Consider the following 115,343-nt stretch of genomic DNA (forward strand, 5'->3'; position numbering starts at 1 on the left):
CTTATCCTTACAACCATCTCTGTGGTTTACGGTGCACTTTCTGCCTGTGTGCAGACCGACTTGAAGTACATCAATGCTTACTCTTCGGTTTCCCACTGTGGCATGGTTCTCTTTGCTTTGCTTATGACAACGCAGACCGCTATAACGGGTGCTATACTCCAAATGCTCTCTCACGGATTGATGACAGCCTTGTTCTTCGCCTGCATTGGTATGATTTACCACCGTGCCGGAACGCGCGACGTCCGCTATCTTGGCGGTTTAATGAAGGTGATACCATTCCTTGCCGTGTCTTACGTGGTTGCAGGTTTAGCCAATCTCGGCTTGCCGGGCTTCTCAGGCTTCGTTGCTGAGATGACAATCTTTATTGGTTCGTTCGAAAACGGGGGCATGTTCCACCGTGTCTGCACCATCATTGCCTGTACGTCTATCGTAATTACGGCAGTCTACATACTGCGCGTGGTGGGCAAGATACTCTTCCAAGCCATTCCAAACAAGAAGTTCTACGAGCTGCACGATGCCACTTGGGACGAGCGTTTCGCCGTTGCAGGTCTTATTTTCTGTGTAGCAGGTCTTGGTCTTTTCCCATTATTCTTCGAGAATATGATTATCGATGCGGTTGGTCCAATCTTCAACCACATCATCGAATACGTTCCACAATTAGGTAATCTCTAATAATAAAGTAGCAAAATGAATTATAATGATTTCTTTAAGATGATACCAGAGGCAAGTCTTGTTGCCATTCTGATAATCCTTTTCGTTGCTGACTTTATTTCAGCAAAGACCGAAGAGCGTAAATGGTTCAATCCTTTGGCTTCCGTTCTCTTGCTTGCCAACACTGTGGTTTGCATGCTTCAGCTACAGCCCGAAGACGCTTTCGGTTGTATGTATGTTACCTCTACTGCGGTAAATGTAATGAAGGCTATCCTTGCTTTCGGTACTTTCATCGTGGTGTTGCAAAGTCGGGTGTGGGCAGAAAAGAGCGGAAAGGAAGGCGAATTCTACATGCTTGTCGTCTCTACCCTGCTGGGTATGGAGGCAATGATGAGTGCAGGCAACTTCCTTATGTTCTTCCTTGGCTTGGAAATGGCATCTGTTCCCATGGCGTGCGTCATCGCTTTCGATGCCTATCGCAACAATTCTGCCGAGGCGGCAGCCAAGTTTATACTTACAGCAACCTTCTCGAGCGGTGTAATGCTCTACGGTATCAGCTTCCTTTATGGAGCTTACGGCACGATGTACTTTAGCGACATCACTGACAATCTGCAGGCTACGCCGTTCACCATTATGGGTTTGGTGTTCTTCTTCAGCGGTCTTGGCTTCAAGATTTCGCTTGTTCCGTTCCACTTCTGGACAGCCGATACCTATCAAGGCGCGCCAACCACGGTTACGGGCTACCTCAGCGTAATCTCAAAAGGTGCTGCAGCCTTCACGCTCTTAAGCATCTTGTTCCACGTCTTTGGCAGTATGATGGCCTATTGGCACGTGCTCATGATGATTGTCGTTGCACTTTCCATCACCGTTGCCAACCTCTTCGCTATCCGTCAGGGCGAACTGAAACGCTTCATGGCGTTCAGTTCCATCTCGCAGGCGGGCTACATCATGCTTGCTGCATTGGGCAACAACTGGGCTTCTTCAGTTGCTGCACTCAGCTACTACGTGCTTATTTATGTGGTTGCCAATATGGCTGTGTTCACCATTATCTCGGTTGTAGAACAGAACAATGGCGGCAAGACCAACATTGCCGACTATAACGGCTTCTACAAAACCAACCCACGGCTCAGCTTCCTCATGACCATTGCCATGTTCTCGCTGGGTGGTATTCCTCCGTTTGCGGGCATGTTCTCCAAGTTCTTCGTGTTCATGTCGGGCGTAGACGGTGCCGACATTGCCACGACCGAGGGAGCATGGACCTACGTCATCTTGTTTGTTGCACTTATCAACACCGTCGTTTCGCTCTACTACTATCTCAAGATAGTCAAGGCAATGTACATTATCCGTTGCGATACGCCTATGCCAACATTCAAGAGCGACTGCAACACCAAGTTCACCCTTGCCCTCTGCACGGCAGGCATCGTACTCTTCGGTGTATGCAGCTGTGTTTACGATTGGATTGCAGCAGCTATCTAAGCAGGCAAAAAGATATTTTTTAAAATAAAAAGAAAACGCCTAAAGGGAAATCCTTGGGGCGTTTTTTTTATTTTAGAATAGAGTTTATAGTTTTTCTAGGGTTCCTAGTTCTCCTAGAATACCTAACCCACCCACCCCTTCATTATTATAATATTCCACCCAAAAACACGTTATCAAGAATATGAAGCAACTTTTACTCTTGCCCTTGCTGCTGTTTTGCGCCCCTGCATTTGCGCAAAGCTCTACGGCTACCGAGCACCTGCCGCTTACTTTCTGTGGTATCTCGCTCGACAACACCGCTGCCGCCTTTGCCGATTCGCTCTCTGCAAAAGGTTTCAAGCCCGAAACTGCCCCACTCCGCCTACCCATTTCTAAGGGCAACGCAACATTTCGCGGACGCTTCGAAAACATTCCGTGCATTGTGGAAGTAGGAAAAAATCATGCCGACAGAGTGGACACGGTGCGTGTTTTCTTCCTAAACGTAAACAATCCGCTGCGAAGCTACAACATACTCACCAACATTTACCGCAACCGTTACGGCACTCCCATCTTCGAAAACTACTACGACACGCACCTTCTGCCACACGATGCGCAACAGCAGTTGGCTTCCGACCCTTTCGTTACCACTTTTTCGGTCAATGGCAACACCGCCCAGTTCTCTTTATGCTACGACGTCCGCCTGCGTGAATACATCTACTGCCTGCTGCTCATCGACACTAAAAACGCACAACCCGTACTCTCCAACACCGACGAGGTCATAGAATGGTAAAATCACACCTCGCCCACCGTTCCACCTCTTCCAATTATGCAGACTGAAAACACGTGGCAGACAGCTCGTTAGCGGTGTTTAAACAGTATAGAAGTTAAATTACGTTAAACCAATACTTTTGTGTAAGCATTATAACTCTTTTTGTTTATTTTTGCAATAGTATTATAATATTTCATTAAATTCTTGTCAGCAGTACTGTATTGCTGCAGAGAATTTAACGAAACCTTGTTTAATTTAATTATCAAGAGATTATGAAGAGACTGCTATTTCTTTTATCGATGCTCGTATGCGCCGTGCTCGACGCTGCGGCAGAGCAGAGCATCGTTACCATCACCACGAGCAAGGCGTATGGCGATACTTTCGTTTTCAACCCGGTACCGATGGCAGAAGGCATCATATCGGTGGATTGGGGAGACGGCAACAAAGTAGATTATAAACTGAGTCCGGACATGATGCCGTACAAGCTACGCAGGGAAGGAGTGCTGAAAGGCAACACCGTGAAGATATACGGAGCACTGTCCGAACTGTCCGTAACCGGACAAGGAGTTACCGCAATAAAGCTTGAGGGACAGTCAGGACTGAAGAGTCTCGACCTGAACAATAACCAGCTTACGTACACGACACTCGACCTTGGCGATGCAAAGAACCTTCAGCGGCTGTCGCTTTCAAAGAACAAGATAAACATGCTCAACCTCCGCGAGTTCTCAAAGCTGGAATTTTTCGACATCTACGAGAACCCGCAACTCTCCACTGTGGCTTTTGCCGACGTCAATCCGAATATGAAAATGATTACCATGTACAACTGCGACATAGTCCATTTCTACGATACATACCTGTTTCCGAACCTGACAAGCATAGACCTACATGGCAATTCGCTGATGGACATAAGCCTTCCGGCAGAGAAATACCCATCGCTGAAATCGCTGAACGTGAGCAAAAACATGATTTCGACAATCGATGTGAGCGGACTGACAAAGTTGGAGAACCTCGCCGTAGCATACAACAAGCTCACCAAACTGAACGTTGCTGCGAACACGGAACTGCAGAGCCTGTCGATAGGACACAACGATATAAGCACAATCGGGCTGTCGAAGAACCTCAAACTGTCGAGCCTCAACGTGAGCAAAACCAAACTTACGGAACTCGATGTGTCGAAGATGGAAACGCTGAAGTCGCTCTATTGCGACTCAATACGCATCAACCGGCTCGAAGTGAGCGGTCTGAAATGGCTGCAGACACTGTCGGCAAAGGCGTGCGACCTTGAGTTCCTCGACTTCACGGCAAACTATTTCGCACTGCGATACCTCTACCTGCAGGGCAACAAAAACTTCACACCGCAGTCTCTGAACTTCATGTATCAGACCATACAAGACCCCAACCGTACGGGATACATGTATGTAAAGGACTCTAACGGAGAGACGGCAGATGCAGAAAAATACCTTATGTTCAACAATCCGGAGTCGCATTGGAGGATTGACGTAAAGGGCGACGGAACCTGTTCGATGGCAGAAGTAGTGATAACGCAGAAGCCTGCGACAGGCGGAACCTACAAGGTGATGAAACGCGACATGGTGTATTCGCCCGACAAAAGTGCCTTTGAACGGCACTACAACGAAGTGGGCAGCGACGGAAAGGTCGTTCCCGGCTCGATATTGTGCGTGCGCTACACTGCCGAAGAGGGCAAGCAGTACAAGGGAATAATGGTTAATGGAAAACTTGTGCAGGACACCTTGTTCGCCGTTACCGCAGATGCAGAGGTCAAGGCTGTGTTCGAGGAACAGCAAGACGAGCGGTGCATAACGCTCACCGTACCGGCAGGGCAGCCCAGCACTTACGGTATAGGGGCAGACAACGACAACACTCCCGTGAAGATAGACTGGGGAGACGGTGCCCTGAAAGAATATACGGCAAAGACATCGTGGACTTTCATTGACGGAACAACGGAAGGAACGCAGGTCAAGATATACGGCGACGTAACCTATCTGAACTGCGAAAGCTACCCGGACTACGCCACAGACAACAAGATTTCGGCAATAGACCTGACCAAGAACAACAAGATGAAGTACATAGACATGTACTTCAACCAGCTGAAAGCCATAGACGTAACGAACCAAGCCGACCTTCTGTACCTCGACGTGTCCATGAACGAGGAAATAAAAAGCATAGATGTAACGAAGTGTCCGCTGTTGCTGCAACTGAAGGCGTACGGACTGGGCACGCTGAACAGCATCGACGTGAAGAACAATCCCGAGCTGCAGCTCATCAACATGAAGAATACGGCACTGAAAGACATAGACCTGTCGAACAACGGAAAGCTGATAGAGCTGAACCTTACAAACTGTAAGCTGACAGAAATCAACGTGTCGAACATGCCGGAACTGAAGCAGCTGCACCTCAGCAACAACGCCATAAAGAGCATAGACCTGAAGAACAACACGAAGTTGCTCGACTGCTCGGTGATGAAAAACAAACTCACGTCGCTCGATTTGTCGAAGAACGTGTTGCTCGAAAAGCTCGATGCGGCAGAAAACACGCTCGAAGGGCTCGACCTGTCGGCAAACACTGCCATCTGGTACATCGACGTACGCGGAAACAAATGGAACGCTTGCCAGCTCAACGACTTCTATTATGCACTGCCGAAATACGTCGATCCGGGCGAAGAAGCATCGGGCAGCACCACTCCAACGAAGCTCTGGATAGCATTCGGAGCCAACGCAAACGACGTGGAACACTCCGAGACACTGCTCGCCAAGGCGAAACTGTGGGTCATGAACTATACCGAGAACGGCGACGGAACGGGCTGCAACGAGGCATACATAACCATTCTGCCTTGCGAGAACGGAGAAGTAGCCGTGAAAGACCCTTCCGACAAGGTTGTGAAAAGCGGCACTAAGGTGCAGAAGAACACCGAGCTCACCGTCTATGCAACACCAGACAGTGGTTACGAAGTAGTTTCGATGAAAGCCAACGGACAGGATATTACAGACAAGAAGTTCATCATTAAACAAGCCACTGAAGTTGCTGTAATGTTCTCATTGGCATCTTCCATCAATGGCACAGAACGTGTTGTGGCAACCGCAGAGGGCGGAAACCACAAAATAAACATCTATACGAACAGCCCTGTCAAGGCAACCGTAGTAGGTGCAAACGGCAAGATACTCTTCACTGACACCCTGTCTGCCGACACGTCATTGGGTTTCCCAGCCGGCATCTACATCGTAACGTTGCAGAACGGCACCGACACCGTAACCCACAAGCTACTCGTCAGATAAACCAATTCACTTATATTGCTGTCCGGCAGAATACTGCCGGGCAGCTTTTTTCATGCCGAAAAGAAGACGACAACAGTGTAAATATCTTTCAGAACAATGGCAGTCGTGCAACCATCTAATAACCAATACCTTGCGTTACCCTTTCCCTTATTTCTTAAAACCTACCCTTTTATACGGCAAAAGCGGTTGTTTTGCACCGCAAAACCCATGCCTTTGCAATGCAAAAGTGCAGCCATCGCCTTTTAAGAAAATAATCTTTACAAAACAAACACTGGGTTGGCTGTTTTATATGTGTATATATAGTAGGCTAAAAGCCATAGTATCAGGCAGAAAGACCACCGTTTTCTGTTTGTTTATAGATAGCCATTGCCACCTTTTGCAGCTGCAAAGCCGCTGGCAGATGTAGGGGATTGTTCATTGGTTTCGTATACCTTTATTCTACGGCTTACTTGTTTTGCAACGCAACTATATATATAGGTGTAAATAATATTGATGAAACCAGAACAAAAAAGTTTTTCTATGGTTTTACAAAAAATACCCTTATAAAGATACGTAGATATTCGGATATTTTGTGTAAGTTTGCAAACAGAGTTGTAACAGGTGGCATCTGCCGATGTTAAACCACACCAGTTGCTCTTGCTGTTTGGTTTAACTCAACTGTCAAACACAACTTTTGCAAACAAAAAATTGCATTTAAACAGAAAGAAAGAGAGCGAAAAAAGAACAAAACTATGGATACTACATTAACAATAATAACCTTTACAGCGGCTGTATATGGGCTTGTAATGGGCATAATTATGGCATTCAGCATACGTCCGCAGTTGCTTCATCAAGAAAAGCTATATATTAGCCATAACAAAATTACTGGTTTCACTCAGCTTTACGTACTGGCTATGATGGTTTCTTTTGCAACTGTAACCCTATTTAATAATATATTTTCGTTCATAGGTCCCATTTGTATTGTTGGCTTTATACTGGTTATGAACATTGTTTTGATAAAAACCATACAGCGGAAACGGCAATGGTTACGTAAAAATCCTAACTATGCAACACTAACTTTCAAGGTTGGAGGTAGTTTTCTTGTACCTAATATACCTATGATTGTGTCGGTAGACGAAGATGAATATGCCTTCGACACCGTTTGTTGGATAGGAAAGAAATGTTTAATAACAGCTGGAACACATCGCATTAAGTTTAAGTTAGAAAAGCGTCCCCCTAGAAGATACAACAACAGAGTTCAACTTTTTAAACAATATATAGAGGCCGATTTCCAACCAGGAAACATATATTGCGTTGAAGAAGATATACCAAACGAGCATCTTACCTTACATTCTATATATAAAGAAGTGGTAGACCAAAAACAAAAAGTATGATAAACACCATTTTAAACATACCTCTTTTCTCGCCCATAACAACTGTAGATTATGTTTCTTGGCTATTTTTCATTTGTTTTTTCTATGCTATTGTAGGCTTATTTTTCCTGCGTTCGAAGTTTAGACATCAGGAAAATAGAAAAAAATTAATGTACATTCTTGTTTTCGGAGGGTGTGTTCTTATTGGCGCATCGCTCGTTTCGGCATACTGTGCAAATAGTTCTTTTAAAATAGGCATATACACATTGCCCTTTGTTCTTATAGTTTCTTTCATTGCAGGAAATATTGCCATTGTTAGATATATAGTGAAAACACAACGCTGGATAAACGCTAATAGGGGCTATGCAACACTGTTGTTCAAAGAAGAATGGTTTGTTAGAGAGATACACAGAATAGTTATTTTAGAAATAGATGGTGTACCCTATGGTAAAGGACTTATATATTGGGCTATGAACAAATGCCTTATTGCATCGGGCAAACACCAGATAAAACTGGCTGTAAAGGTGTTAGACAGCTATAAAAGTAAGCCTAAAACAAAAGAATACACCCAAGACGTGCTCTTAAATATGGCGCCAATGGGTAAATATATTATAGAAGAAGACAGAGAAAAACAGTGTTTAAATGTGCGCTCGCTATTCAAAGTAGTAACTAATAGCACCGAAGTGCCACACAAAAGTAGCTCAACTCCACCCACATAAGCACCGCACAACATTGCAGTTTAGGGTTGCTTGCCATTGGAAATATGCACTACCTTTGCACCATAAAGCCACATTTACATTCGCTTAAACAACAAAACATAAGCATAAACAAACATAAATGAGAACTAAATTCATAGTTGCAATATTGCTAATATTAGCATCTAACACCACAGCACAAACGTTAGAAGAGTGCCAAAAGGCGGCTGAGAAGAACTATCCCCTTATCAAACAGTATGGCTTAATAGCCCGGACAACCGAGCTGACAGTCAGGAACATTCAGAAAGGGTGGCTGCCACAGATTGCCGCTTCGGCGCAGGCAACCTGCCAAAGCGACGTTGTGTCGTGGCCCGAGCGCATGAAAAGCATGTACCAACAGATGGGAATAGCGATGAAAGGACTGGCAAAGGACCAGTACAAGGTAGCCATCAACCTTCAGCAGACACTCTACGACGGCGGTGCAATAAGCAGTCAGAGTGCCGTTACCCGTCAGGAAGGAACGGTGCAGGAGGCACAGAACAATGTAAACCTGTATCAGGTGCACCGTCGTGTCAATGAAATGTACTTCTCGCTCCTGCTGCTCGACGAACAAATCAGGCTGAACAGCGATATTAAAAACCTTCTGCTGTCGAGCGAAAACAAACTTGCTGCCATGGTAAAGAGCGGTACGGCAGCCGCAAGCGACCTTGACAACGTAAGGGCAGAACGCCTTGGCGCAGAGCAGCAGAACGCAAGTCTGAAAGCCCAGCGGCAGATGTTGCAGCGCATGTTAAGCGTCTTTTGCGGCATAGAGGTAAGCAAACTCCGAAAACCGGCGGCTGTCAAAGCCACCGCTTCGGCAAACAACCGACCGGAACTCCGGCTGTTCGACAGCCAGCTGAAGCTCTCCGAAGTGCAGGAGAGAGCCTTGGACGCACGCCTACGCCCCACGTTGGGACTCTTTGCACAGGGCTATTACGGCTATCCGGGGCTGAATATGTTCGAAGATATGATAAGCCGTAAGTGGCGGCTCAACGGCATCGTGGGCGTAAGACTGTCGTGGAACGTGGGCGCTCTCTACACGCGCAAGAACGACAAGGCACGATTGAGGGTGCAACGCGAACTGATTGAGAACGCACGCGACGTGTTCCTGTTCAACAATAACATGGAACAGATACAGCAGACAGACAACATCAGCCGCTTCCGAACGATGATGCAAGGCGACGACGAGATAATTGTGCTGCGCACAAACGTACGCAAAGCTGCCGAATCGAAGCTGGTTCACGGCATCATAGACGTGAACAGTCTGCTGCGAGAAATAAACAACGAGAATGCGGCAAAGGTGCAGCAGGCTATCCACGAGATAGATATGCTCAAGGAAATGTACAACCTGAAGTACACCAACAACGAATAAACAACCAACCGAAAGATATGAAGAAGATAGTACCATTAGCCGTTCTTGCCTTTATGATGGCATCTTGCGGAGAGGAAAAGAAGGATTATGACGCAACGGGAACGTTCGAAGCGACGGAAGTTACCGTGTCTGCAGAGTCTTCGGGACAGCTTATCAGCTTCAATGTTACCGAAGGACAGCTGCTCAACGGCGGACTGACGGTGGGACAGATAGACTCGCGCCAACTGGCACTGAAGCGCGAGCAGCTGGCAACAAGCAACCAGCAGCTCGATGCAAACCACGGTCTGCTCGAAGCAAACAAGCGACAGCTGGCTGCCAACCGACAGGCTACGGCAAGCAAACAGCTCGATTTGAAGAAGCAAGTGGCGTCCATTCGCCAGCAGATAGCCAACCTGCAGCGGGAGCGTCAGCGCTTTTCGGAACTCCTGCACGACGGTGCCGTACCACGGAAGCAGGTCGATGACATCGACTATCAGATTGAAGTGCTGCGCAAACAGCTCGCTGCCACCACCGAACAGATAGCCAGCCAGAACGCCGCATTGGCAGAACAGGACAAGGGAATAGCCGCACAGATAGACGGAATCAGCTCGCAACAGGCTGGCGTAACCGCCCAGCAGGCAGGCGTCCGCACCCAGCAGGCACAGATAGACGACCAGATTGCCCATACTTTCGTGAAGACTCCGCTCGCCGGAACAGTATTGGAGAAGTATGCAGAGCAGGGAGAATTCGTTTCCGTAGGCAAGCCGTTGTTCAAGATTGCAGACACCAAGAGCATGTTCATACGGGCATACATCACCTCCGAACAGCTGAAAAACGTCAGGCTCGGGCAAAGGGTTACGGTGCTGGCAGACTACGGAAAGGGGCAGAAAAAGAAGTATTCGGGGGTTGTTACATGGATTTCGAGCCGGTCGGAGTTTACGCCCAAGACCATCGTAACCGACGACGAGCGTGCCGATTTGGTCTATCCCATCAAGGTAAAGTTCCAAAACGACGGCTACGCAAAGATTGGAATGTACGGCGAAATAAAGTTCTAAGCATTGCGGCTGACTATGAATGCCATCGAAGTAAACAATATATCGAAGCATTACGGCAAGGTGCAGGCGTTGCAGAACGTGAGCTTTTCCGTTGGCGAAGGCGAGGTTTTCGGACTGATTGGTCCCGACGGAGCAGGCAAGACGTCCATGTATCGCATACTCTGTTCGCTGCTTCTGCCCGATGCAGGCACGGCTTCGGTTGCGGGATACGACGTTGTAAGCCAGCTGAAAGAGATACGCAAGCGGGTTGGATACATGCCCGGCAAGTTCTCGCTCTACCAGGATTTGACGGTGGAAGAGAACCTAAAGTTCTTCGCAACGCTGTTCAATACAACGGTAGAAGAGAACTACGATTCCATCAAGGCCATCTATTCGCAGATTGAACGCTTCAGAAAAAGAAAGGCAGGGGCACTCTCGGGCGGCATGAAACAGAAGCTTGCGCTCTGCTGTGCACTCGTTCACAAGCCGCAAATACTATTCCTCGACGAACCGACAACGGGCGTAGACCCAGTCAGCCGCACCGAATTCTGGGACATTCTGGCACATTTAAAGGAACATCAGATAACCGTTGTTGCATCGACTCCGTACTTGGACGAGGTGAGAAGATGCGAGCGCGTGGCGTTCCTTTCCGAAGGTATTGTAAAGGGAACAGGCACGCCCGACGAGATATTAACCGAGTTCAGAGCCGTCTTTAACCCTCCGCCCGTAGAACATAAACATAGCAGCGAGGTGGAAGAAACCACCGGAAACGTCATCGAGGTAGAGCATCTTGTCAAGGCTTTCGGCAATTTCCGTGCGGTGGACGACATATCTTTCACGGTCAGGAAAGGCGAAATATTCGGCTTCCTCGGGGCTAACGGAGCCGGAAAGACCACTGCCATGCACATGCTGACGGGCTTAAACCAACCCACAAGCGGCACCGGCAGGGTGTTAGGCTACGACATTCGCACCCAATACGAGCAGATAAAGCAACACATTGGCTACATGAGCCAGCGGTTTTCGCTATACGAAGACCTCACCGTTGCCCAGAACATACGCTTGTTTGCAGGCATCTACGGCATGCAAGACGACGAAATCCACCGTAAGACCGACGAACTTCTGCAGCGTCTCAACTTCGCCGAGCACCGCAACAGCTTGGTGTCCGGTCTGCCGTTGGGGTGGAAACAGAAGCTGGCTTTCTCCGTCAGCATCTTCCACAACCCGGGCATTGTGTTCCTCGACGAGCCTACGGGAGGGGTCGATCCTGCCACTCGCCGCCAGTTCTGGGAACTGATTTACGATGCCTCGGAGCAGGGAATAACCGTCTTTGTAACCACCCACTACATGGACGAAGCCGAATATTGCGACCGCATAACGATTATGGTGGACGGCAAAATCAAGGCTTTGGGGACACCCGACGAACTGAAACAGAAGCTCAATCAGCCCGACATGTACCACGTGTTCACCTATCTGGCACGCCAGGCAACACGCAGCTCCGACTAAAAAGCAAAGAAGAAGAAACAAGAAAGATATGCAGGCAGTTCGTTACACACACGCCATTACAATGTTCAATATACAATGAAGCAGTTTATTTCGTTCGTTATCAAGGAAACAAAGCACATTGTCCGCGACAAGCGCACCATGCTTATCCTGTTTGGCATGCCGATAGTCATGATGCTGCTGTTTGGCTTTGCCATTACCACCGACGTGAAAAACGTGCGCACCATAGTGGTTATGGGCAATGCAAACCATGCCACACAGCAGGCGGCAGACTGCCTGGCAGCATCGGAAAACTTTACGCTTACACAGGTAGTGGCTACCCCTGACGAGGCAAAACGGCTCATTCGCAACCAGAAAGCAGACATGGCTGTGGTGTTTCCGAAAGACTATGGCGGCACAACACAGTCGGTCCAGTTTATTGTAGACGGCTCCGACCCGAACATGGCACAGCTCTGGACGAACTATGCGGGGGCGGTCTTGACCAATCCGAAAGAAGGTCTGGTAAACTCGAAGCTGCTTTACAATCCGCAGATGAAGTCGGCATACAACTTCGTTCCTGCCATCATGGGAACGCTGCTGATGCTGGTCTGCGCCATGATGACGTCGATTTCCATTGTCCGCGAAAAAGAAAGGGGCACCATGGAGGTGTTGCTTGTCTCGCCCATACGTCCGCTTCTCATCATCGTTGCCAAGGTTGTTCCCTACTTGGTGCTTGCCTTTGTCATCTTGATTGCCATACTGCTCATGGCTATTTTCGTGCTGGGCGTACCGCTGCAGGGGTCGTTGGGCTGGATATTTCTTATCTCCACGATATACATTCTCTTGGCACTCTCGTTGGGTTTGCTGGTTTCCAACGTTGCAAAAACGCAGCTCGTGGCACTTCTTTTGTCGGCTATGGTGCTGCTGATGCCCATTGTCATGCTTTCCGGAATGATATTTCCCATCGAGTCGATGCCACGTATTTTGCAGTATGTATCTGCCATAATACCTACCCGATACTACATCAGTGCAATGCGAAAACTAATGATTATGGGTGTTGGAATAGAGCAAGTGTATCGCGAACTGGCCGTTCTTGTGGGCATGTTCGTCATACTTTTGTCGCTTTCGCTTGCCAAGTTCAATAAACGATTAGAATAGAAACACATGACGCTGAAATATCTTTTACGGAAGGAATTTACCCAAATTCGTCGCAATTCGTTTATTCCCCGCCTCATCATCGTCTTTCCAATAATGGTTATGTGTGTGCTTCCGTGGGTGATGAACATGGAGGTGAAGAACATCGTTGTAGATGTTGTGGACAACGACCGCACTACTACGTCGCAGCGATTGGTACACGAAATCGAGGCGAGCAGGTACTTTGTCTTCCACGGACAGCAGCCTGACTACGCGTCAGCACTCGGCAACATAGAGCATTCAGAGGCTGATATGGCAGTGGTCATACCCCGAAACTACAGCCACGACCTTGCCTTGGGACACATGCCTCAAGTGCTGATAGCTGCCAATGCAGTGAATGGAACAAAGGGAGCAATGGGTTCTGCCTATCTGTCGCAGATTGTTCTGTCGAGCGTGATGCCCACTGCTCCAGCCATGAAGTCGAAAATCGACACGCTGTTTCTATACAACGAGCACCTTAACTACAAGCTTTTCATGATTCCTGCCCTCTTTACTATCGTGCTGATGCTGATAACCGGCTTCCTGCCGACGCTGAACATAGTGAGCGAAAAGGAGACGGGCACGATAGAACAGATTAACGTTACCCCCGTAAACAAGTGGATTTTTATTCTTGCCAAGCTTGTTCCCTACTGGCTCATCGCCTTCTTCATCATCACCGTCTGCCTCGCATTGGCTTGGGCTGTATACGGTATAACCCCGGTGGGGAGTGTCGCGCTCATCTATCTGCTGGCTATGTTGCTTGCCGTTTTCTTCTCTTCGTTCGGGCTAATCATATCCAATTACTCCGAAACAATGCAACAAGCGGTTTTGGTTATGTGGTTTTTCGTGGTCATACTTTTGCTGCTTTCGGGCTTGTTTACGCCCACCCGGTCCATGCCGCAGGCAGCTTATCTCACCACGTATGTCAATCCCGTGTGCTACTTTATAGAAGCCATGCGCACCGTGTTCATACGTGGCGGCAACCTCGGCAGCATTGCCCACCAGGTGCTGGCACTCTCCGTAATCGGACTCTTTATGGGCTGCTGGGCTGTACTGAGCTACAAGAAGAACCATTAAAGACAGCCGTCGGCAGGCTGTTCGGAATGTAAATATATTCCAGAAATGTGGCAATTGCATAACCGTCTGACGTACAGCGCATTAAAGTTCCTACATTTTCATACGGCAAAACAGCCCCTTTTACACGGCAAAAACATGCCTTTTGCAGTGCAAAACAGCCTGTTTTGCATTGGAAGACAACAGGTATTGACAATGTGTGGATATTAGATTGTCATACGGTTATCATTATTTAGGAAATCATCTGCAATCTTGGCGAATGCTTGCAGCATGGCTCTTGCGTGTAGTCTGGCAACAAAAACCTCTGCCACATCGCTGCAGACACCTGCCGTAAGGGCGATAAACATGAAATCGTTCGGGTGGTTTATGGATATGAGGGGGCAAACAAATCGACCTCTCCATGCTGCCTGCCTAAAGTGGCAATGAGGGTTGCACGGGCTGCTCACCCCTACCCTCGCCCGCAGAGCTGGTTGTATGGGCAGTACTCGCATATTCTCTGGTTGCCCGTGGGTACGAAAGTTTCGCTGCCAAAGAGTTCTTCCAACTTTGCCTTCAAGAAGTTTTCAAAGTCGGCTTCGTAGGCTACGGCATTCGTAACAGGCTCTCCACCCAATGTAACAATGGGCGAATAGTGGTCGCTTCCGGCGTGTTGTATGAAGAGCAATGCCGGACTTACGGGCTTGTGGTTGGGATTGTTGTCGGCATCGTTGGTCTGTTCGATGATGCTGTACAGCACCGCCTGGAAGATGTAGTCGCTCTTATCGGTCAGTATTTTTCCCGAGTCGAATATGGCATCTACGTCCTTCAGCTGTCCTGCCACCTTGTTTCCGGTTTTGTAATCGACCACACGGAGCTGCTCTTCGGGCGTGTTCAGCCTTATTTCGTCCAACCTGTCGACACGTCCGCCCACCGTTATGGTCTTCTGCTTTCCCCCGACATCTATTGTAAAACGCTTGTAGATGTCGAACTCGTGGCGTATTACGCGCATCGGAGAAGTACGCAAGTCGAGCTGGAGAAGGTGTCGGAGGAACTTCTCTATGACCTCTTTCTTGATGATATGCAGACCGTTCAGCTTCGGGTGGCGGGTGCTTCCGGGCTTCTGCAGGAACAGTTCGCGGGCGAAAGCCTCGCTCACCACGCTGTCTAAGGTGGCGTTTGCGTTGCCCGACGTGGGCGACTGTACCGAGCGTCCGGTCTTTAAAAGCTGTTCTATATCGCTGCCTTTAATTACCTCGCGCGGCAGAAGTCGCTCGTACATCAGCTGTGCCGCACAGTGGAAAATGTTTCCAAAGACACGTCCGTCAATGTCTTCCGTCTCGTTGTCGTCGCTTTCCGAGAGTTCGGCAACATACTTGTAGTAGAACATTACGGGGCATCGCTGATAGGTGTTGATGGCAGTTGGCGAGAAGTAGGATATGCCGTTGAGCTTCTGTAGCACCGTTTCGTCCTTCCTGATGATTGTCTTTTGCAACATTAACGGTTCCTGTCCGGCTTGCAACGCCCACTGTCTTATGTCGAGTTTGCTCTCTACCAACAGCTGCAACATGAAGCGGCTCATCTCTCCGGCACGCGTTCCTTCGGTGGAATTGTTGTACAATAGTGTTACGTTCCTGGCACGTTGGAGCAGCCGATGGAAGTAATAGCTGAACACAGACACCTTGTTGTCGATGGTGGTAAGACCGTAAGCCTTGCGCACAAAGTGGGGAATGAACGACACGTCGTTTACTCCTTTGGGCATGTTTCCCTCGTTGCAGGAGAGCACCAGCACGTTATCGAAGTCGAGATTGCGTGTTTCCAACACACCCATTATCTGCACTCCGCGCGCCGGTTCGCCGTGGAAGGGAATGGTGGTAGAGGCAATGAGCTGACCGAAAAGGCGGCGGAAGATGACGAAATCGGCTGTCAGTTCGCCCCCTTTCATCAGTTCCAACAACTTGTTAAGCAGCGTGTACATGCGGAAAGTAGATTCCTGAAAGAGCTGGTCGTGGCTCTCTGCCCCATTCATTGCGATGGTTCTGACCGTCTCCGACAGCCATTCCACCAGTGCATCTACCGGTTTGTCCACGTGTTTCAGGCGTGTGCGTTCCACCTTAATATAGTATTGCTTCTCTACTTGCAGCTCGGCGAGCAGATTGCCGGCATCTATTCCGAGATATTTTCCGTAGGGGTGGCGCAGCACGTGCGACAGTTGTTGCAGACGGTAAGCACCTTCTTGTGCCGAATAGCCCTCGGTCTGGAGTGCTATGAGCTGCCAGACCATGGAGGTGATGGGTGTCTGCGACAGCGGATAACCCGTTGTTACGTTGAGCGTATCTACCTCGGGCGGAATGCAATGTATAACGGTTTGCAGCAGCATTTCGTTGCACATGACCACCGCCGTGCGCTTTCCTGCCTTGTAGCGCTGGTTCTCCAACAGCCATTCGGACACGTAGCGGGCTTGCAAGTTCTCGGTCGGGGCAGACACGTAGCGTACTTCCTTGTCGGTTTCAAAGCCTGTATAAAGAGGGTTGTCGGCACTAAATTCGTTTGGAAACTTGTCCAAGCACCTGTTAATATAGGTGCCTGCCTCGTTGGTCTGCACCATATAGTAGTGGTCGTAGTCCCAGTAAAAGCGTGCCTTTCCCTCGCTTTTCAGAGCCGAGAACAGTTCTTGTTCCACCTTCTGCAGCACGTTGAAGCCCACAAAGATGTAGGTATCGTAGCGGTCGGGCAGCTGTTTTTGTTCCACGACGTCTCTGTACAGCATACCCTCGTAAGCCAAATGCTCTGCCCGAAGGCGTGCCTTGAATTCGGAATAGATATTGTACAGCTTGCTCCAAAGGTTCAGGAAGCGTTCCTTGAGTATGCTCGAATCGCCCGTGAAGTTGGCAAAAAACCTGCCGAGTTCTGCCTTTTGGTTCTCCGTAAGATAGTCTATCGTGTCCAATTCGTGCAGGTCTCGTATGTTGCGGAACACCTTTTCGGCGTCTGCCATGTTCTTGTCGATGTCGTCGAAGTCAGCCAACAGCAGCTGCCCCCAGCCGTAAAACTCGTCGAGTGTCTCGTTTCTGCCTGTCTGTTCCACATATACCCGGTGCAGAACGCACAGGCTTTTAATCGGATCGGCTATGGTCTGGTCGGACTGTTGGCGGAATAATTCGGAGATGGTAACGTACGCCGGGCTCCAGATGGGACCGTCAGCACGCTTTGCCAGTTCCTGATTGAGGAACAGAGCAGCCCGCTTATTGGGAAAGACAATGGCTGTATGGGCTAAGTCGTTGCCGTGTTTTGCTATCAAATCGTTTGCTACTTCTTGCAGGAAAGTCTTCATCTTGTTACGCTTTAGGGTCGATTTCAACTTCGGTTACTATGTTTTTTACCACATACCACAGGTATCCCGACACATTCTTATGTCCCATGTGGGTCAGTATTTCCATGTATCTTTGCACTTGCCTTTTGTATTCTTCCCGTTCGTTTCCGAACTTAAAGTCTACCACGACAACCTCTTTTCCGTCGGTCATTACCCTGTCCGGGCGATGTTCTTCCACCTCGTCGGTTTCTTTATTGTACTCTAATATGGTGCATTCGTTGTACAGCTGCCACCTTTTGGAGAACCATTCCTGCACCTGTGGGTGGGTTATGGCATCTTCAATGCGGGTGCGCAGCTGTGCCGAAGTTATCTCGTCGTTGTATATGATGCCTTGTTGTTCCAGTTCGTTCAGCCTTGCCGGAATGTCGTCGGTGGTATAAATGGTAGAGAAGAGCTGGTGCAACACGTTGCCTATCTTTATGTATCGCGTTCTGTCGGAGGGGTCCACGTCTTCTCCCTTCACAAATTCCATGCTCTTGTTGCTCTGCTTAAAGCTTGCCGCCTGGGGATATGTGGCTATGCTTACAATGTGTTTGCCGGGCTTAACCAAGAACGGATTGTCTGCCGCGGTGCGCTCTTCCTCGTGCGTTGCGGGGGCGATGGCGCCGTACCGAAAGTGTATTTCGCTGCCGATGTCGTCGGGAAAGTCGAGCACGCTGCCCCGTAACTGTTCGCTAACCTGCTTCAATGCCGTTTCGATGGCATACGAACGATTGGCTGGCGGAATGCCTTTTGCAATCTTGTCGAGTGCCGACTTGCCTTGACGGGCGCCCGAAACGAACAGGTTTTTCGATGCTCTTGTAAACGCAACGTACAGCAAGTTAAGGTTGTCTACGATGTTCTGGAAGTGTTCTTCCTTGTAATCGTCTTCAAAAACCGTGCCCAGCATTTCGCTCCGCCTAAAGTTTATGGGCAGCAAAGGCAGCTTGTTGTAGGGTTCGGGCTTGCCTTCCGTTTCGCACCATAACGTGTCGGGCTTCTCCAAATCCCAGTTGCAGAAGGGTATGATGACGTTGTCGAACTCCAACCCCTTGCTTTTATGAATGGTCATGATGCGTATTCCCTCTATCTCGTCGCTCTGTATGGTCTTGGACGAAAGGGTATTTTCCCACTCGGCAATGAAGTCGTCGATGTCCGCGGTGTGGTCGTTCAGAAAGTCGTTCAGGGTGTCGTAGAGTGTGCAAACGTACGAACTCTGCCCTTCCAAGCGGTCTAAGCCGAACAGCATGAATAGTTTATCGACCAAATCAACGATGGGCAGACCCAGCAAAAGTTCTCTGTTCTCGACATATTCCTTGGGCAATTCGCTGTCCAACTTTGCCCTTTGCCGTCGGGCAGCCATCTGTCTGCGTTGCTTCTTGTCCAAGTCTTGCCCATCGGCATCGCCGCTTTGGGTGGGCGAAACCAGCAGGTCGGTGTCGGTCAATGGCTTTTTCAGCACTTCCTGATTGTAGAGTTTCACCAACTTTCCCCTCGTCAATACGTCGTCGGGGTGGGTAAGCAGGTGCATGGCACTTACTATAATGTTTACTGCCAACGACGCATCTAAGCGGAAAGCCTCGTCGGAAACGATGTTCATTTCGCTTCCGAAGGTTGCCAAGAGCGTGTCCACAATGTCCTGAATGTTGGTTTTCGAGCGCACCAGAATGGCAATCTTGCTTTGGTTCTTGCCGCCATAGCCGTTGGCAAACAGTGTCTTTATGGTTTCTACAAGTTCTTCCAGCACGGCGTCCTTTATGCTTCTGCCGGGGAAGAGACTTATTCTTACATAGCCGTTGTCGGCTGTCTTGTGTGTTTTCTGCGCCACATCTTCGTATGCTTTCTGCACTATCGGGACTTTGTCTGCATCGCTTTGTTCCAGCTCTTTCACGGTGTTGGCAATACATTCTTTCCAGAATGCGTTGTTGAAGTCGATAATCCGCTTTTCCGACCGATAGTTATAGTCGAGCGTTTCCAGCCTTATCCGTTGGTGGGCGAAGCTGTCTTCTATGCTGTTCAGTATGCCCCAGTCGCCTTGCCGCCATCTGTACACACTCTGTTTTATGTCGCCCACTATCAGGTTTTGCGACAATTCCTGTGCCATGCAGTTGGCTAACAGCACCTTGAAGTTCTGCCATTGTATGGTGCTGGTGTCCTGAAACTCGTCTATCATGATGTGTTTCAGGCGTGCACCAATCTTCTCGAAGATGAAAGGCGTGTCGCTGTCGGCAATCAGTTCCTTCAGCAATGCCTGCGTGTTGCTAAGCATGAAGCGGTTCGAATCTTTGGTAAAGCTGTCTACGGCATCGGCTATGGCGTGCAGAAGCCGCAGCTCGGAGAGGTGCGAAAGGGTGAGACGGACAGACTGAAACTCGTTCCAGTTGTCGCGATTGTAGGCAATCAGTTCGCTGAGCTGGGCAGAAAGTCCCTCGGCAGCCAGTGTCTGTATTATCTGCTTGTCGGCTTTTGCACATTTGGAGCTGACCCAGTTCTGTGGCGATTCGTTGGCTTTCAGCACGCCTGCCTTGGGCTGTTCGTAGGTAAGGGGCTGGGTTGCGCTCTCTGTTAGATACTTATACAGTCCGCTGCGGAAGTTGCCCGGCACGTCTTCGTTGGCTTCCCGGATAGCCTTCAGAATACTTTTCGCCTTGTCGTTGAACGTTTTCCGAATGGCGTTCCGGCGGTGGCGCAGCGTCGTTTCGTATTTCCTGAAGTCGTCGGCATCGCTCAATTTCTCTTTCAAATCGGCTTCGTGGGCTTTGTAGAAGTCCTTGAATATGTTTGCTCCGAAGCTCTTTATCTTGCCAATGATGTTCCAGCCGTTGTCGTCTTCTATGCTGTTGTCGATGTACGAGCTTATCCATTGCAGCACCGGCTGCCCCTTTTCCAGGCTTTCTATCATCTGGTCCACTGCCTTTTCGGTTATTTCCTCGTTGTTCAGGTCTACCCTCAGGTTGGCAGTCTGCCCCAATTCGTGTGCCAAATTGCGCAGAACTTGTTGGAAGAAGGCGTCTATGGTGAGTATCCTGAAGTTGTTGTAGCGGTGAATGAGCAGCGTAAGGACTACCCGTGCATTGTTCCTTATCACGGCATCGGGCATGTTCGTCTTCTCTTTCACCTTGTTGAAATACTGCTCCGACGACTGCAGCGAATGGGCAATGCCGTAGAGTTGCGACAGAATGCGCATCTTCATTTCCTGCGTAGCCTTGTTCGTGAAGGTTACGGCAAGTATGTGCTGATAGTTCTCGGGGTCTTTCACCAGCAGCGATATGTATTCCACGGCAAGGGTGAATGTCTTTCCAGACCCTGCCGAAGCCCTGTAAACGGTTAGATGTTCTTCCATTCTGCCTAAGCTGTTTAAGTTCAAGCTGTAAAGGTAAGCATAAAAAACGGAATATGCAAACACTGTCCTTGCTTGCATATAAAATGGTTCTGCCGTCTTGCTGGCATCGACAAAATGGTTTGCTGCATGCTGTCCGCCATTGGCGCATGCCTCTTCGGCATTGTAAAGAAAATTCTGCCAAAAAGCGATTGCCGCGGCACGGCTTTGCAAAAGTGCCCCTATCGCACGGTAAAACAGTAGGTTTTGGCGTACAAGACAACCGTTTTCGCCATGCAAGACGAAGACCTTTGCAAGGCACTGACAGCAAGGCAGTTGCGCCGTTACTGTTTTCTTTACAAACAACAAGGTTACCATGTACAGACTTCCGTCTGCCAAAAATGCAGAAGCCACGCACTGAACGGTGCGTGGCTTCGGTGTCCGGAGGTATCGAAATCAGTACGAGCGGGCTATGATGACACGTTTTTTGGCAGGTCTGCCGCTTACCATGTCCACGCCTTCGGTCTGTTCGAACATGAAAGGAACGCAGCGAATGGTGGCTTGGGTGTCCTCCTTAATCTTCTCTTCGGTCTCCGTTGTACCGTCCCAGTGGCAGAGGAAGAAGCCGCCGTCCTTTATTCGTTCCTTAAATTCGTCGTAGTTGTCGCACTCGTAGATGTGTCCGTTGCGGAAGCTGAGTGCCTTCTGATAGATGTTTTCCTGAATGTCGTCGAGCAGTTTCGCAATTCTTTCTACGATGCCGTCGAACGAAACGTTTTCCTTTTCCAGCGTATCGCGGCGCATTATCTCTATGGTGTTGTTCTCCAAGTCGCGTCCGCCCATTGCCAAACGCACGGGCACGCCCTTGAGTTCGTAGTCGGCAAACTTGAAACCGGGGCGTTTGTTGTCGCTGTCGTCGTACTTCACGCTGATGCCGAGCTGTCGGAGCTGGTCGATGACGGGCTGCAGCTTCGCCGAAATGGCTGCCAACTGCTCGTCGCCCTTGAAGATTGGCACGACGACAACCTGTATCGGAGCTATCTTCGGAGGCAACACGAGCCCGTTGTCGTCGGAATGTGCCATGATGAGCGCACCTATGAGACGGGTGCTTACGCCCCACGATGTAGCCCAGACATACTCGGGCTTGTTCTCCTTATTGAGGAAAGTAACGTCGAACGACTTGGCAAAGTTCTGCCCGAGGAAGTGCGACGTGCCGCTCTGGAGTGCCTTTCCGTCCTGCATCATGGCTTCGATGGTGTAGGTGTCGAGTGCTCCTGCAAAGCGTTCGGTCTCGCTCTTCACGCCCTGCACCACGGGGACGGCGAGCCATTGTTCGGCAAAGTCGGCATAAACTTTCAGCATTCGCCTTGCTTCTTCCTCTGCTTCCTCGCGCGTTGCGTGTGCCGTGTGCCCCTCTTGCCACAGGAATTCCGATGTGCGGAGGAAGGGGCGGGTGCGCATTTCCCACCGCATGACGTTGCACCACTGGTTGCACATGAGCGGCAGGTCGCGGTACGAGTGTATCCAGTTGCGGTAGGTGTTCCATATAATGGTCTCGCTCGTGGGACGGATAACGAGCTCTTCGTCGAGCCTTGCGGTGGGGTCTACTTCCACTCCGCCCTCTTTCTCGTTGGCACGGAGGCGGTAGTGTGTAACCACGGCACATTCCTTGGCAAACCCTTCCACGTGTTCAGCCTCGCGGGAAAGGAAGCTCTTCGGGATAAGAAGGGGGAAATAGGCATTCTGTGCGCCCGTTTCCTTAAACATTTTGTCCAACTGTGCCTGCATCTTCTCCCATATAGCGTATCCGTAAGGCTTTATTACCATACAGCCGCGGACGGGAGACTGCTCTGCCAAATCGGCTTTCACAACAAGGTCGTTGTACCATTGTGAATAGTTTTCTGCCCGTTTGGTAAGGTGTTTCAATTCTTTTGCCATGTTCTATATAATTTTTTTACTGTTTCGTACAAGTAGGCAAATTCCCTAATCAAATAGGCAAATCCCCTTGTTTGATTAGTGCAATTGGCGTAATTTTGTGCAAAATTACAAAAAAATGTTGGCAAACAGCACGTCAGAACAAAAATAGTTGTATCTTTGCTTCGTGGTCGGCGCAGCTCCAAGGCACTGATTTTGCAGGATAACAATTACAAGTTGTTTCGTCCGGAGAGAATGTACGACACGCTCGGACAGCATGTGCGAACAGCCGGAACAGAACATATTACAAGACAAAACGTTTTAAATTATACACATTATGAAGAATTTAAAGACAATGGCAGCTGCACTTTGCGTGGCTACGCTCGTGTCAGGCTGTGCAACAAACCAGGGAACTTACAGTGCAGGAGGTGCCGGGGCAGGTGCCGTGCTCGGCGGAATCGTGGGCAATATCATCGGCAAGAACACCAAGGGAACAGCCATCGGAGCTGCCATCGGAGCTGCCGTGGGTGCCGGAACGGGTGCCATCATCGGCAGACACATGGACAAAGTGAAGGAGCAGACCCAGGCTCAGGTAGACAATGCCAAGGTTGAAACCGTGAAAGATGCCAACGGCTTGAGCTGCGTAAAGGTTACTTTCGACTCTGGAATCTTGTTCGCCACCAACAGTTCGGACCTCAACGCATCGGCTAAACACGACCTGACGAAGTTTGCCGGCGTGCTTAGACAGAACAGCGACTGCGACGTTGCCATTCAGGGATATACCGATGCATCGGGCAACGACAACATAAACATTCCGCTGTCGGAGCGTCGTGCCAAGTCCGTATCAAACTACCTGCGCGGTCAGGGTGTGTCTTCTGCACAAATTCGCACCGTAGAAGGTCTTGGCAGTTCGAACCCAATAGAGAACAAGCGCGTCAGCCAGGCAAACCGAAGAGTAGAAGTTTACATGTACGCTTCGAAGGAAATGATTAACAAAGCCAATAATGGCAATTTGTAACAGAACGCTTTTTTCTTGATTAAACTTATCTATGAACAAGGCGTGTTCCACTTTCGGAACACGCCTTTCTTATATTTTCCCGAAGAGAGATTGCGGTGAAGTGTTCTTCGTGTCATCGTTTCCGAAGAACAATATAGCACCCTTAGAATTCCAAAACCTCTGAACATCAGAGCAAATATAGCTCTTAAGGTTCTCAGAACTCCTAAAAACTCATAGAAAAAACAATATTTCCAGACTGCACTTTCTACCCTTACATCAGCATCGGGACAACGAAACGTGCCAAGCAATAGCCGCCGCCGATGAGCCAGCAGTAGATGATGGCAGCCAGCAGGAAGGGCTTGAAGCCTGCCTTCTTGAACTTGTCGATGCTCGTTTCCGCACCGAGTGCCGTCATGGCCATGGTTAAAAGGAAGGTGTCCAGGGTTACAATGCCTTTCACAACCTCTTCGGGCAGCAGGTTGAGACTGTTGAAACAGATTACGAGCAGGAACATGATGGCAAACCAAGGCACCTGTATCTTGTTCTTCTTTCCCTCTGCGCCCTCACGCTTCGCAACGTCCTTTGCCACGAAGAAGGCGATGACGAGCAGCACGGGCACCAGCATCATCACGCGAATCATCTTCACGATGATGGCACTGTCGCTTATTGCGCTGCCCATTGCGTTGCCTGCTCCCACCACATGTGCCACTTCGTGAATGGTAGAACCCGCAAAAATGCCCATCTGTTGTGCAGGCAAATCGAACACGCCCGAGCGGTAAAGAACCGGATAAAGGAACATGGAGAGCGTACCAAAGATGACCACCGTGGCAACGGCAACGGCTGTCTTGTAGGGTTTCGGGCGTATTGCGCCGTCCACGCCCATTACTGCTGCTGCCCCGCAGATGGCACTTCCGCAAGCCGTGAGCAGGGCTATGCTGCGGTCCATCTTCAGCAACCGTCCTATAAAGATGCCGAGCAAGATGGTTACCGTAACCACTATGGCATCGATGATGATGGCAGGAAGCCCTACGGCAGTGATGTCCTGGAAAGTGAGTTTAAAGCCGTAGAGAATGATGCCGAAGCGCAGAATGCGTTTGGAACAGAATACGATGCCGGGCGTCCACGTCTCCGGCAAATTGTTGCGAAGGCTGTTGGCATAGAGCATACCGAGGATAATGCCGACTATCATCGGCGAAAACGACAAAGCTTTGGCAAAGCGCATGTCGCCGATATAGAATGCCGCACACGCAAAGAGAGCCATCAGGAGGACTCCGTGGAGCATGCTGCTCCGTTGTTCTGTAAGTTTCATATTGGTTGTTTTTATATTGTCAGTCGCCCTTGGCAAGTCCGTTTCGGGGTCTGCAAAGCGGCATGGCATGGTTGTTCGGGTGCAAAGGTACGGAAAAAACAACTATCCGGTTGTACATCATCGCAATAATTTGACAAAATCAGCAGATAAAACAAGTGGCTGACTGCCCGGGAACGGCTGTCCTATCCCCATTATTAGGTATTTTAGCAAACTTTCGAGAGGACAGTGTACAGCCTCCGGCGATTTCTTCGTACCTTTGTCTAAAAGAACAAGAGAATGAAGTTATCAGAACTGAAGACAGGCGAAGCCGGCATCATCGTGAAGGTTTCGGGACACGGAGGCTTCAGAAAACGTATCATAGAAATGGGGTTCATCAGTGGCAAGGAAGTGAAAGTACTGCTCAATGCGCCGCTGAAAGACCCCGTGAAATACCGTATCATGGGCTACGAAGTGAGCCTGCGGCACAACGAAGCCGACCTTATCGAGGTGCAACCCATAGGCAACTCGCTGCAAGACACCACCGATAACGACAGCCAAGACACCGGCACGAACAACGACAATGCCGGGAAGAAAACACAATATCCCACAGATTCTACTTACAATCCGCCATTGGAGGCTGACCCGTCAGACCCCTACGAGCCTACATTGGCACCCGACGAAGAAGAAAAAAGACACAACCAACAGCTCCACACCATAAACGTGGCACTCGTGGGCAACCCCAACTGCGGCAAGACGTCGCTCTTCAACTTCGCCTCGGGGGCGCACGAGCGGGTGGGAAACTACTCGGGCGTTACCGTAGATGCCAAGTACGGCTACACCGACATGATGGGCTACCACTTTGAACTGGTAGACCTGCCGGGCACATACAGCCTCTCGGCATACAGCCCGGAAGAGCTCTACGTGCGCAAACAGCTCGTGGACAAGACACCGGACATCGTCGTCAACGTGATAGACGCATCGAACTTGGAACGCAACCTCTACCTTACCACGCAGCTCATAGACATGAACGTGCCCATGGTATGCGCCCTGAACATGTACGACGAGGTGGAAAACCGTGGCGACCACATAGACTATAAGAAATTGGGAATGCTGCTGGGAGTGCCCATGGTGCCCACCGTCTTCACATCGGGAAGGGGCGTCAGGGAGCTGTTCCAGACCATCATACAGAACTGCGAGGGCAAAAAGGGCGATGCACCGCTCTACCGGCACATTCACATAAACCACGGACACGAGATTGAAAACGGCATTGCCGAAATTCAGGAACACCTGAACGAGGAGTCCGACGCATCGCAAAAATACTCCACACGCTACCTTGCCATAAAATTGCTGGAGAACGACAAGGAGGCAGAACGCCTGGTGAAATCGTTCCCCGATGCCACGGAGATAATGCAACACCGCGACGAAACCGCCAGGCGCGTGAAGGAAGAGACTGGCAAAGACAGCGAAACTGCCATCATGGACGCCAAGTACGGCTTCATACACGGAGCACTGCAGGAGGTGCACTACACCACAGGAAAGGGGAAAGATGCCTACGACACGACGCGCACGATAGACAAAATCCTGACGAACAAGTACCTCGGCTTTCCGCTTTTCTTCCTTATTCTCTTCGTAATGTTCACGGCAACGTTCAGCCTCGGGCAGTATCCCATGGACTGGATTGATGCCGGCGTGGCGTGGATTTCGGAAGTTTTAAACAACGCCTTGCCCGACGGGCCGGTGAAAGCCATGCTCGTAGACGGAGCCATTGCGGGCGTGGGGGCTGTCATCGTGTTCCTTCCGCAAATCCTTATCCTCTATTTCTTCATCTCGTACATGGAAGACTGCGGCTACATGTCGCGTGCAGCGTTCATCATGGACCGCCTCATGCACAAGATGGGACTGCACGGCAAGTCGTTCATTCCGCTCATCATGGGCTTCGGCTGCAACGTTCCGGCAGTCATGGCGACCCGAACCATAGAGAGCAAGCGCAGCCGATTGGTTACAATGCTGGTTCTTCCGATGATGAGCTGCTCGGCACGGCTGCCCATTTACATCATGATAACAGGCTCGTTCTTTGCCGCCCGATACCGCTCGGCAGTCATGATGCTGCTCTATGCCATCGGCATTGCAATGGCTGTGCTGCTGGCACGGCTCTTCTCCAAGACGCTCGTAAAGGGCGAAGACACGCCGTTTGTGATGGAACTCCCACCCTATCGTTTTCCGACATGGAAGGCAATAGGGCGACATACGTGGGAAAAGGGCAAGCAATATCTGAAGAAAATGGGAGGAATCATACTCGTTGCGTCCATCATAGTGTGGGCTTTAGGCTATTTTCCCGTGCCCGACAATCCCAACTTGGGCAATCAAGCCCGACAAGAACAGAGCTACATTGGGCAAATAGGCAAGACGATAGAACCCGTTTTCCGTCCGATGGGCTTCAACTGGCGTCTGGACGTGGGACTGTTGGCAGGAGTTGGTGCGAAAGAAATAGTGGCTTCGACCATGGGCGTGCTCTATACGAACAACGATTCGTTCGGCGACGACAACACGTACAGCGACGACAGTCATAAATACGAGGCACTGCGCCACCAGATGACGGCAGATGTAGCCAAACAGAACCACATCAGTTACGCGCAAGCCGAACCGCTGGCACGGCTCACAGCCTTCTGTTTCCTGCTCTTCGTCCTGCTCTACTTCCCTTGTGTAGCCACCATAGCGGCGATAAAAGGCGAGACGGGCAGCTGGAAGTGGGGCATCTTTGCTGCCGTGTACACCACGGCACTGGCGTGGATAGTGAGTGCCGTTGTCTACCAGGTGGGGGTGCTGCTTTTGTAGGTGCTGCGGTTTCTGCGGTGGAAGAAGGGGGTGGTTTTCCTAGAATCCCTAGGGTTCCTAGGAACTCTAGGAACCCTAGGAAAACTAGGGAACCTTAGAAAAAACCTATTAAAAGCTACTTTGAAAAAAGCACCCCCATGCCCTTGAAAAACAAAACAGGCTCTTTCAGGAAACAGAACAGGCTCTTTTGTCGTCCAAAAGAGCCTGTTTTGCCTTTGCCTTGCGGGCATTCATTTTTGTGTCATCGTAACTTCTATGCAATTGTTCTGGTCGAGCAGTTGGCGGAGCGTGGTGCGAATGTCATCGCAAGTCATGCTTTCAACGATGGAACGGAAGGTGGTGTCCACGTCTATTCCGTTGAACAGGTCGCTGTAGAGCACGTATTCCCAGTAGTTGTTCATGCGCAACACCTGGTTGTAGACCTTCCGTTCGTAAGCCTTCACTTTGTCGAGGTCTTGCTGCGAGGGCCCTTCGGTCGCCATCTTGTGCAGTTGTTCGTACACGATGGGTATCAGCTCGTGGTACTTCTGCGGGTCGGTCTGGAAGGCAATGCGCAGCAATGCCTCGTCGTCGGGGTGGTGCTGCAGGTCGCCCGACACCTGTACGCTGTAGGTGCCGCCCTTCTCTTCGCGCACCTTGTCGGTGTAGACGATGCGCAGGAGCTGCCCTATGGCGTCCATCAGCAGTTCGTTGCGGTTGCTGTATTCCATTTTTCCTTTTATCACGATGGTGGTGATGGCTGTCGGCGTGGCTTGTTCCTTGTGGAAGACGTACGTCTTCTTGCCATCGACGAGCCTTGCGCCGTGTGTACCAATGCCTTCCGTGCGATTGTTGGAAGGCAGCACTGCCATATACCGGCAGAGCAATGGGCGGAGCTTGTCGAGGTTGATGTTGCCCGTAAGAATAAGCTTGAAGTCGGCTGCGCTGGCAAACCGTTCCTTGTAAATCTGCATGATGCGGTCGTAGCTCACCTTCTTCAGCCGTTCCTTGTCCATCGATGCCAGGCGGTCGGTGCCGTATGCCACCTTGTGGAGGGTGTCGTTGTATGCCAACATCGGGTTTACGTGGGCGTTGGTCAGGAATGCTTCCTGCTGTTCCATCAGGCTCTTGAAGGCTTGCGGGTCTTTCCGTGGCTGCGTAAAGTAGAGGTAGACCAGTTCCAGAAGGGTCTCGGTGTCCTTCACGTTGGAAGTTCCCGTCATGCCTTCCGTGTCGTCGTCGATGTAAGGAGCCACGGTTGCGGTCTTCCCAGCCAGCATCTTCTCCAGCGCAAGGTCGTCGTACTGCCCCACTCCACCGATGGTTGCGCCAGCCATAAGGTAGGTCAGGTTGGGCATGTCGGCATCGGGGTAGAGGTTCTTTCCGCCCATGCTGAAGAGCTTCAGGTTCACCTCGTCGGGCTCGAAGTCGGTTTGTCGCACATAAACTTTCATTCCGTTGGAGAGCGTCAGCTCGGTGTAGCCAAACTTGTAACTGCGTTCCGACACGATGCTGCCTGGCTTTGGCAGGTTGGTTACAAGGCTGTCGCCCAACGCCTTTGCCTCGTGGTAGGGGGTATATTTCCGTGTCTGGGCTTCCAAGATGTTTTTTTCGATGGTGGCATTGGCAGGCATCTCAAACCCTTCCTTGGCAGGGCCGAAGAGCGTAACCACCTGATTCTGATTGGTTATTATGTCCTTTGCCAACGCATTGATGTCGGCAAGAGTAACCGATTTGTCGAGTTTCCGCACCAGTCCAAGCTCGTATTCGGGTTCCAAGATGGGCGTTTCTTCGAGGAAATTCTGCACGCAGGCTTCCACAAACTCGCCATTGCGACGGTTGGTGCGGTCGTTATAGCCATTCTCTGCAAACGACAGCATCTCGGCTTTTCCCCGTTTCAGCTCTTCGGGAGTGATGCCGTTGGCGCGTGCGCGCTCCACTTCGCCCACCAGAAGGCGTATTCCTTCGAGCACCCTGCCCTCCTTCAGCACGCCCGAAAGCTCGAAAACGTCTTTCGTGGACGCCAGGAAGAAGTTGCCGTCGCGCACCGATGCCGATATGAAAGGAGCGTCGGCAGCTCTGGCAAGTGCTTCCAAGCGGTCGTTTACAGCCATTCGCAGAATGCTTGTCTTGTAGTCGTCGGCATAGTTCCGCAGGGTGTTGCGCTCGGCTTTCGGCGTTATGTCGCGCTTCATGTATAGTGTGAAGTTCACGGTAGGCTGCTCCTTGTCAGTTGCCGTGTACAGTATCATCTTCCTGTTGTCGCCCACGGGGTAGTAAACACGCCGTTCAGGATTTGGAGGCAGGGGTATGTTGCCAAACATCTTGCGTATCTTCGTCTCCATTCCGTCCTCGTCTATGTCGCCCACAACGATGATTGCCTGCAGGTCGGGGCGGTACCATTTGCGGTAATAGTCGCGCAAGTCGTTGTAAGGAAAGGTTCTTACGATGTCCATATTGCCGATGGGCATGCAGTCGGCATACTTCGTTCCGGCGTAGATAACGGGCATGGACTGTTCTGCAAGGCGCTGCATTGCCATGCCGGTGCGGCGTGTCCGCCATTCCTCTTCTATCACTCCGCGTTCCTTGTCAATCTCCTTGTCGGTCAGAAGCAGGTCGTGGCTCCAGTCGTGGAGTATGAGCAGGCACGAGTCGATGATGCCTTCGCGTGTTACGGGTGCTGCCAATATGTTGTAGACGGTCTGGTCCACGCTGGTGTAGGCGTTGAGATTGGCTCCGAACTTGATGCCAACGCTCTCGCACCACTTCACGATTCCCGGACGAATGGAGTCGCCGGGGAAGTGGCGCGTGCCGTTGAATGCCATGTGTTCCAGGAAGTGTGCCAGTCCGCGCTGGCGTGGTTCTTCGAGTATGGAACCTACTTTCTGGGCGATGTAGAAGTCTGCCACGCCCTTTGTCTGGCTGTTGTGGCGTATGTAGTAGGTCATTCCGTTGGGCAGAACCCCCTTGCGTATGGTCTTGTCGGTGTCCAGCCTGCCCTCTTGTGCGTAGACGTTGCAGGCTATGAATACTGCAACGATGGTGAGAAAATGTTTCATATCTGTTTTTATATGTTGCTTTTAATGTTTCGTCTTGATTCCGGCTGCACCTTGCCTTGCCGCCTGCTGTGCCGTCTAAGGCTTTTTCAGGCAAGATGGAACGGCATTGGGCAGGAAGTCGTCGGTGGAGTTGTTGGTGTCAATCCACTTCCTTCCGTCCTTCTTTCTGATGACTGCCTTGTTGTAGCGGGACTCGTCGAAGTCCACAGTTCCGCAGTAAGTGAAGCCCTTGTCGAGCATCGGCGAGATGATGTTCCACTCGTGTGCGGTGGGCACGGCAAGGTTCACGGCATCTACAATCCATGCGTTGGGCATGAAGTATTCGTATTCGTCCATGGGCACGACGATGTCGCCCTGCCTGAATATGTAGCCGAACTTGTAGCGATACTTCGCCGTATAGGTCTTCCGGTCTGCCATTGGGCGAGCCAGTGCGTAGCTTTTCACGCCCCGGGTGTGCATTACAAACGTTCCGCTGAAGTTGGCATACCAGTTGGAAAGGTTGGGTACCTTCGGGTTGTCCTGGTCGCCTTCGGGGTTCGAACCCTTATCGTAGATTTCGAAATTGGCTTTGCGCAGGTCGAAAGAGTTGGGGTTTACGGCTCGATGGTCTATGGCAGTGAGTGCCATGAGCAGTTCTTCGCCGGGCTTGACGGGTACGTCGTGCCCTGTGCCGGGAATGACATAGATGGCTGAGATGGTCATTGCCTCGTCCATGATGTCGGGCTGATAGTCGTGCTTGTCGTCGCTGGTGAAGAACGATTCCACGAAGGCGATGCCGTCGGCATACAGCGTCGTGTCGCTGTTGTTGCCTATCTTGAAGTACTGGTCGTCGGTGTACATGAACCCGTCGGGCGTTGTCGTGCCGGTAAAGAATATTTCTGATATGACGAATCCCTCCTGTGCGGAATACACGTTGAGGGCTATCTCGGTGGTGGAGGTGGTTTCTGCCGCGCCAATGGCTACGTTCTCTCGTGCAGCCTTCACCTTTGCGGCAATGTCCTGACCGTTGAGCCGATAGCCGATGATGCCTTTCACGGCAATGTTGTAGCTGCCTTCGGGCAGCGATATGTCGGCTGCAAAGCCTTTGCCGGACGGCTGGAAGTTCGCTACAGTGTATTTCCTGCCGGTCTGAATGTTGGTCAGCACTGCCGTTCCCTCGCCCAGTGTCGCTCCGTTTATGTTGAGCGGCATGTTGAGAGAGAGGCGGTGGCTCACCATTTTCGGTTCCGCTACATCGTCCTTGTACTTGTTGCACGACCACATTGCCATGCAGAGGAGGGCGAAGATGACCGGCACTGCGTTCCAATCATGCCTGAATTTGCTTGTGTCCATTGTTCTGTTGTATTGCTGTATTTACTTTTTCGTCAGAATGTTACGCCAACGGTGGCATTCGTTTCCACCTGATGGAGGAAGGAAGAGTGGCTGTAGGCGAAGGTTGCCCTGAGGAAAATGCCTGCGCCCTTCCACTGTTTCGGGTGATGGTAGACGGCACACTGCGTTCCCATCTCCCAGAGGTGGGCGGTCTTGGCGGCGTAGGTGTCGTTCACCAGCTGCGTTATCTGCCTGTCCATGATGGCATAGGGCATGACTATCCGCCTGGAACTGTTGTGGAAGCAGGCTGCATCTGCGTTCCATTCCAGCAGCCACTGTGCGCTGCGACGCCACAACCATTGCCAGCCGAGCCGTCCGTAGGTCTTCGTGAAAGCCATTTCGCGTTTCAGGTCGATGTATTCCGAATGGTCGTCGAGCCAGCCCAACCTTGCGTGGAGCATGAATTGGGACTGCCTTCCGATGCCTATTGCTCCGCCAACGTGGTAGTCTGACTTGCGACTGCGGAACATCGACAGCGTCATAAGCGACTTGTATTCGGTGCTCGACGAGCTTCCTGCAATGTGTTCGTTGCCCCGGCGGTGCTCCATGTTCCAGCCCGAGTAAGCCGCCCACCGCATTTTTCCCTCGTGTTTCCAGCCTGCCTGCATGGTAGTGGTGCTCACTTCCAATCGTGTTATGGGCAGTGCGTTCAGCTCGGTGAGTATGTTGTTGTAAGGCATATAGCTGCCTTCGATGGACAGATATGCCCCACTTGCATCTAAAGGCGACAGCTGCAGGTCGGCAATTGCGCCCGTCCCTTTATAGTAAGAGGAGCGGACAGCCCCTGCAAAGCGCACATAGTTGGTTCCGAGTCCCGTCATGTGGTATTCGGGAACGACGCCCAGCGGATTGTAGAAGTCTACGTTGTTGGTCTGCTTATAGGTGCGCATGCCTATTCCTGCCCCCATGTTGTAGTTTCCATAAGCACGAGCCAGCCCGATGCGGAGGGTCAGGTCGGTGGCTATTCCTCGCGGTCTGGGGTCGATGGTGCGGTATTCGTGTTCTGCCCTGAAGTCTATTTCTGCCCCGAAGGTCCATTGCTTCAGCTTCACGGCATAGCCTCCGCCGAAGGCGTATTGCTCGTTTTGCAGGTCTCCGCCGATGGTATCTGCCATGACGTAGGGATAAAGCTGGTCGTAGTCGGAGGTGGAATTGAAGCGTATGTTGCGCTTCCTGCCCGTCTGATAGGACGCCCCGCCCCACACGGTGGTGTTCGGACTGAGCTTCAGATAGGAGCTTACGGCAATGTTGCCCAGCGTGTGTCCGTCGCCCGTTTGGGCTTGTTGCGGTTTGTTGGCTTGCCTGTAACTTACGTTCAGGTACATTTCCGACAGCGAAGTGGTGTAGGCAGCGTGCATGAAGGCGGGGTTGTGCAGTGCGTTGCCCAGTATGTTTGTCCAGCCGTTGCGGTGCTCGGCTGTTGCGGTGGTGTCCCTGTCTTGTGCCATTGCAGGCGAAAGCAGCAGACAGCAGCAGGCGGTTATCAGTAGTCTTCCGTTCATTCCGTATATATAAAGAGGGGTTTTTGCTTACCCAAAGAGTGGGTTTTGTCCACCAAAAGGGTGGGTTTTGCTTACCAAGGGGTGGGTTCTGTGTACATGATGACAGTTCCCGTGCCTACATGAAGATGATTTTCGTACTTATCTGCGTGGGGTGTGCAACAATTTCCACATAGTTTTCCGAAGCTCTGTAATACTTTACGTGTTCTGTTCCGTCTGCCATTCGGTAGCGCAGCGTACCTTCGGCATCGAGCATATACGAACCACGCAGCACGTCGAGGGCGGCAGTGGTGCCCCTGAATGCCGATACGGTGTAGCGGCGACCGTCAGAGAGGTTCTTCAGAACCACCGTTCCTTGCATTTCCACAGGCACGATGGTGTCGGGAACTTGCAGCGTAACGACGGCTTGCGTGTAGTAATCGTCGTATTTCTGTCCGCAGCTTGCTGCAGCGAACGGCAGCATGAGCACGGCTATCAGGTAGGACAAGTATTTCATTATGGTGTTCGTTTTAAATTCTTTGCGGCTGCGCGCAGGGTGCGTTTCCGCCTGACTTTATAGTTTTACGTTCATTTCAAGTCCGAAATAGGGGGTTACGTATCGGCGTACAACGAAGCTGTTGCGTTCGTAGTCGGGGTGTATGTCCCACAGTTTGTTTACGAAGAGTGCCACCATGAGCCTGTTGTTGAAGAGCTTCTTGGTAGCCTTGAGGTTCAAATCCATGCTGAAGGGCACGGTCTGGCGGCGAAACATGCCGTCGGTATAGGTGCGGACAAGGTGCTGCAGGTACGTGTCGTGCGCATCGGCTTCGGTGTATGGGTGTATGTTTCCGTCCCTGTCCATGTACTGCAGCGGCGCATTTTCCTTGCGCATGGACTGTTCGGCAGTGAGCCACACGCACTGTGCCGACAGCGAGAAGCCCAGCTTGAGCTTCGGAATGGTGGTGTCGAAGGTGAAGTTGGTGTTTACCATCTCCCTGATAAAGCCGTCGTCGTCCTTGTATATGCCCACTATTTCGAGCGGTTCGCCCCCTATCGTCTTGGAGGGCTTGTACATTATGGGCTGCGAATTGTGGTATTCGGTGCGGAACCACGCCCCCGTTACGGTGAGGCGGGTGTTGATTATGGGGAAGCGAACGGTGGAGAGCACCCACTCCAATCCCTTTTTGTAGGTGCGGCTGCCGTTGGAAGCGTGCTCGTAAGCCCGCATGACGTTCCTTGCCTTATAGGGCAACGCATTGATGTCGGGGCGACTTGTGAGTGCGTCGGGGTCTATTCCTGATGCGTCGAACTCCTTGTAGGCGTATGGCGCATAGACGTCCATGGTGCGGAAACCCGACTTCATGTCTTCCACGAAACAGGTTACGGTGAGACGGTTTCCGCCCCACTCCACATCCGTCTTGGCTTCCCACTTCAGATTTCGGGCTGCCTTCAGTTCCGTATTGGTGGGATCGACGACGTAGGTCTGCAGGTACATGCGCCTGTATTCGGGCTTTTCGTGATAGTAGTTAAGCTCCACAATGTCCATGTAGGTGGGTTCGGGGTAGAGCAGGTCGATGGTTGGGAACATGCTTTGCCAGCCTATGCCGCCCGAAAGGCTCACCGTCATGGGGTTGTGGCACAGGTTGAACGACGGAAAAGTCCACCCTACATTCAGCCGTGGGTCTACATTCACCTTATTATATATGGCAAAACGTTTACTTATACCCGGCATTGTTTCGGCTCGCACGCCCATTTCTATGTCTAATTTGTGGTTTCCTATGCCCTTGCTAAGGGTTTCTTCCACGTAAGCAGCCAGCATTTGCGACGCCGGAATGTCGGCATATCGGCGCGGACGATACGATGCTCCCGTGTAGACAGGGTGCAGACGGTCGAATATCTGTCCCTCGCCAAGGTTGCGGTCCATCTGGTAATCGACACCCACGAGCAGCGTGTTGGACAGTCCCCTGACGGGTGCGCTGAAGCTGGCGTTGGCTTTCAGGTACAGGCTGACGGGCTTTCCGTCTACCGTATGGGTGGCAGTGTATTTGTAAGGAGCTATCAGCACGGCATCGCTTTCGCCGTTGGTCATGGTCATGGCAGCAGGTGTGTCGCCGTCCAGCTGTACAAGTTTGGTGCGCTCCAGGCGGTTCCGCTCGTACGAGAACGATGCCGACAGCCCGGCACTCTTGAAGAAAAGTCGCTCGTTGTTGCTGCCCATGCTGAACGAAAGGCTTGCGGCATATCGGTTGTACTTGGACTTGTATCTGTCTGTTCCGCCATGGTTGAACTGGGGGTCTGCCTTGTCGTTGTCGAACGAGCCGCCATAGTCCATGTTGAACGAGCCGTTATAGTCCATCGCTTCGGTGTGCCACCGCTTGTTGAGACGTGCCGAAAGCGTGATGCGCTGATAGGTTTCGAGCAGGTTGCGGGGTTCTGCCTTGTTGTCGAGATAGTCGGCACTGAGGTTGAGCGAGAGTTTCTTGGATTGCCATTCAAACGCCTTGGCAAGATAGAACAGCTTGCTGTCCATGTCTGCCTTGAACCTTGCAGAGAGGTCGTTGCCGCCTTTGCGCCGCTTCACCTTGACCAATCCGCTGGTAAGGTCGCCGTACTGTACGGACGGAATGCCGCGCACGATGGTTACTTCCTGTATGTCGTCGGTGGAGATGGTGCGCATATCGACACCTGCATTGGCGAAGTTCCGCTTGCCCGAGGTGCGGTCCACTGCGCCCGAAAGGTACTGCATGTTGCCGTTTACGCTCACGGGTGCACCGTCGATGATGAAGCGCGTGCCCAACGAAGAGGTGTTGTACTGGTCGCTGGCTATGGGTACTTCGCGCAGGTTTATGGTGTTGGGCACGTTGAGATGGGGGTCGTGGGCACGTCCGCCGGGCAGCAGTTCCAGCAAGTCGGAGAAACTTGAGGGTTGCAGATGCTCCATGGCTTGCCGGCTGATGGTGGAAACGCTGGACAAGCCGTGCCCTTCCTGCGCGGTAACCACCACTTCCTGCAGGCTGCTCACGTCTACCGACAGATAGTAGATGCCTTGCTGCTTGGGCGTTACCTGTATGGACTTGTAGCCGATATACGATATTCTGACGGGCTTGCTGAAGCCTTCAGAGAGTACGAAACAGCCGTTCTGGTCGGTTACGGCAACTATCTTCTTCGTGCCAACTGCCATGACCGTCGCACCGATGACGGGCTGGTGCGTGCCGCTTTCCAGCACCTTGCAGCGCATCTGTGCCTGCAGCTGACCGAAAAGCAGGCATGCGAAGAGTGTCAACAAGAGTCTTTTCATCTTATGTTGAATGTCTTTTAATTTTAAAAGACACCGAAGTTTCCATGCGAGGAACACACGGAAACTTCGGGATTTACTGTGTACGAAGATGCTGTTACCTGATTACTACTTTCTTTCCTCCGTGAATGTAGATGCCCTTCTGTGTGGGTTTAGCCACTCGGCGACCGTTCAAGTCGTACCAGACATTGTCGGCTGCGTGGCTGATGGTGGCTGTGTTGATGCCGGTTGCGTCGTCGCCGTCAAACGCTTGCCACGTAAAGAAGTCCATGGTGCCGGTTGCCTGCTTGGGTGTCCAGCCGCGTTCTTTCACCGCCTTGGCTTGTGCTACGGTCAGAGCGTTCTTCTCCTTGTCGTAAAGCTTGTTGTAAACGCAGAACTCGCGTTCGGTTCCTTCGGTCTCTTTCACAAGCGAAGCTATCAGCTTGTCCATCGAATTGCCACTTATCTTGTTGCCCCAGCAGGAAAGAAACTCTATTTTTTCGTTGTTGGCAACGTCCAGATCGGCAAGGCTGTTCTTGCTGCATTCCAAGCGTTCCAGCTTGGTATTCTTCGAAACATCGAGCTTTTCCATTCCGTTTCCGTTCACCCAGAGTTCCTCGAGGGCGGGAAGTTTCGTAACGTCGATGGAGCTGAGGTTCTGGTTTTCGCCCACGTTGAGCGAGGTGAGGTTAGGATTGTTGCTCAGGTCGAGCGCCGTAATCTGTGTTCCCTGCAGCGATATTCCCGTGAGCTTCGGGGTGTTTTCCAGACTGACGGTGGCGAGTTCCTTGCAGTTGCTTGCCCAGAACACCTTCAGTCTCGGTGCATTCGACAGGTCGATGCTCGTGATGGGGTTCTCGTTTACACGGAGTTCGTACAGCTCGGTTGCCTTGCTCACATCTATATAAGTAACGCCCTGCCCCACTATGGAAAGATAGTCTACGTCGCCATGTATGGTAATTTCGGGACCGTCTGCCGTCATGACGACTTTGTTCCCTGCCGCAGTAACGTTGTTGGCACCGTCTACCGAGAAGTTGTCGCCGTAGACGGGACTGTTGTCCAGGGCGTCCCCGTCTTCGTCCCATCCGCCAAAAATAAACATCTCCATCTTTATTTTCTGACCTTTCGACGCATTTGTCTTAATCTTTATAACACCGTTTCCCACTGCTGCCATGGCATTGGTGAACGACAACAGCAGACCACACACGAACAATAACAAGTATTTTTTATTCATAAGAATTACTTTTAGATTTTGTTTTATAACGTTTAATTTTTTGTGGGTGCAAAGTTACTTAGAGATTGAAAAATGTACAATACCCAAAATTAGGTAAAATTACAGATTGCAAAACAGGCTGTCTTGCCGCCCAAAACAGGCTCTTTTGCCTTCCAAAATGCCTTGTTTTGCCGCACCAAAACAGCCCTTCTGCTTTTCACCGACCATCATTTCCTTCCCACCTGCCACGCTCCGCCGCACGCCAAGCCACTACATCTGCCGCACCCTCCGCCGCTTGATGTCCAGACGCATGGGGTGCAGAATGCGCTGCTGGTGGTACAACAGCATGTAGCGTTCCACGATGGGACGCACCCGAATGTTCTTTCGCGCACGTATCTTGTCCAGCACGCCCGACGGATTTGCAGGCGGAACGACATTCAGCACCCTGCAAATGCGGCGCACGATGTTGCAGAAACTCAGCGGAATGCCACGGGCATCGAGCAGCAAGCCCGTCTCCCAGACAAGGTGCGACAGCTCCACGAGGTCGGTCTTCGTGCTCGTCCACCGCAGCCCCTCCACCGTTTCGTGGTTCAACAACTCCGAAAAGTCTGCCACTATCATGGCTTTCATCTTCGCTACATCGTCGCTCTGCCAGCGACAATCGCCCACATGGGTCTTCGAAAGTAACTTCATAATACGTAAAAAGTGGTTTGATGGCAACCGAAAATAAAACGAATTATATCCTCTAAATTGCCTGAAATATAAATTAAGGTTAATAACTCCCGTCGCAACCGCACTGCATGGGTTCTGCCAAACAGGCGGTGTAACTTCGCAAAACTCTCTCTACAACAAGTCGTTAGCCATTCCTACGGCTCGTATTCGGTACAAAAATACAAAGCAAGTGTGCAATAAATGTTCAATCGAAAAAATTGTTTTGTTAAACTTACGTAAATATATTGTTTTGCGAAGTAAACTCTTCTGAATTTCCAGATACATGCCATTAAAATATAAGAAAGTAGTTGCAGGGTTTCAAAAAAAACTGTAAATTTGCCTAAGAAATAGGCTGTTCGCAATAGAAAATACATATTCTGAAGAGCCATCAAGACAATTCTAACAATTTATAAAACTAAAATTATGAAAGTTGTAAACACAAACAAAGCTCCCAAAGCCATCGGCCCATACAGCCAGGCAATCGAAGCAAACGGACTAATCATTACTTCAGGACAGCTGCCCATCGACCCGGCAACCGGAGAATTTGCCCCCGGCGGCATCAAGGAGCAGACCAGACAGTCGCTCACAAATGCGAAAGCTATCCTTGAAGAAGCGGGCATCGGACTCGGAAACGTAATGAAAACCACCGTGTTCCTCTCGGACATGAACGACTTTGCTGCCATGAACGAGGTGTACGCAGAGTTCTTCAGCGAACCCTTCCCGGCACGCTCGGCTATCGCAGTAAAGACTTTGCCGAAGAATGCGCTCGTGGAAGTGGAGTGCATCGCAGCAAAATAAACTCCTGAAACGTTCCGCGCAAGGAACAAACATAGTAAAGATATTATTCCTTTCTTTTGAAGGCAGGCAGCGAAACTCCCACTGTGTTTATTTGATTTTTATAAAAACGAGGAAGCTGTCTGCCTTCGTCTTTTTCCTATTTATAAGAAACGACGTTGCAGAAAAATATCTAAAAGGATTGTCTGCAATGAGTTTTACAATTCAAATCTAACAAAACAACGTTGCAGAAAAATATCGAAAAGGATTGTCTGCAACCTAATTCATAGCGACAAAATATGAAAAAAATCAGCTCAGTCTTCAACATCTGCTTCACCGTCTTCCTATTCCTGTTTGCACTCGAACCCATTCTCGGCTCGTACGCCCCGTACTGGTACGCCATGTACGCGCTTATTGCAGTGGGAATTGTCGTCCTGCTTACCACCATAATCAATGGTTTCAGGAAGAAAATTTTTCCCCTTAAGCAGTTCACAAAGATAGATGCCACATCGTATATTCTACCATTTATATCTGTCTTAGGCATATTCATCAGTCTTGAATACGACACGAGTTTTTTGGATTTCTGGATATTTATGCTGATTTTAGATGTGCTTCCCATTGCCGTAACCATCTTCTGGAAACCTAAAAAACACCACTGATTTTATCCCAGACACCGTATTCCGCCCACCCGAACGCTCTCGGTTACGCCCCCGAATGCTGCCAGCTGCACCTCTGGACGGCACAAACTGCCTTCCCAAACGCCACCTGCGACAAATAGGGAGGGTCGCAATGGCGTTTTGTTAAAATCATCATTACAGCAGAAAGGAATATCCCCCGCACTAAAAACACAACTCCATCGGTCAACTTAGAGTATCATTTTCTTAATCATTATAATAGATTATATAGGGAAAGCCCAACTGCCTGATGCTCAATTATCCCAGCTTCCGACCTGCGACAGATACGGAACTTGCCGGCGACAGATAGGGAAAGGCGCTCCGACAGAATAGTAATGTGTCGCCGACAAATAGGTAACTCGCCGCCATATCGGCACGACAGAAAGGGAGAATGACTGCGACAGAATGGGAATTTTTCACTTTTTTGACGCCGAAAACCTGTCGATGAAGTGCCCAAAACACTACTTTTCATTTCTAAAATCCTCTTCCCTACCCCATCGCCTGACCGTGTTTTCTCTTTGGAATGTGCTTCCATAATTTGTATTTGTATATCTGTAACTAATTGATAAAGTGATTAATACACATTCATAAATATTTATTGCGACACAAAGGGAATAATATTTAAAACCATAAAATAAGCTCTTTAACGACAGATGGGGAAGAATTATCAATCCAGCACGCCTTTCTTATGGCTTCATAGGCTTTTCATTGCACCGCATTTGCCGTTAGAACGTGATTTGAAGTGAAGCCTTGCATTGTCTGGCAGTTTGTTCATTACACCGCATTTGCCGTTGGAAACATGATTAATCAAGCCCTTACGACTCCTGCAGACGGTCTGCAACGTCGCTGCGCACAGCCACTGTAAAAGCGTGATTTACCACGTTCCCCATCTCCTTCCTACTCCTTTCTTTTTGTCTCTCTGACGGTTCTCCCGTCTCCTCCTACTCTTTTCATTTCGTCTCTCTGACCGTTTCCCCGTCTCCTCTTAGCTTTTCTATTGAACTCACTGACTGTTAGGGACATGATAAATCAAGCCCCTGCGCCTCCTGCGAACGTTCTGCAACGTCGCTGCACACCCCTCGACATATTTCAGCTCGCCCGACAATCCAAATCGTTTGAATTTCTTTCGCATTCTGTTCGGGTTTTCTTTCCCAATTTGTCGCCTACTTATTAAAATGCAGGACTTCCCTTTTTGTCGTACCATACTTCCTTTTCCGCTTTTTGTAATCTTACTAATTTGTCGCGCATTACTACCCTATTTCTTTTCAGAACGACTGCAATCGTACTGAAAAAGGCTATCTGCAAACGTATAAATGGCTGTTTTCTGTGCGACAAATTAGGAACAAATATCGCTCAAAATGTCTCTTTCATTCATCATTTAAGTTGCTAATACACAACGAAATATATCCGACAAATTGCAGAAGAACTTAAACGATTTACAAAACTTTTCACTTTTTTGTCGCCGTTCGCCTTTAATTAACCCCTTATTTACTATGTAAATCAGCTTGTTACGACCATATTTACATAGCTAAAATATATATTCCCCATTTGTCGCACGTGTGTTTTGCATCATATTTCTTCCCATTTTGTCGCCCCAGACTGCCACTTTTATTTATTGGCGACAATTTTACTACTCTCCCATTTCGTTTTTTCCATATTTTGTCTGCGGCTCCCCCACCCCATCGCTGCAATTGTTTTCTGTTTCTCTTTCCTTTTTCTTAAAAAATATCGGTGTATTTTTCTCCTCAAAATATCTTCCGTTTTTGTCGCCCAAACTTTTGGGTTTCCAAAATGAGGTTGCAGTTTTCTTATTTTCTGTTCCCAATTTCCGATTTGCAAAACAGGCTCTTTTGCCGACCGAAACAATGCCTTTTGCATTGCAAGACAGCCTCTTTTGTTTTTCCAGAGCCTTCACCTGTGGCAGTAGACTTTGTTCTGTCCTTTCCCAATTAATTTGTCTGTTGTTTTATAAAGCTCTGTCTGTTGCCTATAAAACTTTGTCTGTTGTTTTATAAAGCTCTGTCTGTTGTCTTTTATAAACTTCATTTGTTGTTTGCGCCACCTGCTGTATGGAATATCTATACAGATGAATGTGCATGTCATGTCTGCCACTTTCTCTGTTATAAATATGCTGCATTTCCGAATAACGATACGTTTTAATAAATTGGAAATTATTTTCTTATTTCGCTTATTTGTTGCTTGCACGATGTGAAAGAGTGCTACGCATCATATATTTTTCTGTTCCTGCTCTCGGTGTGAGGGCATCGCCAACATGCCCGATGTATGCCTGCAGTGCGCAAGGTGATTTTTTTGTTGCATTGGCAGCCTATTCTTAGGAACTGTAAGGGTCTGTTCTGTGCCACCTGCAGGCTTGCAATGCCCCATCTATTTCGCACAACAGTTTCTTACCTGAATATAAACGATTTGTTTCCTCTATGTGTTCGGTACGATGAAACACTCCCCCACTGCATTACGATTGCCAAAAAATGTTTCACTCTTTCCATATCCTTTCTATTACTTTTCTTATTTCCAGTCTGCCCTTTCTCCTCCAGCCTGATTGCAAAAGGCACAAAAATGCACAATAAAGAAATACATACGTTTGTATAAAGATAAAGCCAAAGAAACATAAATATATAAAAACAAATAAACAAAAAGATAAATTTAGCGTTGCGAATAAAAATATATTGTAACGTTATATCTATTGAAGTTGAAATATAAATATATAAAAACAAAGAAACAAAACAGTATTAATATAAAATAAGATTTCTACTTTTGTATTGTATTTTATAAAAAACTAAAAACGTTTTGTTATTTAAATGTTTTGTCGTAAATTTGTAATTGTATGATGAATACCATTGCTATGTTTTTATATAAATATATCTTTGGTTGTCTGAATATGCTTTCTTGCGTTGCACTTGCGATACTGGCGTTCGCAAAAAGACTTGCTAACATGCTGTGTTTCAAAATATAGAGTAAATATATATAAATATAAATACTGTGCGTTCGCCGCTTTTCTGTTTCGCTTTGGTGTATGTGTTGCGTTCTTTGAATATATGTTTGATTATGTAATAGTGTACTTCTGTAAATATATAAATATAGATTTAGTCTTTTGTCTGGATAGGTATAATCAGATAATAACTATATCTTTAAATATGTTTATAGTGCATAATATAAGTACAAACATACTATAAAATATAAACAAACAAACACTTGTATACGTAGAAAGGTAAAGAGTTGATAATATTTAAAAGTAGTAATGTAAAGACGTATAACTATAAATATATAAAAATATGAAGATAAATGCATTTGAAATAACACCTCGTCGAGTTGCAATACTCGGCTGGTCGGTGTGCTTGTGTGTGGTATTCTTGTTGCTGCAGTTCTCCGAAAACTACGGACAACATATTGATGAGCTGTCTGCCGACGGCTTCAGTGTGGCGAGTGCAGCCCCCGACGTGTCGCCCTTGTTGCGCATTTGTGGGGTGGCAGTGGCGCTTTGCTCTGTTGTTGCGTGGGAACAGCTTCGCCATGCTTTGCTCAAAGCCAACCATTACTGGCTGCAACTGATGCAGATTGTGGTGATGGTGCTCACCGTTCTCGGGGCTGCGGTTGCCATAATGCCCTCTGGTGCAACGCAAACGGCTGCCGGTGCAACGCTGTTGAGTGGTTTTGGCAAGTTCCAGATGGCGTTACCATTCTACAACGACATGGCTATTGGAGTGGCAAGTCTGTGTTTGGGCATTGGGATAGCCCGGAAGTTTGGTGGCAGGATACGCCTTTACGGCATTGTGCTTGCCGTTCTGCCGGTGCTGTCGATGCTGGTTGGCGAGTTCTACACCTATTTATATACGAGCGTCGGCGGACTCACTTTGCCTGAGTTGGAGAACTATCGGGTTGTAAAACTGATTGTTCAGTTGTGCATTCAGGTTGTTTTGTGGGTGTTGCTGTACAGGAGTTTCGCTTCAAACGAAGATTAGATGGAGTGGGGGAGTGCAGATATGCTTAGGGATATTCGGTTTCATAGCAATCGCAGAGAGAATAAGCCACCTGTGAATAACAGCCTTTATAGGAATGGGAGATGCTGCACTTACCAGACAGAAAGGTAAATACAAAGATACAAGAATACCTTTAAAGGTAAATGGAAAGATAATTATAGACGTATAAACATAAATATATAGAATATTGATAAGCAACGATTTGCAATGTGTTTAGATATAAATAGATGTGTAAACGTAATTATATAAAAATGCACAAAGGCTTCTAATGGAGCTTTGCAAGGTGCAAATTGATGTGTTAAAGTAATGGTATAGAAATATGAAGAAGTTTGTGATAGACCATTTCGACCTACGTTCGAAAGAGTTGAAGTTGCTCACTGTGTTGGAATATATATTTATGTTCTGCATTGTGGGGCTGAGTCTTGTGTTGGTGAACCAGTCCGGCGAGAAGCTCACGGAAGGCAGCGTGTCGGTTTCCGATGCTGTTTCCATAACGTGCGAAGCCCTGATGTATCTGTGCGTTGTGTCGCTGTTGGCACTTTTGCACCGTGGTTTAGGCAGGGTAGGGCGTGTAAATCGTGTCAGTATGTGCCGCGATGCGTTAGCCTTTGCCATTGCTTCGGGTGTGGTTTATGTGGTTTTGGGCAAGTTGTTGTTGTTCTGTTACAACACCGAAGCGTTTCCCGATTTGCTCGATTGGGCGGTTTTCTTGACCAAAACCATATTCTTAGGATTGATGATAGGCATATTTGGGTGGATTTATTCCAACGGCAGCAGCCACATACGGCGTTGCATTCGTCGTGCGCTCTTTGTTGCCTTGCTTGCCGTCGGTCTTGTTTTCTTTTCAACTTATCTGTTCCTGCTCGGTCTGCCCGGCCTTATAATAGCCGTTCCGGTCATGCTCATGCTTGCGGCATGGGGCTGTAGTTTCGTCATGCTCAGCAAGATGTTGAAGTATGGCGGAACCGCTTCGGCATTGTCCGACACTGAAATCGACGATGCAGCAGGACAATGACCAGACAACAAACAAAGCGATAGAATTTTACGAAACAAGCAATATAACATATAAATATAACAAGGTATGAAAAATATTAAAGTAGTATTTGCCAACCAGAAAGGTGGAGTAGGGAAGAGCACGCTGTGCATGCTGTTTGCCAATTACTTGAGCTGGAAGGGCAAACCCGTGTGTATCATCGACACCGACCTGCAGAAAACCATTCTGATGCAGCGGCAGAAAGATGTTCAGATCTACGAGGGCGAAGAGCCATACAGTGTGCAGAGCTTCGACGTAAGTGCCCCCGAGCTGATGCAGCAGCTCATGGATTCGGCTTCAGAGGTGGAAGGCTACGTGCTGTTCGACTCTCCCGGCAACGTAAGCGAGGACGGACTGGTGCCTCTCTTCACCAATGCCGACTACATTGTGTGCCCTTACGAGTACGAAGACAAGACGTTGGATTCCACGGGAATATTCGTTCAGGTCATCAATGCGCTCAAGGACGTAAACCCGGACATGCACGCTCAAATCTTCTTTGTGCCCAACCGGATAGACCCCCGCATCGGTACTTCCGACGAGCAGCGCATGTGGAGCGACACCAACGACATCTTCTCGCAGATTGGAAAGGTTACGCCGATGGTGAACAGCCGTGCCACGCTGAAGCGCATAAACACCTTCGAGCTGCTTGCCACGCAGCGCGAGGCGGTGAAAGGGGCATTCGAGTACATGATAAAGCGAATGAAGTAGGCAGGTCTTACAATCGTATCTGCCTTGGGTTCAGCGTGTTGCCAACTTCACATAGTGAAGATTAGGCGATGGGACAGAACCTGTTCCGGCAGACGAACGATGCCCATTCAGGAAGTGGAACAGACGATAACAACAAAAAACAACATACTATTATGGTAAAGAAAAAGACGAAAGTGATAATGCCAGGCGGTATTTCTGGATTAGTAAACAGAATGCAAGGTGTAGAGAAGCCGGCGGTATCGGCACCTGCCGAGCCCGAACCCGTCGAGGAGGTAGTGGCAGAACCCGAGCCCGTCTGGGAGCCGGTGCACCACGAGCCTGCCCTCCACACCAAGCCGGCAGCACCTGCCGACGAGAAGGACCGCTCGGCTCCGGCTGCCAAGAAGTTGCCAAAAGCCGAGGGAAAGGAGCTTGCCCGCGAGTACACGCTGCAGCAGGGCGACACCACGGACAGCTGGCAGATGTTTTTGGACTTGGCTAAAGAGTACAAGCTGCGCGACTCCAAGCTTGCCACGGTGTACATAGACTCCGACCTGAAGAGTGTGCTCGACAGGCTGAAGTCTGCCAACAGCATCAAGATGCCGTCTACGGCGCTGCTCAGTTCCATTGTTGCCCGTTTCGTTTTCGACCACGAAAAGAACATAAAGGAAGCCATCTACGGCGACAGTCTGCTGTAGAAGCTTTCGGGTGTCTGGGGTTGTCAGGTGTTCCATGGGGGCTTAGAGCGCACGGGAAGCACGGAGGTTATGGTTTCCTTCAGGCATTCTGCCCCCATCGGGACACTCTCGGAAGTGGACATTCCTGCTTGTAGCAAGGTGTTTGCTGCCATGTAGGGGCGTGATTTTTCGCGCCCTACACTCTGCAGACAGCTTGCTCTGCGCTGCAAACACCTGCAAACAGGTCTATAAAAAAAGATGCCAAGGCCTCACGGTCTCGGCATCTCTCCTGATCCATTATGGACCATTCCTTGAATAAAATTTTCTTTTCCTATAACTTTGTACTGTTCTTTTCTAATCTGAAATGCTGATGAAGTCTGTGAGAAGAGACCTCGCCATCTCTACCGCCCATGGACGGTGTGAGACAGCAGAAGCCAGAAGTTAGGTTTATTTCTTCATCATCAGTATGGTGTTTCCTGCCTGCTGAACGTCATTCACGTCCGTGCGTCCGCCTGTGGCTGTGCTGTCTGCCTTGCCATCGATGCGGTTGTTGCGTGCGGCAGGCTTTGCTTGCTGTTGCGACTGGTCTATAATCTTGCTTACGTTTCCGGTGTATTCCATCTTCACGGTCTTGCCTTCGGGCGTTTTCCAGTTGCCCTTGAAGGTAATGTCGCCATTGTTCTGTGTAACGGTGATGGTTCCTCCGTTGAAAAGTCCGAACGCTTCGCCTCCCTGTCCGTCGAACTCTTTGTAGTACGAACCCACGGGATAAGTTGTGCCGCCGCGCTTGAACATGGTTCCGCCAACGTACTTTCCCTTTTCGTAAACGGCTCCTGCAACCGGCATCACCACGTCGTAGGTGCCCACGATGGTGTTGATGTCCATCGGAACTTTATATTCTGTCAGCAGCACAAGGTTCAGATACTCGCCTGCTCCCACTATAAATCCTTCGTCGTCGGTGTCGCAATTCAGGAAGGTAATCGTGTAGTCGCAATACGTATCGGTTGCCTTTACGTATCTGCCCGACATGGTTCGCGGCACGAAGTTCACGTCTTCGGTGATGGTCTGGTAGCCGGCGGCTGGGTCTTTGTTCACGAACTCCAGCTTGCCGTCGTATGCAAAGCGCACCTTTCCGTGGTCTCTGAGTTCCCCTTCCACCAGCAGCTTGTACGTTCCGTCCGTCCGCCGTTCCACATTGAGGTTGCAGATGGCAAGCGAATCGAGAAATCCGTCCACCTGTCCGTCGGCGTTCACCTTGTTGGTTTCTATGTAGACGCTCTGCTTTCCGTACACTCCTGCCTTTCCGGTGCTGTTTACAAGCTTGTAGGTTCCGCCCGGCAGGGCTGCGCCGGCTGGGTTTTGCGATGGCTTTGCGAGCACGGTCAGCCTGATGTCGTGCTTGTTAATCTCGGTTGGCAGTCCGCCTTTCGACAACTTTCCGTCGCACAGGTGCAGCGTGTATGCGGCTAATTGCTCCGACACGGCACCGTAATACAGGTTGTAAGTGTTGGTTGCAGCCACGTCGGCGTAGAAGCTGTTGTCCGAATTGCTGAAAGTTACGTCCTTGACGTCGTTGCAGGGATATTCTTTCACCTCGCCCGACTTCATCGTTACCTTCATTGTCCAGTTGTCTTGTGCGTGCATCGTTGTTGCCATACAGCATGTGGCAATGGTCGCTAACAGGATTTTTTTCATAAAGTTATAGTTCTTCTTCTTTTCTTCAATCCTTTTGATTCCTTGCCTCCGCAATGCTCAGGCAGGCTTGTCGCTGCAATGTTGCTTGGCGGGAACGTTCTCTTAATATACTTTCGTTCAGTTGTTTTTTGCGCGGAGGGAGAACTTCGCTCTTGTTGCGAGTGCTCCTCCTGTTTTTACACACATCTTAATTAGGCTACAAAGAAACATTTTTTTATTTGGAAAAGCAAATGTACGATGTTAAAAAACATTAACTCTTCTGCATTTGTGCTGTCCGTGCCGTGCGTCCAAATCTGCAGGGTGGCAGGTGTGCGGCGTGTGGAGTGGGGGAGGGCACTTCTTCCCCGGTTTTTCAATACCCATTGTATTGCCGTGCAAAAGAGCCTGTTTGGGGCTTTAAAAGGGGCTGTTTTGCATGGCGAAAGCGGCTGTTTGGCAAAATGGCTTTTGTTTAAGGCAGACCATCTGCCCCAACAATCAGGGGACATTGTGCAGGTTACGGCGAACAGTTGAAGCTGAATTTTCTTTTTATTTTTTTATCTTTTTTTTTCTAATTCATAAATAATGATTACCTTTGTACACCGAAACTGTAAATCAGGTAGCCTTGGCTATTAACTTAAATGCGTACTAATATAGAGCAATACATTATTTATAATAAACTTAATTTATAACAACTATGAAGCGAATTTTACGTTTTTTCGTGCTCATTTCCGTGCTCGTTCTGCCGTTGCAGGGATTTGCAGACACGGCTACATTCGACTTTAGCACCGATGAGGGGCTAAAAACCTTGGGAATTGCTAAACCTGACCCAAGCAAGGCGACAAATCTGACGAAACCAGCCTATACTGTGGGCAGTGTCAGTATGTCGTGTACCAATGGAAGTATGCCTACGCGCGTATGGAATGCTAAAGGCGACACCGAACTGCGATTCTATAAGAAAGGTGGCAGCATCACTTTCAGCGTGCCCGAAGGACAGCATATTACGGCTGTCGTCTTCACAGGGACACTGAGTAGTACGGTCAGTACGGGAAAGCTCAGCGGTATGCAATGGACCGACAATGGTACGACCACCCATTCGGTAACCTTTACTGCAACCGATAAGAACTACATCAAGCGTATCGTCATCACCTATTCGGCTGCCCAGCCGGAGCAACCTGTATTCACGGTGAACAGCATTAAGGAACTTAAAGCATTGAAGAGTGGCAGCCGTGCCACGCTCTGCCTGACCGACGGAGATGAGGGCAGTATGGCGCGTGTGCTCTGTGTGCACGGCACGGGCGATACGCAGGAAGCCTATGTGCGCGACTGTACGGGTGCCGTGTGCTTCTGTGGTATCAATCCCAATGTGCCTTTTGCCTGCAACCAGCACATGGCTGGCAAGATAACGGGCGAATATGTAATGGAGAACGGCGTGCCACGTTTCAAGGCTGTAAGTGCCCTGACCAACACAACGCTGCTCGCCATTGCAGACCCTGTAATGGAAAAAGAGGTGCAACCGAAGGAGATAGAGGCTGCCGATTATGCCGCCAACGTTGCCGATTGGGTTAGTCTGAAGAACCTGCATGTCGCTGCCGACGGACGCTCTACGCAGGAGGGCATCACCGTGCACAACCGTTTTGGCATCACAGCCGACAAGGATAAGTATGTTGCGCCCTATGCCGGAGCCATCATCGACATGGCAGGCATTGCCGTGCCTGACGGCGACAAGAAGGAAATCAGCCCCTTGTTTGGAAACAACCGGCGTCCCATAGTCTTCGTGATTGACGAGGGAGAGGCGTTCGTTTCGCCCCGGCAAGACATGCCTGATGTGGCTGTGCGCCTGAATCGTACGCTCACTTCAGACCATTGGAACACCTTCGCCGTGCCATTCGACATCGAGGCGGAAAACCTGAAAGACGCCCAGATAGCCAAGTTTACCGGCAACATGGAGGGCAGCACGATGATTTTCGAGAGCGGACAGACCCGCATCGAGGCTGGTATGCCCTATCTTGTGAAGTGGAACATGAAAAATCCAACCTACGAGAGCGTAACCCTCAAGGCTGCGAAAGCCCAGACCGTAAGTTCAGCCGACAAGCAATACAGCTTCGTGGCAACCTATAGTCCAGCCACGCTCGCCCTCGACAAAACGGAACGTTACCTTGGTTCGGACGGCAATCTCTATTATCCCACAGGTTCGGACGGGCAAGCCAACCGCCTCAAGGGATTGCGCGCCTATTATCGAGTTCCTGCCACGGCAACTGCCAAGATAGCCTTCTCCGGCGAAACCACAGGCATTACGCTTCTCAAGGAGCAAAGTCAGCCTTGCCGTTTCAAGGTGTACAACCTCAATGGTCAGTACCTCGGCAACAGTCTGAACGGCTTGCCAAAAGGGCTCTACATCGTAAACGGCCGCAAGGTAATCATCAATTAAGACAAAGAACACTATCGTAAAGAAAAAACTCTATATGGCTCCAGCCATCATGAACATACTCATCACCACGGCAGACCTTATCATGAGCAGTTCTGACGTGAATGCCGGTGGAACGCAGGTAGCAACCGGAAACGACCACGGAAGCGGCAACGCATGGGAGGACGGTTGTGCCAAGGACGGCTTCTGGAGCATGGACGATAATAATAACCTAAATTAAGGAGGACGATAAAATGAAGAAAAGTGTATTTATTTTGCTGGCACTGCTACTGGGCATGACGGCTACGGCGCAGACCCAAAAGCAGAAACTCACCATTACTACAAAGCGCGGCAAGGTGCACACCTACGTTATGGGCGAGTCTATGGACAGTCTCCGTATCCTCAACGATGTGGGCATCAAGGTGTATCCCAAGGGAACAAAGGTGTCAAAAGACTATCTTTTCTCGCAGATAACCTACACGCTGACCAACGAACCCACTCCTACCCCCGACCCATCGGGCAAAAACGCCAACCGTAACACCACTGCCGACTTGAAAAAGAACCCGCAGGGGTGGCGATTGGAGTTCCCACGCTTCTATCAGGGAACTAACAAGACCTACGAGATTACTCATTTCACCACCGAGAACGGGAAGCGAATGAACAACTATTCCGTAGAGTGGGACGCCAAACTCAAGGCTAACCGCTGGACCTGCTACGAGATGTACGACAAAATGATGCAGAAGAATGTGAAGCGTAAAAACGAGTTCAAGCCGGATCCCGATATCCCATCGGACATGCAGACAACCCTTAAAGATTACAAAGGCAGTGGATTCGACCGTGGACACCTCTGTCCGTCAGACGACAGATGCTGCTCTCAAGCCATGAACGACCAGACTTTCTACCTGAGCAACATGCAGCCCCAAGTACATGGACACAACGGTGGCGTATGGAAGAACCTCGAAGAGAAGGTGCGTGCATGGGCTGGCAAGTGCGACACACTCTATGTGGTCAAGGCTGCCACCATCGACAAGGCAGAGTATATCTGTAACAAGAAAGACCTCAACGAGATTGCCGAGAAAGAGGGCAAGCCAGCAGGCAGCCTTCATTTCCCCGGCATCGTGCCCAAATACTTCTATATGGCACTGTTGGCTTACGACAAGAAGACCAATACCTATCGTGCCCTCGGCATCTGGTCGCCCCACTACAAGAAGAGCAAGTACGACTATATAACCATCGAGGAACTCCAGAAGCGCACTGGTATCGACTTCTTCTGCAACCTCGACGATAGCATAGAGAAGGCTGTAGAAGCTACCGTAGACTCCGATTACTGGGAAAAGTAAAGCCACTTCCTGCTTTCTCTTTTTGAGGAAAGAAGTAAGAAAAGATAGCCTTTCCCCTTTTAGACGATAAGGGCAAGGCTATCGGACAGGAGATAAACACCAACCGTAAGTGCTTATCTCCTGTCTTCGTGTTTGCAAACGTGAATGGATTACGAATAAACTTGGATTTACCCATGCTTTACGGACACTTATTGCTTATGGAAAAGCGGAACAGCGGAAAACACAAATAACTTGGAAGACTATATTTATTCCAAAGGGATAACCCTCGCCGCACCAAAGCCATGTACCGGCAGCACGCTTTCTTCGGAACTGTCTGCAACGCATTTGCCCCCATAAAGGTGGGCAAGTTGCCTGCAATGCCACGGAGCCGGCAGGCGGAACGGCAGAATTTGCGGACAGAAAGCCGTAATGCGGCAGTACGCTCTTCGGAGCATCAGAACAGAACCTAACTGGTTTAGGTCGGCGCTGCAAACCATTCCGTGGTTCAACCGACCTTATCCTCTCTCATAAATCCGTTTGGGGAGAAGTGTGGAAATGCGAAAGCTGCCTGCACTTCTCCTTTTTTTATGGTCGCATGCGCACGGTTCGGAAAGGGCGTGCCACATTTTCGGCAGCGCATCGGCATAACAACGGCTGCACAACAAAACCTGCAGTGCCGTGTAAAAATGCTACTAACACACTACCCACGTTACTACCCACAAGATGCTTGACATGGCTTTTGCGATGTTGTACCTTTGCAAACGTAAACAGACAGCAACGCCAAACATACGTGAAACAGACGGAATGGCTACACCATATTTATATATATAGTTGGTCAGACATATAAAAACGTATTGGCAAAGGTATAAAAACATATAACGAGACAAAAATATGAAATTAACATTAGACGAACATTTATCACCCCATTTCACGGTGGGCGAATTCTTTCGGTCGGGAACGGCAATACGGCTGGGCATAGACAACAATCCCGATGCGCACCCCGGAGAAGGCATCAGCACGGCGGAGGTGATGGAAAACTTGCGTGCACTGTGCACCGAAGTGCTCGAGCCGCTGCGGAGAAGGGTGGGGCGCGTGATTGTAACAAGCGGCTATCGCTGTCAGGAACTGAACAAGGCGGTGGGCGGTGTGTGGAACTCGCAGCACCTGAAGGGCGAGGCTGCCGACATATTCGTACCCGACACGGCAACGGCAATGCGCTACGGACACATTCTGGAACGCCATTCGGCAGTGCAGCAACTGCTGTTGGAGCCAATGGGAATACAACAAAAACGATGGATTCACGTGGGTTTCAGGCGGTCGGAATAGTCCTTCCGGCGACAAATAGGTAAGATTTCAGCCCGCAGGCTCCACACCGTGGGCACACCTTATGACATGTGAAGAAACATGCAGGTGGGTTGTCCATCTGCACAAATAGAATAAATCAATCATTTTTTTATTAACCTTTAAAATTTAAAAGTTATGTCAATCAAGTACAAAATGTATCAGTTGAACAACACGAAGAGTAAGTATCACAAGTATTGGTACGCCCGTACAGCTTACATGGGCACCATCGGCACCCGCCAGCTGGCTGTACGCATCAGCGACCGCTGTACGGTTACCGAGCCGGACATACTCGCTGTGCTCAGCGCACTGGTAAGCGAGATGTCGCACAACCTGCAGAACGGAATGCGAATCAAGCTCGACGGATTCGGAACTTTCAAACTCGCCATCAGCTCTACGGGTTCCAAGGAGCGCAAGGACTTCGTTGCCGCAAAGCAAATAAGATGTCCGCACGTCCTGTTTCAGCCCGAAACACACGTCGGAGCCGACAAGGTGCGTGTTAAAAACTTCGTTACGGGCGTGAAGGTAGAGGAACTTGCCACCTACATTGGCACCAAGAAAAAGAAGGACGACACCAATCCTTCAGGCGGAGGGGCAACTCCCGGAGGCGGACAGCAACACCCATAGGCTGGCAAGACAGCCTGCCTTGGTGGGCAAATAGATTTTCAGGGTATCTCAGTTTCCCAGTAATCCCCATGGAAACCGGGAAACTTGAGACCCTGTACCTTGGAAACGTCTGGGAAAGTTAGGCTTTCCAAGACACCTGTGAACGCCCACCTCTCCCGCAAAACACTTTTTATTAACCTTTTAAGACCAAGAAATTATGAACAAGAACAAATGGAAATTCATCGTACAGCTCATGCTTTCAGTACTCACTGCCATCGCAACAACGTTGGGAATGGGGTCTTGCATGTAAACCAGAACACCCATCAAGGAACTTGGAATATCGTTTGTTAATCAATTGTACTGATTATATGACGATGTGCAAATACTTGAAACACAATGTCCTACCAGCCATGTCTGCCGACAGGTTGGTAGGTTGTTGCCGACAAGAAAGGAAGAATGCTCCGACAAGCGCGTAGGTTTGATGCGACAAACAGGGAATGTATATCAGGAAAAAACGACACATTGGGAGGTCGGCAGCGACCGTAAGGGAAGTTGTCCGCCTTTCAATCGTCTTTCGAACGGATTTCTTTGCTGTTCCCGAAGTGTTCCGCTTGCAATTCACAAGCCATGGTTCCATTAATCGATTGCCGTGCTCCTGCCAGTCAATGCAGCTGGTGTTGCACGGCAATTTTTTTTGTTTCGGACAACTGTCTGGTGCATAGCATGTTGCAGCAATATGCATGACACGCGGCAAGACAGCGGCAACAAATAGGGAATATGTTTGGAAATGCACGACAAAAAAACTGCGACAAAAAGGGAAAAACCTTTGTGCAACATGGCAAAACCATCTGTATGGGCTTGCCTTTAACACAAGTTTTCACTTTTTTGTCGCAGTTTATATATTTATATATTAGACAGACAATGGGGCGAAATGCTTGTAGAAGTTAGTCGTCTGAAGCTTGGTTTGAACATGGTAGTGTCTTTCCGGGGTTCTCAAATGCCTGTCTGAATTTGTTGTGTTCGCTTGTTTCTATGTTGCAGAACACGTTTTGCCCACCCCATTCGGGCACTCCTGTCCTTCAACTTCATCAATCTCATAGTCATCTAACTGGCATTTGCGCCTTGTCGCAAGGTTTCTTGCCATTTCGCTAAACCATTAGAACCTTACGCTAAAGGTTTGTTTCTTACAATAAATAAAAGGCGTTTACACCTTGTCGCAAGGTCTTTCCGCCTTTTCTGCAAATCATCGTGCCTTTCGAACAAGGCATTCCGATTTTTTCTTTTGCGGCTTCTTGGTCTTCTCACAAGATTCGGAAGCCTCTCTTTTTAACATTACTATTCTTTTATCTTAAACCTTATAATCTTTGTCTTGAACCTAACAATGTCTTGTCTCAGGCGTCTTTGCCTTATGTTACGACACCTCTTCCTTCCTTTTTCTCTGGCAATCGGCACATACTCCCTTGTAGTACAGCTGGGCATCGTCTATGCTGAACCCTTCAATGGCGGTACTTTGGGGTGTGGGCGGCTGCATGTCGGGCATGTCGAACACCCGTCCGCATACTTTGCAAGAGAAGTGTGCGTGTGGTGTGGTGGTGCCGTCGTAGCACACGTGGTGCTCGTCTATGGTAATCATAAGTGCGCCGCCTTTCTCCGAGAACATTCTTAATGTGTTGTAGATGGTGGTGCGACTTACTGTCGGAATGCGTTTTTTAAGTTCCATGAATATCTCATCGATTGTGGGGTGGGTAGGGTGTGTCAGCAGATAGCGCATTATTTCAATGCGCTGCAATGAGGGCCTGATACCACAATCGAGCAGCTTTTGATAAGCTGGATCTATATACATAATTATTTCGCATTTAAAATCTCGTTGCAAAGATACGCAATACTTGTGGAAATACCAAACAAAAAACAGTTAAAAATATCTGTTTTACTCATTAATGAGGATAAAAGACGGCAGAAATTGCCACTTTTCTGGAAGTTTTGCGTAATTTTCCCGTGTAATGGGAGTGTGATTTTTCAAGTTTGCAGACGTTTCTCTTGTGTTCCGTTGGTATGCTGATGGCTGTCCGGGGCGTGTTTTCCCGGGTGTTGTCCGCATCATTCCTGTGCAATGATGGCGGCGAGGTCGGGTGGTGTGGGGAACGATTTGCAGTTGATGTGTTCCATCTGTTTCCGTCCGTTTTCGGTTATGCTGCACCGCTGGCACCGGCTGTCGTGTTTGCAGGTCTGGCGTTTCAGGTATCCTTTCCGTTCGAGTGCGGCGATTACTTTCGATGCATTGGAGCGTGTAAGCCCCATCTCGCAGGCTATTTCGCCTGCGAGAAGGCTTTCTGTGTTGGCGAGCATGCACAGCAACATGAGTTCGTTTATGTTCATGTTGAACGTGTCTTCCAGTGCCCGCTCAAACTCTATTACTGCCCGGAAGATGGCATGCACCTTGTGAATGCAGTGGTCGTCCATGCGTTTTCTGCTGTATCTTACTGTTTCAGGAGGGTTTCCTTAATCATCTGTTCCAGCTCGTTCTTGGCGTGTGCGCCTACCGACATGGTCGGCTTTCCCGTCTTCGGAATGAACAGCAGCGATGGTATTGAGCGGATGTTGAACAGTGCGGAGAGTTCTTGGTTCTTGTCTACGTCCACCTTGTACACGTCTATCTTGCCGTCGTACTGCCGTGCTATCTCTTCGAGAATGGGGGCTGTGGCTTTGCACGGACCGCACCAGGTGGCATAGAAGTCTACTATTGCGGGCTTGTCGCCCTTGAAGTTCCATGCGTCTCCGGCTGTCTTGTAGTCCATTATTTTCTCTCTGAACGTCGTTTCGTCGATTTCCATTGTCTTCATTTTGTTTCCTTTCTTTGTCTGAACCGTCTCCGGTTGTTTGTTTTCTGTTTTGTTCTTTGCTGTCGTGTTGCAGCTTCCGAGTGTGAAGACTGCTGCTGCAGCGAGCACGAAAATGTTCTTTCTCATTGTTTTCTTCTTGTTTTCGTTCTACATTTGTTTTCTTTCTGCTTTCTGTTATCCTTTCTTTTTTGTTGTCATTGTTCCTGTCTTGTACAGTGTCTTATATGTTTCCGTTGGAAACTAATGCAAAGATAGGCACTTTATCTGACTCCTACAAATTTCCAATGGAAATTATATTGCGCTGTAACTTTATTTAACTTACGATAGCATATATTGGGTGGAATGTTGCTGCATCGTTTGTCTTGTGTGGCGGTGGGGTGGGAGTGTGAGCCTGAAACCCACCTTTTTGCCTTGCGAAAGGGTGGGTTTTGGCGTGCAGAAAGGTAGTTTTTGGAAGGCAAAAAGGTTTTTTTTGAAAAGCAGCGGATTGCCTTTCGCAAGATGCTGGCGTTTAGACGATTACATGTTCCGACAGATAGAGGAAAATAGAGTTCATGGAAAAATAGGGAGACCAAGGTTTCCATGCGCCTTGGAATCCCTATAAAAAAAATCAAAACAACGAAAATATGTATGGCTTTTACAGCCATTTATGTGCGTCTACTGCTTCGCCATCTTCTTGCCGTTTACTATATAAATGCCTTTCGGAAGACGGTTCCAGTCGTTTGACAAGCGTCGTCCGTCGATGGAGAACACACCTTGCTGTGCAGTGTCTGTGTTGGTTGGAGTCTGTATTGCGGTCGGATCCTTGGTTATCACCACCTTGCTTTTCACCATCTCGCCGTTGTTCATCACGCAATGTTTCGCTGCATTGAATTCTGCGCCAGCCGGTTGCGTGATGTTGCAACCTATCAGCGTGAGCGATGCAAAGTCGCGAATGGATCCTCTCTTCGTGCCTTCGGCTGTTACTGTGGCATGGTTGATTGTCAGGTTTTCGCTTGTACTGCTGTTTCCCGATATGCCGTACATGCTGCTTTTGGCGTTTACGGTGCAGTTGTCTATGGTAAGGTTGGTTTCAATGGCATAGAAAGCGCAGTCGCTCAGGCTCTCTGCGTTGAGTGTGCCGCCCCCCGTGATGACCAGAGCTTCCCTGAATCCGATGGCAGCTTTCTTTGCTTTCAGGTTATTGACGCCAATGAGCCTTATTGCCAGCCCCTTGACTTCGGAATAGATGCCGTGCCCCTCTTCAATGTCTATCATGGCATTCTGCAGTGTGAGAACCTTGGTTGCGGGGTCGTATTTCACGGTTCCGCTGACGCCTTTGATTACGGAAAGGTCGTTGCAATTGTCGGCAGTAACCTTTATGTCTCCTATTTCCAACAGTTCCTCAGACTGTGCCTTTGCCGCCGTAGGCAATGTGAACAATGCAATGAACAGTGCGGCTGTGGCTGTGTGCATGCTTTTTGTCAGGTTAATCCTCATGGTTGTTCGTGCCTCCCTGCTTCAACTCTCTCGGAGCAACACCGTTTCGGAGGCGTGGGTGTTTGGTGATTGGTTAATTATTCTTCCGTTTTCACGCAGTACTATGTGATATTCTGCAAATTTAGTTCTTTTATTTTACATTGTCAAGTGTTTTCCAATATTTTCTTGTTGTTTGTAAATTATAGCTTCAATAAGATGGTCAGACATATCATTTTTACCTGCATTAAGATACATGTTTCTGATTAGGACGTGATGAATCGCGCCCCTACGGCTGCGAACGGGCATTCCACGCATAGCCGACATGCTGCTTTCCTCCATTTTACAGTATGCATAGACCTCTCGAGATTTCTATAATGACCTCTGCAACTTGCACAAACAAAAAGGGGACACAACCGAAGCTGCGCCCCCACACCGTTTTTTCAGTGTCAATTAAATTTAGTAATGAAATACGCGGTGTATGTTTTTACCCGCTCTGCCGTGCTTTTTACGGCACGACATTTTCCTTCTTGTTTGTCGCTTCTGTTTCCAGACAAATGGTAAACCGTTCTTTTCTTCTTCTTCGAGAAGTATATTTTGTTGCCGAGGGCAAGTCTCTGCAAGCGTGAATTTACTTTTTTTGCTTGATGGGAACATTCTTTCCTGATGTGGCGTGTGTTGTTTCTCGACTGTTCGGGTTAAGTTTCGATGGCATTGTACTGTACTTTCTATATGCTCTTGTTGTGGGAATTGCGCACCTGGCACAGTGCAATAAGGGCTTAAAAATCGTATGAATTAAGACAAAACTCGCTGCTTCCGCAGACAATTCGCATTCTTCTTTCTTGTCCGAAAGACAATTGCCGTGCCTGGCGGACACAGGTTCTGTGCTGCCTGCAGCAGTTTTCAACCCACCCTGCAGAGGTATTTCAACTTTTCATATTTGCCATGGCACCCTGCAATCTCTGCGTTGCATGGCTGCTTCAAGGTTTCTCATGTCCCCTCTCCGTGCTGTTCCGAGTTCCTCCGAAAAGCGTCTCCCCTGTTTAAAAAATCCCTGTCGGGCTGTGTATTCGGCAGAGACGGGGACTCCTTATATATACTAATAGATTTAACAACTCGTCTCGTCTACCTCTTACAGGTACTGCAAAGATAGAGCATTTATTTGGTATTGTCAAATAAAAATCGTCTTTTTTTTCTACTTTTTTTACTGTGTGCCCGAACAGTATCTTGCTTTTGGTGCAACAATACCATGTATATATCATGGTGTTTTATCGACAAACAATAATTAATTATCGGAAAGAAAGAAAATTTTTCGTATTTTTCTGCTGTAATTTGTTGTTTTATAAAAAATAATACCTACTTTTGTAAACGAAAAATATACCCATATCAAACCAATACAAAATATTGTACTATCTTGAGAATATGCTTTCAGGAGCGATTAACGCTATTCTTAAATTTGCAGAATAACCGCAAATTTTAAAGAAAACGTTTTGTTTGTTTCATAATTTTATCTATTTTTGCAAAAATACTACGACGTTATGATTATAGAATTTAGCGTAAAGAACTATCGTTCCATAAGAGATTTGCAGACAATCAGCTTTAAAGCAACTGGCTTGAAAAGTCCTGCTGGCAGCGACATTGATGCAGATAATATTGTTAAAAGCAATGGCGTGTCGCTCTTAAAGACGGTTGGTCTGTACGGAGCGAACGCCAGTGGCAAGTCGAACATGCTGATGGCGTTAAGTTATTTTACACGTGCAGTAAGCACGTTGGCTACAGATTCAAGACTTATAAGACCACTTTACGACCCGTTTCTCTTCGAAACGTCCAACGAAGGTTGCTTTTTCCAAGTCGTATTATTATTGAATGGCAAGAAGTATCGATATGGTTATGTAGTGAATAAGCTCGATAATGCATCAGGAAATGCTGATTTTAACGGTGTTAAAATAGAAAGCGAGTGGCTCTATGGCAACATAGATAAAAACATGAAACGCCTGTTTTTGCGTGTAGGCAACGAGGTGAAGGAGAACAATCTTCCCACTTCAGAGGGAATGGTTATACCCACCAAGCTGCCCTATCCGCACACATTGTTCCTCGTTCACGCCACTGCTTTCGATGCAAAGGGTATCCCTGAGCAAATAGTTAGCTACTTAAAACGTCGTATAATCGGCAATATTGTATATAAAGAAATGTTCAGAGGAGTTTCAATAAATGCGATAAAAGAATCAACACCATTGTTTCTTTCCTTTCTGAAACGATTCAATATGAAATACGATGACATTGAATTGATAGACGATGAAAGTTATGCTGATGTTCAGTATTTGGGCTTTCCATCGAACAAAGTGTTGTTGAAAAGAACTACTCACAATGGCAATAATAAGACGTTGTCAATGAATCTTGAGTACAGAGAGTCGGCAGGGAATAAGAAAATCTTCGATTTGGCAGGGCTACTTCTTGTGGCATTCATTTCGGAAGACGATCCATTCTTACTTATTATCGACGAGATAGACAGTAATTTCCACCCTTCCTTGCTCATCAAATTGATAAAAATGTTCAACGATCCTAAGATAAATAAAAACAATTCGCAGCTGTTGTTCACCAGCCACGATACCAATTTGATGTCTCCCTCCATTATGCGTCGCGACCAATTCTACTTTGCCGAGAAGCAGGAAGATGAATCTACGCGACTCTATTCGTTAGCCGATTTGCGCGGAATACGCAACGATGCCGACTTCGCAAAGCAGTATCTTGCAGGCTATTACGGAGCTTTACCTGTGTTAAACGACTATACCGAGGCGGAGGAAAACGAGAATGGAAAACAATAAACAACCGTGGGAGCTGCGTTCGGACGACGTTCGCAAAGAAGATAAGCTTGCTACTTTCATCATCTTTACCGAAGACAAAACGTCTGAAAGGTTATATTTCGAATCGTTTCAGACAAGTAACTTGAAAATCAATGTAGTAGAAAATCAAAAGAGTAAAATGGAAAATGTCTTCAGGGCAATAAAGTATTGCGAACAGAAGAAGGCTTTCGACAAAGGAATACATGTGTGGTGCGTGTTTGATAGAGACTTTAACGGCAATCCAGGAATACTCGATAAAGCTGAAATATCGTTTGATGAATCGCCACATACAGCCAAAAGGAATAACATAAAAGTAGCGTGGAGCAACGATAGTTTCGAGCTTTGGATACTGCTACACTATGAAGATGTAGACCCAAAAGAACCCTTACTGCGCAGTAAATACTATGAACGACTGACCGAAATTCTGAAAGCAGATACAAAAATAAATAGTGATTTTTGTGTAGCGATAGGAAATGGAACCTTTAACTATTACGACGATATTAAGAGTTTGAACCCCTTTAAAAATTACATTTTGCCCATACTGCAAGACAAAACACGCCGGACAGCAGCAATAGAACGTGCAGAAAAATTAGAAAACCACCACACAACCCACACCGACAAGCCCCACGAAATGTGCCCATGCACCATGGTTCACCATTTAGTGAAAGAACTTTTGGATAATCAATAGTACTTTTCGGCAGAATCGGTATATATTTAATAACAATAACGACATAATCATGAGTAGATTAAATGATGAAAAAAATATTATTTTTATTACTGTTGCCAACATTGCTCAATGTTGTATATGGCTGCAAAGGCGGAGGAATACTTAATGCAAATGCAAATATGGAAAAAACGTATAATGGATATGAATTGAAGTTCATTGCATTTAAGGTGTATAACGCTGGTCTTGTTTCTGAGAAGAGCAAGGATTTATTAAATCTTTTCAAAGATATGCGTATGACTATCATCAGAGATACGCTTATAATTAACGGTGACAATAAGATCGTTTTTAGTGTTCAGCAGGCAGATTCCAAACAATTTTATAATCATCGTTATGGAATATCAAATTTCTATGCAAAGGAACTTGATAAATTGGGATATAAAGATGGTAGTAACACCATAACCTTTTTAAAGCCTGAGGATTATGCCGGGCAAGAAACTTGGAGTCGCAACTATACAGATATGTTAGGATTGGGTGTCATTGCCGGAAAATATATTTTCTTTCCTTGCATTCTCTCCGATAATGATGAAGAGAACGCCATGCTTATCTACGAGATACCTCATGGAGTTAAGCTCTCTAACGCTGTTGATAGAAGAGGCGATAGCAGTGATGTAGATTCAATACAAATCTTAGGAACATCATCTGAAAATTTCTTTGATGGGAAAGACATTAGCATAGATAAGTTTGGAATTGATACTACAAAAATAATGTTTGATGAATATACCTTGCCGGGAGCAAATATAGAAAATGTAACAGATAAGGTAAAAACAATCATTATCAATGGGAAGAAGATGCCATTTAAGGACTATATAAATTCGTGTGTGAACGCAATCTTTCCGTTACCAAGCTATCAAGGATATGACATTTTTATCATATACTTTGAATATGGAGATAGTGAATATTGGGAAATGTGTATATCTGATAAGGGAATTATAAATGGAGATACTCAAAAAATGACAGTGCATTACACGTGGGATGATTGGGGAGATGAAAATCAAGAAAATGCAGATTATAGTAAGATTAGTTTCCAAATTTATCCGAATTATGTAATGTGCCTAAAAGGAGAAAAGCGAGAAAGCGGGAAAACAAAAGAGCATAGAAGATACTATCGCATCAATTCAAAAGGTAGCTTTGAAGAGATAAAATAATGTATCTTGGTGATGGGTGGTTGGTTCAACGGCTACCCACCTATACAAAATATAATGCTACAAAAATATGTAATAACACAAATTAGGAGGAATTAATTATGAAATTATTAAATATCTTATTTTATCTTTTATTCTTCTATTCATGCAGCAATGCACAAAAATGGTATGACATAAAAGACAGCAACAACCATTCCTTTGTAGGAAATTGGGAGCAATTGACAATTACAGACAATGGAGACACCGTAATATACCATGCTTGTTTTGATGTAGCACACAAAATAAATGTCGATACAATAAAAAAAGAACTTTTTGTGCAGTACGATATGGAAGATGTACATTATCCCATAGACACAGTACATTTAGAAAAAGACGAGTTTATCATATCTTTTGTCAATAACATTTGCACACCATTCAGATGTAAGATAATAGATCAGAATAAAGCTTTATGGACATATAAGTATATGGAAGATGGCGAAGTGTATCATAATTACTTTACCAATGAGAAGAGATATTTCAAAGAAATAAAGGAAAAGTACGATGACCAAGAACCAGAAGAAAGCCCCACACCTATCGTAGCCGTTCAAAATCACAAATGGTTCGGTGAATACGAATACTTCATCTCAGATACGACCGTTGTTCCCTCGCCTTTCATAGAGTACACATTGAGCATTGCGGCTGACCAATGTGTATTCAGCGGTAATGGGCATATGACTGCCTTTGAAATCCAATGCAGTGTAAAAACAGAAACGAAAGACAAACTCTCCCTTGATTTTGTCAAATCGCTGTCGGAAGATACACTGATGCCCAATATTGACAGAAACGTTTCACCCACAGTGAATTTATATTACAGGAAAGGAAAATACTATCTGGAAAGTCCGTTTATCAGCAATACTGAAGGCAAAAAAAATGTAAAAATAGAATGTAGAAAAATAAAATAAATCCTTGGTACTTTTAATGCTTGGCAAGGACAAAACCACATAATCTCATTGAGTATATTCCATTACAACAAGGGATAACATAAAAATACTTGTTTATAGGAAACGAGAAAACAGAAGACCGAGGGGGAAAAACTCAACTTTTCTACGCCGAAAGAAGAGTTCTTCGGGTTTTATTCTTAATTTTACATTTGCTGGTAGACTCTACGGAAGAGAGAAAATGCTGCCAACCTATACATCACTGCCCCAACATTTTTGCACAATACCTTCTGTTTGCACTCTTTTTTTTCGTACATTTGCAATCTGAAACGGATTGTTCCGACTGCCGAAACAAGCTTATGCACTTACGGAAATCGAAGAAATGGCTGGCTGCCATAGTGTTAGCACCCATTTCGTTGTTTATGTTCTTGCTCGTTCTTCTTTACTTGCCACCTGTTCAGAACTGGATTGTAAAGAGGGTGGCAGACTATGCTTCGAAGAAAACGGGAATGGAAATATCGGTCGGACACGTTTCGCTCAGCTTCCCACTCGACCTGAAATTGGAACAGGTAATGGCACTGCGACCCGACGACAGCATTCCGCAAAGGCGCGATACCGTGGCAGATGTAAAGGAGCTTGTGGTTGATGTGCAACTGATGCCGCTATTTAAAAGTAGGGTAGAGATAGACCAACTTACCTTCAAGGGGCTGAAGGCAAACACCATGAACTATATCGGCGACTTGCAGATACGGGGCAACTTGGAACGGTTGCACGTTGTTTCGCACGGCATAGACCTTGAAAATTCTACTGCGTTGCTCAACAATGCCGACGTGCAGGGGGGCTTTCTTGACATCGCCCTTAACGATACAATGCCGAAAGACACCACTAAAAAGAAAACCATTTGGAAGATAAACATCGACAAACTGAACCTTTATCGCACCAATTTCCGACTGCACATGCCGGGCGATTCGATGGTGATAGATGCCAATTTCCACAAGGCAGCAGCACAAAATACCTCCATTGACCTATATAATAAGGTGTACCGAGTGGACGGAATAGCTTGGCAGGGTGGGTCGTTGACATACGACAAGACCTTTGTTCCACGCATGCGGCACGGTTTCGATGCTGCCCACATTGCGCTGAACAAGCTGAACATGGGGGTAGATTCGCTTTCGTACGACTCTACCGGAGTTTCCGTCAATGTCAGGACAGCCAATTTCACAGAACAAAGTGGACTGATAGTGAACGACTTGCGCACACGCTTTCGCCTCGATAGCACCCATTTCTATCTGCAACCGTTCTATCTGCGCATGCCCCAAACCGAACTGAAGGGTGGCGTGGCAATGGCTTTGAATGCCTTTAGTGCAATAAATCCCGGACAACTTGCCGTCTCGCTGAATGGTTTCGTGCGCATCAACGACCTGCAGCCACTGCTGTCGGGCAGCGTTCCAACGAGGTTCTTGCACGCCATTCCGACTGAACGGATAGACGTGAACGGCTCGCTGCGAGGCAATATGCGCAACTTAATCTTGCAAAAGCTACGCATCGGCATGCCGCAACACTTCGCCTTGAAGGTGAATGGGCGGATATCGAACCTGCAAAGTCCGAAAAACCTGTCGGCAAACCTTGCCTTAGGCGGCAGTTTGCGCGACATTCGCTTTGTTAAACGCCTGTTGCCCAAGAGCATAGGCAATACGATTAAAATTCCGACAGGCATCGACTTCAATGCGAAAGTCAGGGCACAAGGAACGCAATACCATGCCGACATGCTGCTGTACGAGGGCGGAGGCAATGTAGCCGTAAAGGCAGACTTCAACAAGAGCAGCCAGACCTACAACGTAACAGCCCGTGCTGTAAACCTCCAGCTGCAACACTTCGTTGCCAAAACGGGGCTGTACCCCTTCACGGGCATGGTTTCGGTTTACGGACGAGGGCTCGACGTGCTCAGTCCGAAGTCATCGTTGCGCCTGAAAGCAAACATAACGCAGTTCCGTTTCGGCAATTATGTGCTCAACGGCATTAACGGCGACATCGCGAAACGAGGCGAGACAACCACTGCACGCATCGTCAGCACGAACCCAATGCTGGGCGGCGACTTCACATACAGCGGCAAACTGTCGGCTAAAAACGTGGACGGACACTTGCGAGGGTGGTTCCGTCGTGTCGATTTAAGGCAACTTGGCGTAATGAAAGACCCCTACGTGGTGTCTGCATGGGTAGATGTTGATGTGCGCTCCGACCTGAAAAACCACCACTACATAAGCGGACCGCTGCACCAACTCGTGCTTACAAGCGTGCATAAGCATGGCGAACAGCACCTTGCAGCAGGCAATTTAGACATTACGGCAAGCATAAACGGAGCCAAGACTGCCGCCCACGTCAATGGAAAGTTAGACTATGCCAACCTGAAAGGCTTGAGACTGATGGACAAACCCTACGTTCTGGGCACCGAAGCCAACCTTGCCTTCCGCTCCGACCGACCGAAACACTACACCGTGGAGGGCTATCTCGGCAAACTGAAGCTCGACGAACATCGTGGCGGAAAGGCTGTTTCACTCTTCAATGGCGACCTAAACGTACACGCAAGCATGGCCGGGAAACTGCTGAATGGCAGTGCCAACGGTATTGTACGCCATGCCGACCTCTACCAATTAGGCTTTGTAGACAAGCCTTTCGCCTCTAACTGTGCACTGAACATAGAGTTTGACACCGACATGGCAGCCAAACTGATGGTGCGTGGAATGCTTGGCAACCTGCAAGTGCAAGCCGACAACAAACAGTTTAGCCCCGGCGACGTTACCATAGACATGCTGAGCCGTGCCGATACCACCCACGCCGTGATTGAAGGAGGCGATTTTGCACTGAACACCGACTGGCATGGCAGCTATCAGCACGTGCTGAAGGCAGGCAAGCGCATAGCCACCGACTTGCAGAAGCAGATAGACAATAAACGAATAGACCAGACTTCGCTGCAGAAATTGCTCCCCATGGGACGCCTGAAACTTGTCAGTGGCGAAGGCAACCTGTTCAGCAAACTGCTCGAACAGCAGGGTTATGTGTTCAAGACTGCCAACATAGACCTCACCTCATCACCCTCAAAGGGACTCAACGGCAACATTGTTGTAGACTCGTTGGTGTACAACGACATGCACGCCGACTCGCTGATAGTGGACCTTACCACCAACGACACCGGACTGAACTACGACCTGCAGGTGCTGAACAACGCCAAAAACGACTATCCCTACAAGGGTTACGTGCACGGCTCGTTCTTCGACCGCGGGCTCAACACCTCCATCTTGATTACCGACATGGCTGATAAAACCGCCCTTGCACTATCTGCACAGGCTGCAATGCAAGGGCAGGGCATCAATCTTTCGCTTACTTCTGCACAGGCAATATTGGGCTACAAGACATTCAATGTAGAGCCAGACAACTATTTATATATAGGCAGGAACAAACGACTGAAAGCCGAAATGCGACTGCTTGCCGACGACGAGGCAGGCCTACACCTATACAGCGACGACACCGATTCTACCTCGTTGCAAAACTTCACCCTCTCCATCAACAAGTTCGAACTTAGTCAGCTCATGGCAGTGCTGCCCTTTGCACCACGCATTTCGGGCGAACTCAATGGCGACTATCACGTCATTCAAACCACGTCAGACCTTACTGTGTCCAGCGACATGGCAATAAAGAACATGGTGTACGAACTGAACGGCATGGGCGATGTGGGGGCAGAGTTCGTCTATATGCCTAAAGGCGATGGCACACACTATGTAGATGGCACCCTGACAAGGAACGACAGAGAGATAGGAAGGCTCTCCGGCGTGTACGACAGCAAGGGCAAGGGCAGTCTCGACGCGGAGTTTACGCTCGAAAAATTCCCCCTTAGCTACATCAACGGTTTCGTTCCCGACCGCATCATAGGACTGCACGGAACAGGCGAAGGTACGCTTGCCATGCAAGGACCGCTAAAAAATCTCGACATAAACGGAGAGATATACCTCGACTCTTCGTATGTTTTCAGCGAACCATACGGTGTCAAGCTGAACTTCGCAAACGACCCCGTGCTCATCAATCACAGCCGTGTGGAGTTCGAAAACTTCGAGGTTTTCGCTTCCAACAAGGCTCCGCTCGACATCTCCGGCTACTTAGATTTCTCCAATTTCGACCGTATGAACACCGACTTACGCATGCGGGCGCGCAACTTCCAGGTGATTAATGCAAAGGAGAACATGCGCTCTGAAGTGTTCGGAAAAGCATTTGTAAACTTCGACGGAGATCTGCAGGGACCGCTGTCGTCGCTCCAGTTAGATGGAAAAGTGGACGTATTGGGCAATACCGACATAACCTACGTGGTGCGCGATGCACAGCTTGCCAACGACAACGAGCTGGAAAACCTCGTTACTTTCACCAATCTTAACGACACGACCAGGGACGTCGTGAAGCGACCGGACATTCAAGGACTGGGCATGAAGCTGCGTGTCGAGGTGGACAACGAGGCACACATCGTCTGCGCACTCGACCCGGAGCGTTCCAACTATATAGATATTGTGGGCGGAGGAACCCTGAACATGGAGTACGACCCCACCAACGGACCACGCCTGAGAGGTCGTTACACCATAAGCGACGGTCAGATGAAGTACTCGCTGCCCATCATTCCGCTGCGCACTTTCCACATAAAGGAAGGCAGCTATGTAGAGTTTACGGGCGACCCAACCACGCCGACGCTCAGCATTACGGCTACCGAATGCGTGCGGACGAGTGTGTCTGACGGGACGGGGAACGGCAGAATGGTAGACTTCGATGCCGGTGTCCGACTGTCCAAACGCTTCCCCAATCCCGGTGTAGAGTTCATCATACAGGCTCCGGAAGACCAGGACATGCAGGGGAAACTAAGTTCCAAGAGTGTGGAAGAACGCTCCAAACTTGCCGTTACCATGCTTGCTTCGGGCATGTATTTCGACGGTTCCAACAATTCAACCGCCAATACAGCCATGAACAGTGCCCTCATGGGCTTCCTGCAAAGTCAGGTAAACTCCATAACGGGGCGTGCCCTGACCTCCATGGGTGTGGACCTTACAGCCAACATGGAGAGCACTGCCGACGCATCGGGCAGTCTTCACACCGACTATACTTTCAAATTCTCCAAACGATTGTGGGACAACCGTCTCCGTATAATCATGGGCGGACGCGTCTCCACAGGCTCCCAGGTGTCGGAACAGAACGGTGCCTTCTTCGATAATCTGTCGTTGGAATATCGCCTGAACCGCCAGGAGACACAGTATCTGAAGCTTTATTACGAGCGGGAAGCCTACGACTGGCTCGAAGGAAACCAGGGAGAGTTTGGCGTCGGCTTCATGTGGCGACGCAAGTTGCAGCATTTTAAGGACATCTTCCGCTTTAAAAGCAAGAAAGAACAGCCACCACAGCGCGACAGCCTAATTAATTTTGTAAATGGAAAGAAACAGTAGACATGCTCACAGCCACCTTGTTACCCCTCGTGGCAGTTTGTTTTGCACAGCAATGGTATTGCTGTTGGTGCTCACGGCAATGCTTTCGGCATGCAGCACCACCAGTGCCTTGCCCGAAGGCGAGCAGCTTTACACGGGCATGACCCCCACCGAATACACCAACTACACCAAAAACGCACACTTCAAAGCCGTGCGGGAAGAACTCGACATCGTGCTTGCCACAAAGCCAAATGCATCGCTTTTCGGCAGTCCGTCGCTGAAGTCGCCCTTCCCCGTGGGCTTATGGGTGTGGAATGCCTTCTCGCCCGACACCACACGGTTTGGCCGCTGGATAACAAGAGCGTTCGGTTCGCGCCCCATCACCTTGTCGAACGTGTCGCCAGACCTGCACGCTACCGTGGGCGAAGGACTGTTGAACAAGCGCGGATACTTCGATGGGAAGATAACATACCAATTGGTTCCGCAGAGGAACAAGAAGAAAATAAAACTTAAATATACCGTGAACATGGGACATTTGTGGACCATAGACAGCCTGCAATATGTAGATTTCCCACCCGATGCCGACAGTCTGATAAGGGCAACACGCCCCGATGCCGCCATAAAAGACGGCGACCCGTTCGACGTAGCCACGCTCGAGCAAGAACGCCAGCGCATCACGACCCTCTTTCGCAACAACGGCTACTACTATTACAAGAACAACGACGCCAGCTATTTGGCCGATACAACCATCGTTCATGGGAAAGCTGTAACACGGTTGCAGCTTGCCGACTCTGTAAGTCCTGCCGACTTGCGCAAGTGGCGCATCGGAAACATTACGGTAAATCTGCAGAAAACCTTTATGGAAGAGCTGCACCAGCATCGCAAGAAGCGTGGTTTCGACCTTAACTTCAACGGCAGGCACTCGCCATTGCGAGGCAGGGTGATTGCCAACGACCTGCAATTCCGCCCCGGCGACCTGTACCGGCAAGCCAAGCACACCGAGACAATGGAACGCCTGAACGCCACGGGACTGTTTACAGGGTCTAACATTTCTTTCAAGCCAAGCAACCAGACGGACACCTGCAGCACGCTCGACGTAACGCTGGACTTCCTTTTCGACCGTCCCTACGACTTTTACATAGAAACCTACGGACGCGGAAGGACCACCGGAAAATATGGTCCTGAACTTGTGGTTGGTTTTGCCAAGCGCAACGCTTTCCGTGGTGCCGAACTGCTGAACGTGCGTTTGCACGGAGCCTACGAGTGGGCATCGAAACGCAGCGACGATGCCGGCACCACCGGACGCATCAACGACTACCAGTACGGCGCGGAGGTAAGCCTGCAGTTTCCACGTTTTCTCAATCCGTTCAAGACACCTCCGCGCATCATGCGCGAACGCATGCAGCGGCGCGAGGCAGCCGCCATGGCTGCGGGCAAGCCCCTGCCGCCGAATGCACCACGCACCTATTTCGAGACGCCGATGACCACCCTGAGCGCTTCTACCAACGTTATCAAGCGTGCACTCTACTTCAAACGCCACGTGGTGGCAGGCGAAATAACCTACAGCTGGGCACCCAGCGAGCGCCACTCGTTCATTTTCAAGCCCCTGTCGCTCACCTACGAGTACATGAGAAGCGTAACCGACCGCTTTAAGGCACTCACCGACAGCGTGCCATACCTTGAAGTTTCCATGGCAGACCAGTTCATTCCGAAAGCCTTGTTCCAGTACACGTACCAGAGTCCGAGGGAATATGCCAACCCGATACGCTGGTGGTCCACCCTGAGCGAAGCCTCCAACCTGCTCGCCTTGGGTTATCTGGCAGGCGGAGAGAAGTGGAACAAGCGGGGAAAGACGATGTTTAAAAATCCGTTTGCGCAGTTCGTGAAGATTGAAACCAACTTTACGAAGCTCTGGACACTTGGCGGCAAGTCGTCCGTTGCAGCCCATGCCAATGCAGGCGTGATATGGGCGTATGGCAACAGCAGGTTTGCACCCTATTCAGAACAGTTCTTTGTGGGCGGAGCAAACAGCGTCAGGGCTTTCAACGTGCGCGAGATAGGTCCCGGCACTTACCGTTCGGCATCGCTCGGACGGTCGTATGTGGAGCAGACGGGCGAAGTTAAGGTGCAGGCAAACGTGGAGTATCGGCCTCATTTGGTGGGAAGCCTGTACGGAGCACTCTTCCTCGACGCCGGCAACGTGTGGACGTTGCACAGCGACAGCAGCCGTCCGGGGTCGCAGTTCCACTTTACCAACTTCTTCAAGGAACTGGCTTTCGGCACGGGGGTAGGCATTCGCTACGACATCGGCTTCTTCATGCTCCGCCTGGATTGGGGCATTGGTCTGCACGTTCCTTACGAAACGGGTCGCAGCAGGCTCTACAACATTCGCCACTTCCGCGATGCACAAGCCCTGCATTTAGCCATCGGACTGCCATTCTGAGGCGTAACCATTCTGCAAAACATTTTCCGCTTTGCAACGGCTTCATTGTCAGCGGTTTGCAATATACACACCTTGGTGCTGCAAAAGGCACTGTTTGGGCGTGCAAAAGGCACTGTTTTACGTTCCAAAACAGTGCCTTTTGTATTTTTGTTCTGTTAATTTTCTTTAATAATTCCGTGTTTTCCATGCAACATTACAATATTTATCATATCTTTGTGATATTAAAATGATATTACTGTAAATACAATAGACAATTTAAACGATACAACTATGGAAAAGAAAGAATTTGCCTTTAAGGGCGTGGTACAGAATGGTTTTGTAATGCTTGCACTGACGCTTGCATTGCTCTTGTGTGGCATAGCCAGTGCAATATATGGCTTCGTGCTGATTGGCAACGACCAAAATGGCGGCTTGTTGATTGGTGCTGCTGTGGCTATGCTGGTTCTTTTTGTCATGTGTCTTTACGGTTTCGTGAAGATAGAACCCAACGAAGCCCGTGTAATGATGTTCTTCGGACAATACAAGGGCACTTTCACAACGGTGGGTTTCCACTGGGTGAATCCCTTCATAACCACCAAGCGACTGTCGTTCAGGGCACGCAACATAGACGCTGCCCCCATCAAGGTGAACGACAAGACGGGCAACCCCGTCATGATAGGCATGATGCTGGTGTGGCGATTGAAGGATACGTACAAGGCAATCTTCGAAATCGACTCCGAGACAATGGCTACCTCGGTCGATGAAGGCGGCGAGGCACCTGCCGTAGGCAACATCATGATGGCGTTCGAACGCTTCGTGCGCATACAGGGCGACGCTGCCCTGCGCCATGTGGCAGGGCAATACGCCTATGACACCACCGACGACGAGCACGAGACACAGACCCTCCGCGACAACAGCGAGGGGATAAACAAACTGCTGGAACAGACGCTCGACGAACGGTTGGACATGGCTGGAATAGAGATTATAGAGGCGCGCATAAACTATTTGGCATACGCTCCCGAGATAGCAGCCGTGATGTTGCGCCGCCAGCAGGCTTCTGCCATCATCTCGGCACGCGAAAAAATCGTGGAAGGAGCTGTTTCCATGGTAGACATGGCACTGAAGAAGCTCGACAAGGAGAACGTTGTCGTGTTGGACGACGACAAGAAAGCTGCCATGGTAAGCAACCTCATGGTGGTGTTGTGCAGCGAAAGTGCCACACAGCCCGTGGTAAACTCGGGTACGCTTAACATGTAGTTGTGAGTCTGCAAGGGCACTCTGCCTACACCTTATATATATAAAGGGGAGGCGGACAACACGCCCATGTGCGGCAAGAGGCGTTGCAGACACAAACCGAAACGTAGATGGCAAAGAAAGAAACAAACAATAAAAGCTTCATTCTCAGGGTAGATGCCGACACGATGAGCGCGATAGAGAAGTGGGCAGCCGATGAATTCCGCTCGACCAACGGACAGTTGCAGTGGATAATAACCGAGGCACTGCGAAAGGCACGCCGTCTGCCGAAGCAGCAACCCAAGAACAAAGGCAAAGAAAAAACAACGAATGACGAGAATGAAAACACCGATTGAAAACCTCCGATTGCCCAGAACAGGCAAATCGACACTATACGAAGTCATGTCGGCAGCAATCCTTCTGCTTGCATGGATAGCGGGAATTGTAGCCACCAGCAACCACAAGACATCTGGAAGAATAGTTATCCTACTCATTGTTTTCTCTGTTATTGTGGCATTAATGCACTACTGCTCGTATCGCCCGACGATGCCTTGGGCTCGCAACAGCTTCCAGCCCACAACCGTGCGGCAAGCTAAGGTGGCGTCAAGGTACTACCGTGTGTTTGCCATAGAGATGGCTCTGTTCTGTCTAATTATAATTCTTTTCGACCTGTTAGACATGAGAGACTCGTTGCCTTCTCGTGCTTTAGGATCTGTTTTCTTCGTTTTTGTAATGATAACATATAATTCCGCCTCCCGAAAACTAATGCGGGTGCGCAATGCCGAGCGGGAGCAGCGGCAACAAAACGGGCACGGAAAGTAACCGATGGAGACTAATGGACAAAATTGGAAAAGTCTTTTAAAAAAACAAGACAGGCTCTTTTACACTGCAAAAGAGCCTGTTTTGATTTCTTGTACGTTTACTTTGTCCTATGTTTGCAGTTTTTCAGGAAGTTCAGAACTGTTGGAAGTCATAGGTATTCTATATTTTCCATAAGGTTTCTATGTATCTTTGTTCCTATGGCTTCAATGTGTTCATGTTTTCTTGAAAGTTGTTTTGTCCTTCCATTTCATTTTTCAGGAAGCGGCAAGCAATTTCTTTGGCAAAGTTGATATGGTTTAAAAATAAGTGGTTACCTTTGCAAGCCAATAACAAACCTGTGTTGGCGGACGGACGATAAGGTGGAATATCGGTTCGCAATATGGTATTATCAGACAGAAAAGCAATGGGTGTTACTTTCTACAGAGAACTCTATTACACGCTGAATAGTGGAAAAAACTCTAAACTTAAATATTACATAACTTCCTATTTGTGGGTTCTTATGCCCCACTTCGTACTCTTGTTGTTACGTAAAGTGCTGCTGTACAACGTGCAGAGACGCAGCGACTGGGACGAAATAAAGGCGCGCATAGACTACTACAACAAGCTGGGCAAATCCGAAATAGACCTTTCGGCGTTTCGGCAGAAAGCCATCATGCTTGCCGAACAGCAGAAAACAAGTCAGTCGGTGTATTATTTGGACTCGTTCCGCTATGCAAAATCGTTCCCATTGTGCCGGAAATGGTGCTTGCAACCGGGCGACGTAACATGCGTGCCCGATGTTCCTTCCATCGTGAAAAGTCGCCCCATTGCCGGCAACAACGCCAATTCGGTGTTGCTGAAGCTCGACCGGGTGCGCCATTTCCTGTTCGTAAACGACAGCAAGAAGTATTGCGACAAAATGAACAAGGTGCTGTTCCGTGGACTAATCGGGCAGTTCGACAGCCACAGTCTGAAGCAAAATCGCTACGACTTTGTGCAAAAATTCTTTGGCAATCCGCTCTTCAACATCGGCGTTATCGACAAAAGTTTCCCGCAATGGCATACCCCCAAAATGACGATAGGCGAGCATTTAGACTATAAGTTCGTGATGGCGTTGGAAGGAAACGACGTAGCCAGCAACCTGAAATGGATAATGTCGTCGAACTCAGTCGCCGTAATGCCGCGTCCCAAATACGAAACGTGGTTTATGGAAGGCACGCTGATACCCAACTATCACTACATAGAAGTGGCTTCCGACTATTCCGACTTGGAAGCAAAAATAAACTATTACATTCAGAATCCCCACGAAGCCGAAGCCATAATAGCCCACGCCCATGCCCACGTAGCCCGCTTCTGCAATCCCCTTCGCGAGTACATCGTGTCGCAACTCGTTCTGTCCAAGTATTTTGAAGAGACCGCCGGGGCAGGAGAAACCCAATAAGTCCGTCAGCCGCAATGGTGCAAGGTCGTTGGCATGGCTGCACATGCGAAGGCGAAAATGGCAGGACAGATTTGCAATAATCGGTGAAAAATAGTATATTTGCAGCAGCTATAGAGACAAAAGGACAGCGCACACATACAAAAAGCCTTGGACATAGTGTTTAATTCGGATACCTATCAGAAGTTGCTCAACGACAAAACAAGATTGTATTACCAAAGTGCGTTATGTATTTTCGTATCTGCAGCACGAATTGGAAACCGGTAAGGTGGGCTGAAAAGAACGGAAACGCTGCCTTGCCATGAATGAACGGCAACGCCCAACAGCCTTTAGCAACCAACTATACAGCCAAGACTTACAAAATGTAGGACACAAATAGCGATTTGGTTCCCATTTGTTTGTAAGTTTGAAACAATATTTATACTTTTGCAAATGACGACAGCCATTTCTCAACAAATGGCAAAATAAAAGCATATATCGCCTTACACCTTAATTAATATAGGCGTTGGAGAAGGCGAAAGACCAGAGAGCTACGAAACAATCTAATCATTAATATTTAAACATAAGCACGATGAAAGGACTTTACACTACACTTCTCGCAGCCATTGCCCTGCTTGTTGCAATGCCTGTGAATGCACAAACAGAATACCAATTGTACGGACACCTTGTGGGTGTGAACGAAAACAACGGCATCTACAAGTTCACGACGGAAGCTACTTCGCCACTTACAGCGGTTCAGAAAATACCCTATTCGCCCGACTATGGCATCGTAAAGGTGAAAGACCGCTACTTTTTCTTCGTGCTCGACGACTCGGGTTACGGTGTAGAAATGTATATGTACATCTACAACGCCAACGATTTTACTTTCATTACACGCCATAAAGTGCCTACCGATATGGTGTCTATAGGCTGTCCTATCGCATACGACGAGAAGACGGACAAGGTGTATTCTGTCTACAAAGACGGCAGCACCTACAAGCTATGCACCCTTAACCTTACCAAACACGAACGCAACGAGGTGGGCACACTGGGCAACAACTTCCTCGCAATAACCTTCAACAAGGAGGGAAAGCTCTACGGCATCAACTCGGCAGGTAGGGTTGGAGAGATTTCAACCGCCGACGCCACCTTCACCGAGATACTTTCAACGGGTATGAATCCGCACTATCAGCAGTCGGCAGCTTTCCCTGCAAACGACAACAACACAATGTATTGGGCTGCCACGCTCGACGATTGGGGCGGCACTCTGGGCATTTACAAGATAGATTTAAAAGCCAAGACCAGCACAATGCTGCGCGAATTCAAGCACGAAGAGGAATTTGGCTGTCTTTGGGTGGGCGATAAAGTGGTGGCACAAGGTGCTCCTGCCGCATCGACCGACCTTGCTGCCGACTTTGCAAACGGAAAGCTGACGGGCAAAATCAACTTTACCGCACCCGAAAAGACCTACGGCGGACAGACGCTGACGGGCGAACTCACCTACAAAGTCCTCGTAGATGGCGTGGAAAACATGCAGGGCAGCACGCAGGCAGGCAAGGCTACCACTGCCGAAGTTACCACCACGCAGGGGCTGCACGATTTTGCAGTCATCGTAAGCAATGCCGAAGGCGATGGCGACAAGGCTGAAATAAAGAACATATACGTAGGGCACGACACGCCAAAGCAGGTGAAGAACGTGAAGTTGGTGCAGGGCGGTGCCACCGATAAGCTGACGCTGACGTGGGACGCAGCCACCGAAGGAATGCACAACGGATATGTAGACCCGGCAGAAGTGAAATACCAAGTGCACAAGATGCCTTCGGGCGAAATTGTAGACAACGCCGCAACGTCTCCATTCAAGTACACTGTAACACAAGAAAAGGCAGAAAAATGTTTCTTCGACGTAACTCCGTACATCGACAACGACCACAAGGGAATGCCCACGGCATCAAACAAGGTTATGATAGGCAAGCCTTTCGAAGTGCCCTACGCTGCCGGTTTCGACACCAACGACGAAGTATTGCTCTTCACCATCGAGCACATCGGCGACGGAAACGCTTACTGGGATTGGGACTACGACTACAAGTTCATGAAGATATACAGCTCTACGGCACCTAAAAACGACTGGTTGTTCACACCATTCATCGCCGTTGAGGAAGGTTCGATATACGAACTGTCGTTTGATATACGCACCGTAGGCACCGAAAAGTATGAAGTGAAGTACGGATTGGCACCCGAAGCCGCTGCCATGACCGAGCAATTGGCAGCAGATACCGAAGTGGAAAGCGACCAGTTCGCCACCCGCAGCATTGAGTTCACTGCCAACAAGACGGCTGCCATCTACATTGGCTTCCATGCCAACACCACAAACGTGGAGAAAGCCATGAACTTCTACCTCGACAACATACGCTTGGAGAAGGTTGGTACAACCGCCATCGGCTGCATACCTACCACAACAACCAACGCGAACTTGCGCATTGCCGACGGCGGATTTTATATTCTTGACCGCGATACCCACGTCAGTGTGGCACGCATCGACGGCACCACCGTGCTTAGCCGCACCGTTCAGGCTGGTCAGCACGTATCTCTGCCGAAGGGCATCTACATTGTGCGCACCGCCAACGCCGCACAGAAGGTAGTTGTAAAGTAAGGTTCGGGTAAACCGCAGAAACCATTTAGCAAACATACAGCACGTCCCACATTGCAGAATAAATGCAGTGTGGGACGTTTGTTTTACTTCTTCAACAATTTCATTTATCAAAAATAAATAGTATCTTTGCAGAAAAAAGAAAGCACTATGCAGGGAGACAACACGCAGACATTATGGCAAGTAGTGAAAGGATACTTCAATGCTTTCCCAGAGAAAGATTGCGAAGACGAAGTGGTAGCGCAGATAAGCGATGGCGTAGACTTTCACGGTGCAACCCTTTGGGTACTTATTTTTGCCATCTTCATAGCCTCGTTGGGTTTGAATGTCAATTCAACGGCAGTCATAATAGGTGCCATGCTCATATCGCCACTGATGGGACCAATCATCGGAATGGGCTTAGCAGTGGGCATAGCCGACCTTAAATTGTTCAAGCGGGCACTTACAAACTATCTCATTACAACGGTAATCAGTGTCGTTACAGCTACAATTTACTTCACCATTTCGCCCATTACCGAAGCCCAGTCGGAACTTTTGGCACGCACCTCGCCCACGCTTTACGATGTGTTAATCGCCCTTTTTGGTGGTGCTGCAGGCATTTTAGCCATCTCCACCAAGAGTAAGAACAACGTAATTCCGGGCGTTGCGATAGCCACGGCATTGATGCCACCGCTCTGTACGGCAGGTTATGGATTTGCAATGGGCAACACTTCCTACTTCTTTGGTGCATTCTATTTATACTTCATCAATACGGTTTTCATCGCCTTTACCACCTGCATAGGCGTTCGCTTGCTGCATTTCCATCGGAAAAAGTTTGTCGATCGCGAGAAGATGAAGCGGGTGAACTATTATATTATAAGCATTGTCATCATCACAATGCTACCTGCTGGCTATATGACATGGAGCATTATCAAGCAGAGTGTGATTGAAAACAACGTTGAGAAATTTGTACGCGACGAGCTCGATAACAGTGGAACGTACATTATTTCGCACGAATACGATTCTAAAACCAAGACACTCAACGTGGTGGCAATAGGCAAACCAATCTCAGTCGGTGCCATAGCGAAAGCGCAGAAGAGTATGGCAGACTATAAGCTTGGCGACTATACACTTAAAGTGATACAAGGAGCGAGTTCCGATAGCCTTTTGGCCATACAGCGTAACAAGAAAGGTTTGGCTGTTCCGGGCGAAGGAAACTCGTCCAAATGGCAAGAACAGGCATATCAGAACGTTGCATTGCAGAAGCAGTTGGCTGCCTATACACGCTATCCTGTATTGGCAAATGATATGAAACGCGAGCTGAAAGTGGTGTGCCCCGCAGCCAAAAGCCTTGTTCTTTCTCAGTCTTCCGAATGCTTTTTAGACACCGCTTTGACGAAAGGATATGTTATGGCGGTGGTTAAAACCAACAATACGCTTGCCAAAGACGATAGGCAACAGCTTTATGAATGGCTCAAGGCGAGAGTGAAAACCGACAGTCTGGAGTTGATAGTTCTGCCACAATAGCAAGTGCGGTCAGTATGTCGATTGCCGAAGAGCATTTGTTTCGTCAAGGGCAGAAAACACTTCAGTTTTGTAAAAATTATTCCGAAGAAAAACGATAATTTCGATTTGACACTGCGAAAGCGGCTGTTTTGCATTGCAAAACAGCCGCTTTTACCGTGCAAAACCTACGCTTTTGGATTGCAAAACAATAGGTTTTGCAATGCGTTGATAATGAAGCGGTTATGCAATATATATACTTGTGAAAAATATTTACACTTTATTGCCTACTTTCCGTCTATAAAACGAGGCATGCAGGGGTGGTTGTGTAGCTGCTGAAAGGGACTTGCTTGTTTGTAAAGGTGGAACGTTGGGATTGTTCTGCTGATTATCGGCTGGCTTTGAGGCGTTGTTTTGGCTTTGCCAAATTATTGGTCGGGGTTTTCAACGAAGCCTTTGTACTGTTCTTCCAGTCCGCTTTCAATGCTGTCGTAAGCCTCCTTCATGGTTTCCTTTTCAAATTCCGCTCCCTTTCCTTTCGGTGCAATCGGCTCGTGAATGGTGAGCGAAAGACGGTGCCGGACGGGGAAATGCCAGTCGCGCGTGCGGGGCATGACATCGAACGAACCGTTGATGGTTATCGGACAAACGGGCAATTGCAGTTCGTCTGCCAGCATGAAGGCACCACGACGGAATATGCCTATGTGCCCCGTAAAGGTGCGTGCGCCCTCGGGGAACACCACTACCGACATGCCTTCGCGCAGCGTTTCGCGTGCCTGGTCGTAGGTTTGCTTAATCTTGCTCGCCCCCGACTTGTCTACAAATATATGGTGTGCACATTCGCAGGCTATGCCCACGAAGGGTATCTTGCGTATGCTCTTCTTCATCATCCACTTGAAGTTGCGACCTAAAAAGCCGTAAATAAGGAATATATCGAACGAACCCTGGTGGTTAGACACAAACACGTAGCTCTGGTTGGGGCGCAGATGCTCGCGTCCTTCCACCCTTACGGGCAGCAGAAGGGCACGGATAACGAACTGTCCCCATAACCGTCCGGGGTGATAGCCCCAGAAATGGCCGTTGCCCAAGCGGCAGCCTATTGCCGTAACTGTGGCAGTTATGACGGACGAAACAAGGAAAAGTGGAAGAAAGACAAACAGCACGTACACCCGATAGAGCAGGGTGAGCAGGGTTCCGGCGAGCGTTCTGTGTGCCGTTGGTGTAGTTTTTTTGTTGTAGTTCTGTTGCATAGTGTCTGTATATTATCCCTTATTCTGTTGTTTTCGCTTTTAAAGTGATTACCACAATCTCGTTTGGCATGTTCAGACGGAACGGTGCAAATCCGCCCAGACCGTCGGTAACGTTAAGTATCTGGTTGCCGCTGCGATACACGCCATAGTCGTTTTTCTCCCGAATTTTGGTCGGACGGAAGCCAAAAATCTGCATTTGTCCGCCGTGGGTATGCCCGCTCAGCGTTATCTGCGCCATCTTCCCGGGCACTATGTGGCGTCTCCATGCTGATGGGTCGTGCTGAAGCATGATGACGAAAGCCCCTTTTTGGACTCCCTTGAGCGTCTTTGGGTAGTTGGCTTTCTGTGGGAAGGGCGGTTTGCCGTCGTTCTCTGTGCCTGCAACAACGATGCTGTCGGTGCCGCGTCTGATGGTTGTGTGGCTGTTTTCCAACAGCTTCCAGCCTAATTTGGAGCGCACGATGTCTGCGAAATCCTTGTTTTGTTGTTCGGCATCTTTAGGGCTTAGTTTTACGTATTCGGTATAATCGTGGTTTCCGCGCACGGCAATGGCGTTCTTCATGCTGGTTTTCAGGAGGTTGGTGAAGGGCAGAATTTCGCTCGGACGCATGTTCTGAAGGTCGCCTGTAAACACAATCAGGTCGGCATTAGCCTGTTTTATGCTGTCCATCTCGTTTTCAAGAATAAAGCGCCGCCACCCATTGAAAGTTCCGATGTGCATGTCCGACACCTGAACAATGCGGTATCCGTCGAAGTTTCTGGGCAAACCGCTTGCCGTAAGCGTAATATGGCGTACCCTAATCTGCGAAAAGCCGAAGGTAAGACCGTACACATACACCAAGAAAGCGGCTATTCCAGCCGCCAAACCCACGTAATGGCCGTAGTTCCGGCGTGTTCTGATAATGGTTTTGCGTATGATTGACCCGATGATTGAACAGATTCCGAAGATGGTTTTTGGTCCTACGAACGCCCCAAGCAGGAAAAGATAGGTGTTGAGCCACGTCAGATTGGTGGGTGCAAAGTTGTGTATAGACGCCAGAATGCAGGTGTATGTTACAAGAAAAATGGTAGGAATCCACCATGCAAGTCGCTGTTGCCAAGTGATGTGCACACGTTTTCGGAAGTAGTGGGCGTCGATATAGACATCGGAAAGGACGATGACGAGCAGCAAGGGAATAACAATTCGTGCAATCATAAGCAGTCTATTTTTTCGTTACGAAACCTTATTTGTTCACCCCGATAGTCCGCATTGAACCGTTTTCCGTCAAGAATGTGGACACCATTGCACAGCATATGCACCACCTTCCAGCGGTATTCGTGTCCCAACATGGGGCTCCATTTGCACTTGCTTTGTATGTCTGCCTCGGTAACCGTCCACGGCGTGTTCGGCTGGACAATCGCTATGTCGGCACGGTAGCCCTCTCGCAAGAACCCCCTTTCGCTTATATTGAATCGCTTGGCAGGTGCGTGCGCCATGAGTTCCACGAGCCGTTCGAGTGTAAGAACCCCGCTATCGACCAGCTCGAGCATGGTTGGCAGCGAGTATTGTACCATCGGCATGCCCGAAGCAGCGGTGGCACAGCCCCCTTGTTTCTGCGATAACAGGTGTGGAGCGTGGTCGGTTGCCACGGTCGTTATGCGTCCGTCGGCAAGCGCGCGTCGCAGTTCGGCACGGTCGTGCGCCGTTTTCACCGACGGATTGCACTTTATCAGTGCTCCCTTTGTGGCGTAATCGTCGTTCGTGAAGTACAGATGCGCAATCACAGCCTCCATGGTTACGAAGTCGCGGACATGCGGTTGTTGCAGCAAACCCAATTCGCGAGCCGTTGAAAGGTGGGCAATGTGCAGCTGGGTGTGGTGTTTCAGCGCCAGTTCCACCGCTAATTGAGAACTCTGGAAGCACGCTTCTTCGCTCCGTATTTCGTTGTGGTGGCAGATGTCGGGGTCGTTTCCGTAGCGCATTCTTGCCCTTTTCATGTTGTCGTTGATGATGCCCGAGTCCTCGCAATGCGTCATGACGGGCAGTCCGACGGCTGCTGCAGTGGCGAAAATCTGCTCCAATGCACTGCGCTTGTCCACCAGCATGTTGCCCGTAGAGGCTCCCATAAAGAGTTTTATGCCGGGAACGGTGTGCCTGTCGAGCTGTTTTATGGTGTCGGCATTGTTGTTTGTTGCCCCGAAAAAGAACGAATAGTTGATGTGCGAGCTGCGTTTGGCACGTTCCACCTTGTCGTTCAGTGCCTCAATCGTGGTGGTCTGCGGGTTGGTGTTGGGCATTTCGAAGAACGATGTAACCCCTCCGAAGGCTGCCGCACGGCTCTCGCTCTCCATGTCAGCCTTGTTTTCCATTCCCGGTTCGCGGAAATGGACGTGCGTATCAATCACTCCCGGTAAGACAAAACACCCCGAGGCATCGACGATTTCGTCGAAATTGCCTCGGGGTGCAATGTGTTCTGTTACGATTTGGGCTATCCGATTGTCTTCAATGACGATTGCGCCATTGAGCATTTGTCCTTCGTTGACTATCGTTCCGCCTTGAATGAGTTTCCTCATTGTGTTTGTGTATATATATGATGTGTACCTTCTTTTATTTCGCCAATGTGGTGTCGCCAGCCATTTCGGCTGGGGTTGGTGGTGCAATGTTGCTGTTGTCGGTCATCGTTTCCTGTGCTGGCAGCTCCATTCCGTTCATCTCTTTCTGTGCGCGTTGGAACTTTTCGTAGAAGTCTTTGATGGCTCCGTTGTTCTTAAAGGCATCGGGCGCCTTCGTCATAATGAATTCTACCCACGACGAAAGCTGTCCTACGGCATTCATATAGAGGTAGTCGTTCATCCAGACAGGGTAGGCGTCAGGCGTCATATCGTACGAAACTCTGGTAAGAAATCCCCACGGTGCCAGTGCATTGTCGAAGTTGTCGGTAACGAAAGCCGTAAAAAGACGGTCTATATCGGCATAAACCAGCAGTGCTTTCTTTATTAATCGGGTGTTGGTAGCCTGCTCGTCGTGCCCATTCATGATGGAAACACCTTCCTCGTGGTCTATTTCAATGAACTGATTGCGTAGTTGTGTGAACTTCGTCCAGAAGGTATTGAGCTTCTCGTTAAGCGGTGTGCCTCCCACACGGAGCTGTGTATTGTCGAGCTTAAGCTGTATGTCGCCTTCTTCCAAGACTATTGGGAGCTGCAAATTCATGTCGTCCATGTAGATTTGGGCTACCTGTACGGAGTCGAGAGACCCCTTGAAGGAGAAGTCTCCATGCACTACGTCGCACGAATCGAGTGTTATCAGCGAGTCTCCGGAACCGCCCTTGAGGTATAATTTCCGTCCGTCGAGGTTGGAAATGTTCGATGTCCCGTGTATGTAATACGACTTAGCGCACGACGTCAGCGCCAATGAAGGTAACGAGAGCGTAAAGTATTTTGTTCATCGAATGTATTCTTTTATGTTTCCTTCGCCGGTGCATCGCATTGCCGCGACATTCCTAAGGCGAGTTCGGCATAGCCGATTGACTTTAACAGGAACTTGTTTATGCCGTCTTACAAAAGTACAATGTAATTGCGAAGTAGCGAAAGTTTTTCATTGAATTTAAAACATTTGTGGTATATTTAGGCTTTTTTTTAAGTTTCAGACTGCTGTTCTTTCTTTATGATATGGTCTATCCGGTGTATCGTATAGAACTCTATTACGGTTGCAATGAGCAATATTACCACCCAGTTATGGTACACAATGTTTACGTAGGTGGTGTATCCTCCGATGGAATTCACGGCAAACGGACGTACTATTCCGTACACGTCTTCCACCATGAACAGCCCTGCGAGAATGAAACCCACGTCTGCCAGCACCATGATTCTGCGCAGGCGGCGTATGGCAATGTTTGTTCCAAGGTATTGTTGCCGCATTTGCATGGTGGCGAACCCTATTGCTCCAACCAGCATGACGATGCAGGCGACGTCTTGTTTGATGAAGAATGCGTAGAGACCGGTGCCCAATGCCATCATCAGACCGCCGGCTGCATAGATGATTGTTTCTATTCTATTCAGTTGTTTCATATGCATTTTTGCCCTTGAAGGGCTGTTCGTCGTCGCTAAGAACAAAGATATCTTCGTCGTCTGCCTTCATGAAATAGCGTTCGCGGGCTATCTTTGCTATGGCATCGGGGTTTGTGTTCAGTTCCTTCAGCCTTTGCATGTCGTTATAATACTGCTTTCTATATTTTGCTATTTCGGTGTTCAGGTCTTGTATTTCATAGTAACATTCAATGCTGCGACGGAAGCTGTTCTCGTCGAAAACGCCTACGATGAGCAGACCCACCATTATTGTTATCTGGTATCTGAAGCGACTTATGAACGTGAAGACGTGCCCTGTAAACTTGTTCACCTTTTACTTTAGTTATTGTTTATAGTCTTTTGCAAATGTAGCAGCGTATATGGGCAGTGTTGTTGCCGTTGTTGCTATTAGTTGCAAAAGTACGGAAAACTTTTTGAAAAAGGTGGTGCGACATTCATATTTTACGCTAATTAACAATTAATTCGGTTTCTCTGACGTTTCGTTTTCCTACTTTTTATTATCTTTGCAACACCAAATTATTATCTTTGCAATACCAAAAGGAATAAAGAAAGATGGACGAATACATTGTATCGGCACGGAAATACCGCCCTATGTCGTTTGCTTCCGTTGTGGGACAGCAGGCACTTACCACTACTTTGATGAATGCCGTGAAGAGCAAGCGGCTGGCTCATGCTTACTTGTTTTGTGGTCCGCGTGGAGTGGGAAAGACCACTTGCGCCCGCATTTTTGCCAAGACCATTAACTGCGAACACCCCACCGACCAGGGCGAAGCGTGCAACGAGTGCGAAAGCTGCAGGGCTTTCAACGAGGGAAGGAGCTACAACATCTTCGAATTAGATGCCGCAAGCAACAACTCCGTAGAGAATATCAAGACGCTGATGGAGCAAACGCGCATTCCGCCACAGATTGGACGATACAAGGTTTTCATCATCGACGAGGTGCACATGCTGTCGTCTTCGGCTTTCAATGCCTTTCTAAAGACGCTGGAAGAACCGCCAGCACACGTCATCTTCATTCTTGCTACTACCGAAAAACATAAAATTCTGCCTACAATACTGTCGCGTTGCCAAATCTACGACTTCGAACGCATGTCGGTTCCGGGTATCATCAACCATCTGAAAGCGGTGGCGGAGAAGGAAGGAATAGCCTACGAGGAGGCGGCATTGAACGTGATTGCCGAGAAAGCGGACGGCGGAATGCGCGATGCGCTCTCCATTTTCGACCAGGCGGCAAGCTTCTCCCAGGGCAACATAACCTACCGGAAGGTGATTGAAGACCTGAATGTATTGGACGCAGACAACTATTTCAACATTATGGATCTGGCTGTAGAGAACAAGGTTCCCGAAATTATGGTGCTCCTGAACAACGTCATCAACAAGGGCTTCGACGGCGGAAACCTTATCAACGGGCTTGCTTCGCACGTGCGGAACGTGCTCATGGCGAAGGACCCACAGACACTCCCACTGCTCGAAACCAGCGACGAACAACGCCAGCGCTACCGGCAACAGGCTGCAAAATGCCCCACACAGTTCCTGTACAAGGCGTTAGAGATAATGAACAGGTGCGATGTGGAATATCGGCAGAGTTCGAACAAGCGGCTGCTGGTGGAGCTGACACTTATTCAGGTGGCGCAGATTACACAGAAAGACGACGACTCTCCCGGGTCGGGGCGTAGCCCTAAGCAGTTAAAAACCCTGTTCCGAAATCTTATTTTAAAGGCTCAACCGCAAACAGCATCGCAGGTGGCTGGGGCGAGCCGCAAGCATAATGCACACGAAAACAAGCACGACCGTGCTGCAACACACGTTACTGTAACAACCCAGACACCCCCCACGGGCACCCCGTCCGCTGCTCCCACCATGCCAAAGATACGGTTGGGCAGTCTCGGAATGTCGTTCGCAAACCTTATGAACGAAGGAAAGAAAGAGGAAAAGCACGAGGAAGAGGTAGAAATAACCAACAAGGACGAGCACCAGAGCTTTACTTGGCAAGAGCTGATAGTGGAATGGAAGGGCATGTGCAACCGCATTGCCAAGCTGAACGTGAGCCTTGCGCAACGCATGAAGCTCATTAAGCCGCAGATATTGCCCGACGGAAACATCGAAGTAGTGGTGGGAAACAAAATCCTGCTCGACGAAATGCAGACCATTCGTGGTAGAATACGTGCTACGATGGCACAGCGTTTACACAACGGACAGATAGATGTGATGTTGCGACTGGCTAAGGCTGAAGAGTTGAAACCTATTCTTACACCGCGCCAAGAACTTGAAAAAATGCAGCAACAGAACCCTTCTATTGCTAAACTTATAGAACAATTGGGACTTCAATTAGAGTAAAAAACTACACAAACTACGGGCTTTGGGTTGCTATCTTCCTAAGGCTTACAAATTGTTAGTATAAAAATCATCGGCTATGGAAACAGGTATAGAAAATGAAATAGCACACAATGTTGCTTCGTTATTATTAGAAGCCGAGGTTATTTTTGCTGTTGTTATGGCATGGATAATGGCATTTTTCTTTAGCGCAATGGCTACCCGACCATCGTTTACCAAATGGAAAGATGTGTTAAAAGAACGTTTTTGGCTGTTCGTAGTCTATTTTACACTGTCTGTTATAACTGTTGCTGCCGCATATTGGTCTAGTTTCAACTATCTTTCTTTGGGTGTTGTAGCTGTTTTTCTTATAGTTTTGCTTATTTCATTTCCCCTTTATTTTTTAGTGTTTTTCTTGCGTTTGAGGCGTTGGATAGCCACTAATCCAGGTTATGCAATGCTAGTTTTCGGTAGGAGAAGGTGTTCTGGAAAACTTCATGTTATCGAAATACAAAAGATAGATGGCGTTGTTGGAAAGCAAATGAATATATTTTCTGTTTCGGGCAAATGCTTGGTGCCACCAGGAAAGCATAAAATTAGCTTTGTGGTTTGGGAGCGAACATCGGTGCCTCGAGGGTATAGCTTGCAGAAAATGTTCGACTATGATGTAGAGATAGAACTAAAATCGGGTGGTTTATACGTCGTACAAGAACACCCTTCGTTGCCTTCTTTGAATATATCTTTAAGCTGTTTTGCTCCTAATATGCGTAAAATGGCAGAATGAAAACCATAAACAGAGAATTTGAATGTTACCATTCGAGGTGTTCTACTCGTTGTTTGGGCAAAATAATATCGTAAAAAATAAAGTAATATTACCTTATAAATATGGACGCAAGTACATTCTATTTATGTTTATTTTTGTGGTGGGCATGCTGCTATGTAATAATTTCCTACTTAGTAAACCCATCGCATGTGCGTTGGAACAACCCTATAAAGCAAAGTCGTTTCGTAGTTCTTTCGGCTTTAGCAGTATCTTTTTTAAGTTTTATAGCACATTCTTACGTGTATATAGAGGAATATCAAGCAAAGAATAACATAGAATTTAAATCAATATCCCACTTTTTTTCCTGTCTTACCAACCCACAGTCGAAGCCCATTTTCGAGGCAGATTACTTCTTAATGTTAGTTGTAATAGTTGTTATTTCTATAATTCCGCTTATCCGACACCTACGTTTAATATGGTGGATAAGTAGACACCCACACTATTCAATACTTACTTTCAAGGTGATACCCGAGATGCCGCCTCGCCAAATATTTATACTCAGCATAGATAATAAGGAATCTTGTGGCGGAAGATACATCTTGTCTTATTATAAATACTTGGTGTTGCCAGGCAAACATAAGTACCAATTCTGGGTGGGAGAACTACATGGAAAGGGCAGTTATAGGCGTTTGTTCGACCAAGAAATGGAACTTCAGTTGTCTGCAGGGTGTCAGTACGTGGTGGAAGAAGATGATATGGTGGACGAGTTGCACTTTTATGACAGTTGTTCATCGTCTGTGAGAGATAACAAAACTGAAGAAATAAGTAAATAAAATAGGTTATGAACATTGATTTTTCTTGGCTTTTAATCTTGTGGTTGCTATTCATTGTGGTTGCAATCATGTTATATTTAAAATGGACTGCCCCCATTCTCGACCGTTGGAACAACCTTTTAAGGCGGAGTAATAACTTTGTAATACTCAGCGCCACAGCATTTTTAGTAAGCTCCGGTATGTTCTTTTGCAAATTCTATGTGTTCGAACAACCCTCTAACAAAACCGAAATTCAGACCACAAACAGCCCTTCTTCCAAATCCTCAACCAGATATATCTTCTCCGAGAAGGGCGATTTCGTCTACGTATTAGTTGTTTTATTTTTGGCGTTTGTCTATTTTCTTATTCAATACCAGCGTTTAAAGCGATGGATAAGCGAACACCCAGACTACGCCATACTGGTTTTCGACCTTCAAGATATGGGGTATGTTAAGCAAAAAGGGAGAATAATAAACGATGGTTTCCTCCCTATTAGCAGAGGACTTGCCTTCCGAACATTCAACGAATACTTGGTTGTGCCAGGCCAACACACATTTCATTTTGAGGTGAAAGAGAACCGTTTCAAAGGCGTTAATACAGTTTTGTTCACCCAGCACATGGACCTCGACTTAGTGCCAAGCTCGATGTATATTATCAAAAGAGAAGGTTTGGAGGGTAAATTGAGCTACCATTTTAAGTGCAAAGCCCCCAAAACAGATAATACAACCTTATAAGGAAGAAAATATCACTTTGTTTTGTTAAGGTATATATCTGCCGTAGTAGATTCAAAACATTACCGTTCGTCGTTCTCAATGGCTGTTTTTTAGCCTTGAACTTGGTCTTCCGTTTCTCCATATCCTCTCCGGGAACCCCGTATCCCCGCGCTTTTATTTTGTAAAGAAAACGCATGCGAAAGCTCACAGGCTTTCTTTTGCCTTGCGAAACACGCCTTCTTGCCTTGCAATATAGGTTCTTTTACCGTGCAAAACAGCCGTTTTTGGAAAACAAAAAAATAGGTTTTGCAAGGGTCTGACAGTGAACAGGTTGCATGACAGCCACGATGGCGAAAAATGTTTACACCATGGCGGTGCAGGCAATAGATGGGCTTCGCAGGCAATCCGGCACGCTATGACACATCGGCATGCTCGCCGTTGCAGGAAAACCTACATTCCTTTAAAAACAAAAAATGACGAACGGTTGCGAAAAAAACAATAAAATACTTGCAAAAACGGAAAAAATGTATTATATTTGCACCATTGACAGTTTAGCGGACGCACAGTAGGGCATGGCTCTTCAGATTGCTGTGTTTCTGTACTGTGCAGTAGGCAACATGCCAGTTCCTCCTTTTCGGAGGTTCTGAAAAATATATGTAGATTTGGTTTTTTAGTGGATTAGAAATCTTTTTCAATGACTTTAAAGAACGAAAGCCTTGGTGTGCGATGCATCGAGGCTTTTCTTTTATTCCTTTTCATGAACCATCTGTCGCCCAATACAGTCGTGCCGACTGACGACAATGGGCTTTTTTGTTCCTTTTTTTTACGTTTTTAGTACTCAATTTGCAATGTTTTTCAATTTATAAAGCTTAAAAGTGTTTTTTAATATAATTTAGATGCTAATCTGGTATATATCCGATGGTAATGTAGTACTTTTGCGTAAAGATAACAAGAAAGAAGTAAAACAATAGGAATTATGGCAGAAGCTATAGACATTCGCGAACTAAACATACGGATAGAACAGAAGAGCGGGTTCGTAACAAACCTTGTTACCGGCATGAACCAGGTCATTGTAGGGCAGCAACACCTTATAGACTCGTTGCTGATTGGTTTGCTCAGCGATGGGCATATCCTGCTCGAAGGCGTGCCCGGGCTGGCAAAGACGCTCGCTATAAAGACCCTTTCGCAGCTTATAAGTGCAAAATACAGTCGCATACAGTTTACTCCCGACCTTCTTCCAGCCGATGTAGTGGGAACACAAATATATTCGCAGAAAGAAGAAAAGTTCCTGGTCAAGAAAGGACCGGTGTTTGCAAACTTCGTCCTGGCGGACGAAATTAACCGTGCACCGGCTAAGGTTCAGAGTGCATTGCTCGAGGCAATGCAAGAGCATCAGGTAACCATTGGCGACGAAACCTTCAGTCTGCCCAACCCATTTATGGTGATGGCAACGCAAAACCCCATAGAGCAGGAAGGCACATACGTGCTTCCGGAAGCTCAGGTAGACCGTTTCATGCTGAAAGTGGTGATAGATTACCCTACGATAGACGAGGAAAAGCGCATTATCCGCGAAAATCTTAGCGAGCATCTGCCCACTGCCCCGGCACTGATATCGGCAGACGAGATAATGGAAGCCCGAGGCGTGGTGCGCGAAGTGTATATCGACGAGAAGATAGAACAATACATTGCCGACATCGTTTTCGCCACCCGCTATCCCGAACGCTACGGACTGGGCAGCCTGAAACAAATGATAACCTTCGGCGGAAGTCCCCGTGCCAGCATCAATCTGGCAAAGGCAGCACGTGCATACGCATTCATAAAGCGCCGCGGATACGTGGTTCCTGAAGACGTGCGCGCCGTGGCTCACGACGTCTTGCGCCACCGCATCGGTCTCTCTTACGAGGCAGAGGCAAGCAACACGACCCCCGAGGGAATAGTAAGCGACATCATCAACAACATACAAGTGCCCTGACAGAAAAGGGAGGATAACACATGAACGCCACCGAAATACTCAGTCGGGTAAGAAAGATTGAGATTAAGACACGACGCCTTAGTCAGAACATCTTCGCAGGGCAATACCATTCAGCCTTCAAAGGCAGAGGTATGGCTTTCTCAGAGGTGCGCGAATACCAGTACGGAGACGACGTCCGCGACATTGACTGGAACGTTACGGCACGCTTCCACCGACCTTTCGTGAAAGTGTTCGAAGAAGAAAGGGAACTCACCGTGATGCTCCTCATCGACGTTAGCGGCTCGTTGGACTTCGGGACAATACAGCGTACAAAACGGGACATGGCAACCGAGATAGCCGCAACCCTCGCTTTCTCTGCCATACAGAACAACGACAAGATAGGCGTAATATTCTTCTCCGACCGCATAGAGAAGTACATCGCACCCAAAAAGGGACGGAAACACATTCTATATATCATACGCGAGATGCTCAACTTCGAGCCCGAAAGCAAGAGAACCGACATAAATGCCGCCTTGGAATTCCTCACACGTGTGGTAAAACGCACCTGCACGGCATTCGTTTTGAGCGACTTCTATGTGCGGTCCGACTTCGAGCACGTGCTCCAGATAGCCAATCGGAAGCACGACATCATAGCCGTCCAGGTGTACGACAGGCGCGCCAAAGAGCTGCCCGACGTTGGACTGATGAAGGTTTGCGATGCCGAGACTGGGCACGAAATGCTGGTAGACACCGGCAGTGCGAAGCTACGGAATGCCTATAAAGCCAATTGGAACAAGCGACAAGTCCAGTTGCAGACCATATTTACAAAGAGCAACGTAGACAACATATCTGTTGCAACAAACGACGACTACGTTAAAAAACTAATGGCACTGTTTGCCCAACGAAGCTGATGAAGAAGTTTTTAGCAACCATAACCCTCGCCCTCGTGGCAATGACCGCCGCCACACAAGTGCGCGTCAATGCCTCCCTGGATTCAACAAAGATACTCATAGGCGAGCAAACGCACTGGAACATAACCGTAAATGCCCCCAAGGGCGCACGTGTGGCATATCCACACTTTGCCGATACCACCAACGTGCCACGCGGAATAGAGGTTTTGGAGCAGCACATAGACACCGTCCGCAATGGCGATGCGTACACCTTGACCTTTAAACGCACCCTTACCGCATGGGACGCACGCCGCTACGAGCTGCCAACGGTTACGATACAGGTAGACGGAAAGAACTATACAGCCGGCAAACTCGGTCTTGACGTTACCGAAACAAAGGTAGATACGGCTGCAACGGCACCCGCCCGACCCGCCGACGGAGTGCAGAAACCACCTTTCTTGCTGCGCGAATGGCTGCCATACATTGGTCTTTGCGTGCTGGCACTGCTTCTGTCAGGTATCGCGTATGCCATGAACGTACGACTGAAGAGCAGGAAGCCACTTGTAAAACCTAAACAAAAGGGACGCAGGCTGCTGCCGCACGAGAAGGCAATGCAAGCCATAGAGCAAGTCAAGGCGCAATACAACAACGGCGAAAGCTCCGACCAGAAAGCCTATTACACGGCACTTACCGACGTGTTGCGACAGTATCTGGAAGACCGCTTCGGCATGAAGGCAAAGGAAATGACGTCTGCCGACATCGTGGAAACACTCCGGCGAGAAAGCAACAACGAAACAAATGCCGAACTGGAACAGGTGTTTGCCACTGCCGACTTGGTGAAATTTGCCAAGTATTCTACACAAAACAACGAGAAAGACTACTACCTCGGAAACGTGGTAGACTACATAGAAGAAACCAAAAGCGGCTATCAGCCATCACAAGCACCACCGCCTTCCGACACCGAGGAGGCAGAACGGCGCAACCAGCGCATGCACGACATATTGCGCTGGTGTAAGTATGGTGCCATCATGGCTGCCATGACGTGTGCCGCCATCGCCGCATGGGGCATCACAGAATTGTTGGATTAAAGGAAAGGCAAGGCGAATGGAATTTGCAAACAAAGAATACTTATTGCTGCTTTTGCTCCTTATACCTTATATAATATGGTATTTCCTGTACAAGAAAGGAAGCGAACCCACAATGAGAATGAGCAATACGTTCACGTTTCAGCATACGCCGAGGAGCTGGAAGGTGCGTCTGGCACATCTGCCCATGCTCCTGCGCTGTGTGGTCTACGCACTGATAGTTCTGGTTTTGGCTCGTCCGCAGACCAATAACCCCGTTGGCAACGAACAGGTGGAGGGCATTAACATCATGTTGGCACTCGATGTATCGGCAAGCATGCTCTCCGACGATGTGGAACCCAACCGCATCGAAGCCGCAAAATCGGTTGCGAGAGAGTTCATTTCATCACGTCCGAACGACAACATCGGGCTGACCATCTTTGCCGGGGAAGCCTTTACGCAGTGCCCAATGACCACCGACCACGCCTCGTTGCTCAACCTTCTCTCTGCAGTAAGGGGCGATTTGTCTACAACGGGGCTTATACAAGATGGTACGGCAATAGGTATGGGACTGGCAAATGCCGTCGGACGGCTCAAGAACGTACAGGGAAAGAGCAAGGTAGTGATACTTCTGACAGACGGAAGCAACAACGTTGGCGACATTTCGCCACTGACTGCAGCTGCAATAGCCAAGAAATTCGGCGTCCGTGTGTACACCATCGGGCTTGGAACCGACGGCAAAGATGCGCAGGGACGGCTCGTTGGCGACATAGATTACAAGACTTTGCAGAACATTGCAATGCAAACCGATGGCGAATTTTACCGTGCACAGAGCCGAAGCGAACTGTCGCAGATATACAAAGACATCGACAAATTGGAGAAAACAAAGCTCGATGCCAAATCGTACGGCAAGCGATACGAAGCCTACATGCCCTTTGCCATGCTGGCATTGCTGGTGTTCTTCGTAGAGATAGTGTTGCGAGTAACAGTGTTTAAACGTATTCCTTGACGGACGCAACGACGCTCGGAGAGGACAAGAATAATAGAAAGAATGTTCAGATTTGCTAATCCTACATACTTATGGCTGCTCTTGCTGGTCCCATTGTTGGCAGTTGTCTACCATGTCTGGGCTTTCAAGCGCAGCAAGCGCATGGCTCGCTTCGGCGACAAAGAACTGCTTCGGCAACTCGTTCCGGGCTATTCCAGGTATCGACCGTTGCTGAAGTTCTACCTCATGGAGGCTGCCCTTGCGCTCATCGTGGTGATTGTGGCACGTCCGCAGATGGGAACGAAACTCTCGAAAGACAGGCGCGAAGGCATAGAAGCCATGATAGCGATGGACATAAGCAACTCCATGCTGGCAGAAGATGCGGCTCCTTCAAGGCTGGAGCGAAGCAAACGATTGGTAGAAGACTTGCTGAACCGTTTCACAAACGACAAAATCGGACTCGTGGTATTTGCCGGCGATGCCTTCGTACAGCTGCCAATAACGGCTGATTACGTGTCGGCAAAGATGTTTTTAGACAACATCAGCCCTTCGCTGATAGGCACACAAGGCACCGATATAGGCAAAGCCATCGACCTCTCTATGCATAGCCTCACGCAAAACAGCAAGTTCGGCAAAGCCATCATCATCATAACCGATGGCGAAAACCACGAGGGTGGGGCAGAAGAGATGGCACGCAAGGCACAACAAGCAGGCATACGCGTGTTCGTTCTCGGCATTGGTTCAACACAAGGAGCACCCATTCCGATGGACAATGGCAGCTATCTGCAAGACAAGGACGGGCAAACCGTAATGACAAAGCTCAACGAAGACATGTGTAAAAAGCTTGCCGAAGCTGGAAAAGGCATGTATATACACGTCGATAACACCACCGGCGCAGAGCAAATGCTCGACAACGAGATTGCAAAAATGCAGCACGGAGAGATAGAAAGTATGACATATAGCGACTATGCAGAACAGTTCCCAGCCATCGCAGCCATTGTCTTGCTGCTTCTTATAGCCGAAGTGCTGATGAGGGAACGCCAGAACCCGCTGCTCAATCGCATGAATTTGTTTACCAAGAAATAAATGATTAGAAGACTATACATATTGCTTTGTCTTGCCTTTGCCCTACTTTCGGCAACGGCACAGACCGACAGGCAGTACATTCGGAAGGGTAATGCAGCCTTTGCCGATAGGAAATACGGTGTGGCAGAGGTGAATTTCCGCAAGGCTTTGGCTGCCAATGCGCACAACGCAATAGCTGCTTACAACTTAGGTTGCGCCATGCAGGCACAGCACAAAGACTCTTTGGCTCTGCAAAACTACACGTTGGCAACAAAGAACGAGACCGACAAGGCTCGCCGTGCCAGTGCTTTCCACAACATGGGAACGGTATATCAGGCAAAGAAAGACTACCAAAAAGCCATCGAAGCCTACAAGAATGCACTGCGAAACAATCCCCATCACGCCAACGCACGCTACAATCTTACACAGTGCATGCGTCTTTTAAAGAAGCAACAGCAGCAGCAAAAGAACAATAAACAGCAGCAGAAGAACAACAAGAACGATAACAACAAGAACAAAAATAAAGACAACAACAAGCAGGACAAGCCTCAGAACAAACCCAAACAGGACCAGGGAATGAGCAAAGACAACGCCGAGCAGATGCTGAATGCGGCAATGCAGGAAGAAAAAGCAACGCAAGAGCGGCTCAAGAAGTATATGCAACAACCTCAAAGTAGGCATTTGGACAAGAATTGGTAACGCTTTATGAAACGATATATTAACATACTGCTGCTCGTTTTGCTGCCGTTTACAGCGGTGGCACAGCACGTTCGCGTGTTGGCACCGCGCCAAGTGGAGGTTGGAGAGCAGTTCCAGATAGAGTATATTATCTACACCGACAACGTGGAAGGGCTGAAATTGGGCAAGATGCCCTCTGGTGTTGAATTGCTGGCAGGACCCTATTACACATCGCAACGTAACCTCCAGATGATGAATGGGCACATGAGCAGCTCGTCGTCAGAGTCGTACACCTATGTCTTCATGGCTACAAAGCGAGGCAATTTCAACATTCCACCCGCCCGGATTGTAGTGAATGGGCAGCGCTTGGCGTCCACACCGGTAAAGATAACAGCCTCTGGAAATGCCAATGTAAGCCGTTCGGCACAGTCGAACGGTGCTGCAAGGGCGGACATAAGCATTACACGGCCCGAAAGCAGAGTGCCTATGGGCAAAGACTTGTTTGTTAAAGTAACGGCAAACAAGCGTACGGTGCACGAACAGGAACCCGTTCTGCTTACCTATAAGGTATATACCAACGTGAATTTGGTGCGCATGGCAGGCAAGATGCCCGACATAAAAGGCTCCCACGTGCAGGAAATTCCGTTGCCGCAACAGAAAACTTTCCGTACCGAAAGGCTGAACGGGCGCACCTATCACACCACGACGTGGAGCCAGTATGTGGTATATCCGCAGGTAACGGGCAAGCTACGGATACCCGCCGTAACCTTTACGGGCGTGATAAGACGCAACATCGACGACTTCGACCCGTTCGCTTTCATGGACGATGGAGGCGACATTACAAGACAAATCCGGACAGACGGCATCACCATCGACGTGAAGCCACTGCCCCAAAAGCCTGCAAACTTCTCCGGAGCGGTGGGCAAGCTCAGCATGACAGCACAGTTGAGCAAGAACAATGTAAGGGAAGGCAATCCCATAAACCTGCGTGTCGTGATAGCCGGAGTGGGTAACCTGAAGCTCATGCGGCAGCCTGTTGTGAAGTTTCCCGGTGGGTTCGACGTGTACGACCCGAAGCTGACGGACAAGACGCACCTTACTTCTAACGGCGTGGAGGGCAGTATTGTCTACGACTTCCTGGCTGTTCCGCGCAAGCAAGGCAAATATACCGTGCCGCCGGTCAGCTTTGTTTACTTCGACACCACCACCAATTCGTATCGGACTCTAACCACACAAGCCTTCCAAGTCAATGTGGCAAAGGGCGACGGAACTACTCAGGACGTTGAGGCTTTCACCGGAAACGGCAAGCAAGACATACGCGGACTGAAGACAAGGGAGACCGACATGCTGGCTGAAACCAACTTCTTCAACTCGTGGACCTATTGGCTTGCAGTGTTGTTGTTGGTGGGTGGCTTTGTCTGCGCGCTTACAATGCTGCGCAAGCGAGCCAACATTAAAGGCGACATAGCCCGGCTGAAGGGCAAGAATGCCGAGCATGTAGCCCTGAACCGGCTGCACAAAGCCAACGTTTTCTTGGAAATGCACAAGGCAGAAGACTTCTACGACGAGAACCTGAGGGCACTCTGGGGCTATGTCAGCGACAAACTGAACGTGCCGGTAGAGCAGCTTTCGCGCGACAATGTGAAGGAAAAGTTTGCCGAACTGGGCATAGACGGAAGCGTGATAGACAAGTTTGTTGCTGCGTTGGACGAGTGCGAGTTCCAGCGTTACGCCCCCGGCGACGAACGAGGCAACATGTCTCTCACCTACGATGCGGCTGTAAAAGCCATTACCGACATAGAAGAAGCAATGAGAAACCAGCGCAACAAAGCCGGCAAAAAGGGCAACGGCAGAGCCTTTTTGCTGTTATTCACCATCGTCCTGGGGCTTTCGGCTCTTTCGCTGCGTGCCTCTGCCGTAACCTTGGACGAGGCAGCAAGGGCTTATAACAAGGCTAACTACTCCGAAGCCATACGCATTTACAAACTGTTGATAAAGCAAAAGCCATCGGGCATACTCTATTACAACCTTGGAAATGCCTATTATCGCAAGAACGATGTTACGCAGGCCATCATCGCTTACGAGCGTGCGTTGAAGTTAGTACCCAGCGACGAGGACGCAAGATACAACCTGCAGCTTGCCCAGGCAAGGACCATCGACAGGCTGTCGCCCGAGTCCGACATCTTCTTCATGCACTGGCTGCACGCCGTAGTCTACTCCTTGAGCATCGATGCCTGGGCTGTTGTAAGTTTAGTGGTGCTCCTGCTCTGTCTGTCGTTCCTGCTCTTATACTTCCTGGCACTCGATGTAACGAAGCGGAAAATAGGTTTCTTCTCTGCCTTGGGACTGCTTTTGCTCTTTGTTCTCTGCGTTACCTTTGCCAAAATGCAGCAGAACGAGAAGCGGAATGCCAACCAGGCAGTAATCGTTGCCTCCATTGCTACCGTGAAGAAAACCCCCGATGTGAAAGGCGACAGTGCGGTTACGCTACACGAAGGTACGAAAGTGGAGATAATAGACAGTAGCATTGACGGGTGGAAGGGCATACGGCTGCCCGATGAGACCATGGGCTGGATACCCGCAAGCCAGTTGGAAGAAATATAGAAAACTACGCTGCAATGAACCTTTCATCGCTCCTTGAATACGACAAGACCTTGCTGTTGTTTTTCAACAACCCCAATAATATGTTCTTAGACCACGTTGTGCTGGTGTTTACATCGGGCTACACGTGGATACCCCTCTACCTTTCGTTGCTCTATTTAGTAGTGAAAAACAACGAAAGGTGGGGTCGCATACTCCTCATAATGGGCACCATGGCTTTGTGCATGCTTGTTTCGAATGTGGGCAACGGCAGTTTCGTAAAGCCATACGTAGCCCGGCTGCGCCCATCGTCCGACCCTTTGCTCGCCCACAGCATCAGTTTGGTGCGCGGATACACCCCTGAAGGTTTCAGTTTCTTCTCTGCCCACGCCTGCAACGCCTTTTCGGTAGCCGTGTTCTTTATGTTCCTGGTGCGCAGCAGGTTGCTTTCCGTCACGCTTTTCCTATGGGCTTGCCTTGTGGCATGGACACGATTGTACCTCGGCGTGCACTTTCCGTCCGACGTTCTCGTGGGTATGGTGGCTGGAACACTCAATGCAGCCTTGTGCTACTTTGTATATCAACAGATACAACACCGTGTAGCACCCATCTCTCCCTACGTAACCAGCCAGTTCACCAAGACCGGCTACGAGGTGAAAGATGTAGATGTGGTGCTCACCGTTATAATGCTCACCTGCATTTATTGCATGATTAGAGGCGTGATAGAAGCCGGATTATAAAATAAAAACCAATGATAGACGAAACAAAACATATAAGAATATCGGACTACGACTACCCTTTGCCCGACGAACGCATTGCCAAGTTTCCGCTTTCCGAGCGCGACCACAGCAAACTGTTGCTCTACAAGCACGGCGAAGTGGGCGAAGACGTGTTCTGCAACCTGCCCAAATATCTGCCCAAGGGTGCACTCATGGTGTTCAACAACACAAGGGTGATACAGGCACGCATGCACTTCCGCAAGGAAACGGGGGCACTGATAGAAATCTTCTTGATGGAACCTGCACAGCCCACCGACTACGAACTGATGTTCCAGACCAACCAACGGTGCTCGTGGCTCTGCATGATTGGCAACCTGAAGAAGTGGAAGGAGGGCACACTGCGACGCTCGTTCCAAATCAACGGGCACGATTTGATGCTCACTGCCACCGTAGACCGCACAAAGACAGACACTGCCGTGGCTGGCGGAACCAACCACTGGGTAGACTTTGCATGGGACAACCACCGGGTGTCGTTTGCCGAAATACTCGAAGCCGTGGGCGAATTGCCCATACCGCCCTACCTGAACCGCAACACCGAAGAGAGCGACAAGCAAACCTACCAGACCGTTTATTCTAAAATAAAAGGGTCGGTGGCTGCACCAACGGCAGGGCTGCACTTCACACAAAACGTGCTCCACGCCATCGACAAGGCAGGAATAACGCGCGACGAACTTACGCTGCACGTGGGCGCAGGCACATTTAAACCCGTGAAGAGCACCGAGATAGAAGGACACAACATGCACTCCGAATATGTGGTGGTGCACCGCCACACGCTCGAAAACCTGCTTTCGCATGGCTGCAGTGCCATTGCCGTGGGCACGACAAGCGTACGCACGCTCGAAAGTCTGTACTATATGGGCGTGAAGTTGGAACGCAACCCACAAGCCACCGAAGACGAATTGCACGTAAACCAATGGGAACCCTACGAGCAAGAACACAACTCCGACGGACTGATTTTGGTGAACGGAACAGCCGTCAGCGTGGAACGTGCGCTGCAAAACCTGCTGAATTACTTAGACGGCAACGGCTTGCAGGCACTCCATACAAGCACGCAAATCATCATAGCCCCCGGCTTTACGTACAAGATAGTGCGAATGCTCGTAACCAACTTCCACCAACCGCAATCCACGTTGCTGCTCTTGGTAAGTGCGTTCATTGGCGGCAACTGGCGCAAGGTGTACGATTACGCCCTTGCACACGACTTCCGCTTCCTGAGTTATGGCGACAGCAGTCTGCTCATTCCGTAGCTTCGGCGAGCAGGGAAAACTGTCGCGGTGCTGGTAAAAATACATTACACAGAACTAAGAATATAATTATCTGTTGGTCAGAGGCTTACAAACACTCTGCAAAAGTGTTGCTTTTGGCTCGCAAAACAAGGTTTTTTGCAAGGTAAAAGGGTGGTTCTTGCACCGCGAAAAGGTGGTTTTTGTACGGCAAAATAGAAGCGATGGCTTTTTGTAAACATTTATTACAGTAATCAGAACAAAACAAAAAAGAAAATGAAGATAGGCGATAAGGTTAGATTTTTAAGCGAGGTAGGCGGAGGAAAAATATCTGGTTTCCAAGGTAAAAACATAGTATTGGTAGAAGACGAAGACGGTTTTGAAATTCCGACACCCATCAACGACGTTGTGGTAGTGGACAACGACGATAGGGCGGAAGCCAAGATAAAGAGTCTGGAACAAGCAAAGGAGGAACGGGAAGAAGGAAAGTCGAAGTCGATAAAAGCCCGGCTGAGCGGAAACACTGCCACAACCACCAGCGAAACAGAGGCAGGCGAAGAGGAAATAGACTACGACCCAGCCGACAATTTCGTGCCACAGCCACGCGAACGCGAGGACGGCAACACGCTGACAGCCTATTTGGCGTTTGTGCCAACCAAGCCCCGGGAACTGAACAACACCGACTTCGAGTCGTATTTGGTGAACGACAGCAACTACTATATACATTATTTATATATGGTAGGCACCCCAAACGAATGGCAATGCAAGGCAGTGGGCGAAATAGAACCCAACACCAAACTCTTCATAGAGCGGTTCTCGTATGACGATTTAAACAACATTGCCGAAGCGTGCGTACAAGTTTTTGCCTACAAACCTGCTAAGACGTTCGAGCGCAAGCCCGCACTCGATGCGCACATACGCATAGATGCCACCAAGTTTTACAAGCTGAACACCTTCCGCGAGAACGATTTCTTCGATGCACCGGCACTGCTTTACGCCGTAACCGAAAAAGAAAAGGCGAAAGAAACAAAGCTGAACGAGAAGATAGAACTGCCGAAGAAGTTGCAAGGCAGCAACACTCAGCCAGCCCAACCCACGCTGCAGCCAGCCCGAAAACCTTTGGTGCGGAGATACGAAAATAGTCAGAGCAAAGCAAAATATGCCAAACAAATTCTTAAAAACGATAAAATTGTTGTAGATTTGCACGCCGAAGAGGTGTTGGAGACCACAGCAGGGCTGACCGCAGGCGATATTCTGGAATATCAACTGGGCATTTTCCGCGCCACATTGGAACAGTATAAGAACAAGAACCAACAGAAAATAGTCTTCATTCACGGTAAAGGCGAAGGCGTGTTGCGCCGTGCCATCCTACGCGAACTGAACTATCGGTACAAGAAATACCACTTCCAGGACGCATCGTTCCGCGAATATGGCTACGGTGCAACGCAAGTAACAATAATAACCTAACATACTTTAAAACGAATGAAATACGGATTTATCAAAGTGGCTACGGCAATTCCGGAGGTAAGGATAGCCGACACTAAGTTCAATCTTGACGCTATTGAAAAGCAAATAATAGCTGCAGAAGGGCAGGGGGTTGAGATAATCGTCTTCCCGGAGTTCTGCATTACAGGCTATACATGCCAGGACTTGTTCCGACAACAACTGTTGCTCGACGACTCGGAGCACGCTATGATGATGCTGCTCGACTTTACCCGTCAGCTCGACATCATTGCCATTGTCGGCATTCCGGTGTGTGTGGGTCCGCTGTTGCTCAACTGTGCGGCAGTGGTACAGCACGGAAAGATAATCGGGATAGTACCAAAGACCTACCTTCCGAACTATGCAGAGTTCTACGAAAAGCGGTGGTTTGCATCAGCGCGCGACCTTTGTCCGACACAGATACACTACGCCGGGCAGACCGTGTTGGTTACACCGGCACGCCAGATATTCCGTACTGCCGACGGAGTTAAGTTCGGAATAGAGATATGCGAGGACATCTGGGCACCCATTCCGCCCAGCAACGCACTCACATTGGCAGGTGTGGAGATTATGTTCAACCTCTCGGCAAGCACCGAACAAATCGGCAAGCACCACTATCTCGAGTCTTTGCTGGCACAGCAGAGTGCCCGCACCATCTCGGCATACGTGTACAGCAGCTGCGGTTTCGGCGAAAGTTCGCAGGACGTAGTGTTCGGTGGCAATGCGTTCATATACGAAAACGGCAGTCAGATAGCCAAAGCCGAACGCTTTTCGCTCGACCCGCAGCTCGTAACAAGCGAGATAGACATAGAGAAACTGCGTACGGAAAGACGGTCGAACACCACTTTCGTAAACGCACAGAAGGACATGTATGTAGACCCAATAGGCGGTGTGCTGCCCGAAAAGACATACATTAACTGCCTGCCAAGGCAGAATGCGGAACGCGAATTTACCCTGACGCGCAAAATAAACCCACAACCTTTCATACAAAGCAGCCACATGGAAGCTGCTTGCGAGGAGGTTTTCAACATTCAGGTCATGGGTTTGGCAAAGCGTCTGGTACACACCCATTGCAAGAAAGTGGTGATTGGAGTGAGCGGAGGGCTCGATTCCACACTCGCATTGCTTGTATGTGTGCGTGCGTTCGACAAGCTGAAACTCGACCGGAATGGCATTCTGGCAGTTACGATGCCAGGGTTCGGCACATCGAAACGAACCTACACGAATGCCGTTGCACTGATGAAGGAGCTGGGAGTAGACACGAAAGAGATTAGCATAGTGCCGTCGGTGGTTCAGCATCTCAAGGATATTGGACACGATACAGTTACCCACGACTCTACATTTGAGAACGCACAGGCACGCGAACGCACCCAAATTCTGATGGATTTGGCAAACGAATACAACGGAATGGTGCTGGGAACGGGCGATTTAAGCGAACTGGCGCTGGGCTGGTGCACCTATAATGGCGACCACATGAGCATGTATGCCGTCAATGCAAGCGTTCCGAAAACGTTGGTAAGGCACCTTGTTACATACGTATCTGGCATGACCAAGAACGAAAAAGTGGCAGAAGCATTGCGCGATATAGTGGACACACCCATATCACCGGAGCTTACTCCGGCAGACGAAGAAGGGAAAATACAACAGAAAACGGAAGATTTTGTCGGACCATACGAACTTAACGACTTCTTCCTGTACTACTTCTTGCGACACGGTTTCCAGCCTTCAAAGATATATTTCCTTGCCAATCAGGCGTTTGCAGGCAAGTATGAGGCAGAAGAAATAAAGAAATGGCTGTACAATTTCGTCGGTCGTTTTTTCCGAAACCAGTTCAAGCGCTCTTGTTTGCCCGATGGTCCGAAGGTGGGAACGGTGAGTTTGTCGCCCCGTGGCGATTGGCGCATGCCGTCAGATGCCGACTGCACCAACTGGCTGGCAGAGATAGAACAGCTCTGAAACGCAGGTTTCGGGTAACAAAAAAGAATGAGAAGACTATTTTTAATACTTATATTATTCTGTATTGCCATATTGGGGAAAGCTCAATATGGCAATTATCTACAACTGACAGCCGTAGAACTGTTGCAATATCAGCAACAAAAGCTACGCAAAATGCCCACCGTTGCGCCCTTTAAACGCTACGGACTGAGGCGGATACGGGTTTCGAAGTATCTTGACGACAGCGATCCGAGGCATATCTGGGGCTGGCATCTGCAACCCAACGAGCAGTACGAAGTGTCTGAACCGCTCTATAAGCTATTCCGGAAGACCGACGAATCGTCGCTCGCCGTCATCGATACGCAAGGTGCGGGCATCGAAGTGGTGTTCTGGGACAAGAACTATTATCGGCGGTTTGCACAGCAATTGCGCAACATCGGCTTTGTCGTCAGCAACAGCAACACCGCTACGAACGTGCTGCAATTCCGCAAATCAGACACCACGGTGCATGTAGATGTAACCATTTGGCCCGATGTTTACATCTTAAAGGTAGAGTAAAGGCTTATGTTTTTGGTGTTTTTCCTATGTGTTCCAAGGCTTCCATTTCTCCTATGAACCTTAAAATTCATAGGAGAAATATAGTTTCTATCACCCTTTCTATTAAAAAGCGATGTTTATTCCAGCATTTATTGTGGTGTAATTCTTGCGCACCGGCACAATAGGAGCAGTATCGTAAATAAGGCGATAGGCACAATTCAAACCAATTTTCGGTGTAATATGGTAAGCTAAATCTATCGCTGCGCCGAATCGGGGTGTCTTAAAATAGCTGTCGGGACGAGCCTGATAGATGCCCGTTGTAATGATGTCCCAATGTGTTCCGAGCTTACATTTTATGCTGAACGACAGGTGGTGCTTTATGTATCGGCTGTAAGCGTGTGTCACTGTGCCTGCCGGTGGGTCGGGATACTCCCATTTTTCGAACTCGTAGAACAGGGCAGTGTTGGCAAACAGCAGCCAGTTTTTCGATTCAATAAACTTGTAACGTGCCTGTAAACCAGCGGAAAGCTTAAACGTCATGCCCCTGCTGCCTGCCCATTGCGACTCCATATAGGGATAGACTTCGAACCTATGCTGAAGCAAATAGCGGTATTCGGCATGCACATAGCCACCGCTCACCGTTATCTTTTTGCCGTAAGAAGAAAACTCAAACTTGTTTATAAGGTTGATGATACGCTTCCGCTCAATCAGCAAATTAAGGTTGGCAGTATTCTTGAACGTGAGTACGTTCTCCTTTTCTGTCTTGAAATCAAGCTCGGGTTGCAGCGAACCTTGTATTGTTTTCGTACTGTCAATATCCAAGGTAAGGTTCTCTGAGAAAAGCATTTGCCCGCGTGCATGCAGCGAAACGACTGCACAAAGCAACAAGAAGGCGCATCGTTTTGCGCCAATCCCCCTTTTGTGAACATGAAAAATAGACTGTGGCAAGAAACGAAGAGACCCCTTGTCCTCTTTCGTGTTGCAGGCATCGAGACTCATTTTTTTTCCCTGAACCATTCTTTAATATTCTTTTTTATTTGTTTTAGCAATTTTGCTGCAAAGATAAGTATATTTTCTTGAATAAAAGTAAAACCGTTCTTGATATTTAAGACGGAAGTCTTGTCTGTCCAAGAAATAATATCTACCTTTGCAGCGAAAGTTAAATTAATAAAATTATGAAAAGATTTCTTTTAATAGGGATAATGGTTTTGTCGGCTGCCTGTGGCTTTGCACAAAGCGCAACGAAAGTGAACAACCTGAAGGAACAGCAGAAAGTGCTGGACCTGACCTCCAAGCTGAACAAGCTTCAGTTGGACTATGAGATGGCAAAAGCCGACTATAATGATGCCAGCGAGAAGGCTGCCAGTGTCAATGCAGAGGCAAATACGGTTACGACCGACTTTAATACGTCTGACGCAACAAGCACTGTAAAGGATGCAAAAGACACCATTGAGAAGCTCAAAGCAGCGAAAGACGCCAACAAGAAGTTGGCAAAGGCACAGAAGAAGCTGAGCAAAATGGAGAAGAAAATTGCCAAATTGCAGTCGCGCATAGACGAATTGAACAAGAAAATTCAGTTCGTAGAACAATAGAACTCGCAACGAATGCTGTGTTACAAGTACACTTAAGTTAGAACACAGTTATTATTGTAATTTGTCCCCGATACGCTTTTCCTTGACGAAGCAGTATCGGGGATAATCTTTTCTGCCTATGTAGGGGCGCAATTTATTATGTTCCTAACACCACGAAATTAATTTATTGGATAGAGGAACGCAATAAATTGCGCCCCCTGCGACGTGGGTGCGGTTTCTACATAAAATCGCTCTGATTTTGTTAAGAAAGTTTCGTTAAAAACTAACATCTGCGCTTCGGCATTGCAAAAGCGGCTGTTTTGCACTGCAAAAGAGCCGCTTTTACCACACAAAACCCATTGTTTTGCAATGCCATACAACTGTTGTCGCAATGTGCTGACAGAGAGCCTTTTACGCAATGGCTGCGTTTGCGAAAAATGTTTACGGCTCTGTTGCCTTCCTTGCGTTCGTAAGATGGAGTGTTTTCTTAGGTTCTGTCTCTCCTGACATATCCGTGTTCGGCAGGCTTCAATCAGTGCGAAGACGGCAGAAACATCCCATTTCATGAATCGCGTTGAACCTGAAATGAGCAATTAAGGTGGTGTTTAAGCTGATTTACACCTTATATATATAAGGTGATAGAGTACTCTCGTCTTTCAGATGCTATGCCTTTGTATATAGAATTTCGATGTCGCCGTCTACGAATCCGGTGGCTACGGCGGTGCAGCCCTTCAGTTTGTCGGCATGTTTTCCCTCTGAAAGGTATCTCTTCAGGCAGCCGGAAACGGTGGAAAGCATTTCCTCCCAGTCGCCTTTGCTTTTCAATACAAGCGGATTTTCGCGGGTCTCGAAGTCTGTAAGCTCGTCGCAAGCCCAGTCTTCGTCCTCTTCGTCGAAGCTCTCTGTGCCGACAACCTCCATTGAATAGAGGGCATCGCCGTCTTCGTACAGGTTGAACATCACGGCAACTACATCGTCCGGAAAGTCCTGTTGCAGGACTTTATCTATCCATTTTTCTATTTTCTGATACATTGTTTATTTGTTTTATTCATGTCTCCGTGTGCTTCCTGCATATATTTATAGAAGTTCCGGTAGACGTTTTCAATCGATTTCTGCGTGTATTGGTCGTACCATGGCATTTGTGCCCATTCGGTTGTGGACAGGGAAGTAGGTATTTCCTCATACTCATATTGTGAATAGGGGTCGGTCAATTTCTGACTTTTCATGTCAATCAGCTCGCCTCGCTGGAACTTGTCAATCAGTTCCTCCATGTAATCAAGGTACTGCCCGACGGCATTCACGAGCTTTGACAGTTGTTCTTTGCTGACGTCTTTAAGGTCGAACACATTGGAAACCTCGTTCTCCTGGTTATTGATGTCATACACAAAGAACCAACCTTCCTCGCCATCTGGGTGCTGATAGCAGATGCGCATGTGTATTGTTACGTCTATATTCTCGTCTATGGCATTCCATGAAAAGGTCTGATAGTCGAGTTCTATTCGGAAAATGCCAATTTTCTTGTACATGTCGTGCTTGGATTTGCGGTATTTGTAGCCGCGGTCGGCAAAGGTTTCGCCCACCAGCGCATAAAAATCCTGATAGATTTCCCGCACGCTGTGCCCTTCTTGGTGCAGAATGGGGCGGTCGGTCAAAGTTTTTTCTTCCATGAAAGGTCGTCTTATGTCTTTACGTTTTCTGCGGCAAAAATAGCTAATTCCGCCGATAAATACAAAGATATGTCTATATTTTTTATGTTGTGCATAGCTGTTTATAGGGGCACGACATGGTATTCAGGAAACCTTTGTTGCTTTTGTTAATGATAGCTGTGTCTGCACAGACTTTGTAAAGATAATTCCGTTGAAAAGCGATGGCTTCGTTTCGTCATTGCGAAAACGGCTGTCTTGCAATGCAAAAGAGCCGCTTTTGCCACACAAAACCCATTGTTTTGCAGTGCGAGACAACCGTTGATGCAATGTGCTGACAGCGAGCCTGTTGCCCAACAGCTGCGTTTATGAATAATATTTACACTCCTGCCGTCTCCTTTTTGTTGCAAAATGGAGCGTTTCCATTGGGTTTCCTCCGTCTTCTTTGTAAGCTGTGGCAAATCCGCCACACCAGCAAGACGAGGTTGTGTACACGTCCTTGTTTTGTGTATAAATATTGCTATTATATAAATTTTCTCGAAAAGTGTTTGTTTTATCAAATATTTTGTTTATCTTTGTGGCGTATCAGAATTTCTTTATTTGGGTTGTATGCAGTGCAAAAGTAAACGAAACGCTGGTATATGTGAGCATAGAGCAATCCTAAACACTCTAATTGCTTGCTTTTTTAGAGAGTTATATAATTGCTGAATTAAAGAACTAAAAACGTAATTATTATGAAAAAAGCATCTTTATTAATCTTGTTGCTGTCCTTTTTCTGTAGTATGCAGGCAGCCGATGTGAAGATTTTAGGTGACAACACCTATTCTTTAGCCATCTCTCCGAATGGCAAATACCTTGTCGGATATAATCCGACTAAAACTCGATCGGGGATTGGAACAGAGAGTTTCGTGTATAATGTAGGCAGCGGAAGCCTGCAATGGATAACAAAGGACATTACGGACGATTGGGAAAAATGCGGTATATTTAGAGATGTGAACGACAATGGAATGCTGTGTGGGTCGGTAAAGGACATTAACCACTATGTGGACTTCTACGGAACGAATGCTCCTACCAACATTGCAGCCGTGTTTGAGAACGGAAAAATAGCGAAACTGCCTTACGGAACGCTGGACATGAAGAAAATTAAACAGCACGAGGACGGCACTTTTGCAGTAGGACTGTCGGGCGATGGCAATATTGTCGTGGGATATTGCAAGTGTTCCAACTTTGCATACGCCTATCCGCTGAAATGGACTCGTGATGCAAGTGGCGAGTGGAAGACGGAAATACTGCCCTTGCCCGATGGTTATGAGTATGGGCTTGCAGTCAATGTGTCGTCTGATGGACGCACTATTGCGGGGCTGGCAATTGCTGGCGGAAGATCAATAGCCTGCTATTGGATTGACGGAAAGTGCAAGACGGTGAGCTGCAAAGACGAAGATGCCAAACTGGCAAAGCTGGAACAGATGCGCATGATAGACATGAGTCCCAATGGCAAATACTTCATTTTCTCGCTTTCCAGTATGTCAGATTACCGTCTTTTCGAAGTTGAGAAAGGCACATACCGCACTTTGCCAACCTTTGAGCGTAACGAACAGATGCGCGTACCAACCGTTGCAGACAATGGCGACGTGTTCGGTGCAGTAACTTACGGCTCTATTGCTGCAGGCGGAATGTCGTATCGGGATTTCTGGTACCAGTATTCATCTAACAGAATCTTCGACTTCACCTATTATCTCTATCTGTTCAATCCGCAACTGAAGTTGCCGTTCCCATTGAATTATGAAGCCCAGGTACAGGCATTCCCTGCTGCAGTGTCGGCAGATGGCTGTGTCATAACTGGCAATAAAGACGTTAATATAGCGTTCGGACAGACTCCTAACGCATGGATATTGGACGTGAACAAACGAGAGGCCGAAATTCCTGCAACCCCCGAGAAACCGAAAGGAATTTCAACAAGGCTACAACAAGTACAGCTTTCGTGGAAGAAGGACAAGACAAACTATAAGTCGTTGACGCTGAAAGGGTACAATGTGTATTGCGATGGAGAGAAAGCGGTAAGTCTGAGCGATTTGGAAGACGAGATGAAAGTAACCCTGGAAAATGTTTATGCAGGCTATCGCAAGTTCTCAATCGAAGCTATATATGCCGACAAGCAGGGGAAAGAGATGCTCTCTCCACGTTCGAATGCTAACGAAATAGCCATTCCGGAGAACTATTCGTTCCCACTTTTCGAGAATTTTGAGAAGGGTTCGCTGCGGGCTAACTATTGGACGGTAGAAAAGGAATATGGCGACGAGTCAGACACAGAATGGCTGGTGGCAGCCCAGGTAGGGCATAACGCCTCAATGGGACTGTCGTCTGGCGCATGCACATTCCACCCTTACTCGTCAAGTGTCGTGAGCCGTCCGATTGATGCAGCCAAGGCAAGCAAGGTGAAATGTTCGTTCCTGGTTCTTTGTAACGAGGAATTTGGGCAGGGAGGCAAGGAGACAGACCCGACCAAAGATACGCTTAGCGTTGAATATACCATAGATAACGGAAAGTCATGGCAGGTAGCTAAGGAGTGGACAGTGAAGGAATTGCCACACCAGGAAGGCATCATGTCGTTCGATTTGACGAAGCAAGTTGCCGGGAAAGAATTCCAGATAAGATTCCGCAAGCACGGAAAGGGTGGCATAAGCTATTATTTCTACCTCGACAACATTATGATTGGAAGTACCGCCGACGCCGAAGCTCCTAAGGGATTCACGGGTAAGGTGATGGACAAAAGCGTATTCCTGATGTGGAAGAATAGCAGGAACAGCTATTTGCTCAACTATCTTTTCGAACCGGAAGCACCCGGATACACACTGGGTAATGAAGGGAAAGAACTTATCGGAGCCAACAAATTCACGCAGAACGAGCTTGTTCCATACCACGGGAAGTACCTCACTTCGGTAACAACACACCTTAATTATTACGATGATGTGGACGGAGAGAAAGGTATTCATGCTTCTGTCGTAGTGTTCGAAGATGGAAAACTTATCTACGAACAGGAGATGGAAAACATCAAATTCAACGAAAATACAACCCAGAAACTCAATAAGCCCATCAAGATAGACAGCTCAAAGGAACTGATTGTAGGTATTAAGATTCACGATTATGATGCCGGTCAGATTCCTTTGACCTACGAAAGTTCGCAATATAGCGTAACGGGCAAGAGCGATATTTACTCTGAAGACAACGGCAAGACATGGCAAACCGTGTACGACTTCTACGATGGGGATCCTCAGATGGGCTCTTGCTGCTGGCGAATAACGGGCAACGTAACCGACGGTCCCGACGATGTTATAGGAGAAGAAGACAACAATCTTGTTGGCTACAACATCTTCCGCAATGGTGTCCAGCTGAATAATGTCTGCATTCCTTACGAAACAACGCGTTACATTGACAGACAACCGCTCGACAAGGCAGAATATGTCGTCGTGGCATACTATAATGACGGAAAGGAATCCATGGCGTCAATACCGTTCATAGCAGACCTGACCAGTGGAATAGCTCCGTTGGTAGACAAGTCAGTCTTGTCGGTAGACCGAACTGCAATAAGGTTAAATGCAAAGGGAACATTGCGACTCTACTCTGTTGATGGACACTTTATTGCCAAGGGAACCAAAGGCATTATTCCGTTAGGAGGCATTCCTTCAGGCATTTACATCGTATTGGTAGAATACAATAACCAAAGATTTGCCCAGAAAATTATTATCAACAACTAAACGAAAGTGAGGCAATGAAACGAGAGGGGCTGGGTGCGTGAAACACTCATGCCCCTCTAATAGTCCCCTATATAATATAAGGTGCAAAGTCGTTCTACTTGTTAAGGAACTTAAAAATATTATCTTTTCTAAATATTTCTTAGCGAAAAGTTTGGTTGTTATTATTTTTTGTCCTACCTTTGCACTCGCTTTTACGGCCGGTGCGTTTGTCGTGCCGTCGTTGGGCATCGTTCTTTGATAGGATTTACATGGACAGAGAGTAGTACGAGAAGCGTCTGCCGCTCCTTTCGGGACGGCAGATGGGTAAAAGAAACGACCTTGTCATTTTTTAGGTGCATGAACTTGATGCCAATTGATAATTGGTCCCGGGCAGATTACGGGACGGGGGATTCCGATGGCCTTCTTGCCATTCGTGTTCCCGTTCCATGAGAGATATTTTACAATGGAGAGTTTGATCCTGGCTCAGGATGAACGCTGGCTACAGGCTTAACACATGCAAGTCGTGGGGAAACGGCATTATGTGCTTGCACATTCTGGACGTCGACCGGCGCACGGGTGAGTATCGCGTATCCAACCTGCCCCTTACTTGGGGATACCCCGTCGAAAGACGGCCTAATACCCGATGTGTTTCATTGACGGCATCCGATATGAAACAAAGGTTTTCCGGTAAGGGATGGGGATGCGTCTGATTAGCTAGTTGGCGGGGCAACGGCCCACCAAGGCGACGATCAGTAGGGGTTCTGAGAGGAAGGCCCCCCACATTGGAACTGAGACACGGTCCAAACTCCTACGGGAGGCAGCAGTGAGGAATATTGGTCAATGGACGCAAGTCTGAACCAGCCAAGTAGCGTGCAGGATGACGGCCCTATGGGTTGTAAACTGCTTTTATGTGGGAATAAATTGGCGCACGTGTGCGCCATTGCATGTACCTCATGAATAAGGACCGGCTAATTCCGTGCCAGCAGCCGCGGTAATACGGAAGGTCCGGGCGTTATCCGGATTTATTGGGTTTAAAGGGAGTGTAGGCGGTCTGTTAAGCGTGTTGTGAAATTTAGGTGCTCAACATTTAACTTGCAGCGCGAACTGTCAGACTTGAGTACACGCAGCGCAGGCGGAATTCATGGTGTAGCGGTGAAATGCTTAGATATCATGAGGAACTCCGATCGCGAAGGCAGCCTGCGGGAGTGTTACTGACGCTTAAGCTCGAAGGTGCGGGTATCGAACAGGATTAGATACCCTGGTAGTCCGCACTGTAAACGATGGATGCCCGCCGTTGGCGCCCTGCGCCTGCGGCCAAGCGAAAGCATTAAGCATCCCACCTGGGGAGTACGCCGGCAACGGTGAAACTCAAAGGAATTGACGGGGGCCCGCACAAGCGGAGGAACATGTGGTTTAATTCGATGATACGCGAGGAACCTTACCCGGGCTTGAATTGCAGTCGCAGCCCACAGAGACGTGGGCTTCCCTTCGGGGCGTCTGTGAAGGTGCTGCATGGTTGTCGTCAGCTCGTGCCGTGAGGTGTCGGCTTAAGTGCCATAACGAGCGCAACCCCCTTTCCCAGTTGCCATCGGGTGATGCCGGGCACTCTGGGGACACTGCCACCGCAAGGTGCGAGGAAGGTGGGGATGACGTCAAATCAGCACGGCCCTTACGTCCGGGGCTACACACGTGTTACAATGGCCGGTACAGAGGGACGGTGCAATGCAAGTTGCATCCAATCTTGAAATCCGGTCCCAGTTCGGACTGGGGTCTGCAACCCGACCCCACGAAGCTGGATTCGCTAGTAATCGCGCATCAGCCATGGCGCGGTGAATACGTTCCCGGGCCTTGTACACACCGCCCGTCAAGCCATGAAAGCCGGGGGTGCCTGAAGTTCGTGACCGCGAGGAGCGACCTAGGGCAAGACCGGTGATTGGGGCTAAGTCGTAACAAGGTAGCCGTACCGGAAGGTGCGGCTGGAACACCTCCTTTCTGGATGGGACTTTTACAGGCTGGCATTTTCTGCATGGCGCGTTGCGCCTGCAGCATGAACCGTCAGGAAGTTTCTCTTCTTGTGCTATCGTCTTTGTTCTGCAATATAAAGATAAACAAGGAAGACAAGGTTGGAGGCCTGCGGCTATGGTTCAAGTCCATTGTCTTCACTCATCATGTTGCACCGTCCACGACGTTGCATTTATGGTATCGTTCTTTGACATGTTGACACAGGCAAGACTGTAGATAAATTAGCTTCTTCCCTCTTTTTTGGGAAGCAAGCGCATAGATTTCAAGATACAGCTGAAAGTATGAGCATGGGCATGCCGCATGGCCGTATGGCCATGTGTTCTTTTGCATGCCGCATGAATGGAAAGTAACTAAGGGCGCATGGCGGATGCCTTGGCTCACGGAGGCGATGAAGGACGTGTCAAGCTGCGATAAGCCCCGGGTAGATGCAAGCAATCTCTGATCCGGGGATTTCCGAATGGGACAACCCAGCACTCTGAAGGAGTGCTATCCTGATTTTTGTTCAGGAGGCTAACGCAGGGAACTGAAACATCTTAGTACCTGCAGGAAAAGAAAATAAGTTAATGATTCCCCCAGTAGTGGCGAGCGAACGGGGAACAGCCCAAACCCACGACGTGGCAATGCGCCGTGGGGGTTGTAGGACCACGCCGTCGTACCCCGGGTGTGAGGAGAATGTTCTGGAAAGTTCAACCGTAGCGGGTGACAGTCCCGTATCCGAAGCATGATGGGGCGTAGTGGTATCCTGAGTAGCGCGGAGCACGAGTAATTCTGCGTGAAGCTGCCGGGCCCATCCGGCAAGGCTAAATACTCCCGTGAGACCGATAGTGTACCAGTACCGTGAGGGAAAGGTGAAAAGCACTCCGATTAGGAGAGTGAAACAGTTCCTGAAACCATGCGCCTACAAGCGGTCGGAGCATATTGTTGTATGTGACGGCGTGCCTTTTGCATAATGAACCTACGAGTTACCATGCCCAGCGAGGTTAAGGGGCTCAGCCCCGTATCCGCAGTGAAAGCGAGCCTGAAGAGGGCGTTCAGTTGGGTGGGGTAGACGCGAAACCAAGTGATCTACACTTGACCAGGTTGAAGTTCCGGTAACACGGAATGGAGGACCGCACGGATAAGCGTTGAAAAGCTTCCCGATGAGTTGAGTGTAGGAGTGAAAGGCCAATCAAACTTGGAGATAGCTCGTACTCCCCGAAAGGCATTTAGGTGCCGCGTGCGATGTTCTCCGTGAGAGGTAGAGCGACCGATAGGTCAAGAGGGCTTCACCGCCTGTCGCGACCTGACGAACTCCGAATGCTCACGGACCGTAGTCGTGCAGTAAGGGGGCGGGTGCTAAGGTCCGTCCCCGAGAGGAGAAGAATCCTGACCGTCGTCTAAGGTCCCGAAATTCTGTCTAAGTTAGTCTAACGAAGTCTGGTCCCGGTGACAGCTAGGATGTTGGCTTGGAAGCAGCCATTCATTCAAAGAGTGCGTAACAGCTCACTGGTCGAGGGTCCGGGCGTGGATAATAATCGGGTATGAAGTCAGATACCGAAGGCGCGGGATAGCATTGTATATATAAAGTATCGGTAGGGGA

The 115,343-nt window shown here is 48.7% G+C and carries 84 protein-coding genes, 2 rRNA genes and 1 pseudogene (2 of these 87 running past the window's edge); 57 read left to right on the plus strand and 30 right to left on the minus strand.

What is annotated here, in order from left to right:
* From RDV52_RS00625 to RDV52_RS00675, 11 genes are all read left to right on the plus strand, one after another.
* Positions 1-672, plus strand: the end of a protein-coding gene (locus RDV52_RS00625; RefSeq protein WP_004367473.1) for a complex I subunit 4 family protein. It extends 840 nt beyond the left edge of the window; 672 of the gene's 1,512 nt are visible here — the last part of the coding sequence; the start codon falls outside the window, past its left edge; the stop codon is at positions 670-672.
* A 15-nt stretch (positions 673-687) separates the two neighbouring features.
* Complete coding sequence (locus tag RDV52_RS00630) at positions 688-2,127, plus strand: NADH-quinone oxidoreductase subunit N (protein ID WP_004367474.1); 1,440 nt, start codon at positions 688-690, stop codon at positions 2,125-2,127.
* A 181-nt stretch (positions 2,128-2,308) separates the two neighbouring features.
* Positions 2,309-2,896: a hypothetical protein gene (locus RDV52_RS00635; protein ID WP_004367475.1), complete on the plus strand. Its 588-nt coding sequence runs from the start codon at positions 2,309-2,311 to the stop codon at positions 2,894-2,896.
* Between the two features lie 251 nt (positions 2,897-3,147).
* A complete protein-coding gene (locus tag RDV52_RS00640; protein ID WP_004367477.1) occupies positions 3,148-6,168 on the plus strand; it encodes a T9SS type A sorting domain-containing protein in 3,021 nt (1,006 codons plus the stop codon).
* A gap of 731 nt (positions 6,169-6,899) precedes the next feature.
* Positions 6,900-7,541, plus strand: a complete 642-nt coding sequence (locus RDV52_RS00645) for a hypothetical protein (RefSeq protein WP_004367480.1) — start codon at positions 6,900-6,902, stop codon at positions 7,539-7,541.
* A 149-nt stretch (positions 7,542-7,690) separates the two neighbouring features.
* Positions 7,691-8,239: a hypothetical protein gene (locus RDV52_RS00650; protein WP_223381217.1), complete on the plus strand. Its 549-nt coding sequence runs from the start codon at positions 7,691-7,693 to the stop codon at positions 8,237-8,239.
* Between the two features lie 118 nt (positions 8,240-8,357).
* On the plus strand, positions 8,358-9,629 hold the full coding sequence (locus RDV52_RS00655) for a TolC family protein (protein WP_004367482.1): 1,272 nt from the start codon (positions 8,358-8,360) through the stop codon (positions 9,627-9,629).
* Between the two features lie 17 nt (positions 9,630-9,646).
* On the plus strand, positions 9,647-10,663 hold the full coding sequence (locus RDV52_RS00660; RefSeq protein WP_004367483.1) for an HlyD family secretion protein: 1,017 nt from the start codon (positions 9,647-9,649) through the stop codon (positions 10,661-10,663).
* Between the two features lie 15 nt (positions 10,664-10,678).
* A complete protein-coding gene (locus RDV52_RS00665; protein ID WP_004367484.1) occupies positions 10,679-12,145 on the plus strand; it encodes an ATP-binding cassette domain-containing protein in 1,467 nt (488 codons plus the stop codon).
* 75 nt (positions 12,146-12,220) lie between these two features.
* On the plus strand, positions 12,221-13,279 hold the full coding sequence (locus RDV52_RS00670) for an ABC transporter permease (RefSeq protein WP_004367485.1): 1,059 nt from the start codon (positions 12,221-12,223) through the stop codon (positions 13,277-13,279).
* A gap of 6 nt (positions 13,280-13,285) precedes the next feature.
* Entirely contained in the window at positions 13,286-14,371 is a 1,086-nt protein-coding gene (locus RDV52_RS00675) for an ABC transporter permease (protein ID WP_004367486.1), read from the plus strand.
* Between the two features lie 445 nt (positions 14,372-14,816).
* On the opposite strand, the gene RDV52_RS00680 is transcribed toward RDV52_RS00675, so the two are convergent.
* From RDV52_RS00680 to proS, 3 genes are all read right to left on the minus strand, one after another.
* A complete protein-coding gene (locus RDV52_RS00680) occupies positions 14,817-17,678 on the minus strand; it encodes a PD-(D/E)XK nuclease family protein (RefSeq protein ID WP_004367488.1) in 2,862 nt (953 codons plus the stop codon).
* A 4-nt stretch (positions 17,679-17,682) separates the two neighbouring features.
* Entirely contained in the window at positions 17,683-21,039 is a 3,357-nt protein-coding gene (locus RDV52_RS00685) for a UvrD-helicase domain-containing protein (RefSeq protein ID WP_040557293.1), read from the minus strand.
* A gap of 432 nt (positions 21,040-21,471) precedes the next feature.
* A complete protein-coding gene (gene proS, locus RDV52_RS00690) occupies positions 21,472-22,953 on the minus strand; it encodes a proline--tRNA ligase (RefSeq protein WP_004367490.1) in 1,482 nt (493 codons plus the stop codon).
* A 313-nt stretch (positions 22,954-23,266) separates the two neighbouring features.
* Between proS and RDV52_RS00695 the strand changes: the two genes are divergently transcribed.
* Entirely contained in the window at positions 23,267-23,947 is a 681-nt protein-coding gene (locus RDV52_RS00695; RefSeq protein ID WP_004361877.1) for an OmpA family protein, read from the plus strand.
* A gap of 250 nt (positions 23,948-24,197) precedes the next feature.
* Here the strand turns inward: RDV52_RS00695 and RDV52_RS00700 are convergent, their stop codons facing one another.
* A complete protein-coding gene (locus RDV52_RS00700; protein WP_040557294.1) occupies positions 24,198-25,235 on the minus strand; it encodes a YeiH family protein in 1,038 nt (345 codons plus the stop codon).
* 276 nt (positions 25,236-25,511) lie between these two features.
* On the opposite strand from RDV52_RS00700, the gene feoB reads away from it, so the two are divergent.
* Entirely contained in the window at positions 25,512-28,049 is a 2,538-nt protein-coding gene (gene feoB / locus RDV52_RS00705) for a ferrous iron transport protein B (protein WP_004367494.1), read from the plus strand.
* 230 nt (positions 28,050-28,279) lie between these two features.
* On the opposite strand, the gene RDV52_RS00710 is transcribed toward feoB, so the two are convergent.
* The 7 genes from RDV52_RS00710 to RDV52_RS00740 form a co-directional block, all read right to left on the minus strand.
* Complete coding sequence (locus RDV52_RS00710) at positions 28,280-31,087, minus strand: M16 family metallopeptidase (RefSeq protein WP_004367495.1); 2,808 nt, start codon at positions 31,085-31,087, stop codon at positions 28,280-28,282.
* 75 nt (positions 31,088-31,162) lie between these two features.
* Positions 31,163-32,419, minus strand: a complete 1,257-nt coding sequence (locus tag RDV52_RS00715; protein ID WP_004367496.1) for a DUF4876 domain-containing protein — start codon at positions 32,417-32,419, stop codon at positions 31,163-31,165.
* A 32-nt stretch (positions 32,420-32,451) separates the two neighbouring features.
* Positions 32,452-33,960 (minus strand): DUF6850 family outer membrane beta-barrel protein, encoded by a 1,509-nt coding sequence (locus RDV52_RS00720; protein WP_040557208.1) that lies wholly within the window; start codon positions 33,958-33,960, stop codon positions 32,452-32,454.
* A 115-nt stretch (positions 33,961-34,075) separates the two neighbouring features.
* Positions 34,076-34,453, minus strand: a complete 378-nt coding sequence (locus RDV52_RS00725) for a hypothetical protein (RefSeq protein ID WP_004361887.1) — start codon at positions 34,451-34,453, stop codon at positions 34,076-34,078.
* 57 nt (positions 34,454-34,510) lie between these two features.
* Complete coding sequence (locus RDV52_RS00730; protein WP_040557210.1) at positions 34,511-37,234, minus strand: TonB-dependent receptor; 2,724 nt, start codon at positions 37,232-37,234, stop codon at positions 34,511-34,513.
* Between the two features lie 94 nt (positions 37,235-37,328).
* Positions 37,329-38,447 (minus strand): leucine-rich repeat domain-containing protein, encoded by a 1,119-nt coding sequence (locus tag RDV52_RS00735; RefSeq protein ID WP_004367499.1) that lies wholly within the window; start codon positions 38,445-38,447, stop codon positions 37,329-37,331.
* A 249-nt stretch (positions 38,448-38,696) separates the two neighbouring features.
* The gene (locus RDV52_RS00740) at positions 38,697-39,146 is read right to left on the minus strand and encodes a hypothetical protein (RefSeq protein ID WP_223381216.1); all 450 of its coding nucleotides are present in this window, start codon (positions 39,144-39,146) and stop codon (positions 38,697-38,699) included.
* A 414-nt stretch (positions 39,147-39,560) separates the two neighbouring features.
* Between RDV52_RS00740 and RDV52_RS00745 the strand changes: the two genes are divergently transcribed.
* Both RDV52_RS00745 and RDV52_RS00750 read left to right on the plus strand, forming a co-directional pair.
* Entirely contained in the window at positions 39,561-39,935 is a 375-nt protein-coding gene (locus RDV52_RS00745; protein ID WP_004361895.1) for a RidA family protein, read from the plus strand.
* 275 nt (positions 39,936-40,210) lie between these two features.
* A complete protein-coding gene (locus RDV52_RS00750) occupies positions 40,211-40,570 on the plus strand; it encodes a hypothetical protein (RefSeq protein WP_004367503.1) in 360 nt (119 codons plus the stop codon).
* A gap of 1,623 nt (positions 40,571-42,193) precedes the next feature.
* On the opposite strand, the gene RDV52_RS00755 is transcribed toward RDV52_RS00750, so the two are convergent.
* Complete coding sequence (locus tag RDV52_RS00755) at positions 42,194-42,463, minus strand: hypothetical protein (protein ID WP_147278308.1); 270 nt, start codon at positions 42,461-42,463, stop codon at positions 42,194-42,196.
* Between the two features lie 1,412 nt (positions 42,464-43,875).
* Between RDV52_RS00755 and RDV52_RS00760 the strand changes: the two genes are divergently transcribed.
* The 4 genes from RDV52_RS00760 (at position 43,876) to RDV52_RS00775 (ending at position 46,998) form a co-directional block, all read left to right on the plus strand.
* The gene (locus RDV52_RS00760; protein ID WP_004367512.1) at positions 43,876-44,562 is read left to right on the plus strand and encodes a hypothetical protein; all 687 of its coding nucleotides are present in this window, start codon (positions 43,876-43,878) and stop codon (positions 44,560-44,562) included.
* A 337-nt stretch (positions 44,563-44,899) separates the two neighbouring features.
* The gene (locus RDV52_RS00765; protein ID WP_004367513.1) at positions 44,900-45,595 is read left to right on the plus strand and encodes a hypothetical protein; all 696 of its coding nucleotides are present in this window, start codon (positions 44,900-44,902) and stop codon (positions 45,593-45,595) included.
* 66 nt (positions 45,596-45,661) lie between these two features.
* Positions 45,662-46,321, plus strand: a complete 660-nt coding sequence (locus RDV52_RS00770; protein ID WP_004361906.1) for a ParA family protein — start codon at positions 45,662-45,664, stop codon at positions 46,319-46,321.
* 152 nt (positions 46,322-46,473) lie between these two features.
* Positions 46,474-46,998, plus strand: a complete 525-nt coding sequence (locus RDV52_RS00775; RefSeq protein ID WP_040557299.1) for a hypothetical protein — start codon at positions 46,474-46,476, stop codon at positions 46,996-46,998.
* Between the two features lie 23 nt (positions 46,999-47,021).
* On the opposite strand, the gene RDV52_RS00780 is transcribed toward RDV52_RS00775, so the two are convergent.
* Positions 47,022-47,207 (minus strand): hypothetical protein, encoded by a 186-nt coding sequence (locus tag RDV52_RS00780; RefSeq protein ID WP_147278309.1) that lies wholly within the window; start codon positions 47,205-47,207, stop codon positions 47,022-47,024.
* A gap of 217 nt (positions 47,208-47,424) precedes the next feature.
* Entirely contained in the window at positions 47,425-48,672 is a 1,248-nt protein-coding gene (locus RDV52_RS00785; protein ID WP_040557301.1) for a hypothetical protein, read from the minus strand.
* 676 nt (positions 48,673-49,348) lie between these two features.
* Between RDV52_RS00785 and RDV52_RS00790 the strand changes: the two genes are divergently transcribed.
* From RDV52_RS00790 to RDV52_RS00800, 3 genes are read left to right on the plus strand one after another with little or no spacing between them, the layout of a single operon-like run.
* A complete protein-coding gene (locus RDV52_RS00790) occupies positions 49,349-51,082 on the plus strand; it encodes a hypothetical protein (RefSeq protein ID WP_004367518.1) in 1,734 nt (577 codons plus the stop codon).
* Between the two features lie 34 nt (positions 51,083-51,116).
* Positions 51,117-51,299 (plus strand): hypothetical protein, encoded by a 183-nt coding sequence (locus RDV52_RS00795; RefSeq protein ID WP_004367520.1) that lies wholly within the window; start codon positions 51,117-51,119, stop codon positions 51,297-51,299.
* Positions 51,300-51,312: 13 nt separating this feature from the next.
* Positions 51,313-52,398 carry a DNA/RNA non-specific endonuclease gene (locus RDV52_RS00800; protein ID WP_004367523.1) on the plus strand — a complete coding sequence of 362 codons (1,086 nt, stop codon included), beginning with the start codon at positions 51,313-51,315 and terminating at the stop codon, positions 52,396-52,398.
* A gap of 245 nt (positions 52,399-52,643) precedes the next feature.
* On the opposite strand, the gene RDV52_RS00805 is transcribed toward RDV52_RS00800, so the two are convergent.
* Complete coding sequence (locus tag RDV52_RS00805) at positions 52,644-52,874, minus strand: hypothetical protein (protein WP_088401486.1); 231 nt, start codon at positions 52,872-52,874, stop codon at positions 52,644-52,646.
* 394 nt (positions 52,875-53,268) lie between these two features.
* Here RDV52_RS00805 and RDV52_RS00810 point away from each other — a divergent pair, with 394 nt between their 5' ends.
* The 3 genes from RDV52_RS00810 to RDV52_RS00820 all read left to right on the plus strand — a co-directional run bounded on the left by RDV52_RS00810 (position 53,269) and on the right by RDV52_RS00820 (position 54,634).
* Positions 53,269-53,703 carry a D-Ala-D-Ala carboxypeptidase family metallohydrolase gene (locus tag RDV52_RS00810; protein WP_004367530.1) on the plus strand — a complete coding sequence of 145 codons (435 nt, stop codon included), beginning with the start codon at positions 53,269-53,271 and terminating at the stop codon, positions 53,701-53,703.
* A 153-nt stretch (positions 53,704-53,856) separates the two neighbouring features.
* Positions 53,857-54,345 carry an HU family DNA-binding protein gene (locus tag RDV52_RS00815; RefSeq protein ID WP_004367532.1) on the plus strand — a complete coding sequence of 163 codons (489 nt, stop codon included), beginning with the start codon at positions 53,857-53,859 and terminating at the stop codon, positions 54,343-54,345.
* A 196-nt stretch (positions 54,346-54,541) separates the two neighbouring features.
* Positions 54,542-54,634, plus strand: coding sequence for a smalltalk protein (locus RDV52_RS00820; protein ID WP_004361917.1), 93 nt, complete (start codon positions 54,542-54,544; stop codon positions 54,632-54,634).
* Between the two features lie 54 nt (positions 54,635-54,688).
* Here RDV52_RS00820 and RDV52_RS00825 read toward each other — a convergent pair whose 3' ends face one another.
* From RDV52_RS00825 to RDV52_RS00845, 5 genes are all read right to left on the minus strand, one after another.
* Positions 54,689-54,961 (minus strand): hypothetical protein, encoded by a 273-nt coding sequence (locus RDV52_RS00825; protein WP_147278310.1) that lies wholly within the window; start codon positions 54,959-54,961, stop codon positions 54,689-54,691.
* A gap of 774 nt (positions 54,962-55,735) precedes the next feature.
* Positions 55,736-56,167: a Fur family transcriptional regulator gene (locus RDV52_RS00830; protein WP_004361920.1), complete on the minus strand. Its 432-nt coding sequence runs from the start codon at positions 56,165-56,167 to the stop codon at positions 55,736-55,738.
* Between the two features lie 254 nt (positions 56,168-56,421).
* Positions 56,422-56,784, minus strand: a complete 363-nt coding sequence (locus RDV52_RS00835; RefSeq protein WP_004361921.1) for a MarR family winged helix-turn-helix transcriptional regulator — start codon at positions 56,782-56,784, stop codon at positions 56,422-56,424.
* A 17-nt stretch (positions 56,785-56,801) separates the two neighbouring features.
* Positions 56,802-57,290 carry a thioredoxin gene (gene trxA / locus RDV52_RS00840; RefSeq protein ID WP_004367537.1) on the minus strand — a complete coding sequence of 163 codons (489 nt, stop codon included), beginning with the start codon at positions 57,288-57,290 and terminating at the stop codon, positions 56,802-56,804.
* A 531-nt stretch (positions 57,291-57,821) separates the two neighbouring features.
* Positions 57,822-58,619, minus strand: a complete 798-nt coding sequence (locus RDV52_RS00845; RefSeq protein ID WP_115098643.1) for a peptidase — start codon at positions 58,617-58,619, stop codon at positions 57,822-57,824.
* Between the two features lie 1,538 nt (positions 58,620-60,157).
* On the opposite strand from RDV52_RS00845, the gene RDV52_RS00850 reads away from it, so the two are divergent.
* The 12 genes from RDV52_RS00850 (at position 60,158) to RDV52_RS00905 (ending at position 79,727) form a co-directional block, all read left to right on the plus strand.
* Positions 60,158-61,444 carry an AAA family ATPase gene (locus RDV52_RS00850; RefSeq protein ID WP_004367542.1) on the plus strand — a complete coding sequence of 429 codons (1,287 nt, stop codon included), beginning with the start codon at positions 60,158-60,160 and terminating at the stop codon, positions 61,442-61,444.
* Positions 61,431-62,150 (plus strand): RloB family protein, encoded by a 720-nt coding sequence (locus tag RDV52_RS00855; protein ID WP_004367543.1) that lies wholly within the window; start codon positions 61,431-61,433, stop codon positions 62,148-62,150. The genes RDV52_RS00850 and RDV52_RS00855 overlap by 14 nt, the downstream gene beginning before the upstream one ends.
* Positions 62,151-62,212: 62 nt before the next feature.
* Positions 62,213-63,334, plus strand: a complete 1,122-nt coding sequence (locus RDV52_RS00860; RefSeq protein WP_004367544.1) for a hypothetical protein — start codon at positions 62,213-62,215, stop codon at positions 63,332-63,334.
* A 98-nt stretch (positions 63,335-63,432) separates the two neighbouring features.
* Positions 63,433-64,272 carry a DUF5991 domain-containing protein gene (locus tag RDV52_RS00865; RefSeq protein WP_004367545.1) on the plus strand — a complete coding sequence of 280 codons (840 nt, stop codon included), beginning with the start codon at positions 63,433-63,435 and terminating at the stop codon, positions 64,270-64,272.
* A gap of 335 nt (positions 64,273-64,607) precedes the next feature.
* Complete coding sequence (locus tag RDV52_RS00870) at positions 64,608-69,722, plus strand: translocation/assembly module TamB domain-containing protein (RefSeq protein ID WP_004367546.1); 5,115 nt, start codon at positions 64,608-64,610, stop codon at positions 69,720-69,722.
* Positions 69,706-72,144 (plus strand): translocation and assembly module lipoprotein TamL, encoded by a 2,439-nt coding sequence (gene tamL / locus RDV52_RS00875; protein ID WP_081470707.1) that lies wholly within the window; start codon positions 69,706-69,708, stop codon positions 72,142-72,144. Before RDV52_RS00870 ends, tamL begins: the two co-directional genes overlap by 17 nt.
* A 270-nt stretch (positions 72,145-72,414) precedes the next feature.
* Positions 72,415-73,380 carry an SPFH domain-containing protein gene (locus tag RDV52_RS00880; RefSeq protein WP_004367548.1) on the plus strand — a complete coding sequence of 322 codons (966 nt, stop codon included), beginning with the start codon at positions 72,415-72,417 and terminating at the stop codon, positions 73,378-73,380.
* Between the two features lie 107 nt (positions 73,381-73,487).
* Positions 73,488-73,712, plus strand: coding sequence for a type II toxin-antitoxin system antitoxin (locus RDV52_RS00885; RefSeq protein WP_004367549.1), 225 nt, complete (start codon positions 73,488-73,490; stop codon positions 73,710-73,712).
* The gene (locus RDV52_RS00890) at positions 73,687-74,178 is read left to right on the plus strand and encodes a hypothetical protein (RefSeq protein ID WP_081470708.1); all 492 of its coding nucleotides are present in this window, start codon (positions 73,687-73,689) and stop codon (positions 74,176-74,178) included. The genes RDV52_RS00885 and RDV52_RS00890 overlap by 26 nt, the downstream gene beginning before the upstream one ends.
* 379 nt (positions 74,179-74,557) lie before the next feature.
* Positions 74,558-75,598, plus strand: a complete 1,041-nt coding sequence (locus tag RDV52_RS00895; protein ID WP_004367552.1) for a glycosyl transferase family 90 — start codon at positions 74,558-74,560, stop codon at positions 75,596-75,598.
* A 568-nt stretch (positions 75,599-76,166) separates the two neighbouring features.
* Positions 76,167-78,224, plus strand: coding sequence for a choice-of-anchor J domain-containing protein (locus tag RDV52_RS00900; protein WP_004367554.1), 2,058 nt, complete (start codon positions 76,167-76,169; stop codon positions 78,222-78,224).
* A gap of 147 nt (positions 78,225-78,371) precedes the next feature.
* Positions 78,372-79,727, plus strand: a complete 1,356-nt coding sequence (locus RDV52_RS00905; protein WP_004367555.1) for a TIGR00341 family protein — start codon at positions 78,372-78,374, stop codon at positions 79,725-79,727.
* A gap of 404 nt (positions 79,728-80,131) precedes the next feature.
* Here the strand turns inward: RDV52_RS00905 and RDV52_RS00910 are convergent, their stop codons facing one another.
* From RDV52_RS00910 to RDV52_RS00935, 6 genes and pseudogenes are all read right to left on the minus strand, one after another.
* Positions 80,132-80,953: a lysophospholipid acyltransferase family protein gene (locus tag RDV52_RS00910; RefSeq protein ID WP_004367556.1), complete on the minus strand. Its 822-nt coding sequence runs from the start codon at positions 80,951-80,953 to the stop codon at positions 80,132-80,134.
* A gap of 19 nt (positions 80,954-80,972) precedes the next feature.
* Entirely contained in the window at positions 80,973-82,148 is a 1,176-nt protein-coding gene (locus RDV52_RS00915; protein ID WP_004367557.1) for a metallophosphoesterase, read from the minus strand.
* Positions 82,145-83,506 carry a dihydroorotase gene (locus tag RDV52_RS00920; protein WP_004367558.1) on the minus strand — a complete coding sequence of 454 codons (1,362 nt, stop codon included), beginning with the start codon at positions 83,504-83,506 and terminating at the stop codon, positions 82,145-82,147. The genes RDV52_RS00915 and RDV52_RS00920 overlap by 4 nt, the downstream gene beginning before the upstream one ends.
* A gap of 34 nt (positions 83,507-83,540) precedes the next feature.
* Positions 83,541-84,381 (minus strand): annotated as a pseudogene (locus tag RDV52_RS00925) (DUF4369 domain-containing protein).
* Positions 84,382-84,571: 190 nt separating this feature from the next.
* A complete protein-coding gene (locus tag RDV52_RS00930) occupies positions 84,572-85,003 on the minus strand; it encodes a hypothetical protein (protein WP_004367560.1) in 432 nt (143 codons plus the stop codon).
* Positions 84,987-85,331, minus strand: a complete 345-nt coding sequence (locus tag RDV52_RS00935; protein WP_004361945.1) for an FtsB family cell division protein — start codon at positions 85,329-85,331, stop codon at positions 84,987-84,989. Before RDV52_RS00935 ends, RDV52_RS00930 begins: the two co-directional genes overlap by 17 nt.
* A 242-nt stretch (positions 85,332-85,573) precedes the next feature.
* Here RDV52_RS00935 and RDV52_RS00940 point away from each other — a divergent pair, with 242 nt between their 5' ends.
* From RDV52_RS00940 to RDV52_RS01015, 16 genes are all read left to right on the plus strand, one after another.
* Positions 85,574-87,358 (plus strand): DNA polymerase III subunit gamma/tau, encoded by a 1,785-nt coding sequence (locus tag RDV52_RS00940; RefSeq protein WP_004367563.1) that lies wholly within the window; start codon positions 85,574-85,576, stop codon positions 87,356-87,358.
* A 76-nt stretch (positions 87,359-87,434) separates the two neighbouring features.
* Complete coding sequence (locus RDV52_RS00945; protein ID WP_004367564.1) at positions 87,435-88,118, plus strand: hypothetical protein; 684 nt, start codon at positions 87,435-87,437, stop codon at positions 88,116-88,118.
* A 395-nt stretch (positions 88,119-88,513) separates the two neighbouring features.
* Positions 88,514-88,930 (plus strand): hypothetical protein, encoded by a 417-nt coding sequence (locus tag RDV52_RS00950; RefSeq protein WP_223381215.1) that lies wholly within the window; start codon positions 88,514-88,516, stop codon positions 88,928-88,930.
* A gap of 68 nt (positions 88,931-88,998) precedes the next feature.
* The gene (locus tag RDV52_RS00955; protein ID WP_223381214.1) at positions 88,999-89,643 is read left to right on the plus strand and encodes a hypothetical protein; all 645 of its coding nucleotides are present in this window, start codon (positions 88,999-89,001) and stop codon (positions 89,641-89,643) included.
* 955 nt (positions 89,644-90,598) lie between these two features.
* Positions 90,599-91,594, plus strand: coding sequence for an AAA family ATPase (locus RDV52_RS00960; protein WP_004361953.1), 996 nt, complete (start codon positions 90,599-90,601; stop codon positions 91,592-91,594).
* Between the two features lie 20 nt (positions 91,595-91,614).
* A complete protein-coding gene (locus RDV52_RS00965) occupies positions 91,615-92,484 on the plus strand; it encodes a DUF58 domain-containing protein (protein ID WP_004361954.1) in 870 nt (289 codons plus the stop codon).
* Positions 92,484-93,551 carry a hypothetical protein gene (locus RDV52_RS00970; protein ID WP_004367570.1) on the plus strand — a complete coding sequence of 356 codons (1,068 nt, stop codon included), beginning with the start codon at positions 92,484-92,486 and terminating at the stop codon, positions 93,549-93,551. Before RDV52_RS00965 ends, RDV52_RS00970 begins: the two co-directional genes overlap by 1 nt.
* A gap of 16 nt (positions 93,552-93,567) precedes the next feature.
* On the plus strand, positions 93,568-94,536 hold the full coding sequence (locus RDV52_RS00975; protein ID WP_004367571.1) for a vWA domain-containing protein: 969 nt from the start codon (positions 93,568-93,570) through the stop codon (positions 94,534-94,536).
* A 42-nt stretch (positions 94,537-94,578) separates the two neighbouring features.
* A complete protein-coding gene (locus tag RDV52_RS00980; RefSeq protein WP_004367572.1) occupies positions 94,579-95,601 on the plus strand; it encodes a VWA domain-containing protein in 1,023 nt (340 codons plus the stop codon).
* Entirely contained in the window at positions 95,602-96,279 is a 678-nt protein-coding gene (locus RDV52_RS00985) for a tetratricopeptide repeat protein (protein WP_004367573.1), read from the plus strand.
* Positions 96,280-96,285: 6 nt separating this feature from the next.
* Entirely contained in the window at positions 96,286-98,862 is a 2,577-nt protein-coding gene (locus tag RDV52_RS00990) for a BatD family protein (RefSeq protein ID WP_004367574.1), read from the plus strand.
* A 14-nt stretch (positions 98,863-98,876) separates the two neighbouring features.
* Positions 98,877-99,578 (plus strand): phosphatase PAP2 family protein, encoded by a 702-nt coding sequence (locus RDV52_RS00995; protein WP_004364686.1) that lies wholly within the window; start codon positions 98,877-98,879, stop codon positions 99,576-99,578.
* Between the two features lie 11 nt (positions 99,579-99,589).
* Positions 99,590-100,864: an S-adenosylmethionine:tRNA ribosyltransferase-isomerase gene (locus RDV52_RS01000; RefSeq protein ID WP_004367575.1), complete on the plus strand. Its 1,275-nt coding sequence runs from the start codon at positions 99,590-99,592 to the stop codon at positions 100,862-100,864.
* A gap of 252 nt (positions 100,865-101,116) precedes the next feature.
* Complete coding sequence (locus RDV52_RS01005; RefSeq protein WP_004367577.1) at positions 101,117-102,307, plus strand: DUF2027 domain-containing protein; 1,191 nt, start codon at positions 101,117-101,119, stop codon at positions 102,305-102,307.
* A 15-nt stretch (positions 102,308-102,322) separates the two neighbouring features.
* Entirely contained in the window at positions 102,323-104,278 is a 1,956-nt protein-coding gene (locus RDV52_RS01010) for an NAD(+) synthase (protein ID WP_004367578.1), read from the plus strand.
* Between the two features lie 27 nt (positions 104,279-104,305).
* Entirely contained in the window at positions 104,306-104,815 is a 510-nt protein-coding gene (locus tag RDV52_RS01015) for a hypothetical protein (RefSeq protein WP_004364691.1), read from the plus strand.
* Positions 104,816-104,917: 102 nt separating this feature from the next.
* Here RDV52_RS01015 and RDV52_RS01020 read toward each other — a convergent pair whose 3' ends face one another.
* Positions 104,918-105,811 carry a hypothetical protein gene (locus RDV52_RS01020; protein ID WP_004367579.1) on the minus strand — a complete coding sequence of 298 codons (894 nt, stop codon included), beginning with the start codon at positions 105,809-105,811 and terminating at the stop codon, positions 104,918-104,920.
* A 158-nt stretch (positions 105,812-105,969) separates the two neighbouring features.
* Between RDV52_RS01020 and RDV52_RS01025 the strand changes: the two genes are divergently transcribed.
* Positions 105,970-106,386 carry a hypothetical protein gene (locus RDV52_RS01025; RefSeq protein WP_004367580.1) on the plus strand — a complete coding sequence of 139 codons (417 nt, stop codon included), beginning with the start codon at positions 105,970-105,972 and terminating at the stop codon, positions 106,384-106,386.
* A gap of 158 nt (positions 106,387-106,544) precedes the next feature.
* On the opposite strand, the gene RDV52_RS01030 is transcribed toward RDV52_RS01025, so the two are convergent.
* From RDV52_RS01030 to RDV52_RS01040, 3 genes are all read right to left on the minus strand, one after another.
* Complete coding sequence (locus RDV52_RS01030; protein WP_223381213.1) at positions 106,545-106,958, minus strand: hypothetical protein; 414 nt, start codon at positions 106,956-106,958, stop codon at positions 106,545-106,547.
* Positions 106,959-107,028: 70 nt separating this feature from the next.
* Positions 107,029-107,397, minus strand: coding sequence for a hypothetical protein (locus RDV52_RS01035; RefSeq protein ID WP_004367582.1), 369 nt, complete (start codon positions 107,395-107,397; stop codon positions 107,029-107,031).
* On the minus strand, positions 107,382-108,032 hold the full coding sequence (locus tag RDV52_RS01040) for a hypothetical protein (RefSeq protein ID WP_004367583.1): 651 nt from the start codon (positions 108,030-108,032) through the stop codon (positions 107,382-107,384). Before RDV52_RS01040 ends, RDV52_RS01035 begins: the two co-directional genes overlap by 16 nt.
* 710 nt (positions 108,033-108,742) lie before the next feature.
* Here RDV52_RS01040 and RDV52_RS01045 point away from each other — a divergent pair.
* The 3 genes from RDV52_RS01045 to RDV52_RS01055 all read left to right on the plus strand — a co-directional run.
* Positions 108,743-111,763 (plus strand): T9SS type A sorting domain-containing protein, encoded by a 3,021-nt coding sequence (locus RDV52_RS01045; protein ID WP_040557222.1) that lies wholly within the window; start codon positions 108,743-108,745, stop codon positions 111,761-111,763.
* Between the two features lie 439 nt (positions 111,764-112,202).
* Positions 112,203-113,734: ribosomal RNA gene (locus RDV52_RS01050) — 16S ribosomal RNA — on the plus strand.
* 370 nt (positions 113,735-114,104) lie between these two features.
* A 23S ribosomal RNA gene (locus RDV52_RS01055) occupies positions 114,105-115,343 on the plus strand (it continues 1,667 nt past the right edge of the window).
* The 16S and 23S rRNA genes sit together here, the layout of an rRNA operon.

Origin of the sequence: Prevotella nigrescens, assembly GCF_031191185.1 — a bacterium.
In the GTDB taxonomy this organism is placed as follows: Bacteria; Bacteroidota; Bacteroidia; order Bacteroidales; family Bacteroidaceae; genus Prevotella; species Prevotella nigrescens.

Coding starts and splice junctions, on each gene's coding strand:
- RDV52_RS00745 (WP_004361895.1), top strand. CDS start 39,561: ATGAAAGTTGTAAACACAAACAAAGCTCCCAAAGCCATCGGCCCATAC.
- RDV52_RS00795 (WP_004367520.1), top strand. CDS start 51,117: ATGGCTCCAGCCATCATGAACATACTCATCACCACGGCAGACCTTATC.
- RDV52_RS00825 (WP_147278310.1), bottom strand. CDS start 54,961: ATGGAACCATGGCTTGTGAATTGCAAGCGGAACACTTCGGGAACAGCA.
- RDV52_RS00845 (WP_115098643.1), bottom strand. CDS start 58,619: ATGCACACAGCCACAGCCGCACTGTTCATTGCATTGTTCACATTGCCT.
- RDV52_RS00640 (WP_004367477.1), top strand. CDS start 3,148: ATGAAGAGACTGCTATTTCTTTTATCGATGCTCGTATGCGCCGTGCTC.
- RDV52_RS00995 (WP_004364686.1), top strand. CDS start 98,877: ATGAACCTTTCATCGCTCCTTGAATACGACAAGACCTTGCTGTTGTTT.
- RDV52_RS00960 (WP_004361953.1), top strand. CDS start 90,599: ATGGCAGAAGCTATAGACATTCGCGAACTAAACATACGGATAGAACAG.
- RDV52_RS01040 (WP_004367583.1), bottom strand. CDS start 108,032: ATGGAAGAAAAAACTTTGACCGACCGCCCCATTCTGCACCAAGAAGGG.
- RDV52_RS00865 (WP_004367545.1), top strand. CDS start 63,433: ATGAAATTATTAAATATCTTATTTTATCTTTTATTCTTCTATTCATGC.
- RDV52_RS00885 (WP_004367549.1), top strand. CDS start 73,488: ATGGCAAAGAAAGAAACAAACAATAAAAGCTTCATTCTCAGGGTAGAT.
- RDV52_RS00715 (WP_004367496.1), bottom strand. CDS start 32,419: ATGGACACAAGCAAATTCAGGCATGATTGGAACGCAGTGCCGGTCATC.
- RDV52_RS00980 (WP_004367572.1), top strand. CDS start 94,579: ATGTTCAGATTTGCTAATCCTACATACTTATGGCTGCTCTTGCTGGTC.
- RDV52_RS00830 (WP_004361920.1), bottom strand. CDS start 56,167: ATGTATATAGATCCAGCTTATCAAAAGCTGCTCGATTGTGGTATCAGG.
- RDV52_RS00685 (WP_040557293.1), bottom strand. CDS start 21,039: ATGGAAGAACATCTAACCGTTTACAGGGCTTCGGCAGGGTCTGGAAAG.
- RDV52_RS00695 (WP_004361877.1), top strand. CDS start 23,267: ATGAAGAATTTAAAGACAATGGCAGCTGCACTTTGCGTGGCTACGCTC.
- RDV52_RS00895 (WP_004367552.1), top strand. CDS start 74,558: ATGGTATTATCAGACAGAAAAGCAATGGGTGTTACTTTCTACAGAGAA.
- RDV52_RS00680 (WP_004367488.1), bottom strand. CDS start 17,678: ATGAAGACTTTCCTGCAAGAAGTAGCAAACGATTTGATAGCAAAACAC.
- RDV52_RS00755 (WP_147278308.1), bottom strand. CDS start 42,463: ATGCAAAAGGCATTGTTTCGGTCGGCAAAAGAGCCTGTTTTGCAAATC.
- RDV52_RS00775 (WP_040557299.1), top strand. CDS start 46,474: ATGGTAAAGAAAAAGACGAAAGTGATAATGCCAGGCGGTATTTCTGGA.
- RDV52_RS01005 (WP_004367577.1), top strand. CDS start 101,117: ATGAAGATAGGCGATAAGGTTAGATTTTTAAGCGAGGTAGGCGGAGGA.
- RDV52_RS00720 (WP_040557208.1), bottom strand. CDS start 33,960: ATGAACGGAAGACTACTGATAACCGCCTGCTGCTGTCTGCTGCTTTCG.
- RDV52_RS00675 (WP_004367486.1), top strand. CDS start 13,286: ATGACGCTGAAATATCTTTTACGGAAGGAATTTACCCAAATTCGTCGC.
- RDV52_RS00880 (WP_004367548.1), top strand. CDS start 72,415: ATGGAAAAGAAAGAATTTGCCTTTAAGGGCGTGGTACAGAATGGTTTT.
- RDV52_RS01015 (WP_004364691.1), top strand. CDS start 104,306: ATGAGAAGACTATTTTTAATACTTATATTATTCTGTATTGCCATATTG.
- RDV52_RS00810 (WP_004367530.1), top strand. CDS start 53,269: ATGAAATTAACATTAGACGAACATTTATCACCCCATTTCACGGTGGGC.
- RDV52_RS00950 (WP_223381215.1), top strand. CDS start 88,514: ATGTTAGTTGTAATAGTTGTTATTTCTATAATTCCGCTTATCCGACAC.
- RDV52_RS01025 (WP_004367580.1), top strand. CDS start 105,970: ATGAAAAGATTTCTTTTAATAGGGATAATGGTTTTGTCGGCTGCCTGT.
- RDV52_RS00805 (WP_088401486.1), bottom strand. CDS start 52,874: ATGGTTTGCAGCGCCGACCTAAACCAGTTAGGTTCTGTTCTGATGCTC.
- RDV52_RS00940 (WP_004367563.1), top strand. CDS start 85,574: ATGGACGAATACATTGTATCGGCACGGAAATACCGCCCTATGTCGTTT.
- RDV52_RS00945 (WP_004367564.1), top strand. CDS start 87,435: ATGGAAACAGGTATAGAAAATGAAATAGCACACAATGTTGCTTCGTTA.
- RDV52_RS00930 (WP_004367560.1), bottom strand. CDS start 85,003: ATGAAACAACTGAATAGAATAGAAACAATCATCTATGCAGCCGGCGGT.
- RDV52_RS00905 (WP_004367555.1), top strand. CDS start 78,372: ATGCAGGGAGACAACACGCAGACATTATGGCAAGTAGTGAAAGGATAC.
- RDV52_RS00750 (WP_004367503.1), top strand. CDS start 40,211: ATGAAAAAAATCAGCTCAGTCTTCAACATCTGCTTCACCGTCTTCCTA.
- RDV52_RS00860 (WP_004367544.1), top strand. CDS start 62,213: ATGATGAAAAAAATATTATTTTTATTACTGTTGCCAACATTGCTCAAT.
- RDV52_RS00760 (WP_004367512.1), top strand. CDS start 43,876: ATGAAGATAAATGCATTTGAAATAACACCTCGTCGAGTTGCAATACTC.
- RDV52_RS00965 (WP_004361954.1), top strand. CDS start 91,615: ATGAACGCCACCGAAATACTCAGTCGGGTAAGAAAGATTGAGATTAAG.
- RDV52_RS00975 (WP_004367571.1), top strand. CDS start 93,568: ATGGAATTTGCAAACAAAGAATACTTATTGCTGCTTTTGCTCCTTATA.
- RDV52_RS00665 (WP_004367484.1), top strand. CDS start 10,679: ATGAATGCCATCGAAGTAAACAATATATCGAAGCATTACGGCAAGGTG.
- RDV52_RS01045 (WP_040557222.1), top strand. CDS start 108,743: ATGAAAAAAGCATCTTTATTAATCTTGTTGCTGTCCTTTTTCTGTAGT.
- RDV52_RS00655 (WP_004367482.1), top strand. CDS start 8,358: ATGAGAACTAAATTCATAGTTGCAATATTGCTAATATTAGCATCTAAC.
- RDV52_RS00730 (WP_040557210.1), bottom strand. CDS start 37,234: ATGAAAAGACTCTTGTTGACACTCTTCGCATGCCTGCTTTTCGGTCAG.
- RDV52_RS00790 (WP_004367518.1), top strand. CDS start 49,349: ATGAAGCGAATTTTACGTTTTTTCGTGCTCATTTCCGTGCTCGTTCTG.
- RDV52_RS01020 (WP_004367579.1), bottom strand. CDS start 105,811: ATGGTTCAGGGAAAAAAAATGAGTCTCGATGCCTGCAACACGAAAGAG.
- proS (WP_004367490.1), bottom strand. CDS start 22,953: ATGGCAAAAGAATTGAAACACCTTACCAAACGGGCAGAAAACTATTCA.
- RDV52_RS00660 (WP_004367483.1), top strand. CDS start 9,647: ATGAAGAAGATAGTACCATTAGCCGTTCTTGCCTTTATGATGGCATCT.
- RDV52_RS00815 (WP_004367532.1), top strand. CDS start 53,857: ATGTCAATCAAGTACAAAATGTATCAGTTGAACAACACGAAGAGTAAG.
- RDV52_RS00800 (WP_004367523.1), top strand. CDS start 51,313: ATGAAGAAAAGTGTATTTATTTTGCTGGCACTGCTACTGGGCATGACG.
- feoB (WP_004367494.1), top strand. CDS start 25,512: ATGAAGTTATCAGAACTGAAGACAGGCGAAGCCGGCATCATCGTGAAG.
- RDV52_RS00970 (WP_004367570.1), top strand. CDS start 92,484: ATGAAGAAGTTTTTAGCAACCATAACCCTCGCCCTCGTGGCAATGACC.
- RDV52_RS00710 (WP_004367495.1), bottom strand. CDS start 31,087: ATGAAACATTTTCTCACCATCGTTGCAGTATTCATAGCCTGCAACGTC.
- trxA (WP_004367537.1), bottom strand. CDS start 57,290: ATGAGAAAGAACATTTTCGTGCTCGCTGCAGCAGCAGTCTTCACACTC.
- tamL (WP_081470707.1), top strand. CDS start 69,706: ATGGAAAGAAACAGTAGACATGCTCACAGCCACCTTGTTACCCCTCGT.
- RDV52_RS00955 (WP_223381214.1), top strand. CDS start 88,999: ATGTTATATTTAAAATGGACTGCCCCCATTCTCGACCGTTGGAACAAC.
- RDV52_RS01035 (WP_004367582.1), bottom strand. CDS start 107,397: ATGTATCAGAAAATAGAAAAATGGATAGATAAAGTCCTGCAACAGGAC.
- RDV52_RS00735 (WP_004367499.1), bottom strand. CDS start 38,447: ATGAATAAAAAATACTTGTTATTGTTCGTGTGTGGTCTGCTGTTGTCG.
- RDV52_RS00850 (WP_004367542.1), top strand. CDS start 60,158: ATGATTATAGAATTTAGCGTAAAGAACTATCGTTCCATAAGAGATTTG.
- RDV52_RS00670 (WP_004367485.1), top strand. CDS start 12,221: ATGAAGCAGTTTATTTCGTTCGTTATCAAGGAAACAAAGCACATTGTC.
- RDV52_RS00650 (WP_223381217.1), top strand. CDS start 7,691: ATGTACATTCTTGTTTTCGGAGGGTGTGTTCTTATTGGCGCATCGCTC.
- RDV52_RS00985 (WP_004367573.1), top strand. CDS start 95,602: ATGATTAGAAGACTATACATATTGCTTTGTCTTGCCTTTGCCCTACTT.
- RDV52_RS00725 (WP_004361887.1), bottom strand. CDS start 34,453: ATGAAATACTTGTCCTACCTGATAGCCGTGCTCATGCTGCCGTTCGCT.
- RDV52_RS00920 (WP_004367558.1), bottom strand. CDS start 83,506: ATGAGGAAACTCATTCAAGGCGGAACGATAGTCAACGAAGGACAAATG.
- RDV52_RS01010 (WP_004367578.1), top strand. CDS start 102,323: ATGAAATACGGATTTATCAAAGTGGCTACGGCAATTCCGGAGGTAAGG.
- RDV52_RS00910 (WP_004367556.1), bottom strand. CDS start 80,953: ATGCAACAGAACTACAACAAAAAAACTACACCAACGGCACACAGAACG.
- RDV52_RS00915 (WP_004367557.1), bottom strand. CDS start 82,148: ATGATTGCACGAATTGTTATTCCCTTGCTGCTCGTCATCGTCCTTTCC.
- RDV52_RS00770 (WP_004361906.1), top strand. CDS start 45,662: ATGAAAAATATTAAAGTAGTATTTGCCAACCAGAAAGGTGGAGTAGGG.
- RDV52_RS00785 (WP_040557301.1), bottom strand. CDS start 48,672: ATGAAAAAAATCCTGTTAGCGACCATTGCCACATGCTGTATGGCAACA.
- RDV52_RS00765 (WP_004367513.1), top strand. CDS start 44,900: ATGAAGAAGTTTGTGATAGACCATTTCGACCTACGTTCGAAAGAGTTG.
- RDV52_RS00855 (WP_004367543.1), top strand. CDS start 61,431: ATGGAAAACAATAAACAACCGTGGGAGCTGCGTTCGGACGACGTTCGC.
- RDV52_RS00820 (WP_004361917.1), top strand. CDS start 54,542: ATGAACAAGAACAAATGGAAATTCATCGTACAGCTCATGCTTTCAGTA.
- RDV52_RS00635 (WP_004367475.1), top strand. CDS start 2,309: ATGAAGCAACTTTTACTCTTGCCCTTGCTGCTGTTTTGCGCCCCTGCA.
- RDV52_RS00890 (WP_081470708.1), top strand. CDS start 73,687: ATGACGAGAATGAAAACACCGATTGAAAACCTCCGATTGCCCAGAACA.
- RDV52_RS00645 (WP_004367480.1), top strand. CDS start 6,900: ATGGATACTACATTAACAATAATAACCTTTACAGCGGCTGTATATGGG.
- RDV52_RS00990 (WP_004367574.1), top strand. CDS start 96,286: ATGAAACGATATATTAACATACTGCTGCTCGTTTTGCTGCCGTTTACA.
- RDV52_RS00835 (WP_004361921.1), bottom strand. CDS start 56,784: ATGGACGACCACTGCATTCACAAGGTGCATGCCATCTTCCGGGCAGTA.
- RDV52_RS00900 (WP_004367554.1), top strand. CDS start 76,167: ATGAAAGGACTTTACACTACACTTCTCGCAGCCATTGCCCTGCTTGTT.
- RDV52_RS00630 (WP_004367474.1), top strand. CDS start 688: ATGAATTATAATGATTTCTTTAAGATGATACCAGAGGCAAGTCTTGTT.
- RDV52_RS00700 (WP_040557294.1), bottom strand. CDS start 25,235: ATGAAACTTACAGAACAACGGAGCAGCATGCTCCACGGAGTCCTCCTG.
- RDV52_RS00870 (WP_004367546.1), top strand. CDS start 64,608: ATGCACTTACGGAAATCGAAGAAATGGCTGGCTGCCATAGTGTTAGCA.
- RDV52_RS01000 (WP_004367575.1), top strand. CDS start 99,590: ATGATAGACGAAACAAAACATATAAGAATATCGGACTACGACTACCCT.